The 115343-nt window shown below is 39.3% G+C and carries 91 protein-coding genes and 2 pseudogenes (2 of these 93 running past the window's edge); 67 read left to right on the forward strand and 26 right to left on the reverse strand.

The window, feature by feature from the left end:
* From ACUN24_RS13120 to ACUN24_RS13155, 8 genes are all read left to right on the forward strand, one after another.
* Nucleotides 1-743, forward strand: partial view of an AraC family transcriptional regulator gene (locus ACUN24_RS13120; RefSeq protein ID WP_445562878.1) — the 3' portion only. Its footprint begins 124 nt before the window's first position; the window shows 743 of its 867 coding nt (coding positions 125-867); its start codon lies beyond the left edge, outside the window; it ends in the stop codon at nt 741-743.
* A gap of 98 nt (nt 744-841) precedes the next feature.
* Nucleotides 842-1717 (forward strand): cation diffusion facilitator family transporter, encoded by an 876-nt coding sequence (locus ACUN24_RS13125; RefSeq protein WP_445562879.1) that lies wholly within the window; start codon nt 842-844, stop codon nt 1715-1717.
* An 11-nt stretch (nt 1718-1728) separates the two neighbouring features.
* A complete protein-coding gene (locus ACUN24_RS13130; protein ID WP_445562880.1) occupies nt 1729-2226 on the forward strand; it encodes a Fur family transcriptional regulator in 498 nt (165 codons plus the stop codon).
* A 279-nt stretch (nt 2227-2505) separates the two neighbouring features.
* Nucleotides 2506-4992, forward strand: a complete 2487-nt coding sequence (locus ACUN24_RS13135) for a TonB-dependent receptor (RefSeq protein WP_445562881.1) — start codon at nt 2506-2508, stop codon at nt 4990-4992.
* A 45-nt stretch (nt 4993-5037) separates the two neighbouring features.
* Complete coding sequence (locus tag ACUN24_RS13140; protein WP_445562882.1) at nt 5038-6252, forward strand: DUF4374 domain-containing protein; 1215 nt, start codon at nt 5038-5040, stop codon at nt 6250-6252.
* A 460-nt stretch (nt 6253-6712) separates the two neighbouring features.
* Nucleotides 6713-8272: a PepSY-associated TM helix domain-containing protein gene (locus ACUN24_RS13145; protein ID WP_445562883.1), complete on the forward strand. Its 1560-nt coding sequence runs from the start codon at nt 6713-6715 to the stop codon at nt 8270-8272.
* 607 nt (nt 8273-8879) lie between these two features.
* Nucleotides 8880-9632, forward strand: a complete 753-nt coding sequence (locus tag ACUN24_RS13150; RefSeq protein WP_445562884.1) for a DUF1349 domain-containing protein — start codon at nt 8880-8882, stop codon at nt 9630-9632.
* Nucleotides 9633-10662: 1030 nt separating this feature from the next.
* Entirely contained in the window at nt 10663-11142 is a 480-nt protein-coding gene (locus ACUN24_RS13155) for a hypothetical protein (RefSeq protein ID WP_445562885.1), read from the forward strand.
* A 200-nt stretch (nt 11143-11342) separates the two neighbouring features.
* On the opposite strand, the gene ACUN24_RS13160 is transcribed toward ACUN24_RS13155, so the two are convergent.
* From ACUN24_RS13160 to ACUN24_RS13180, 5 genes are all read right to left on the reverse strand, one after another.
* The gene (locus tag ACUN24_RS13160) at nt 11343-12776 is read right to left on the reverse strand and encodes a DNA/RNA non-specific endonuclease (RefSeq protein WP_445562886.1); all 1434 of its coding nucleotides are present in this window, start codon (nt 12774-12776) and stop codon (nt 11343-11345) included.
* Between the two features lie 591 nt (nt 12777-13367).
* Nucleotides 13368-14279 carry a hypothetical protein gene (locus ACUN24_RS13165; protein WP_445562887.1) on the reverse strand — a complete coding sequence of 304 codons (912 nt, stop codon included), beginning with the start codon at nt 14277-14279 and terminating at the stop codon, nt 13368-13370.
* Nucleotides 14257-16938, reverse strand: a complete 2682-nt coding sequence (locus tag ACUN24_RS13170) for an N-6 DNA methylase (RefSeq protein ID WP_445562888.1) — start codon at nt 16936-16938, stop codon at nt 14257-14259. Before ACUN24_RS13170 ends, ACUN24_RS13165 begins: the two co-directional genes overlap by 23 nt.
* A 183-nt stretch (nt 16939-17121) precedes the next feature.
* On the reverse strand, nt 17122-17853 hold the full coding sequence (locus ACUN24_RS13175; RefSeq protein ID WP_445562889.1) for a methyltransferase domain-containing protein: 732 nt from the start codon (nt 17851-17853) through the stop codon (nt 17122-17124).
* A 245-nt stretch (nt 17854-18098) separates the two neighbouring features.
* Complete coding sequence (locus ACUN24_RS13180; RefSeq protein ID WP_445562890.1) at nt 18099-18737, reverse strand: hypothetical protein; 639 nt, start codon at nt 18735-18737, stop codon at nt 18099-18101.
* Between the two features lie 518 nt (nt 18738-19255).
* Between ACUN24_RS13180 and ACUN24_RS13185 the strand changes: the two genes are divergently transcribed.
* Together ACUN24_RS13185 and ACUN24_RS13190 are read left to right on the forward strand one after the other, a co-directional pair.
* Complete coding sequence (locus ACUN24_RS13185; RefSeq protein ID WP_445562891.1) at nt 19256-19519, forward strand: hypothetical protein; 264 nt, start codon at nt 19256-19258, stop codon at nt 19517-19519.
* Nucleotides 19506-20147, forward strand: a complete 642-nt coding sequence (locus ACUN24_RS13190) for a zeta toxin family protein (protein WP_445562892.1) — start codon at nt 19506-19508, stop codon at nt 20145-20147. The genes ACUN24_RS13185 and ACUN24_RS13190 overlap by 14 nt, the downstream gene beginning before the upstream one ends.
* Before the next feature lie 332 nt (nt 20148-20479).
* Here the strand turns inward: ACUN24_RS13190 and ACUN24_RS13195 are convergent, their stop codons facing one another.
* The gene (locus tag ACUN24_RS13195) at nt 20480-21358 is read right to left on the reverse strand and encodes an SDR family oxidoreductase (RefSeq protein ID WP_445562893.1); all 879 of its coding nucleotides are present in this window, start codon (nt 21356-21358) and stop codon (nt 20480-20482) included.
* Nucleotides 21359-21380: 22 nt separating this feature from the next.
* A complete protein-coding gene (locus tag ACUN24_RS13200) occupies nt 21381-21749 on the reverse strand; it encodes a DoxX family protein (RefSeq protein ID WP_445562894.1) in 369 nt (122 codons plus the stop codon).
* 108 nt (nt 21750-21857) lie between these two features.
* On the opposite strand from ACUN24_RS13200, the gene ACUN24_RS13205 reads away from it, so the two are divergent.
* A complete protein-coding gene (locus tag ACUN24_RS13205) occupies nt 21858-22220 on the forward strand; it encodes a winged helix-turn-helix transcriptional regulator (protein ID WP_138822958.1) in 363 nt (120 codons plus the stop codon).
* Nucleotides 22221-22834: 614 nt separating this feature from the next.
* On the opposite strand, the gene ACUN24_RS13210 is transcribed toward ACUN24_RS13205, so the two are convergent.
* Genes ACUN24_RS13210 through ACUN24_RS13225 form a run of 4 tightly spaced genes read right to left on the reverse strand, consistent with a single transcriptional unit; the run spans nt 22835 to nt 27046 of the window.
* Entirely contained in the window at nt 22835-23461 is a 627-nt protein-coding gene (locus tag ACUN24_RS13210; RefSeq protein ID WP_445562895.1) for a hypothetical protein, read from the reverse strand.
* Between the two features lie 32 nt (nt 23462-23493).
* A complete protein-coding gene (locus ACUN24_RS13215) occupies nt 23494-24498 on the reverse strand; it encodes an SPFH domain-containing protein (RefSeq protein WP_445562896.1) in 1005 nt (334 codons plus the stop codon).
* 2 nt (nt 24499-24500) lie between these two features.
* Entirely contained in the window at nt 24501-25715 is a 1215-nt protein-coding gene (locus tag ACUN24_RS13220; protein ID WP_445562897.1) for a hypothetical protein, read from the reverse strand.
* Nucleotides 25715-27046, reverse strand: a complete 1332-nt coding sequence (locus ACUN24_RS13225) for a hypothetical protein (RefSeq protein WP_445562898.1) — start codon at nt 27044-27046, stop codon at nt 25715-25717. Before ACUN24_RS13225 ends, ACUN24_RS13220 begins: the two co-directional genes overlap by 1 nt.
* Nucleotides 27047-27450: 404 nt before the next feature.
* Here ACUN24_RS13225 and ACUN24_RS13230 point away from each other — a divergent pair, with 404 nt between their 5' ends.
* The 4 genes from ACUN24_RS13230 to ACUN24_RS13245 all read left to right on the forward strand — a co-directional run bounded on the left by ACUN24_RS13230 (nt 27451) and on the right by ACUN24_RS13245 (nt 29954).
* Complete coding sequence (locus tag ACUN24_RS13230; RefSeq protein ID WP_445562899.1) at nt 27451-28257, forward strand: SDR family oxidoreductase; 807 nt, start codon at nt 27451-27453, stop codon at nt 28255-28257.
* Between the two features lie 71 nt (nt 28258-28328).
* On the forward strand, nt 28329-29252 hold the full coding sequence (locus ACUN24_RS13235) for a helix-turn-helix domain-containing protein (protein WP_445562900.1): 924 nt from the start codon (nt 28329-28331) through the stop codon (nt 29250-29252).
* Between the two features lie 31 nt (nt 29253-29283).
* Nucleotides 29284-29622 carry a nuclear transport factor 2 family protein gene (locus ACUN24_RS13240; RefSeq protein WP_445562901.1) on the forward strand — a complete coding sequence of 113 codons (339 nt, stop codon included), beginning with the start codon at nt 29284-29286 and terminating at the stop codon, nt 29620-29622.
* 11 nt (nt 29623-29633) lie between these two features.
* On the forward strand, nt 29634-29954 hold the full coding sequence (locus ACUN24_RS13245) for a MazG-like protein (RefSeq protein WP_445562902.1): 321 nt from the start codon (nt 29634-29636) through the stop codon (nt 29952-29954).
* A gap of 694 nt (nt 29955-30648) precedes the next feature.
* On the opposite strand, the gene ACUN24_RS13250 is transcribed toward ACUN24_RS13245, so the two are convergent.
* The 3 genes from ACUN24_RS13250 to ACUN24_RS13260 are packed head-to-tail and all read right to left on the reverse strand — an operon-like array spanning nt 30649 to nt 32523.
* Nucleotides 30649-31095 carry a hypothetical protein gene (locus ACUN24_RS13250; protein ID WP_445562903.1) on the reverse strand — a complete coding sequence of 149 codons (447 nt, stop codon included), beginning with the start codon at nt 31093-31095 and terminating at the stop codon, nt 30649-30651.
* Complete coding sequence (locus ACUN24_RS13255) at nt 31085-31771, reverse strand: hypothetical protein (protein WP_445562904.1); 687 nt, start codon at nt 31769-31771, stop codon at nt 31085-31087. Before ACUN24_RS13255 ends, ACUN24_RS13250 begins: the two co-directional genes overlap by 11 nt.
* Nucleotides 31768-32523, reverse strand: coding sequence for a hypothetical protein (locus tag ACUN24_RS13260; RefSeq protein ID WP_445562905.1), 756 nt, complete (start codon nt 32521-32523; stop codon nt 31768-31770). The genes ACUN24_RS13255 and ACUN24_RS13260 overlap by 4 nt, the downstream gene beginning before the upstream one ends.
* A 144-nt stretch (nt 32524-32667) precedes the next feature.
* On the opposite strand from ACUN24_RS13260, the gene ACUN24_RS13265 reads away from it, so the two are divergent.
* Together ACUN24_RS13265 and ACUN24_RS13270 are read left to right on the forward strand one after the other, a co-directional pair.
* The gene (locus ACUN24_RS13265) at nt 32668-34911 is read left to right on the forward strand and encodes a peptidase domain-containing ABC transporter (RefSeq protein ID WP_445562906.1); all 2244 of its coding nucleotides are present in this window, start codon (nt 32668-32670) and stop codon (nt 34909-34911) included.
* Nucleotides 34912-34922: 11 nt separating this feature from the next.
* Nucleotides 34923-36245: an HlyD family secretion protein gene (locus ACUN24_RS13270; protein WP_445562907.1), complete on the forward strand. Its 1323-nt coding sequence runs from the start codon at nt 34923-34925 to the stop codon at nt 36243-36245.
* Nucleotides 36246-36272: 27 nt separating this feature from the next.
* Here ACUN24_RS13270 and ACUN24_RS13275 read toward each other — a convergent pair whose 3' ends face one another.
* Entirely contained in the window at nt 36273-36476 is a 204-nt protein-coding gene (locus ACUN24_RS13275; RefSeq protein WP_445562908.1) for a helix-turn-helix domain-containing protein, read from the reverse strand.
* Between the two features lie 48 nt (nt 36477-36524).
* A pseudogene (locus ACUN24_RS13280) lies at nt 36525-36988 on the reverse strand (IS982 family transposase).
* Nucleotides 36989-37059: 71 nt separating this feature from the next.
* Here ACUN24_RS13280 and ACUN24_RS13285 point away from each other — a divergent pair.
* Nucleotides 37060-37230 (forward strand): winged helix-turn-helix transcriptional regulator, encoded by a 171-nt coding sequence (locus ACUN24_RS13285; RefSeq protein ID WP_445562909.1) that lies wholly within the window; start codon nt 37060-37062, stop codon nt 37228-37230.
* 207 nt (nt 37231-37437) lie between these two features.
* On the opposite strand, the gene ACUN24_RS13290 is transcribed toward ACUN24_RS13285, so the two are convergent.
* Both ACUN24_RS13290 and ACUN24_RS13295 read right to left on the reverse strand, forming a co-directional pair.
* Nucleotides 37438-37761 (reverse strand): nuclear transport factor 2 family protein, encoded by a 324-nt coding sequence (locus ACUN24_RS13290; RefSeq protein WP_445562910.1) that lies wholly within the window; start codon nt 37759-37761, stop codon nt 37438-37440.
* Between the two features lie 18 nt (nt 37762-37779).
* Nucleotides 37780-38574 carry an SDR family oxidoreductase gene (locus tag ACUN24_RS13295; protein ID WP_445562911.1) on the reverse strand — a complete coding sequence of 265 codons (795 nt, stop codon included), beginning with the start codon at nt 38572-38574 and terminating at the stop codon, nt 37780-37782.
* Nucleotides 38575-38788: 214 nt separating this feature from the next.
* On the opposite strand from ACUN24_RS13295, the gene ACUN24_RS13300 reads away from it, so the two are divergent.
* Nucleotides 38789-39691: a helix-turn-helix domain-containing protein gene (locus ACUN24_RS13300; protein WP_445562912.1), complete on the forward strand. Its 903-nt coding sequence runs from the start codon at nt 38789-38791 to the stop codon at nt 39689-39691.
* Nucleotides 39692-39990: 299 nt separating this feature from the next.
* Here ACUN24_RS13300 and ACUN24_RS13305 read toward each other — a convergent pair whose 3' ends face one another.
* Nucleotides 39991-41043, reverse strand: a complete 1053-nt coding sequence (locus ACUN24_RS13305) for a response regulator (protein ID WP_445562913.1) — start codon at nt 41041-41043, stop codon at nt 39991-39993.
* Nucleotides 41044-41503: 460 nt separating this feature from the next.
* On the opposite strand from ACUN24_RS13305, the gene fumC reads away from it, so the two are divergent.
* The 13 genes from fumC to ACUN24_RS13370 all read left to right on the forward strand — a co-directional run bounded on the left by fumC (nt 41504) and on the right by ACUN24_RS13370 (nt 57329).
* Entirely contained in the window at nt 41504-42937 is a 1434-nt protein-coding gene (gene fumC, locus ACUN24_RS13310) for a class II fumarate hydratase (RefSeq protein WP_445562914.1), read from the forward strand.
* Between the two features lie 31 nt (nt 42938-42968).
* A complete protein-coding gene (locus tag ACUN24_RS13315) occupies nt 42969-44114 on the forward strand; it encodes a porin (protein WP_445562915.1) in 1146 nt (381 codons plus the stop codon).
* A gap of 9 nt (nt 44115-44123) precedes the next feature.
* Nucleotides 44124-45554 carry an anion permease gene (locus tag ACUN24_RS13320; protein ID WP_138823015.1) on the forward strand — a complete coding sequence of 477 codons (1431 nt, stop codon included), beginning with the start codon at nt 44124-44126 and terminating at the stop codon, nt 45552-45554.
* A 34-nt stretch (nt 45555-45588) separates the two neighbouring features.
* A complete protein-coding gene (locus ACUN24_RS13325) occupies nt 45589-46254 on the forward strand; it encodes a succinate dehydrogenase cytochrome b subunit (protein WP_445562916.1) in 666 nt (221 codons plus the stop codon).
* On the forward strand, nt 46254-48164 hold the full coding sequence (locus ACUN24_RS13330; protein WP_445562917.1) for a fumarate reductase/succinate dehydrogenase flavoprotein subunit: 1911 nt from the start codon (nt 46254-46256) through the stop codon (nt 48162-48164). The genes ACUN24_RS13325 and ACUN24_RS13330 overlap by 1 nt, the downstream gene beginning before the upstream one ends.
* A gap of 21 nt (nt 48165-48185) precedes the next feature.
* Nucleotides 48186-48932 carry a succinate dehydrogenase/fumarate reductase iron-sulfur subunit gene (locus ACUN24_RS13335; RefSeq protein WP_445562918.1) on the forward strand — a complete coding sequence of 249 codons (747 nt, stop codon included), beginning with the start codon at nt 48186-48188 and terminating at the stop codon, nt 48930-48932.
* 19 nt (nt 48933-48951) lie between these two features.
* Nucleotides 48952-49179 (forward strand): hypothetical protein, encoded by a 228-nt coding sequence (locus ACUN24_RS13340; protein ID WP_445562919.1) that lies wholly within the window; start codon nt 48952-48954, stop codon nt 49177-49179.
* A 733-nt stretch (nt 49180-49912) separates the two neighbouring features.
* Nucleotides 49913-50494 carry a Crp/Fnr family transcriptional regulator gene (locus ACUN24_RS13345; RefSeq protein WP_445562920.1) on the forward strand — a complete coding sequence of 194 codons (582 nt, stop codon included), beginning with the start codon at nt 49913-49915 and terminating at the stop codon, nt 50492-50494.
* 260 nt (nt 50495-50754) lie between these two features.
* On the forward strand, nt 50755-51645 hold the full coding sequence (locus ACUN24_RS13350) for an MBL fold metallo-hydrolase (RefSeq protein ID WP_445562921.1): 891 nt from the start codon (nt 50755-50757) through the stop codon (nt 51643-51645).
* Between the two features lie 68 nt (nt 51646-51713).
* Nucleotides 51714-52103: a nuclear transport factor 2 family protein gene (locus ACUN24_RS13355; RefSeq protein WP_193425524.1), complete on the forward strand. Its 390-nt coding sequence runs from the start codon at nt 51714-51716 to the stop codon at nt 52101-52103.
* 835 nt (nt 52104-52938) lie between these two features.
* Nucleotides 52939-54039: a serine hydrolase domain-containing protein gene (locus ACUN24_RS13360; RefSeq protein ID WP_445562922.1), complete on the forward strand. Its 1101-nt coding sequence runs from the start codon at nt 52939-52941 to the stop codon at nt 54037-54039.
* 928 nt (nt 54040-54967) lie between these two features.
* Entirely contained in the window at nt 54968-56356 is a 1389-nt protein-coding gene (locus ACUN24_RS13365) for a DUF6055 domain-containing protein (protein ID WP_445562923.1), read from the forward strand.
* Nucleotides 56357-56609: 253 nt separating this feature from the next.
* Nucleotides 56610-57329 carry a hypothetical protein gene (locus ACUN24_RS13370; protein WP_445562924.1) on the forward strand — a complete coding sequence of 240 codons (720 nt, stop codon included), beginning with the start codon at nt 56610-56612 and terminating at the stop codon, nt 57327-57329.
* Between the two features lie 335 nt (nt 57330-57664).
* Here ACUN24_RS13370 and ACUN24_RS13375 read toward each other — a convergent pair whose 3' ends face one another.
* The 6 genes from ACUN24_RS13375 to ACUN24_RS13400 form a co-directional block, all read right to left on the reverse strand.
* Nucleotides 57665-60187 (reverse strand): zinc-dependent metalloprotease, encoded by a 2523-nt coding sequence (locus ACUN24_RS13375; protein WP_445562925.1) that lies wholly within the window; start codon nt 60185-60187, stop codon nt 57665-57667.
* 28 nt (nt 60188-60215) lie between these two features.
* Nucleotides 60216-60953: a hypothetical protein gene (locus ACUN24_RS13380; RefSeq protein ID WP_445562926.1), complete on the reverse strand. Its 738-nt coding sequence runs from the start codon at nt 60951-60953 to the stop codon at nt 60216-60218.
* Nucleotides 60954-60980: 27 nt separating this feature from the next.
* Nucleotides 60981-62396, reverse strand: a complete 1416-nt coding sequence (locus ACUN24_RS13385) for a RagB/SusD family nutrient uptake outer membrane protein (protein WP_445562927.1) — start codon at nt 62394-62396, stop codon at nt 60981-60983.
* 164 nt (nt 62397-62560) lie between these two features.
* A complete protein-coding gene (locus ACUN24_RS13390) occupies nt 62561-66010 on the reverse strand; it encodes a SusC/RagA family TonB-linked outer membrane protein (RefSeq protein ID WP_445562928.1) in 3450 nt (1149 codons plus the stop codon).
* 281 nt (nt 66011-66291) lie between these two features.
* Nucleotides 66292-67464 carry a FecR family protein gene (locus ACUN24_RS13395; RefSeq protein ID WP_445562929.1) on the reverse strand — a complete coding sequence of 391 codons (1173 nt, stop codon included), beginning with the start codon at nt 67462-67464 and terminating at the stop codon, nt 66292-66294.
* 278 nt (nt 67465-67742) lie between these two features.
* On the reverse strand, nt 67743-68348 hold the full coding sequence (locus ACUN24_RS13400; RefSeq protein ID WP_445562930.1) for an RNA polymerase sigma factor: 606 nt from the start codon (nt 68346-68348) through the stop codon (nt 67743-67745).
* Between the two features lie 814 nt (nt 68349-69162).
* Between ACUN24_RS13400 and ACUN24_RS13405 the strand changes: the two genes are divergently transcribed.
* The 10 genes and pseudogenes from ACUN24_RS13405 (at nt 69163) to ACUN24_RS13450 (ending at nt 83824) form a co-directional block, all read left to right on the forward strand.
* Nucleotides 69163-70665, forward strand: a complete 1503-nt coding sequence (locus tag ACUN24_RS13405) for a TlpA family protein disulfide reductase (RefSeq protein ID WP_445562931.1) — start codon at nt 69163-69165, stop codon at nt 70663-70665.
* Nucleotides 70666-71108: 443 nt separating this feature from the next.
* Nucleotides 71109-71252 (forward strand): hypothetical protein, encoded by a 144-nt coding sequence (locus ACUN24_RS13410; protein WP_445562932.1) that lies wholly within the window; start codon nt 71109-71111, stop codon nt 71250-71252.
* Between the two features lie 861 nt (nt 71253-72113).
* Nucleotides 72114-73151 carry a hypothetical protein gene (locus ACUN24_RS13415; protein WP_445562933.1) on the forward strand — a complete coding sequence of 346 codons (1038 nt, stop codon included), beginning with the start codon at nt 72114-72116 and terminating at the stop codon, nt 73149-73151.
* Nucleotides 73152-73310: 159 nt separating this feature from the next.
* Nucleotides 73311-76337, forward strand: a complete 3027-nt coding sequence (locus ACUN24_RS13420) for a hypothetical protein (RefSeq protein ID WP_445562934.1) — start codon at nt 73311-73313, stop codon at nt 76335-76337.
* Nucleotides 76338-76343: 6 nt separating this feature from the next.
* Nucleotides 76344-79811 carry a DUF6443 domain-containing protein gene (locus ACUN24_RS13425; RefSeq protein WP_445562935.1) on the forward strand — a complete coding sequence of 1156 codons (3468 nt, stop codon included), beginning with the start codon at nt 76344-76346 and terminating at the stop codon, nt 79809-79811.
* Entirely contained in the window at nt 79811-80503 is a 693-nt protein-coding gene (locus tag ACUN24_RS13430) for a HEAT repeat domain-containing protein (protein ID WP_445562936.1), read from the forward strand. Before ACUN24_RS13425 ends, ACUN24_RS13430 begins: the two co-directional genes overlap by 1 nt.
* Before the next feature lie 326 nt (nt 80504-80829).
* The gene (locus ACUN24_RS13435; RefSeq protein ID WP_445562937.1) at nt 80830-82170 is read left to right on the forward strand and encodes an RHS repeat-associated core domain-containing protein; all 1341 of its coding nucleotides are present in this window, start codon (nt 80830-80832) and stop codon (nt 82168-82170) included.
* Between the two features lies 1 nt (nt 82171).
* Entirely contained in the window at nt 82172-82687 is a 516-nt protein-coding gene (locus tag ACUN24_RS13440; protein WP_445562938.1) for a hypothetical protein, read from the forward strand.
* Nucleotides 82688-82702: 15 nt separating this feature from the next.
* Nucleotides 82703-83476 (forward strand): annotated as a pseudogene (locus ACUN24_RS13445) (RHS repeat domain-containing protein); the annotation flags it as partial.
* A 6-nt stretch (nt 83477-83482) separates the two neighbouring features.
* Complete coding sequence (locus tag ACUN24_RS13450) at nt 83483-83824, forward strand: hypothetical protein (RefSeq protein WP_445562939.1); 342 nt, start codon at nt 83483-83485, stop codon at nt 83822-83824.
* Nucleotides 83825-83904: 80 nt separating this feature from the next.
* Here the strand turns inward: ACUN24_RS13450 and ACUN24_RS13455 are convergent, their stop codons facing one another.
* Nucleotides 83905-84222 (reverse strand): hypothetical protein, encoded by a 318-nt coding sequence (locus ACUN24_RS13455; protein ID WP_445562940.1) that lies wholly within the window; start codon nt 84220-84222, stop codon nt 83905-83907.
* A 483-nt stretch (nt 84223-84705) separates the two neighbouring features.
* Between ACUN24_RS13455 and ACUN24_RS13460 the strand changes: the two genes are divergently transcribed.
* The 25 genes from ACUN24_RS13460 to ACUN24_RS13580 form a co-directional block, all read left to right on the forward strand.
* Entirely contained in the window at nt 84706-85545 is an 840-nt protein-coding gene (locus tag ACUN24_RS13460) for a LytR/AlgR family response regulator transcription factor (protein WP_445562941.1), read from the forward strand.
* A gap of 2 nt (nt 85546-85547) precedes the next feature.
* Nucleotides 85548-86492 carry a hypothetical protein gene (locus ACUN24_RS13465; protein ID WP_445562942.1) on the forward strand — a complete coding sequence of 315 codons (945 nt, stop codon included), beginning with the start codon at nt 85548-85550 and terminating at the stop codon, nt 86490-86492.
* 1 nt (nt 86493) lies between these two features.
* A complete protein-coding gene (locus ACUN24_RS13470) occupies nt 86494-86985 on the forward strand; it encodes a hypothetical protein (protein WP_445562943.1) in 492 nt (163 codons plus the stop codon).
* Complete coding sequence (locus ACUN24_RS13475) at nt 86982-87602, forward strand: toxin-antitoxin system YwqK family antitoxin (protein WP_445562944.1); 621 nt, start codon at nt 86982-86984, stop codon at nt 87600-87602. The genes ACUN24_RS13470 and ACUN24_RS13475 overlap by 4 nt, the downstream gene beginning before the upstream one ends.
* Before the next feature lie 3 nt (nt 87603-87605).
* Nucleotides 87606-88391, forward strand: coding sequence for a hypothetical protein (locus tag ACUN24_RS13480; RefSeq protein ID WP_445562945.1), 786 nt, complete (start codon nt 87606-87608; stop codon nt 88389-88391).
* Nucleotides 88391-89335: a hypothetical protein gene (locus tag ACUN24_RS13485; protein ID WP_445562946.1), complete on the forward strand. Its 945-nt coding sequence runs from the start codon at nt 88391-88393 to the stop codon at nt 89333-89335. The genes ACUN24_RS13480 and ACUN24_RS13485 overlap by 1 nt, the downstream gene beginning before the upstream one ends.
* Nucleotides 89336-89713: 378 nt before the next feature.
* Complete coding sequence (locus ACUN24_RS13490; protein WP_445562947.1) at nt 89714-90703, forward strand: hypothetical protein; 990 nt, start codon at nt 89714-89716, stop codon at nt 90701-90703.
* Nucleotides 90700-91641 (forward strand): hypothetical protein, encoded by a 942-nt coding sequence (locus tag ACUN24_RS13495; RefSeq protein WP_445562948.1) that lies wholly within the window; start codon nt 90700-90702, stop codon nt 91639-91641. The genes ACUN24_RS13490 and ACUN24_RS13495 overlap by 4 nt, the downstream gene beginning before the upstream one ends.
* Nucleotides 91641-92672, forward strand: coding sequence for a hypothetical protein (locus tag ACUN24_RS13500; RefSeq protein ID WP_445562949.1), 1032 nt, complete (start codon nt 91641-91643; stop codon nt 92670-92672). Before ACUN24_RS13495 ends, ACUN24_RS13500 begins: the two co-directional genes overlap by 1 nt.
* A 3-nt stretch (nt 92673-92675) precedes the next feature.
* Nucleotides 92676-93626 carry a hypothetical protein gene (locus tag ACUN24_RS13505; RefSeq protein ID WP_445562950.1) on the forward strand — a complete coding sequence of 317 codons (951 nt, stop codon included), beginning with the start codon at nt 92676-92678 and terminating at the stop codon, nt 93624-93626.
* Nucleotides 93627-93718: 92 nt separating this feature from the next.
* Nucleotides 93719-94657: a hypothetical protein gene (locus ACUN24_RS13510; RefSeq protein ID WP_445562951.1), complete on the forward strand. Its 939-nt coding sequence runs from the start codon at nt 93719-93721 to the stop codon at nt 94655-94657.
* A gap of 3 nt (nt 94658-94660) precedes the next feature.
* A complete protein-coding gene (locus tag ACUN24_RS13515) occupies nt 94661-95497 on the forward strand; it encodes a hypothetical protein (protein WP_445562952.1) in 837 nt (278 codons plus the stop codon).
* Between the two features lie 5 nt (nt 95498-95502).
* Complete coding sequence (locus ACUN24_RS13520; RefSeq protein ID WP_445562953.1) at nt 95503-96282, forward strand: hypothetical protein; 780 nt, start codon at nt 95503-95505, stop codon at nt 96280-96282.
* A 78-nt stretch (nt 96283-96360) separates the two neighbouring features.
* On the forward strand, nt 96361-97140 hold the full coding sequence (locus ACUN24_RS13525) for a hypothetical protein (protein WP_445562954.1): 780 nt from the start codon (nt 96361-96363) through the stop codon (nt 97138-97140).
* A gap of 70 nt (nt 97141-97210) precedes the next feature.
* Nucleotides 97211-98140, forward strand: coding sequence for a hypothetical protein (locus ACUN24_RS13530; protein WP_445562955.1), 930 nt, complete (start codon nt 97211-97213; stop codon nt 98138-98140).
* Nucleotides 98137-99141 carry a hypothetical protein gene (locus ACUN24_RS13535; protein ID WP_445562956.1) on the forward strand — a complete coding sequence of 335 codons (1005 nt, stop codon included), beginning with the start codon at nt 98137-98139 and terminating at the stop codon, nt 99139-99141. Before ACUN24_RS13530 ends, ACUN24_RS13535 begins: the two co-directional genes overlap by 4 nt.
* Nucleotides 99142-99144: 3 nt before the next feature.
* The gene (locus ACUN24_RS13540; RefSeq protein ID WP_445562957.1) at nt 99145-100020 is read left to right on the forward strand and encodes a hypothetical protein; all 876 of its coding nucleotides are present in this window, start codon (nt 99145-99147) and stop codon (nt 100018-100020) included.
* A gap of 93 nt (nt 100021-100113) precedes the next feature.
* Nucleotides 100114-101352 carry a hypothetical protein gene (locus tag ACUN24_RS13545; protein WP_445562958.1) on the forward strand — a complete coding sequence of 413 codons (1239 nt, stop codon included), beginning with the start codon at nt 100114-100116 and terminating at the stop codon, nt 101350-101352.
* Complete coding sequence (locus ACUN24_RS13550; protein WP_445562959.1) at nt 101340-101705, forward strand: type II secretion system protein; 366 nt, start codon at nt 101340-101342, stop codon at nt 101703-101705. The genes ACUN24_RS13545 and ACUN24_RS13550 overlap by 13 nt, the downstream gene beginning before the upstream one ends.
* On the forward strand, nt 101686-102162 hold the full coding sequence (locus ACUN24_RS13555) for a hypothetical protein (protein ID WP_445562960.1): 477 nt from the start codon (nt 101686-101688) through the stop codon (nt 102160-102162). Before ACUN24_RS13550 ends, ACUN24_RS13555 begins: the two co-directional genes overlap by 20 nt.
* Before the next feature lies 1 nt (nt 102163).
* Nucleotides 102164-103303: a type II secretion system F family protein gene (locus tag ACUN24_RS13560; RefSeq protein WP_445562961.1), complete on the forward strand. Its 1140-nt coding sequence runs from the start codon at nt 102164-102166 to the stop codon at nt 103301-103303.
* 242 nt (nt 103304-103545) lie between these two features.
* Nucleotides 103546-107061, forward strand: coding sequence for an RHS repeat domain-containing protein (locus ACUN24_RS13565; protein WP_445562962.1), 3516 nt, complete (start codon nt 103546-103548; stop codon nt 107059-107061).
* A 7-nt stretch (nt 107062-107068) separates the two neighbouring features.
* A complete protein-coding gene (locus ACUN24_RS13570; protein ID WP_445562963.1) occupies nt 107069-110545 on the forward strand; it encodes a DUF6443 domain-containing protein in 3477 nt (1158 codons plus the stop codon).
* Nucleotides 110546-110552: 7 nt separating this feature from the next.
* The gene (locus ACUN24_RS13575; RefSeq protein ID WP_445562964.1) at nt 110553-111041 is read left to right on the forward strand and encodes a hypothetical protein; all 489 of its coding nucleotides are present in this window, start codon (nt 110553-110555) and stop codon (nt 111039-111041) included.
* Nucleotides 111042-112354: 1313 nt separating this feature from the next.
* Nucleotides 112355-115343: the 5' portion of a hypothetical protein gene (locus tag ACUN24_RS13580; protein WP_445562965.1), read on the forward strand. Its footprint extends 308 nt past the window's final position; 2989 of the gene's 3297 nt are visible here — the first part of the coding sequence; the start codon lies at nt 112355-112357; the stop codon falls past the right edge of the window.

Genomic DNA, 115343 nt, shown 5'->3' on the forward strand with positions numbered 1-115343 from the left:
ACATTTGCATACTGGTAGAAAAGGGTTCCATAGAGAACTCAGTTGATTTCAGAAAAACCATTATCCGTAAAAACTCGCTCTTCGTTTCCTATCCCGGACAGGTACACCAGTTGGTAAAATCAACGGGTGTTACGGGCTGGGTGCTTGCTATAGATAACAAGCTCGTGGATGATACCGTAAGTTCAATATTGCAACAATCGCTTTCAGAAGTCATCAACCTGGAGCTAGGACCCAGAGAATCGAAATGGTTTAAAAACATCCTGGAATTAATAGCAGGTACTGCTTCAAAAGACCTGGGTATGGTCATTAATTCCCAGGCACAGGTCACGCTGGCAACTGCTTTTATACAGCAGGTGGCTTTCGTTTACCAGGGAAGGGAACAGCGCTTTACGTTACATCATTCCGCAAACAGCATCTATATTGCCAAAAAGTTTAAACAGGTGCTGAAACAACAATTCAAGGCATTAAAGCGTCCCGGCGACTATGCCGAAATTTTGAACCTTTCGGTAAGCCACCTGAATGACACGGTAAAAGCTGTAACAGGTTTTTCGTTGACCTACCTTATACAGCAGGAAGTGCTACGGGAGGCACAACGGTTATTGTACCATTCCCATTTCAGCGTGAAAGAAATCGCAGTTTCACTGGGATATGAGGACTATAAGTATTTCAACCGCCTGTTCAGTAAGGTTGCCGGGATTTCGCCCGGAGCCTTTCGGAAACAGGAAATAAACAGGACAAAATAGTAAATATAAAAATCATGAAAGAAACAGGACACAACCACGAGCGTAGCCACAATCACGAACATGGACACGAAGACGGCCATCACCATCATGCAGGAGGCATGCATGTACACCCCATTGTTAAGAACATGCGCATTGCTTTACTGCTCAATGTGTCATTTACCATCATTGAGTTTGTCGGGGGAATAATGACGAATTCGATGGCTATATTATCTGATGCTATCCACGACCTGGGCGACAGTATTGCCATCGTATGCTCATTGGTGCTGGAAAAGAAATCGACAGGCGGGAGAACCCAACTGTTCACCTACGGAAAAAGGCGGCTTTCTGTACTGGCTGCATTTTTTACCTCTCTGATACTGATTGCCGGTTCGGTAGTTATTATCACGCAGGCCATTCCCCGTTTCTTCCGTCCGGAAAGTGTAAATACGGGAGGCGTACTGTGGCTGGCGGTAATCGGTGTGATATTTAACGGGCTGGCATTCTTCAGACTGTTCAAAGGCAAGAGCAAATCCGTTAACCAAAGAGCCGTAATGATGCATTTGATGGAAGATGCGCTGGGATGGATTGTTGTACTGGTCGGCGGGTTTATCATGTATTTTACCTCCTGGATATGGATAGATCCTTTACTGTCTATAGGCGTGGCTGTCTTTATCCTCTACAATGCAATACGAAACATCATGCAGGCGCTAAAAATATTGTTGCAGGTAAAACCGGATAATTTTAACGACATGGAAATAAAGGCCGCATTGCTTAAAATACCAGGTATAACCAATATACATGACCTGCACGCCTGGACAATGGACGGCGAGTACAATGTGCTGACTACTCATTTGGTACTGAATAGCGACGCGAATATGGAAGACCTGCGTAAGGTAAGAAATGAGGCATATCATGTACTTTCCCATTTAGAGATACATCATCCCACCCTACAATTTGAATTTGAGGGAGAATCGTGTGCCTTGATACACTGCTAAAAATATATCGTATGAATACAGGCGAAAAAACATTGGCAGAAATGAGGGAAATCCTTGAAACATATTTAATGAAGAACAACTATCGGAAAACCCCCGAACGTTTTTCAATACTGGAAGCGATTTATTATTTCAACAAACGTTTTGATGCAGAAATACTCTATATCGACATGATAAACAAAAAATACAGGGTAAGTAGGGCGACCATATACAATACACTCGAAATCCTGGTTGCCTGTAACCTGATCGTGGAGTTACATTTCAACAAAAATATGGCTGAATATGAACATGCGACAAAAAAAGGGGAGCATTGCCATATCGTTTGTCTTGATTGCCATGAGGTAATGGATATTGATGAGGAGTTTCCCGGCTTAAGCGCTAAAGAAAAACAGGTACCCCGGTTTGGGTTTGAGATACAACAACAGGTTCTTAATATTTTTGGCAAATGTATGAGCCATGCAAACGGCTTCTGCGATAAAAAAAGAAGAGAACTGAAAATGCCTTTGATGTAGTCTGAAATTGCGATTTTTTAACTTTATCAGACATCTTTCAGGGCTTTAAGAACCTCGTATTAGTTCGCTTTACGGTGTTCTATCCCTCCTCGTGCTTTGTTTTCTATAGGAAACAACTGCCATTTGTCCTACTTATCCCGTGATTGGTGAGATTAAAAAAGAAAAGTAGAGCCATACATTTGCGTCGTATTTATATTGAGTCTAAATAAGTATAAAAGCATTTGTAAAACTTTACCATTTCTAATCATCATGTGGAATATAGAAAAAAAGCAAGGTAGTATGATCATAAAATGTACAATAGAAAATAGTGCATTTTATGATCATACTGTCCAGAGGAAAAATTGGGCTAAGAAAATAAACAGCATAATACTTTTTTTTACACTGTTCATGTTGTTTACGGCACAATATGCTGTTGCACAGAACAAAACTTCCATTACGGGAAAAATAACCGGCATTTGGGGAGAAGCAGTTTCAGGTGTCGACATAAGTGTTAAGGGCAATGAGGTAAGAACCTTGTCGAAAGAAGATGGGACTTTTGAGCTGAACAATCTGAAACCCGGCAATTATGAATTCCTGTTCAATGGATTGGGTTATAAGCCACATAGTCAAAAAATAAGCCTTTCGGCTGGACAATCCATAAAAGTAGAGGTAAAACTAACCGAAATATCTACTGTTCTGGAATCGGTAACCGTAGCTGGCAAAACGCAGGCTGCAGAAGTGAGGCAACAGGCCTATAACGTAGCCGCTATTGATGCACGCAAACTTCATAATACCACTTATGACTTGAACCAGGCGCTGAACAAAGTTTCCGGCGTAAGGATAAGGGAAAGCGGCGGGCTTGGCTCAGCTTTTAATTTTTCCCTGAACGGTTTTACCGGAAACCAGGTCAAATTCTTTCTGGACGGCATCCCTATGGACAACTTCGGAACATCCCTCCAGATGAACAATATCCCTATCAATATGGCAGACCGCATCGAGGTGTATAAAGGGGTCGTTCCGGTATGGCTGGGTGCCGATGCACTTGGTGGTGCTATTAACATTGTAACTAACCCCAACAAAAGGGATTACCTCGACGTATCCTATTCCTATGGTTCGTTTAACACGCATAAATCTGCTGTTAATGCGGGATATACTGCCAAATCGGGCTTCACCATGCAGGTGAATGCCTTTCAGAATTATTCAGACAATAATTACAAGGTGGATGTGGACGTAGCCAATCTGACCACCGGGGTTTACACACCCATGCGGGTAAGCCGCTTCCACGATACCTACAGGAATGAGACCGTAATTGCCAACATAGGTGTTGTGGGAAAACAATATGCCGACAAGCTCCTTTTTGGTGTTACCCTTGGCCAAAACAAAGCCGATATACAGACGGGAAACCGGATGTTCGACGTGTATGGCGCGCGGAAACGGAACGGCGATATCATCATGCCCTCCTTAAAATACCTTAAAAACAACCTTTTCATAAAAGACCTTAACCTGAGCCTCAACGCAAGTTACAATCTTGGCCATGAACAATTGGTGGATACCGTTTTTAAGCAATATAATTGGCTGGGGGAATCCAGAGATAAGTCTACAGATCCCGATGCGGTTGGAGGCGAACTCAAGCGAACTTTGTACAAGTATAAAAACAACAATGCCAATGTTACCGCCAATCTTGGCTATAAATTTTTAGATAAACATTCCTTAGCGCTGAATAACACCTTTTTAGGCTTCGACCGAAAAGGAAAGGACGAGCTGGACCCGGGCAATAACCTGAACATGCAGCCTAGAGAAAACTTTAAAAACATTTTGGGCCTGGGCTACCGTTACGATATGAATGAACGTTTCAATGCTTCCGTATTCCTGAAAAATTACAACCAATCCACAACCGCATTCCAAAGCTATACACCACCTAATGCGCCCTGGGGTACGCTCCCCACTTACACCGAACAAAAAAAATCAGTAAATAAAACCGGCTATGGCGCAGCGGCTTCCTATTTTTTGAATACCGGCTTGCAGGCTAAAGCTTCTTACGAAAAGACTTACCGTTTGCCCGAAAACGATGAGTTATTCGGCAACCCGACCATAGACCGGATTGAAAACTTTTCGCTTCGACCGGAAAGTTCTGAAAATGCGAACCTGGGGCTGGCCTATCAGTTTATAGCTGTTAAAGCGCATAAGCTCCATATAGAGACCAATTTCATTTATCGCAACTCGAAGGATTTTATCCGCCCAAACCTGACCTCTGTAGGTGGTGTTGCCATGATACAGATGCTCAACCAACAGGATGTAAGGACAACGGGAATTGATGGAGAAATCCGGTACACGTTTAAGGATGCACTGGTTGTAGGGGTGAACATGACCTGGCAGAACATCCTTAACCAGACAAAATATGAAGCTAATGAGACACAGGTTAGCCAGATATACAAGGACAGGATACCCAATATGCCCTACCTCTATGGAAATGCGAATGCGCAATATTCCATCAAAGGGCTGGGGAGTGCCACCAATGTGCTGAATATTGGTTACAACCTGACCTATGTGCATGAGTATTACCTGAACTGGCCCAGCCAGGGGTCAACCGGTAGCAAGCTGAATATCCCTGAACAATTCCAGCACGATGTTAATGCTGTATACAGCATAAAAGACGGACGGTATAATATTGGCCTGGAATGCAGAAACTTACTTGATGCAAAAATATACGACAATTTTAGCCTGCAAAAGCCGGGCAGGTCATTCAATATCAAGTTGCGGTATTTTATTGCCAGAAATCAAAAATAACGAAAGCATTTTATTAATTTTTTTAATCCATAAACATCAAATAATATGAATAGATTTAATTTTCTCCTGCTTGCAGGATTATTCCTTGGCCTTGCTATGACCGGGTGCAGTAAAAATGATGACAACACTTCACCAGGTCCCGAACCTGTTGGCAATGCTAAGTATGTACTGGCCGTAACAACAACTGCCGGAGGCGCCACCACTTATCTGCTCACTGCTGATCATCTTTCAAAGGGTACCACCTCAACGACCGGCAATGGTACAGAGACAGACGACTACGGTTATATTGTCCAAAACAACACGCTGTTCGGCCAGGTTTACGGGTTTAGCAATCAGGGGCCGTTAACAGCTTTTAATCTTAATAATCAGGGACATATTGTACAGGGAACCACCCTCAATATGATGACAACCCATGCCATGGCAACTGTTAATAACGACGATATATTGTTTGCAAATATACCCAGAGATATTAACAGCCCAACGGCTACCTTTACGGTAGTCAATGCAGTAAATCCCCAGATAAAAAGTACAGGCAGCGTAAACCTAACAACAGTAGCAAACAATGGTGAACTGGCTTACTTTACTCATTTAGTACAAATTGGCAATAAAATATATGCTCCTTTTATGAGCATTAAAGGGACTACCGACAATACTTTTGGTTCCAATTACCTTGACAATAGCTGGGTTGCCGTGTTCAGCTATCCTTCCATGCTGCTTGAAAAGGTCTTCAAGGATAACCGCACAAGTTACATTGGTTCTTACTCTGGACAGAATGGGCTTAACAAGATTGACAATGGCGAGGTCTATGCCTTTTCCACCGCAGTAACAGGTTCTACCAAACATTCAGCCGGACTGAAAATAAATACCAATTCGCAAGAGTTTGACCAGAGTTATTTCTTCGATATAGAAACAGCTTCTGGTGGCCATAAATACGCCAGGAGTACTTACGTGGGCGGTACTCGTTTTCTTGCTGAAATGTATGCTGAAGCAGGCGCATCAACAGGTACGGTAAAACTCGCCATATTGGATGTAGCTTCAAAAACGTTAACCTGGGTTGCAAATTCGCCAATTTATACGCCATCCCTTTTCTCTACACCCACTTACGTAGAAAGTGACAAGAATACCGTTAATATCCCGATAAAAGATGCAAGCGGACAGCTCGCTATCTACCAAGTTAACGGTTCCAACGCTACAATAACAAAAGGACTTGTAGTAAACGGCGCAGCAGATATTTATGCCATTAATAAACTTACCTATTAGGGTGTAAATTATATGCAGCAGATGAAAAAAATATCCAGGACAGTAAGTTTGGCCTGGTTAGCTTTTTTTGAGGGTTGTATATTTTCCATTGCACAAACGAAAACGGAAAAAAGAATTTCACAGCCGGCAGTTACAAGGGAAGTCCCATAAAAGCTAGCCCATCGTGGTACCGGATTTTGGCGCATTGGAAACGGTCAAAAACAAAAGGGAATGCAGGCAAGGAGATTTTCTCTTTTTCTATAATGAATGAGTAATTAAAATGAGCAATTATTTTATTACAAAAAGGGGAATTAGAATGGGCAGCAACGAAAACGGCTTAATAGAACTGGTATATACCCTGCATGCGTATGGTGTTTTCTATATCGGCAAAGAAAGAAGCGGAAATGAAAGGTGTCGCACTTTTTAGCGCCATTTCTAAAATAACCTATTAAAAGTTATTCATTGAAGTAAACAGATCACATTGAAAAAAAAGACAGATGCTATACGGTGGGCAAAACACCAAAAAAGGTGGTTTGGTAAATGGCATACCTACCTGGGGATTATCGCGGGTATTGTCGTGTCATTTATCGCTGCAACCGGGTCTTTACTGGTATTTCAGGATGAGATAGACCGTGCCTTAAATCCTGGCCTCTTCCACACTCTGGAAGGAAAGCCAAAGCTGGCTTTCCATGAGGTTTTTGATATAATGAAACGTAGCTACCCTGCGAGGCAAATTTCCAGTATCAGTCTAAGTGAAAAAGATGACCTGTGTGATGCCTATATCGTTATGCTTTCTACTAAGGGGGAACCAGGTAAGGCGATTGAAGCTTTTATCGATCCATATAACGGGAAGCTATGCGGTAAAAGAATTTATCGGAGTTCCTTTGTGAAGATACTAAATGAGCTGCATGCGAACCTGATGCTTTCCTTACCTGGAAAAATCATTGTCGGACTCTCTACATTAGTGCTGCTTATACTGACTATTTCAGGTCTGCGGCTCTGGATTCCCCAAAAATGGAAACAGCTTAAATCGGTGCTAACCGTCAGGTTTAACGGCAGTTGGAAAAGGCAAAATTACGACTGGCACAATGCCATAGGATTTTATACCGCACCATTTGTAATTGTCCTGTGTTTGACCGGGTTTTGCATGAACCTGGGTATTTTAGGGGCACCCGTACTGATGAAAGTGGGCGGCGAGGACCTGGGCGTTATAAAAAAGCTCATCCAAACCAAATCTCACTACATCAAAGGAATCGCACCGTTGCCGCTTAAGGATATACTTTACCGTGCAACTAAAGAAATGCCAGATGCACGGGTAATCTCAGTATTGCTTCCCACTGACTCAGCAGGTTCATTTGCCCTCCAGATGCATGCCAGAAGTAAGATTGGATGGGCTAAAAGAGATGCTGTACTGATCGATCAGTATTCGGGGAAAATACTTTTCAATAGCCGAAAGGATTTCCAGCAAATAGGCAAAGCCTATCTGGGATGGGTACAACCACTTCATTATGGTAATTTCGGTGGTATGCCAACTAAGATATTCGCTTTTGTGGGTGGACTCTCTCCGTTACTTTTAATGATCTCCGGCCTGATAATTTGGTGGCCGAGGTATAATAAACAAAAGCCTAAGAATTTTTCAGGAACAACTACCGGCCCGCTTAAGGAGCCAGAGCCTAGAAAAGTTCCTACAATAAAATCCTACAGACAAACATGGTTTAAGGCATGCAAACAGGGTAGTGGGTACGGTTTATGGATTGCGCTAATCAGCCTGGTTACCGGAGCGATATACGGGCTGCCCTCAAAAGTGATTATCGAACCTGCCTTATTAACATTTTACCTGGTAACCAGCATTGTAATGCTGAATTTTGCAGTGGCTTTAATTACGTTGGTACTGGTATTGTCGGCGAAAGGAATAGTGTCGTTTCGCTCCAGGCTTGACATATTTGGATCAGTAAGGTACTTTGCATTGTCGCTCTCCATTTCAGTGGTATGCTTATCGCTGTTCTTTGTTTTGTATAAATGTGGCATTACTGAATTTTAAGATTATTCTCCAATGTGCTGACACTTCACCTCAGACTTTCGGAAACCAAATTAGATAATGCAACGAACTTTAAATGGCTTTAAAAATTTTTAGCCTCGGTTGGCATGACAACTGCTTGCGCTGGCTAAGGGCTATCGGAAATTTGGGGACAGATCCCTCAGGTGAATTTTCGGCGTTTACCGACGTTGTCAGGGATATTCTGGATTTAAAACTTACGGGTGGATTCTCGCGAGTTCAGAAAGCTAAGACTCTACCGATAGATTTTCAAACAACATCCAAGAGATTACAAGAGATAATGATGAGAATATTTTTATATGATGGAACCCTTCAACTTGCTTATACACAAGTAAGGATATCTTCATAAAATATTGGGATGATTTATGCTATCCAAGTTCTGATGATAGCACTATAATCTCTGAGTTGACAAACTGGGTTTATTTTTTATAATCATATTGAAGTAGGTCAATTTTGGATCAGAAAATAGTACGAGATAGTTATATGCTAACCAGGGTTTAATATTAATTTAGGAAGCGGCCTTTTGTAACCATTGTCCACTTCAATGCAAAAATACTATATTTGAATCTAATAATTATATTAAACACATCTTATGAAGAAACAGATTTTAATTACTGGGATTATCTTGAGTTTAACTGCAATAATAAGTTGTTCTGAGAAGAAAGGACCTGAAAAATCAGCTAACGATAATTCGCAAATACAGGAAAATAACAAGGTAGCAGGAAGCGATTGCAATATTCGTATAGGAAACATAGCATTTACCAAAAGTATAAATGGGGCAGATACGCTTGTTAGTATTGATGGTGATAAAATTATTTTGAAAGTAGGCGGAGAAAAAGACTATTTTTCGGATCCAGATGCAAAATTAACTAACAACACTTCACCTGTCTTACTTTCAAAAATAGACAATACTAAACCATTTACTATTTCTGCCAAAGTTACACCTGAATTCACTAAGCAAGGTACTTATAATGCAGGAGATTTATTTTTGTATTCAAATGAGGGCTTTTGGGAAAAGTTTTGCTTTGAGCAAAGCGAGGGAGGGGAACACCGCATGGTTACTGTACGCAATAAGCAGTTCTCTGATGATAATAACCACGATATCGTTGAGCAATCATTTGTTTATATGAAGATATCATCTGATACTAAAACTATTGCCTGTTATTACTCTCTTGATAACAAGAAATGGCAAATGGTACGTCTGCATAAAAATGATTATCCCGAGATTTTGTATGTGGGTCTAAGTGCTCAATGTCCTGTGGATAAGGTCGGGTCTTCATCTATCTTTGAAGAACTAAGTCTAAGCAACAAAAGCGTAACCGACTTCAGGCTAGGCAAAGAATAAAAAAGAGGTAAATTCTCTAACCGGGGATCATAGGTAAGAATTTCATCCATGGATTAATCTCAAATCATACAAGTGCTGATATAACATCAAACGACTAATACCTGGGACAAGTTTGGTGACCGAGAAAACTAGGGGCATCAGCTGTTAATGAAACACCAATTCGAATAATTCACTAATGAAAAGTTATCAAATATTCATCTCAATTTTTTCCAAAAAACCGTCCTTTTTTGGAAAAGTAATTAATTAATGGCTTCGAATAAAAATATTATACAATTGCTTAATTCGCTTATTTACAGGGTTTAATCATGCTCAAAAATACTCTGTTTAAACTTTTAACGAAAAGTCTGGTAGTTTAATTTTTCAATAGCTAAAAAGTAATGATGAATAAACTGCTTTCCCCTTGCAAAAGGAGGTTTTTTGTTAATTTTAAAATAGAAATCAAGGGTGATAAGTCTGATAAAAGTCTGCCAAATACCCCATAAAAATATCGAAATGAGAAAATTGAAACCTCTCTCAGCGTATCAAAAGGAATCTGCGGAGAAATATTAGGCGAATTTTTCACTCCGATAATCTCCACTAACCACAATAAATAATTTAATACAAAACAGTTAAAGTTAACCACCAATATTGCATCCGATTCCAGCCTCAATAATTAACTTTCACATTTGTCAAATTTTTTGTCCTATTATAATCTGGTCAAGGTGATCTAATCTAAAATTACCTTGATTTTTTGGCACCTGATTAAATGAATTTTTTTCTTTCCAAATCCTCGATTATTGGCTCATAAGCAATAAAAATTGATTTAAGTGTTTAATTATTCCTGCTTATTGGTACAGCCGGAGTTCAGGTTTTTTAATCCTGGCTCCGGTTTTTTTTATTTCCTATTTTTGCGCTTTATTAAAAATAATTAATTTATTAAGTTTTGAAAGCACAAGTCAGCCACAACAGCTTCCCAACCATTAAGACTTGAGTCAGGAAAGGGGTAAGACATACTATTATCCTAAGCCAAAACATTACTAACAAGAATTATATGGCAAACAAAAATTTAGACTTCTTAATAAGAAAAAATAAAGGAAAGTTTTTACAGCAGAAGTATGAAACAATATTCATTTCTGCTGGCTTATTCATGGATAAAATAGAATATATTGATCTGGAAAAATCAGACTATTTAATAAATAGAATTAGGGCGATATTTCCTGAAGTTCGAGAGGAGACTGAAATTCTTTCGGATAATATTACTGTCTTAGATTCAAAACTATTGACGAAAGCATTTTCTATGGTTGATTCTGATTATTGTTATATATATTCTGATGATGTATACTATTGTGGAATGTATCTGATTAGTTCAAAATTAGCACAGGAATGTTGTTTAAATGTTGCGAAATTGGGTTATAGTAACACATGTTTTGTTCTTGATAAGGAATTGAAGTTTGCAATTAGAATTAATTTCTATGATGAGGACGACAATGAGTACAAAAATAATTTTGATATTCAACTTAAGGAAGCTTAGCAAGCCAATACTATAACTTAAAAGGCTGATTTTTTCTGGCCTTGATACATGTCATTTTCAAGCAATCTGGTGATTTGATTAATAGTGCTTTCTGGATTAAACAGAAAAGCCGTATCAATTTTTTTTGATACGGCTTGTTTATGGGATGCAAATTTCGCCTCTGTAGGGTAATAGCTATATCCTTAAGTTAATAATTGGTTTTAGTTGCCAGGATCTTTCACTTTCTCCACCACATCCTGTATGTTCTGCGGTAAATTTGAAAGTAAATTATAGCCCGTTGCACTTTCTATATCGCGTACAGACACAATATAGTTCTTCCAGCTTGGATTTGTGCTGTTGATGTTGGGTGTGTTGATGGCAATAACCCTTGTCGAACTACTTACGCGGCTAATATCATTGTCTCCCGTTTTTAGCAGTACTGCCACTTTCCAAACGTTTGCCGGAACGGTTACTTTGCCATTGTTGATGGTGTTCACTACCGATGCGCTTGCCGAACCGATGCCGCCTGTGCCATAACTTCCCATGATCACATAAACCTCGTATCCGTTCAATGCCTGGGCGCGGAGATAGCTTTCAAAAGATTCCCATGTTTTCTGGTTGTTGTTCGGCGCCTGAGGAATCATGTTGGTCATCAGGAAAGTTGCTGAATTGGCAGTATTTGAGCTTGTACGGTCGCCGCTTGGACAGTTATGCCCCCTGTCAAAACCGGAACCTGAATAGCTGTTGCTCTGTACCTGGTACCAATTTGCCGGCAGGCCTGTAAATGAAGCGAAATCGTCTTTTCTGCTTGCTGCACCAGTAAAGTTGTTCGGATCCAGGTGCCAGCTTACCCAGTTCGGTGTTCCGCGGGTCATGCTGTAACTCTCGATATAATATTTTTGATCGATCAGGTAATTTTCTGCTGAAACCAGGTTGGCCGTAGCGCCTGATGGGTTACCAAAAAGTAGGTTAGAATTATCACCTCCGGCCGGCGGTGCATCCGCACCTGCATCCGGTGTGCCTCTTCCGGGGGTTGCTGTGGAGCCGCCGTTATCTACAGGATCCGTATCCGCTCCACCTACGGTAATGCCCGGATCACCTGTACCTTTAAAGATGATGTCGTCGATGTTGATCCTGGTTGTACCGGCTTTTTTGATCTGAAAGCGTATTTTGCCTGTTGTATTCACCTTAAAGGAATCGGTAACCAGTGTGGTGCTGGTTTCTGTAATATCCGTACCTAACTGCGTGAAGGTTTTACCACCATCGGTAGAAGCCAGAAGCTGCCAGGTTGAACTGGCGTCTGTTCCATATTTGGCATGGGAAACGTAAATCATTTGAGTGCCTGCGATATCAAAGTTCATGGACAGGTAACCTGTTCTTAAGCGGACAGACTTCGCGCCATCCTTGGCATCAGCTGCAAGATTGCCCAGCAGCGCATCGCTCAATGTCCATTTGCCGGTTAGTAGCTGAACACTGTCTAATGCATAAGAGCCTTTGCTGCCAGATTCGAAAGTCTCCGTTATGGCATAAGCCGTTGGCGCTTTTGGTGGTGGTGTGGTTGGTGTTTCATCTCCGATGCTTGTTTTTTTTGAACAGGAGGATAGGATCAGGATGCCGATAAATCCTGAATAGGTAAGGATGTTTTTTAATTTCATGCTTTGATTTTAATGTCTGGTTGTTCGCGTTAACGTAGATCATTTTTCAATGCGCCGCGAAGATATGGAGAAAAGATGTCTGTTGTGTTAAGTTAATATTAACAAAGTGCAGGGTAATTGCAATTGGGTAGAATGCTGGTGTTTAATGCTTGTTTCGCCACGGTAACTACCTGTTTCACCACGTTCGATGATGGGTTTTGATTTCTTTACCTGATTTATTTGGCTGAATTGATAGGGGAAGTCTTTGTTAATCGGTACTTCACCTTGGGTTCAAGTCTATTAATCTTGACTCCGGTTTTTTATTCTCTATTGATTTGTGCTTTGATAAAAGATTATTAATTTATTAAGTTTTGGAAAGCACAAGTCAGCCCCGACAGTTCCCCAACCGCTAAGACCTGCGCTAGGAAAGGGGTAAGTCAACCACAAAAGTTCCCCAACGACTGAGACTTGCACAAGGAAAGAGATTAATCTAATCTTGATTTTTCAAAAAAAATATTGTTTCGTTATACTTGTAAAGTGGTCAGTGGAAATCCCGTAAAAAAGGTCTTAAGGTCGTTATCAAGTTTTTATTACAACTGTCAGTTCTAACATTTACTTATTATATTTTGATTTTAAATAGTCTCTATACCAAAATAGAATTTCTAGCAGGCCGAACACCGTTGATTGATAAGCATAGTGATAATGAGGTTTGCTATAATTATGTGATAAGATCTGAGAACACTGCATTACTGCACAAAAAATCCAGCCAGTGTGATCGTTAAGGATCTTTGCAGGAGCTGTTTTTACAACGCTCCCAATTTTAGCCTCTCTGCCTATTAGATAATAATATCCAGCTTTTAAATTCGGTCTACCATCTTGATCAAGTCTGAGAAGTTCATCCGGCATAAATGCTTTGTCTATTTGGTTAGCCGTTTTCATCAATGATTCTAGTATGTCTCTGATTTTATTGTAGTATGATTTATCTACGGCTGTTGCTGACAATGCTGATAAAATCTCAACCATTGTTTGTTCCATGTTTTTTGGAAGTCTAACATCATCAAAGAGACAGAATATTTCCTGATGTCGATGTTTTATTCTGTTAGCTGGAAGGTTGGCCGATTCATGGATGAGTTTTTCGAAAATGTCTGCTACCGGTAGATTTTTACTATACATGCCTAAGAGGACAGGATCTTCCCTTTCGAGAAAATCATCAATATTCCCGTTATCCTTATCTATAAAAGCAGTATAAACTATAGTTGGGATAAAGAGTCCCTTCGCCTGCTGTTGCTTGAGCCAACCAATAGCTGTCACAACATGTCTTGAATCCTCAGTTTTCGAATCTGCATTCAATTGGCCTTTACCATCTAATATAAGCCCTGAATAAGAATCCCATTCTGCTTCCAATAGCGTTTGGGCATCCTCCCAATTGGTAACGCAGGTAAGATCTATCTCCATTTTATAAGCCTGATCCTTATAGCCTTCGAAAAGTCGTGAATTATCATCACTGAATAGTATCTTCATCATTGCTTAATGGTAATTTGATTAAAAAATGTATGCCCTTTATCACCTCTTTACCGTTTATATTGGTGCCAAGTTTGGAATTTTTCAGTTCGATTTCTTCAAAGGTTCCTCGGTGGTCTAGAATAACCTTATTGGTAAGAAATCCGCCAATGCCCGTTCCACTAATAGAGCCAGTTTTTTTTCCAAAGGTAGTATAATCTTGGAAAGAGAAGCCCTCCGGAAACGGATTTCCATCGTTTATATAATTTATTTCCAACCACTGTCCATCCTCTGATTTACTGACATCAAAAAGAATGTTCTTTTCTACTGTATTGTTTCCGTAGCCATGTTTGTACGCATTGTTTACCAAGTTTCTCAAAGCCTTAGTCAACAGATCGAAATCTATAAGGATAGTATCTGTTGACTCAATACTTTCATTCAGCCTGATCTCTGTCTCAAATTCGTTCGCCCCTAATCGCACTTTGATGTTTTGAAAAAAATCCAATATTGTTGTCCTACGCAGCCGTTTGCCAGTTCCGAGTGCCCCGGTCATGTCTTCAATGATGGAACCCATTTCCCCAATTAATGTCCTTAGTCCATCAAACACATCCCTGATCGGGCTTGAGCCTGGTCGAGGAGAGATCTGATTGTCTAGAAGATCAGCATCAGATAGAAAATCTTGTAAGTTTGTGATCTCTGTAAGCAAAGGGTTTTTTAGGTTTCCAAACTCATGTTTAAGGGAATCTAGCACTTGCTGATCAAGGACATTTGCATGGTTAATCTGCTTTTCTTGCGAACTTTTAATAAAGCTGGACAAGACTTGTTTTACATATATCTCCTGCTTTTTAAGTTCTGGAACCCATATCGAGATTTCGTCAAAGTCTTGGATCCGTATAGACCTCATTCCACTAATTGAACCCATAATATTCATCTGATCAATCGCATACTTTTCCCTCAACTGCAGTACCAGAAACAGGGGGTCAATAAGACTCTTTTTAACGCTAAAAGATATGATATTGGGATTCACCAGTATTGGCTGGTCACCGGAGTAGACTGTAGCATTTAGATCCTTTCCCAATCGGGCAAGTAGTACGGTATCATTTGTCAGTAGGTATTTCTGAAAGGAAGAATGAACTTCGCGTGTATCTTCGACAAAGGTATCTATTTTTGCACGGTTTAAGAAAGGCGTCTCACCTGATCTGGCAAGGTTTTGCGGTTGGACATAAGGAATGCCTTCAGATGTATTAAGGTATTCTACTACCGAGGGAGTTCGTTTTCCATAGCTCTTGATCAGATCTGATAGACTTCTATAGGTTTTGCCACGCTCTAATTCGGGCCGGTTGTATATTGCAACTGATAGTGCATAATTATGTGATCGGATCTCATCGTTATCGACTCTCTTCCGATTAAGGTATCTGATGGGAATGAGGGATGGGCCTTCGGGAATTTCTGCATACTGTTCTACAGTGAGCTCGACAAGCTCTATATTCTTTCGCAAGCTGTTTGAACGTTTCTCTAATACTAGTATTGATGCTTTTACACCCGAAAAAGGTTTGAAAGCACTTGTTGGAAGAGAAATAATTCGGCTAATCAGTCCTTCTTCAACAAGCGTGCTTCTAATCTCTCGGAAGGCAGCATTGCTAAAAAATCCATCAGGGAGTAAAATGATAGCCTTCCCATCTTGATCCAAACTTTGAACTGCCTGAGTAACGTATACAATTTCGGCTGGTACCCGCTGGGTATTGGAAAAAAGATGCCTTGGGATATTCGAAGGAAGATCAGAATGGTTGATCTTTAGCCCAAATGGAGGGGTAAAGATTACAAGGTCAAATTTTTGATTGGGAGGGTAATGTATGCTGTCAACGTTGTTAAATGAAAAGTGACGGATCTCACTGGCCATGAGATTCAGTTTTCCCAAGACAATCTGTTTTTCATTAAAATCCTGAAGGGTGTAGTGAATTTGTTTGGATAGTTTAAGGTTAATGGAAGTAATGGTTGTACATTGGCCTGCATAAGGATCGAATACATTACTATATCTATCTTCTTCGATTTGATCAGCGACTATATTGTTTATCCTGCCAGGAGTATTAAATACACCGGACTCCATTTGGCTTTGGCCAAAGATATTCTGCCAATGGGCAAAGAACATTATGAACTGTTCTGTCGAAAAGGATAGAAAATCTACTTTTTCCACAACACCAACTATTCTATCAAAGAGATTTGGTCTAAATTGTTCAAAGATGTATTCCATCATCCTGATCTCTGAGGACGTAAATTGCTGCTGCTCAAGGAAATTTAAAATTTTTGGGATATGGTGTTCATTTCCATGTACTGTTGTCAAAAGATGACTGCGGCTAAATCGATAATAGATAAATATGGCTCCAACACTTATGTCGGCATCAGCCAATCTATGTCCACTATCTCTAATCATATTGAGAATAATTGTGGGGACCTCCCTGAATCCGCTCATTCCACTGCTCCCGCTGACGATTCTGCCATTTTCATCCCTTGAAAAAAGGTTTGGATAATTGTTTACCCTAGCTGTTATCTGAGAGGGACTTAAGGGAGATAGGTCTCCCCTAATATAGATTCCGTAGCTGTTTATATAGTCTGCAATCTGTGCGCTGCTAGCAGCATGGTCCAGATTGGCCAAAGCCTCGATTATAGCGTCCTGTAATGTCATATTGCTTATATTTATTACAAAGATGAAATTAATATGTGCAATGATCCCTGCACATGAATTAATAATTTTCTAACATCTTTGAAATTTTCTATTTAAGCTATCTTTTAAGCAGAGATTCCAGTAAAAGTTTTCACCGGATTTCACTCCAAACTGTTCAATCTAACTAGCTTACATTCTTTTGTACTATAATACTCTATAAACAGCTATTATGTCAGCTTCAGGATTATTTATCAATTCTTCATCCTTAATCGATTCTCTTTCACTTTTATCGAAGATATTCATGTGGTCGAGAATTTTTTCTAGCCATTTTTCCTGTGTCTGCATTTCCTTTCTTGAAAATAGGCGTTCCGTTTCCGAAAATAATAGTCTTTCAAAGCCGGATGGAATGAACAAGTGATCTAGATCTGCTAAAGTAAAATAATGCTTGAAATACTCGTTGTTTTCCGGGTCATTCGGATCATTACTATAGTATTTGTCTGAATGAACCCATACGTATATAAATGAACCTGAAACTAAATTTAACTTCAATTGGCTTATTATATCCTGGCATTGTGCCAAATTAAAAAAGTGGAGGATATTAGCCAGAAAAACTACAGAATAGGTTTCTGATGGCAAAGGATCACTAAGCAAAGTGAGATTGAACAACTCGATATTTTCGTCTGTAATGGGTAGGGCATCTAACCTGTTTTTTAGTTGGTCAAGTTGAAATTGTTCGTTGTCAATTCCTATTAATTTTCTGTTTGTGCTGATATAATCAAAGAGAAAACTTGTTTGACCACAACCTATATCAACTATGGCACCATTAACAAATTCATTTTCATAATCCCTTAAAGGATTATGCATTACCCTGATTAAATCATCAGTTGTAAAAGTTTCGGAATAAGCCTCCCAATATAGGCGCATTTGAGTATCCATAAGCATTAATTTCAGAAATCAAATTACAAATTCTTAATGTTCAAACCAATTTTCTGAAATAAATTAATAAGATGATTTGCAGTAAGTAAAAATATTAAAGTATTTGCTTCCATATCTGCCAAATTCTTTGTTCTATTATAATCTGTGGTCAAGGTGATCCAAATAAGAATCACCTGGTTCAAAATAGCAGCCTTTTTTATCATATAAAAGCCCTCACAATTCGTAAGGGCTTAAATCTTTATTCCTCACTCAAAACTTCCTTTCCCATCAGCAACATAGCTGTAAATCACCATATATTCTATTCCGTTCTTTTGAAAATGCCCGATAGGAATATCGCCTTTTTCAAAGTAGGCTGATTTGCTTTCGAATGGAATGCCACAAAGAATGGTATTTGGTTCTATTTGATGATAAACAACATCGTTTCTATGGTTTGCTATAGCCATCAATGCTGATAAATTTTTGCTCGATCCTTTTTGGTTAAACTTTGGATGATGCGGGTGCTGATTAGCCGATACCCATGCACCCGGTTCCATTGGTTTATAAAATTTACTTAAAGGGATATCGAAGCGGCGTGGCAAAAAACAAGAAGTTACTGTTCCGTTGGTTGTGATGGTTCCGGTTTCTATAAAGAAATGGGTAATTCGAATCCAATGCCGGGTGAGCTGATACACATATTCCCGAATGGAATTTTGCCCATCCTCTAAAAATTCTGCCCAGCCCGTGTAGCGTGGCAAAGTCATCATGATTTCAGAAATGTTTCCATCAATATGATGTAGGGTGGCCTTTACCGCGCAAATGGCAGGTAATACATTCATGTTGGCTGATTCAGCTGCAACCTGAGCAGGGAGCTGTGTGTTTTTGTTTTTACTTTTGGCAGTTTGCATAACCTAAAAATTAAAAGTATCCTGGTCGCTGCAAACTGCCAAATAACTCTTTTCAGAGATATAGGAAATGTGGGGCTACCACTCGACCAGGAATATTGTTAAAAATTAATTGTTGTTTTGGATCTCTGAGATTAAGTGAAAAAATATATTATTTAACAGTTTGCATCACTAATTTAGAAACAAAATCTCAAATCTCAAAGAAAAATCTCTAATAATTTGGTTTATCATCAGCGTTAAAAGTAGCTTCAGTCATGCTCTTTTCTTGCTGTAATTGGATTTGCTACACACTGTGTAGCAAATTGACTTGGAACCATAATAGTTTAATGATGAGGGGAATAGGAGATTAGCGTTGAACTCTTTTATCATCTTAAATTCAGCCATTATATAAAGTGCCGTACATTCTGTCAAATTAGGGAATGGTATCATCTGGATTTATTGTTATTACCGGCGTGATTGTGGTATCTATTTGATTTGTCGTCGATATTTTGTATTTTTACTTATCAAATTAGATATTCGTTATGGTCGATTTTGAACTTGAGGAAAAACATAAAAAGTACCTGATTACGGTCAAAAATTTACGCCACAGGAACTTCAGTAACAACTTACCTTTTTTGATTCTTTCCGAGGACCTTCCAGATGGACAGGTATACAAAGAATTTCCAGATGGGCGTATTGAAGTTCAAGAGATAAAATCTGCAGGAAAAAATTTTAGTACTCGTGTAGTCAAGATCCTTAAGGCATGGCAGGCACAAAAGGTTCGCGAGGCCTATGGATTACATTAAGCCTACCTTGATTGTCATATCGGGTCCCAACGGAGCTGGTAAGTCTACGCATATTCAAACTATGTTGCCTACAGCTTTTGACGGCATTGTTTCTTTTGACAGGGACAATATAAGAGTTCGGTTCGAAGCTGAGCTTCAGGCACAGGGAGTTCCCAACAGTGAACTGGTGGCACGTGCGACCAGGATGATGGAGGATAAACTAAAAGAACAAATGGTTGAAGCGATTAATTCGAATTCACATTTTGTATTGGAGACACCTCTTTCACATCCAGATTACTGGCGATATATTGACCTGTTCGATAATGCTGGTTATCAGTTTCAGCTCAATTATCTATGCCTTGATAAGGTCAACGATTGTATTGGCCGTGTTGAGCAACGGGTTTTAGAGGGAGGCCATTATGTTAGGCCTGATACGATCAAAGGTGTTTACAATAATAATCTTATACACATAAATACAGAATATAAAACATTTGATCGGGTAGAATTATATGATGGAATGATTGTTCCTACACTTCTATGCAGTATGGAAAAAGCAAATGTTGAGTACCTTTCTCCAAAAGCCTTAAAGAAAAGCTGGATCAAAAAGGGTATGCCTTTACTGGCAGCAGAATTATCCAAATTCAAATAGTATTTATACTTAGAGCCTGTTTAAATTTTTACTACAAAAAAAATGGCCGTTTAGTGTCACAAGAGCGCAGTCGATTGCTCTATTTATGTGTTGTAATGGTCTTCGACTACGCTCAGACTGACATACGAAATAAATTTTATTTAATTTTAAATAGGCTTTTACATTCCAGCGAAATATTTAAATCAAATTTTTTGGTAAAATATTGCTGTTCCCGCTTAGGGCTAATAACGAAGATTTCGTTAATTTTTAGAGTGTACTCCTAATTGAGCAATCCTCTTTCGTTAGTTTTTATCGGGGTCATATACTTCTATAACTTTTTAGTCAAATCGCCACTACTTTCTAAAATAATTTTCCAGATATTGGCGTACAGAAGTTGGTTCCCGCTTCAAAAAACGGGCTAAAGTACCATCTACCTTATCCATTGCCTCCTGTTTCAGTGCAGTACCCCACATGCTTAGCATATTAATGTACATTTCCGGAACATTTGCGTTTTGCAGCATAGCATTAAATTCGTTGATGCCAGGAGATTTGTATTCAATTTCTTCACCTAGTATGTCAGATATATGCTGTGCAATGAATTCGAAACCTACAGCTTCGGAATTAGTCAACGTATAGATTTTATTTTTATGGCCTTCGGTGATTAAAACATGAGCAGCAGCTTCTGCCAATTCCTCACGAAGCACCCAGCTCGCTTTTCCTTCGCCTGCCGGAAACAAAATGCTTTTAGTTTCGGCAACCTTATCACCTGAAAAAGCCATGATCATTTCTGCATAGATCCCATTTTGAAGTATCGTATAATCCATTCCGCTTGCGGCCAGGTGTTTTTCAGTCTCGAGGTGGGAGTTTTGAAAATCAGCAATCGCTGATTCCTCAAATCCTGGTTTTCTCACAAAAGAAGTATACACAATATGCTTTACACCTGCTTCTTTTGCCGCATTTATTGCGTTTTTATGGTGCTGTGTCCGGTTTTCAATCGCTTCCCTGTTGTTGCTTGATACCAGCAATAATTTATCTACACCAGTAAAAGCTTTTACCATCGAATTGTGGTCGGTATAATCACCTTTCCTAATGGCTATTCCTTTTGTCAGATACTTTGCTTTGTTGCTGTCTCTTACCAAAACAGCAATCGCTGAAGGCTCAACTCCATTCTTTAACAAATGTTCAACTGCTTTAGAACCAAATTGGCCTGTTGCTCCTGTAACTAAAATCATAAATTTATTTTTTAAATTTTTATTAATCTCTGTTTGTTTTTTGAAGTTTTGCACCACACACATACGATAAAATCAAGATTGCCAGGAAAACCAATCCTGTTATCACTTTGCCAAGGGGATCGCCTACCGCCGCATGTGATAGGGAAGCTGAGGCAAACATAATAGCGAAACCGATGTATGCAGTTTCCATCAGCAAGCGGACAGGCAACCAGATTAAAACTGCACCTATAATTTTTGCAATTCCCAATTCAATCCTGAAATAATCGGGGAAACCTAAATGTGCCATTGATATTTTAACTTCGGGTTTGGTAAGCGTTTCAAAGGCAATAAATAGCATCATTGCAGAAATAATTGCAGTGGTAGCGTAATAGGTAATTTTTAATTTGTTCATTTCTCTATTATTTTATGCTACAAAGCTATGTATCTTTGCTAACTAAAGTATAGTAGTATACCAAAGGTAAGTAGTAACCTTTGGGTTAGTTTTGATTATATAGAAACTATGGCAACAAGTAAATTAGAATACACACCAGTGCAATGTACAAATCGTATATCAGCAACTGAGGATGCCCTTTATGTTCTTGGCGGTAGGTGGACCATTAGGGTGATGATCGGGGTTTTAGGTGGCAATACAAGATTTAATGAACTGCAACGAACGGTAAAAGGAATTTCTGCAAAAATGCTGTCAGTAGAATTAAAGAAACTAGAAATAAATCAACTGGTGGAGAGAAAAGTGCTGGCCGACCAGTTTCCGGTTATAGTGGAATACCTGCCCACTGAATATAGTGAATCTTTAAAGGATATCATCACTGCCCTGGCGCAATGGGGTACAAACCATAAAAAGAGAATTACAACTGATAATTAGGAGAAATGGATCCGTTTATCAAAAAAGGTGGATTAATGTCTTTTGCCATACACCACGATCTTGCCTCGGCTCGCCGCCGCCGAAGGGCTCTTTCTTTTTGGTGTCAAAAAGACCAGCGAAGCTAGCTTGAACACAGTTGAAAAGATAAAGGCATGTGAAAAAACAAAAAACACCGGCTGAAAATTTATTCATTTGTTGTTTATAACTTTCAGTTGCATTCATGAGGGCTTCGCCGTTTTCTTTCGAAGCCAGTGGGATGGCTTTGTCAGTGGAGCCCGAAAAATTTGTTAGGCCGGATTTAAGTAGAACGGGGATACCGTGCTATGGCCTAGCTGGATGGAAATGCGAAAGTAGTTAAAATGCTGATTAATAATTATTTGTAAAATAACGTCAATGGTAGTAGTCGAAGACCATTTCAACGCATTAAAAAAGCAATCGACTCCGCTACCATTGATAGACTCCCAAAAAAGGTTGTCATCTCGACCGGAGCAACGCGAAGTGGAGAGATCTTTGTACTATTTATTGAAATCAAATTTAAAAGATTTCTCCACTGCGGTCGAAATGACGATAATGGTTCGCGGACGTATTTGACTTCAAATATCATTGTTATCACGTCAGTCCGTTAGGCTAAGATTAGAAATAGGGATATACCCGGCTGTTTCTTTGCCATCCTTACCCACAAAATATACAAATAGCCAATTTTGTGTGCTGGCGCCAATTCTATCGATATCTAACCTAACTTTATCGCCTTTTAGTACGTAGGTTTTAAGTTTGCTTCCTGCATCTGGTTTTCGATAAAAATAGGCCTTAGGTACTTTAACAATATATTCGCCAGCTACAGCATTGGTAATTTTATTGTAGAGGCCATCAAAGTCTGTAGTAAGGTGATCGGTATTGCAGTTATTAAACGAAGCCTTAATTTTGCCTTGAACAAGATTTAGTGTAACGACACAGCCTGGATCGTTTTCATCACTTTGTAGAACAACCCTGTTCTTCTGTAATGTTCCTTTACCACTATAGCTGCCCATTTGAGCCGATTTGGTATTCCACCAGCTAAAAATTTCTGCTGTTACCTTATCGCCATTTTTTTGAAAAGAAATAATGCCATAAGCCCCGTTTGCGGCTTTTTTTTCATAAGTGCCATTTTGAGCTTGTGTTGTTAAAGATGAGCAAAGGATGAGTAAGCCCAATGCGATCTTCACTTTAGATTGTTGTAATTTATTTATGATTGATAATTTCATGATTGTAGCTTTAAGATCAGATTTCAGGGTTTCTAGATGCGATCCAAAATTTCTTTCTTCTTTTGGTCGAATTCCTGTTGAGTAAGGATATTTTCATCAAGAAGTAGCTTCAGTTTTTTGAGGTATTCGATTGGGTCTGTACCGGTGCGAAAGGAGGTAAGTTCTTCTTTTTTATTATCAAGCACCTTTCCCATCTCCATGCCAAATCCCAGTTGCAATCCGGCACCTGCGAGTCCGCCTTCATTGCGTGCAGCGTCTCTGAGCGCACGAAGTTTTTCCAGTTCAACATAGCTCAGTCCGCCTTCGGCAGCGGCACTGCTTTCGGCTGTAATGTCAGCAATCCTACCGATTCGGTCCCTCGTCTGCTGGTCGAACGTTGTACCCTGGATTTTAAAATCTTTTAGTTCCAGTCCTAACGACTGGAATTCTACATTCAACTTTTCCCTTAAACCCGCAGAGATGGTATCCAGTTGGGAATCGATGTCTATGTAGCTGAGTTTAAGTTGTGCCAGGAGCGATGTGAGTGCCTGTGGCATGCGTGACATTAGCAATGCCTTCAAATCATCTGCGGTATACGCATCCTGTGATCCTAAAATTTCATTGAAGAAGGAAAGGGGATCTGCAATGCGTAGGGAATAATTTCCATACATGCCCAGTTCGACTGGAAATTTATATTTTGCATCGACATATTTTATGGGCGACGCTGTACCCCATGCCTGGTTTACTACATCTGCCTTTCTGTAAAAGTAGATATGGGCTTTATGCTCGCTTTCAAAAAGCTGCATGTATTTGAATAGGCTGGTTAGAAAAGGGATGTTGTCTGTTTCAATATTGTAGATTCCTTCTTTGTCTAACAGTCCGGTTACCTTCCCTTCGTAAACCAGGATACAACCCTGACCGGGTGAAACGATAAGTTTACTATCATCTTTTATCTCTGAAGTCGGTACAGGGAATTTGTAAAATAGCAGTCCTGGCTGCTGGTTTTCCCATTCTATAACCGTATTTAATTGTTTTCTGAAAAAATCTCCTAATCCCATATTTATTGGTTTTTAAAATGATCAATGCTTGTTCCGTCGAGGTCGAATAAATCTATGCCATTATCTGTAAAGGCATAATATCCATTCTTGTATCGATATAGTTTTTTAATGTTTTCGCCATGGGCAAGTGCTGCGGTCCAGATTACTTCGCCCGTATTTATGTTCAACCTCTGCAGTTTATACGGAGCATCATCAGTTGCGTTTGCTTTAAACCTGATCAGGAGGACTTCTCCATCTTCATAAACCACCATTGGTTTATAATAGTTTCTGCCTGGGGTGAGGTCTTTAAAGCTGGTGATGCGTCTGTATTCTTTGAGATCCGGGATCACCATACAAATCACATAACCCTGGCCTGTTACATAACTTTTGGTCCAGAGAAAAAATTTCTGAAAAGTCTTCGGGCCGGCTCCGTTGTCGAGGTACTTAATTTTCAGCAACTGGAGCTTATAGCCCGAATATTCGTTTTTGTCTTGCGTAAAGTGGTGATAGGTAACGTTTTTGGCACCTGGTAATAGTGTATTAAAGCCATGAGAAGCCTTTTCATATTTTTCAGCGGTGTAGGTTTTATTGATAATCGGGAAGTAATAGATTGTTTCCTCTTCGCTGGTTACCAGTTCAAGCCCATCGCCATCTTCCGTAAATTTGAGCGACTCCAAACCGTTTTGGGCTTGTGTTATACCTGCAAACATTTCTTTGTTTACCATTTTAACTTCGAGTGCCTCTGTATCCAGTTCGTAAATTTCCTGAGCGGAGATGAGGTAGGTGCGATGATTTGAAAATGTACGAAGCATTGTAGTTTGGGTAAAACCCTTATTGGCTCCTAATTTGATTTCCTTAACTACCGTTTTTTCCAGGGGATCGTAAAAGACAAGATATTTCGTATCCGTTATGGGGCCTGCTTTTTCGTCCTCATATTTTCTCCATTCAACTTTTATCAGCATCGGCTTGTTGGTTAGCGGAGCGATCAGTTCTAAGGTTCCTATACTTCCGCTGATGTATGCATCTTTCTTGATTTCGGTGATTTCACTGTCGGTTTTAACATTGCCGGGCTGTTTATTGTTGTCCGGGCGACATGAAAGGGATAAGGCGATTATTGTTGTTACCAAAATTAGTAAAACGTGATGTAACCGTTTGCCTTGGGTGTGGTATTTTATGGCGAGTGTTTCCACTTCACAAGAGTTTCCAAATTGGACGCTGTTATTTTCACGGTATCCCATTATTTCGCAATATTGCCTTTAAAATCTACCACAAATACGCTATCGGTTCTGGATAATGCCACATAGCCGCTTCTAAAGCGCGAAACCTCTTTAATGATCTGTCCGTTAATTGATGATGTCCATATCGGTTGCCCTGTCTGGGTATCAATTTTCTGCAAGCGGTAACTACTTTTGGGATTGGCATCGGCCTTGAACTGGATAAGCAGATCGTCACCATTTCCATACAGTACCTCAGGGTTGAAGTAGTACCTGCCCGGTGTAATGTCCTTCCAATTAAGCACCCTGCTTTTTTTGATCTGGAAATTACTAACGAGTACTTTTTCATAGGGATCTCTCTCCGTAAACATTCCAGAACCTCTATAGTCTTGTCCCCACGACACATTATCCAGTAAGTCTTTGGGTGCAGCGCCATTATCTTTGTACCGCACTTTTAGCAGCTGCTGTTTTTCATCGGGGTAATCGTTGCTCTTGCCTGTAAAAAGGTAGAGGGTATTTTCTTTTGCATTTGGCAACAACGTATTAAAGCCAGCTTGTGCGTCGTAAAAATCATCCTCTTTATAGATTTTCTTTACCAAAGGATAGAGATAAAATTTTCTGCCATCATTTGTCATGACAATCAATCCATCTCCAAAATCATCATATACAAAAGATAGGGTGGCAATACCTGTTTGTAGTTCCCTGTAGCCACCAAAAAAGCTTTTGGTCACGTTTTCAAGCTCATATTTTGCCGGGTTCACTTTATACAGTTCCCCATCCATAATCAGATAGCTGTTATGATCTGAAAATACTTTGATATCTATTTGCGAACCATTGTATTCGGAAGCGACCAGGCTTTGTGCGGCAAGCTGCTTTTTGGTTGCTAAGTCATAGAATTCGAGGTAATAGCCATCTTTTGTTTTGTCTTTTTCCGCTACGTAGGTTCGGTTTACCAGGCTAATGGCAATCGGGTGTTCCACGTCGGGCTGTGCAGGTAAAAAAGTTTTCGTTTTGCTGGATAAATATTCTTTTTGCGGCTCTGTATTTCCGACAGGCAGGGAATTGTTGACTATCGGAGCGGATTTGGATAACAGACCAGCCAAAATGGAAATTGTTATGATAACAAACACAATTGCGGCTATGGCAATGATAAGCTTCGTTTTTTGAGCACCCAAAGCGGGATTGGCGTTTGCGTAGCTGTAGTTATGGTTGTGGTTATAATTTACAGTGATGTCATCATCGTCCAGGTAATATTCCGTTTGGCAGTTTACGCAACGGTAAACGTCGGGCTTGATTTCAGTTTTGGCAGTGCTACCGCATTGAGGACACTTGATCGCTTTAATTTCTTTCGCCATGAGCGCGTTTATTCATTTGGTCTGAGAACATATTGTTGCAGTTCGTAAAAATTAATGTGTTCTGGAACGATATGAAGGTACAACAATATTATTAAGCAAAGGTTTTAATGCCGGACTGTTGTTTGTAAGATCTATAGAAATTGGACGAAATGCACCTGATTTAGGGCCGCAAAACACAGAAGAAATTTGATTAAATTATCTGATTTCAAAGGGAAAAATGTATTTATAGGCTTTGTAATTTGGCTTAATTTTCAGTTTGGTAAAGTGGAAATAGCAGATTATTTTTAACACCCGTTACAGCTTTAAATCTAAAACGTCATTTTGACTTACCATAATTCGTTTTAGACTAATTTCAGTGTTTATGCAATGCCCACTTTTGTATAGTTCAATCTAAACAAAGAATTATGCAAAAGACAATTTTCATTACCGGAGCCTCATCCGGGCTGGGCAAATCAACAGCCAAATTATTTCATGCAAATGGCTGGCATGTAATCGCAACAATACGCGATCCCGAAAAGGAAAATGAATTGAAGGAACTTCCAAATGTAACCATAGTTCAATTGGATGTTACTGATTCGGAAAAAATCAAGAATACGATATCAGAGGTTTTGAAGTCCCATTCTGTTGACGTAGTATTAAACAACGCCGGTTATGGGTTAATTGGTCCGCTGGAAGCCTTCACAGATGAGCAAATCCAGATTCAGGTACAGACGAATTTATTTGGCGTGATCAATGTTACAAGAGCATTCATCCCATATTTTAGAGAAAGAAAGAGTGGAATGTTCATCAATATTACCAGTACATTTGGCCTAATGGGATACCCAACCTGCTCCATTTATAATGCTACCAAATTCGCTGTTGATGGTTTTTCAGAAGGTTTGGCTTATGAATTGGCACAATTTGGAATTTCGGTGAAAGTAGTGGCTCCGGGTGGAATGCAAACTAACTTTGCAGGAAGATCTCTACAGGCTGGAATGCACGAAGCTTATGCTCAATTGGTGGCTAAGGTTAGTGAAGGTTATAGCGAAGAGCAGATTGCCAATTACACAAAAGCAGAAGACGTAGCCAAAATCATTTATGATGCAGCTACAGACAATAGAGAACAGCTGAGATATATTGCCGGAAATGATGCCAACGGTTTATATCAAGAGCGCCTTGAATTAACTCCGGAAGGACAATTCGAAAAAATTCGTTTCCAGTTCATATTTTAATAGATATGGCCATTTCGTTTCTAATGGATTGACAGGGGAGTGGCTTCTGATGAATTAACTAAATTTGTACAATGAGAAAACATCCTGTCTTATTCGATTCGCTTTCCCAGTTGCATAAGGCGATGGGGCAGGCGGCTCCATCCCATCCGCTAATCAGCGTTATGAATTATGGAGATGCAAAGTTTGATCCAATGGATTTTGAGCATGGCATCATCCTGAATTTTTACAAAATCTCTTTCAAGACGAGTTTTTCAGGGAAACTGAAATATGGTCAGGGATACTACGATTTTGAAGAAGGCGGAATGTCGTTCATCGCCCCCGGACAGCTTTTGAAAATGCAGGATGAGGAAGCGGACTACAGCGGGATGACGCTCCATATCCATCCGGATTTCTTAAGATCCTATCCGCTAAACTCTGGGATTAAACAATATGGTTTTTTTAGTTATTCTGCCGCAGAGGCGCTATATCTTTCGGAAAAAGAAAAAGCAACCATCCTGAGCATTTACAGGTTTATACAGGATGAGCTGAATGAGCGTATTGATAAATTCAGCCAGGATGTGATCATTTCGCAAATCGAGTTGCTGCTCAATTATGCCAATCGCTTTTATGACCGGCAGTTTCTCACCAGGAAGACTTTAAGTAATGACCTTCTTACCGGATTGGAACAGCAATTGGATGACTATTTCAAAGGAGAACGTTCTTTAATCAAAGGGCTTCCTGATGTGAACACTTTGGCTGAAAATCTAAAGGTAACGCCAAGATATTTGAGCGATCTGTTGCGAAATCTTGTCGGATTAAATACCCAGCAATTCATCCACGAAAAGGTGGTAGAAAAAGCAAAGGAATATCTTGCGAAAAATGAACTTAGCATTGCCGAGATCGCATATCATTTAGGCTTTGAGCACCCGCAGTCATTCAATAAGTTATTTAAAAATAAGACCTCCTTTTCTCCGTCAGATTATAAAAAGAGTTTGCTGATTAGATTGAAAGAGTAAACAATCATAGTGATGTGGTAAAAAAGAAAAAATGGACATACAAACTTTTATCACGGAATGGATTGCAGCCAGCAATACATTCAACACAGAAAAATATTTAAGTTTTTATTTACCTGCTGCTATTTTAGATGATCCATCGGTAGGTAGAAAGTTTAAAGGGCATAAAGGAATTCAGCAATATTTTGATGACTACTTTATAGGGTACAATACCCATACAGATCAGGTAGCGCTCAATATAACAGATCAACAAAATGCACATTTGGAAGTTCAGTTTTCTGGTGATTTTACGGAAGGTAAAATTGGAGGAACATTTGAATTCAAATTTGAAAACGGTAAAATCTCTTTTGTTAGCGCCAATTTAATTCACTAAATGATATGTTAATGAGTAAAGAAAATTTTGACGAGATTATCCACAGATCGCTGGAAATCAGAAAAAAGTACCATGAACTAGAGCTGCTGCATCACGGAAGTGAGTGGACAGTGGAAGAAGATGCTTTGGCCTACCTTACTGATGCCGGACTGGTTGGACGCAACATTATGTCGCAACAGCAGCGCTGGCCCAAAGCCGGTTCTGAGACAGAACTGGAACATAAACTTGCTGAAAATATTTGGTGGTTAATTGTGTTGGCCGAGAGGTCTGGAATTGACATAAAAGAGGCGGTTGATAAAATTTTGACCAAAATGGATGTTGCGTTAAAGTAGAAACCTTGAGAAAGTGAGGATAGCATAATCTAAGGGCTTTTGCAATTAAGGGAGGATTAGCAGATTGTTTGAACGCTTTTGACCAGAACATATATTGCGAAGACTATAGTATTTCGCTTGATACATATTAATATACTCAATGGTAGTGTTAAACCTTTATTTAAATATCTAAGAGCCTGTTTAAAATTAAATAAAATTTAATTCGTATGTCAGTCTGAGCGTAGTCGATGACTATTTCAACGCATTAATAAAACACTTCGTCTACGCTACAATTGACAGAATCCATTAGCACGGCCGTCATTCCCGCGCAGGCGGGAATCTTAAAGCACTTGCATTACGATTATTCATGAGTTTACCTCGTTTTCAAAGGCATTCATGAGCACTCCGTGGTTCCCAATCAGGTTGGGAATGACGATTTCTCGCAGCCTATAATTCACTAAAAATCTGTCATTTATATTGATTTTATACAATAAATTATCCCTCAGTGTGACAGAAAAGGGCTATTATATTTGTTATAGAAATTTAAACATGCTCTAAATCAGCCAAAAATCAGCCTCTTTCATATTTTGTTAAAAATAATTTGGATAGTTAATAATCACAATATCACCCGATAATAGCATAGTGAAAGAAAACCGCCGCATCTAAGATAGACGGTCAGAAAAGCCTATTTCATGAATGCTGCCAAATTTTCCGCTTACTTATTCAAACTATATTTTATATCGTAATTCACTATTTTTAAAGTATTGTTTTCCATATAAAAAGTCAGCGTTTCTATGGTTTTATTCAGTGTTCTTTTAACATTGAAAGTCAACGTATATACATTCTTGCTTTCATCGTTACTTACGGTTTTTGTGTGCCATTCAATTAAGTCGGAACTAACTACAGTTCCTTGTTCGTTTGCAATTTTAGTATAGTTTTTTAGTAATGTTTCCCTGCTTAATACATGAAAAAATTTTGAGCTAAACAGACTAATGGTATTCGGATATTGCTGCTTTTTTAAGGCATTATAAAATTTCCCGGATATAGCTTCAGCTTTATTTTTGTCTTCAACATTGTCAGTTGTTGTTGTTTTAACAGTACAACTTATAAAAATTGAAATCAAAATAATCACGAAAAGATATGTTTTTATGTTAATTTTCATTTGAGTGTATAAATAAATTAAGAAGAGATTTAGGCTTTACTTCATAATCATTGGTATTTGGTATCATCACTACGACAAAAAGATTATTTTGTTTTTTAAAAAATAATATTTCTGACGGAACTGCTTTTTGTTTTTTACTTACAAATATTTCAGGATCCTTTTCTCCATTTAATTTTATCGACAAATGGTCTAAAGTTAAGTAATAGTCGAGGGCATCATCATTTATACGCGTCTTGGTTATAGAATCTCCAAATATGGCCAGGTCAATCTGGTTACACTTTTGCATTTTACTTTCAGTGTTTAATTCAAAATTAAATTGATTTAATAATAGAATTGAATTGTAGGTAATACCAAATGCAAGGCGTGACCTGCCTAAATTTATTTTAACCAGTTCATCAATTTTAGATTTATCAGAAATATTGAACTTGGATATGATTATTTTAAATTTTTCGTCGTAATTGAATGTTGCTACCGGTAACCTGTTTTTACTAAAATATGTCAAATCAGATTTAATTAAATCTGATTTTGACTTTAGGAAAATATCGGTATAAGTATCTGTTTTCTTTGGAAGAATCAAAGCATTTGTAATTCTGTGGGTCTTAATGAATGTGAATACACTGAAGATTAAAAATGTAAAAACAAATACGCCTAGAAAATATCTTTTTTTAATTTTCATAAAGGAATACCAACGTTTTCTCCGAGGTTGGTGAAGGATTCCAAGGCCGCTTCGAAAGCTGGTACCAATTCCTGGGTTCCGTATGCGGCTAGTGCCGATGAAATCGAATTGATTGAGTTTATATCAAATTCTGTTACAGATGTCGTAATGGCCCCTCCATTATTTGTTACGGTTGTAATAGCTGCGTTATTATTAAACCCGCCAGGTGTAATGGAGTAAATCGTATTACCAATTCCTATGCCTAACGATAAGCTGCCTTTTACACCAAACGAAACAGTTAATGGACCTTTAGTAATATCAAAACCATCATAATGGCCATCTATAACATTATGGTTTACCGTCATTGATTCACCTTCAGTACCAGATAAGACCCCCTGTTGTAAAGTATTGGTGAGGTTAAAAAGAAATAAGTCAGTATGTGTCTGAGCACCTGTGTAGGATGTTGTGGTTGTAGATCCAGTGCCTCCACCGCCGCCCCCACCGCCAGATGAAAAGTCTCCTCCGCTCAGATATCCACTTCCATAGTCAATTCCACCACCGAACCCTCCGTAGAATCCATAATTAGATGGAAAGCCGTCATAGGAGCTTCCACCTCCACTCGCTGTGATGGTTACCTCATTGAGCGTTCCCCCGTCATAGGTAACTTCATCCTCCATCTGTGCAAAGCCACCCTTAATAGCAAGAACATTTTCTTTGTTAAGCAGTTCGATTTCATCTGCCAACTGGTCAAAGTTTAATTTTTGTTTTTTCATTTTTTTTAGTTTGAGTTGAAAAAAAATAGGTGAGGATATCCGGAATTAAATGTCTATAAGAATTATGAAGAAATCATGAAGGAAAAATACAGGTATGTATTATAAACCGGAAACATTATAATTTGGCTAAATAATTAATCTAAGATGAATTTACGCTCATTTCCAACCGAAAGGCAATTAGATATGATGGACTGTGGTCCGGCCTGTTTAAAGATGATTGCAAAACACTACGGTAAATTTTATTCTTTACAATATTTAAGGGATAAATGTGGTGTAACAAAAGAGGGGGTGTCATTCGATGATATCAGCCATGCAGGTGAAGCCATTGGACTACGTACCTTGTCATTAAAGTGTACTTTAGAGGATTTGCTTGATAAAGTTCCGTTACCGGCCATCATTCATTGGAACAATAGCCATTTTGTTGTTGTTTATGCTGTTAGAAAGCACTCTGAAAGTAAAAGATTTGTTTTAGTATCTGATCCTGCCAAAGGCCATATCAAATATGATATGGCCAAATTTGCTTCCAAATGGATAAAGGCTGGTACAAAAAAAGGGGTATTAATGGCCATTGAGCCTCAGGCAGAATTCTACGAGAGAAACGGTGAAGAAAAATTGAACCGAAAAAAAACACTGGAAAATTTTATAGGCTATTTCCGGCCTTATAAAAAGAGTTTTATTAATCTTTTTGTAGTGATGTTACTGGTCACCATTTTGCAGGGACTCTTACCCTTCATCAGTAAATCGGTAATAGACGTCGGCATTCAGACGCAGGATATAGATTTTATAAATATTGTACTGGTGGCCAATATAGCCATTATTGTAAGTGTTTTACTCAGTAATATAGTGCGCGATTGGATTTTATTGCATATCACCTCAAGGGTAAACATTGCGTTGATATCTGATTACCTCATTAAATTGATGCGCTTGCCCATTACATTTTTCGAGAACAAGATGACAGGTGATATTCTGCAGCGTGCACAGGATAATGAAAGGATCCGGTCTTTCATCATGAACAACTCCTTAAGTATGCTTTTTTCTTCGCTTACATTTATCGTCTTTGGTGTGATTATGTTTATTTATAATCCTATAATCTTCTATATTTTTTTAGCAGGAAGTACGATATACGTAGGCTGGGTTATGGCTTTTTTAAACATTAGAAAAAAACTGGACTGGGAATATTTTGAACTTGTTTCGCAAAATCAAAGTTATTGGGTAGAAACTATTTCGGCCATACAGGATATCAAGATTAATAACTACGAAAAACAAAAGCGTTGGAAATGGGAAAATATACAGGCCCGTTTGTATAAGGTAAATCTAAGGGTGCTTAATATAACAAATACCCAAAACTCAGGCGCACAGTTTATTGACAGCTTAAAAAATCTTTTTATTACCTTTTACTGTGCAAGGGCAGTGATTAGCGGAGACATCACTTTTGGTGTCATGATTTCTATCCAGTTTATTATCGGAATGTTAAATGCACCGGTCGTACAGTTTATCCAGTTTATTATTTCCTTTCAGTTTGCAAAAATCAGCTTTTTAAGACTTAACGAAATCCACCAGCTGGAAGATGAACATGAAAATGTCGGTCAGAACAGTATCGAGCTGCCTGATAATAAAAGTCTAATAATCAATAATGTCGCTTTTCAATATACACCAAACGGAAAGTTAGTGCTGCAGGGGATCAGGCTTATTATTCCTCAGGGTAAGGTTACTGCTATTGTTGGTGATAGCGGAAGTGGTAAATCAACCTTATTGAAGCTGTTGCTACGTTTGTATAAACCCAGTTATGGTGAAATCCGGATTGGGGAGATGAACATCAATAATGTGAGTTTACGTCAATGGCGGGATAAGTGTGGGGCGGTAATGCAGGATGGAAAAATATTCAATGATACAATACTAAATAATATTGTTCTGGATGATGAAACGATAGATTATGAAAAACTAAAAAAGGCGTTAAATACTGCCAATATTGGCCAGGAAATAGAACAGCTGCCTTTAGGATATCAAACCGTAATGGGCGAGCAGGGGCGTGGTTTAAGTGGGGGACAAAAGCAAAGAATATTAATTGCGAGGGCTTTATACAAAAATCCGGATTATCTGTTTTTTGATGAGGCAACAAATTCTCTTGACACCATTAATGAACAAAAAATTACAGCCGGTTTAGATGATGTTTTTAAAGATAAAACTGTTATCGTTGTAGCCCATCGACTCAGTACTATCCGTAAAGCCCATCAAATTGTTGTAATGCAAAATGGTATGATAGTAGAAATCGGCAACCACCATACCTTAATGGAAAAAAAAGGCAGATACCATCAACTTGTACAGTCCCAGCTTGATCTCAGTACGGCGGCAGCTGCCGAAACCATAGTCACATTACCCAATAGTTAATTTCAGTTAGTATGGAAAATTCTAAATTAATTCAGGCAGTCCAAACTGAGAGGAGTGAAGAGGTGCAACATATTATAGAACGGATGCCAACTGGTTTCGGATTCCGCGTTTCGGCAATTGTTACACTTCTGTTTATATTGTTGTTTGTTTTTGGCTGGTTTATACGTTATCCGGATATTGTGAAGGGAGAAATTAGTATAAATACGAAAAACTCTCCTTTAAAACTCATTGCAGGCAGTAACGGGAAATTAAAAATTAACGGAATTAAGTCAATGGATAACGTCAAAGAAGGACAGATACTGGCATACATAGACAATCCAACTAATCCAAGGAGTGTTATTTATATTGATAGTTTACTTAAACTTTATAACCCCAACACAGATAAGATATTAAAAATTAAGGGGAAATTACCCCGCAACTTTTCATTGGGTGAACTTAATACCAAATACTATGCATTTGCAAATAGTTTGCAGGAGTTTGTCAATTATAAACAGGATAGGCTTTTGGATAAAGAAGCTAAAAATTATAAATTATTGCTTAATGAGCAGGTAAATGCGATAGCCACCACATCCAAGCGTGTTGAGATGGCTAAAAACACTTTATGGTATGCTCATAAATTTTACAGCCGGGATTCTACACTATTTACAAAAAAAGTGATTAGCGAATCAGAACTTGATAAAACCCAGATGAGTTATCTTTCCAGTAAAGATGGCCTGCAAAATGCCGTTAACAATTTAATTAATGCCCAACAGGCGGTCCAGCAAACAGAAAGTAAACTACAGGAGCTCGGTATACAGAAACCAGAAAAAGAAAAAGAACTGAGAATTTCTTTAATTTCTGCTTATAATGATCTGGATGATAATATAAAAAGCTGGGAGCAGAAGTACGTTTTTAGGGCTTCTTTTGATGGTAAGGTTCAATTTCTAAAATTCTATAATGAGAACCAGTTTATACAATCAGGAGAACAGGTATTCACTATAGTGCCGACAGCAGCGCGAGTATTCGGGCAAGTTATTCTGCCAGCTCAGGGAAGTGGTAAAATTAAGGAGGGTCAGGAAGTAATTGTTAAGCTGGATAATTATCCTTACATGGAGTATGGTTCAATTACTGGCCGGATTAATTCAATATCTTTAACAACCAGCACTATCAAAACCGAAAAATCAGATATAGACACTTATATGGTATTGGTTGATTTTCCCAAACAGCTAAAAACCAATTATGGAACAGAGCTTGATTTTAAGGCTGAGGCAAAAGGATCAGCAGAGATCATTACAAATGATCGCAGATTGATCCAACGTCTCTTTGATAATTTAAAGTACATCATGAAAAAATAATCTGCTGTCAAGATTAACATCCCAGATCTATCTAGAAAAGTAAAACATCGCCTTTACGATCTGTCCTATTGAACGCTTACCTGTTACCCAGTTAGAAATATCCTCACGGTCGATTCCTATCTCAAAGGCAATCTGTTTGATGCGGATACCCTTTTGTCGCATCTGCTTGTCTATCCATTTGGCATCTACAACGCTCGTTGGTGAAGGAAAAATGGGTTGGGCCTCTACCATGATCTTATGATTTGGCAATAGTTTTATTAACAACCTGAGTTCGATTAATCAAAACGCGAAAATCTGTGATGATTGTTTGGTTTGATAATTAATAGCGGGTTTTTTAGGAAAGAATGGGTATGCGATTAGGACAGCGATAATATTTGAGATAAAATTAGCAAATGACCTATGTCTTGAATGTTCTATCTGGCATATGTTTTTAAGCTCATCATTAACGGTTTCTATCACAGATCTTTTACGGAGCATAATTTTGTCGTTCATGGTCATCAGGCTATTTTTTATATTGTTCCTGATACTGGTAACCAGATGTATATCGCTGACGAACAGTGTTTTGACTAGTTGTTCAGATATATGCCCTTTGTCGGCGAAAAGCTTCCGAACACAGCTTTTAAAAAGCTTTCGTTCTTCAGTGGTTCCCTATCGTCCACATTGGCCTGGGTGATGGCAAAATTTAATATCTCTCCCTTGTCATTGATTACGATGTGTAGTTTAAACCCATAGAACCAGCCCATTGTGCAATACAAGATTTAATGAACTGCAGCGAACGGTAAAAGGAATTTCTGCAAAAATGCTATCGGTATAATTGAAGAAATTAGAAATAAATCAACTGGTGGAAAGGAAAGTGCTGGCCGACCGGTTTCCGGTTATAGTGGAGTACCTGTCCACTGAATATAGTGAATCTTTAAAGGATATCATCACGGCCCTGGTGCAATGGGGTACAAACCATAAAAAGAGAATTACAACTGATAATTAGGGGAAATATAACCGCTTTATCAAAGAGGGTGGACTGTTTTTGAGTTAATTGCACTTTACGAAGGTTTTTTTTCGACCAGTTCAATTAGTTCTAAAGTTAATAATCACAATATCACCAAATAATAGCATAGGGAAACAAAACCGCCGCATCTAAGATAGGCGGTTTTCTGATGTTGTGTGTCATCGTGCCATATATATGGCCAAAATATTATTCAGTCACATTTAGGGAATCGATAAGGTTAGCCTTAAAGCCAAAATTGAAATTCAGCTTTACCGGACTTCCCGGAAAGGTGCCCGAAACATTTGCTGTCAGTACACCGCTTGACCCGGTCTGTTCATATTTGAGCGGTTCCAGTTCAGATTTGTACGCATCCATTGCATGCTGGATCCATTGATGAATTTCTTGTTTGCCATTATGGGTTTTCCCCTCGTCATGAACGATGGCAGATTCGGTGAAACAATCCGCGAAAGCCTTGCTATCGCAATTATGCTGCGTTTCTATGAAACGCGATACTACTTGTGGTAATTCCATGATGATATGTTTAAGTGGTTAAATAGTTGGTACCGTTCCGCCATCGATGACGAAGTTTGTTCCTGTTAGGTAATTGGCTCTTGGCGAGACCAGAAAGCCGACCAATTCGGCCACTTCCTCTGGTTGGGCCGGCCTGCCGAAAGGTATTCCTCCCAATGCATCCATAACACTTTGCTGAGCCTGCTCTATAGTGCTATTTGAATTTCTGGCAATCTCACCCAGCCAGGCTTCCGATGCTGTAGTATTTATCCATCCCGGCGAAACGGTTAGCACACGTACACCTTTTGGCGTAACCTCATTTGATAAACTTTTACTGTAATTGATCAGGGCTGCTTTTGAAGCTGCATAGGGCAATGTGGAATCGTATAGTGGCAATTTGCCCTGGATGGAAGCGATGTGAATGATAACACCATCTTTACGATCGATCATCTGTGGTAAAAATCCCTTATCAAGTCTCACTGGCGCAAGTAGATTAGTTTGCAGGGTCGATATCCAATCTTCATTACTCAATGCTGAAAACCCACCGGCTGGTGTTGTTGAACTGCCAAGGTTGTTTACCAGGATATCCAGCCTGCCATAGGTTGACAGTACCTCGCTGATTACTTTTTCCGCATCTTCTGATCTGCTCAGGTCAGCAGAAACAAAATAAAGTTCAGGATCTGGTTGTTCGGCTTTGTTCCTCGCCGTAATGATCACTGTGGCACCAGCGGCCTTTAAACGTTCTGCAATTGCTTTGCCGGCACCTTTGGTGCCTCCTGTTACAAGGGCGATCTTTCCGGAAAGTTCATTGCTGTAATTGATTTGCTGTGTCATAATTTTAATTGTTATTTTTGACTAAATGGCTTTTGTTTACAATACAAATCTAGGGACTGTGAATGCTTAGAAACATGGCCAGATACGGCCGAAATATGTTCAGATTTCCTTCCCATATTGATGTAGTATTTCAGGTGGTATGATAAATATTGTTATCTTATGTTAACCTGCAGCAAATAGGAAAAACGCCTGGGTTATAGGCTTATTGGTAATCATGAAAAATAAGAAAAAACGTATTGAGGAACTGACAGTTGATTTTCTAAAGTCCCGGCTGGATATCAATACCAAATTTAAGAGCCTGTACGTTTTTGATACCGATTCGCAGGAAATGGATACATCCTTTATGTCGCCATATCGTGCCGATCATAATTCGATTCACCTGATCACTGATGGAGAGGTGAATGTAAAGATCAATCTGCTGGAATACACGCTGAGAAAAAATGATCTTGTATTGTTTACGACCAATACCATCCGTCACTTTGGTACGGTTACCCCAGATTGTAAAGCGACCAATCTACTATTCTCAAATGACTACTTATTAAACTCAGCCATCCCGTCGAAGACCGCAGAGGCTTATGATTACCTGACTGGTATCATTAGCCCGGTGTCCAGGCTCAGCGAAGATCAGGTCGACTTGTTCAAGGCTCAACTCTCCGTACTAGCGCTAAAGATGAAGGACACGCGAGCAAATAGGTTTTATGCGGAGGAGATCTTGCGGCACCTTTTTTCAGCGCTTATTTTCGAGGTTGGTGCATTGTATCAATCAGAGGCCCAGCCATACGTGGTACCTGGCAGCCGGAAGGAATATGTGGTTCATCAATTCCTTAAGCTTGTTATGAAGAAATTTAAAGAGGAAAGAAGTGTACAGGCTTATGCTGACATGCTAAATATCACCCCAAAATACCTGACTACTGCTACACGTGGGCTTACGGGTAAAACCGCGGGAGAACTAATCGATGAAATGCTCATTGTCGAGGCAAAGGTATTATTAAATGAGTCCGGGTTGCCGATCGCACATATCGCTGAATCATTGAACTTCAGTGACCAGTTCGTATTCAGTAAATTTTTTAAGAAACATTGTGGCCAAAGTCCAAGCAGCTATCGTCGTAATGCCTGAGCGCATTCAATCGGTCAGATGGGCGATGGGCACAAAAATTTATTGGCGGGGTTCAAGAATTATCTTTAACTACAGCCCTACCTGGGATAGTGTACGGTAAAATCATCAAATAACTTATTCTTACATCTGTACGTAGCTTTTTTGGGTACGATAATTTTTTTACAGGTAGCGTATCTGTGGATTGTAAAGTACGATGGTAAAATCTTATATATTGCAGACACGGGTTTGAGTTTACATCACACGCCTCAGCCTAATGTTACTGCCCAAATAATTATCCTTTCAACTTTTTCCATTAGGTTTTAATTTTTCATTTTCAATAACCCTTCAAGGTTTAGTACGGTTATGTTTGCTCCAATCCGGTCGATTAGTTTCTCCTCCTTAAAATCAGAGAGGGTTCTGCTAACTGTTTCTGTGGCCATGCAGGCCATAGCGGCAAGGTCTTCCCTTGAAACGATAAACGAGTTTTGCTCTGGTATATTTTGGTGATATAACCTTAAGATGGCACCGGCCATTTTTTTACGTACCGATTGATAAGCCAGCTGGAGTAGCTGCTCCTCTTTTTCCTGGTTATCACTCGATAGGAAGTTGATAAACTGCCTGGCCACTTTCGGATATTGAAGGAGTAAAATTTCCATCTGATCTAACGGGATGAAGCAGATCTCGCTATCTTCAACAGCGGTTGAGGTATCGGTATAAGCGGTACCACTCAAAATGGCATTTATCCCAATGTAAGAGCCTGAAACATGCATACCTGTCATCAGCTCCCGGCCGTCCTGCGCGAGTTTTATTGTCTTTACCTTTCCGCTATGTACCAGATAAAGACCTTTTCCAAAATCTCCCTCATAATAAATTACCTGTCCTTTTTTGAATCGTCTTTTTGTTTTGCCTTCGATTAATTTGTAAAATTCCGAGAGTCCATCGGTATGAGATACCAATATCCTGAACTCGTCAGAAACGGTATGGAGGACCTTATCCTGCGCTTCCTTTTTTCTTATTCTAATGTCAATTGCATTCAGGAGTTCCATGTCGTCAAAGGGTTTGATAAGATAATCATCTGCGCCCAGTTCCATTCCCTTTCGCAGATCCGTGTGTTCGGCCTTGGCGGTGAGAAAAATAAAAGGGATTCCTAAAGTTTCGGCATGTTTGTTCAGTATATAAAGTACCCCGTATCCATCCAGTTCGGGCATCATAATGTCACACAAAATAATATCCGGGAGTTCATTAAGGGCCATATCGACCCCTATCTTACCATTTTTGGCCTCAAAAACGGTGTAATTTGCCATCTTAAGTATCTCTGCTATACTTTCACGAATCGCCTCATGATCTTCAATAATCAGTATTTTTTTGCTCATTTTGATGATTATTGGGGAAAGATAAGTGATTACAGATAAATAATACCCTTAGGCAAACACGTGAATTGCAATTCGTTTCGTCCTGCAAGATGGGCGCACTTACGTCACGTAAAGGGCAAGGTACTCATAATTATCTAAGGTGGGTGATGAACATCATCTTTACTTTGGTGCCTTGTCATTTAGCCCAGCCCCCTTTAGGTAAGCTATTTTTATAGAATTTATTGTAAACAGGTAGCAGCAAAACAGTCAGCTCGTATGGCAATTATCCAATTGTAACCGGTTCAGTGATGTTTTATGTACGTGATGTCCTCTGGAATGGAGATGGTGAACCGGAAAGATTTAATGATAGCTATATTTCTTCTGTAATTTTCTTGATTCACATCACTCTTCCCCGTGACTGCCATCATGGTAGGCTCGTATTATCCTGGTCACTTTTACAGCATATCTTAAATCAAGCCATATGCCTACTCAACCAGTAATCAATCAAATTCCAGCATTAAGAAAAGCGCATGACAGTATGGGCGATGTTCAGGTCCCGCTGAACCGTTACTGGGGCGCCCAGACCGAACGTTCACGAAATAATTTTAAGATTGGTCCGGAAGCATCTATGCCCGGAGAGATTATTGAAGCTTTTGGTTATCTGAAAAAAGCTGCGGCATATGCCAATAAAGATTTAAATGTACTTTCAACTGAAAAACGAGATCTGATTGCAAAGGTGTGCGATGAGATTACTGATGGTAAGCTTTACGGAGAATTTCCGCTTGTGATCTGGCAAACCGGTTCCGGAACTCAGTCCAATATGAATGCCAATGAGGTAATCTCCAACCGAATCCATGTATTGCAGGGAAATGAAATGGGCAAAGGTGAGCTGTTTGTTCACCCAAATGACGATGTAAATAAATCCCAGTCTTCTAACGATACTTTCCCAACGGCAATGCACATTGCTGCCTATAAAATACTGGTCGATGTGACCATACCCGGCATTGAAAAGTTAAGGGATACACTTCATGTTAAATCTGAGGAGTTCAAAGATGTGGTGAAAATTGGCCGTACCCACCTGATGGATGCTACCCCCTTAACACTCGGCCAGGAAATCTCCGGTTATGTTTCCCAGCTTGATCATGGGCTTAGGGCGCTTAACCATACCTTAGACCATCTTTCTGAAATAGCACTTGGGGGCACCGCAGTAGGTACTGGCATGAATACGCCGGGTGGATATGATGTTGCCGTTGCCGCATATATATCGGAATTTACCGGTTTTCCCTTCCGCACGGCAGATAATAAATTTGAGGCTTTATCTGCTCATGATGCCCTGGTAGAAAGTCACGGCGCATTAAAGCAGATCGCAGTGTCGCTGATGCATATTGCCAATAACATTCGGATGCTGGCCTCTGGGCCAAGGTGTGGTATCGGCGAGTTGCACCTCCCTGAAAATGAACCCGGCTCCTCTATTATGCCCGGTAAGGTAAACCCTACACAGAATGAAGCGGTAACGATGGTTGCCGCCCAGGTAATGGGCAATGATGTGGCCATCACTGTTGCGGGATCCAGCGGGCAGTTTCAGCTCAATGTATTTAAGCCTGTAATGGCCGCAAATTTTCTGCAGTCCGCGCGGCTTATCGGCGATGCCTGCTGTTCATTTAATGAAAACTGTGCAATGGGCATCAGCCCGAATTATGACGGCATTAAAAAACACCTGGAAACCTCTCTCATGCTTGTAACAGCTTTGAATCCGCATATCGGATACGACAATGCTGCAAAAATTGCAAAGTCAGCATTAAAGGAAAACAAGTCTCTGAAGGAAGCCGCAATCAGTCTTGGGTTGGTCACCAGCCAACAATTTGATGAATGGGTAAGGCCGGAAGATATGATTGGCGCAATTAGCCAAGCGTAAGCGCATTGATAAAAATCTCAAAACAGTAATTATGAAACAATTTTATTTAATCCTGTTCCTCGCCTTCAGTATGCTTTTCGCTTCCGCACAGCAAAAAGACCAAACCCGGTTAAGTGACACCCTGAAAAATTATTCTGCATATAAACGTAAACTCAGCTTTGCGGGTGTGTTGCAAACGCGTTATGTGCTTTCTATGGATAAAGATGTAGACATTAACGGCAAAAACTATGATCCCGCAATGGCTAAGGCAATATCTAATACCTTTATGATCAAGCGGGCCAGGGTAATGGTTAAGGGTGATATTAATGATCATTTTTCGGCCAATATACTGGCCAATCTGGCTGAGTTTAATAGCGATCCGACCAACAAGGTGTTGGAAAATGCTTACATCAAATATTCTCTTAATGAATATTTCCACATTCAGGCGGGGCAGTTCCGCCCTTTTTTCGGAATTGAAGATGCCGTGGCAGTAGATATTATCCGAACACTCGACTTTTCCAACCAATATTATGCTTTCGGAAAAAACGGCTGGCAGAGTTTTCAAACCGGACTTTCTGTATTGGGTAACGTGATTCCGGGAGGAAAACTCAGGTATTTTGCCGGGGCATACAATGGAAACAATAAAAACCAGCCCGCCGATGACAATAACACCAAGAACTTATATGGCAGGCTGGAAGCCGATTTGATGAAAGACTTTACCATTGGCATTAACGCAGGCTCGGGAAGTTTAGCTTCCAGTGGTATTGGCAAAGCTTATGGAGCCGATGCTACCGCCAAGATCGCACTAAACAAAAAATTCGACCTGCTTTTAATGGCTGAATATAAGGAAGGAGCAAACTTTATGGCCTACAATGCCGACAAACAGATTGCCCGCCCTGATCTGGAAGAATATCAGATGCAGGGGTTTTATTTTTTTCCAACGCTCCGTTACAACCATGAAAGCAAAAGATTGCGGGCGGTGGAATTTTCCTGCAGGTACGAATATTTTGATGAAAATTACAAACTGGCCAGCAATCCACGCCAGACCCTTATCCCCAATGTGTCACTGATTTTTGCCGATGATTTTTATGCTGCCCTTCAGCTTGGGGTAGCTATAGACAAGTTCAAAAAAGAAGTGCCCTTAAGTACAAATTACAACCATAGCCTTGGCTATGTTCAGTTACAGATACGCTTTTAAAAAAATATTATGAAAGAGATCAATTTTAAATCGCTTATTATCACCCTTGTGGTTGGCGTGGCCATCTGGTTTATTCCTGTACCCGATGGGGTTAAGCCGAATGCCTGGCATTTGCTGGCTATTTTTGTTGCCACCATTGTGGGGATCATTTCTAAAGCTGCATCCATGGGTACAATGGCCATAATCGGCATTACCCTATGTGCAGGAACCCAGGTATTGGCGCCGGGCGATCCGGTTAAATCCATTCAGAATGCATTAAGCGGTTTTGGTAATTCCACCATCTGGTTAATTGGTCTTGCTTTTTTTATTGCAAGAGGTTTTATCAAGACGGGCCTTGGTACCAGGATCGCCTATAGTTTTATCAGGATTTTTGGTAAAAGTCCATTAGGGCTGGCTTATGGTCTGAACACGGCTGATCTGATATTGGCTCCGGCCATTCCAAGCAATACCGCGAGAGCAGGGGGTGTGATCTTTCCGATCATGAAATCCATTGCAGTGAACATGGGTTCGGTTCCCGAAAAACCAGAAACACATCGCAAGATCGGTGCATTTTTAACTTTAAGCAGTTACAATGCAAATATGATTACCTCGGTTATGTTTCTGACTGCAACTGCCAGTAACCCGATGGCGCAAAAGTTTGCAAAAGATCTCGGTGTCACCATTACCTGGGGAAGCTGGGCCATTGCAGCACTGGTTCCCGGATTGGTCTGTTTCCTTTTGGTTCCGCTTTTTCTTTATAAAGTGTTTCCACCAGAACTTAAGGAAACCAAAGAAGCGCCGGCCATAGCAGCCAAACAGCTAAAGGAAATGGGACCGATTACGATAAAGGAATGGCTGATGGTCGCAACCTTTATTATTCTTCTGGTGCTCTGGATATTTGGAAACCTGTTTGCCATAGATGCCACAACCGGCGCGCTGATCGGTCTTTGTATTCTGCTGTTGTGCGGGGTATTGACCTGGGAAGATGTCAAATCTGAAAAAGGCGCATGGGATACCATTGTCTGGTTTTCTTCCCTGGTAATGATGGGCTCATTTCTGAATTCACTTGGCTTCATCGGCTGGTTCGGCCACCTGGTGGGCGGGCAAATGGCACATTTGAGCTGGCAACTGGCTTTTCCGGTCATCATACTGGTATATTCTTACTGTCACTATATGTTTGCCAGCGCTACTGCACAGGTAGCGGCTATGTATTCGGTATTTCTTGCCGTCGGAATTGCCGTTGGTGTACCCGGAACTATGCTGGCCATATTTTTAGGTGCCTGTGCATCGTTGATGGGTTCGCTGACACATTATGGTCATGGCCCTGCACCGATATTTTTTGGAAGCACCTATGTCGATCTTAAGGACTGGTGGAAACAGGGCTTTTTTATGAGCGTGCTGTTTTTGTTGGTCTGGTTTCTGGTTGGCGGGGTATGGTGGAAGGTGATAGGTCTTTGGTAGCGATGGTTCGGAGCAAAATTATTTTATACACGATATGAAACAAACGACTTTAATATACAAACTGGTTATGGCCACAACAGGACTTTTCCTGTGCTTCTTTCTGGTGATCCATCTGCTGGGAAACCTACAGCTGTTATTGCCCGAATCGCAGGCCAGAGAACAGTTCAACTGGTATTCACACCTGTTATCCGGGAACATTCTGATTAAGATCATATCCTATATACTTTACCTTTCGTTGATTGGACATGCCCTTTATGCATTGCTGATCACCAGGAAAAACCTCAAAGCTAGCGGAATAAGGTATGCTTATGATAGGAGAAGCAAGGTAAGTTCATGGAACAGCCGTAATATGGGGTTACTTGGAACAATCATTCTCCTATTTTTGATCATCCATTTTAAGGATTACTGGTATGTGTACAAGTTTGGCAACCTTCCATTGGATGCAAAAGGGAATAAGGATTTGTATGCCATTGTAGTCAGTTCGTTTCAGCAGGGATGGTATGTACTGATCTATGAAATCTCCTTTCTGGCTCTGGGATTTCATTTGTTGCACGGTTTCTTCAGTGCCACTCGTACCCTGGGGCTTTATCATCCTAAATATGCAAAAGCAGTCCGCGTTTTCGGTTGGATATATACGCTCGCAATCACTTTTGGCTTCATGCTGATTCCAATTTACATTTATTTTAATCTCAATTTCTGATGATGGATCCAAGAATTCCAACAGGCGATTTAGCTGATAAGTGGAAAAATTATAAAGACAGTTCTAAACTGATCAACCCTGCAAACCGCAAAAAACTCGACATTATTGTTGTGGGGACAGGTCTTGCTGGCTCCTCCTGTGCGGCTACGCTCGCTGAGCAGGGCTACAATGTAAAATCTTTTTGCTTCCAGGATTCGGCTCGAAGAGCACATTCGGTTGCTGCACAGGGCGGGGTAAATGCGGCGAAGAATTATAAAAACGATGGCGATAGCGTTTACCGCATGTTCTATGATACGATTAAAGGTGGTGATTTCCGCTCGCGGGAAGCCAATGTTTACCGCCTCGCTGAATGTTCACTTGCCCTGATCGATCAGGCTGTAGCGCAGGGTGTGCCTTTCGCCAGGGAGTATGGCGGTTACCTGGGCAACAGGTCTTTTGGAGGCGTACAGGTTTCACGAACTTTTTATGCGCGCGGGCAGACCGGGCAACAACTCATGATTGGAGCCTATCAAGCGCTGATGAGGCAGGTAGCTGAGGGGAAAGTGAAAACGTATACCCGCCATGAAATGCTTGACCTTGTTCTCATCGATGGAAAAGCCAGAGGCATTATTGCCCGCAACCTCGAAACCGGGGAGATTGAACGCCATGCTGCCCACGCTGTAGTTTTGGCTACAGGTGGCTACGGAAAGGTATATTATCTTTCTACACTGGCGATGGGTTGCAACAGTTCTGCCATCTGGAGGGCCCATAAAAAGGGTGCTTATATGTCGGGAGTGAGCTGGATCCAGTTTCATCCAACCTGTTTGCCCCAGATTGGAGAAACCCAGTCTAAGTTGACGCTGATGTCAGAATCGCTGCGGAACGATGGGAGAATCTGGGTACCCAAAAAGGCTGGTGATGATCGGGTGCTGAACGATATTCCGGAAGACGAACGCGATTATTATCTCGAACGCCGTTATCCAGCTTTTGGTAACCTTTCACCAAGGGATATTTCCTCCAGGGCGGCTAAAGAGCGCATTGATGCCGGTTGTGGCGTTGGGCCAATGAAAAATGCCGTTTGTCTTGATTTTTCAAAAGCAATAAAGGAACAGGGCAAAGATAAGATTGAGGAAAAATATGGCAATCTTTTCAGGATGTACGATAAGATTAACGGGGTAGATGCCTATAAAGAACCTATGCTGATTTCGCCCGCTGCACACTTCACTATGGGCGGGCTCTGGGTAGATTATGATCTCATGACCACTATTCCCGGACTATTTGCCCTGGGGGAGGCCAATTTTTCCGATCACGGTGCTAACAGGTTGGGCGCCAATTCTTTGCTCCAGTCCTGCGTTGATGGCTATTTTATTGCCCCATACACCATTCCAAATTACCTTTCGGGAGAACTTAAGTCTGAAATAATTACAACCGATCATCATGCATTTGCAGCAGCTGAGCAGTTGGTTAGGGAACAGCTTTCCAGGTTTTTAAACCTCAACGGACATCTTTCCGCCGATCACTTTCATAAAACCCTTGGTAAGCTGCTTTATGATAAATGCGGGCTATCCCGGACCAGGCAGAGTTTGGAAGAGGCTATTGTAGACCTTCGGAAACTCAAAAAATCCTTCGATCACGAATTGAAAATCACTGGAGATGATCAGGTGAATTCAGAGTTGGAAAAAGCAGGTCGTGTTGCCGATTTTCTGGAACTGGGCGAACTGATGTGTTATGACGCCCTTCAAAGGGAAGAATCATGTGGAGCCCATTTCAGGGAGGAATATCAAACTGCTGATGGAGAAGCTGTGCGCAACGATGAGGATTTTTGTTACGTTTCTGCCTGGGAATGGAAAGGGGAGGGCGTGAAACAGGAATTGCATAAAGAACCCCTCATTTTTGAAACCGTAAAGCTTACCGTTAGAAGTTATAAATAGTTAATTGTTAAAATGTTGGTTATGAAATTACATTTGAAAATCTGGCGTCAGGAGCACAGGTCGGCTAAGGGAGATATGGTTGCTTATGAAGTTGATAATATCTCACGGGACATGTCCTTTCTGGAAATGCTGGATCTGTTAAACGAAAGTTTAATCCAGAAAGGAGAACGGGTTATTGAATTTGACCATGACTGCAGGGAAGGCATCTGTGGCGCCTGTGGCATGATGATCAATGGCCGTGCACATGGGCCGCTGAAAGGAACAACTACCTGTCAGTTGCACATGAGAAGTTTTAAAGATGGACAGACCGTTTATATAGAGCCTTTCAGGGCAGCATCTTTTCCTGTATTAAGGGACCTGAAAATTGACCGTTCGGCCTTTGATCACATTATCCAGGCGGGTGGCTATATTTCTGCCTCCACTGGTCAGGCCCCGGAATCAAACAGCATTCCGGTTGCACATGGAATTGCGGAGGCAGCATTCGATGCAGCTGCCTGCATAGGATGCGGTGCATGTGTGGCAACCTGTAAGAATTCGAGTGCAGCGCTGTTTACCTCAGCCAAGATTTCCCATTTGGTACTTTTGCCCCAGGGCAAACCGGAATCAGCAGGCCGGGTAGTTGATATGGTTAACCAGATGGATTCGGAAGGCTTCGGTCACTGTTCCAACACCGAAGCATGCGAGGTAGAATGCCCACAGGAGATTTCTGTATTGCACATCGCACGTATGAATTATGAGTATGGTAAATCATTGCTTTTAAGAAAATAGACAGTTAATAATCAGCATCATGTATAAGTTAGCGTTAGCTCACAGAATAGAGTTGGAAACCCGAAAACGGCTTCACGCTGTGAATGCGGAAGCATTTACAATTTTCAACTCCTGCATTACTTTCTTGCCTCAAAACCTGGAAGTAACCCTTTATCCCGACCCGGAATTATATGATATAGATGCTACTGAATTGTTTCGGAAGCAATTGCGTGATATTCATCAGCATGTTAAAGAAGATTTAATGTAGTATTCGAGGTAAACATAAGCCAGAAACGGCCTGACTGACTTAATTGTTTAACATGTGAATATCGGTTCATATAAAAACAAGAAACGGCCTAATGGCTTGTAAGTACCAATTTTTCCTTACCCTGCTGATTGATACTTAACCCGAGTTCAAGTTTTTTAATCCTGGCTCCGGTTTTTTTATTTCCTATTGATTTTCGCTTTGATAAAATGATTATTAAGAATCATTAATTTATTAAGTTTTGGAAAGCACAAGTCAGCCACAACAGCTCCCCAACCGCTAAGACTTGCGCCAGGAAAGGGTAAACTAATGAATAATCGTAATGCAAGCGCTTTAAGATTTCCGCCTGCGCGGGAATGACGACCGTGCTGATGGATTCTGTCTATGGTAGCGGAGTCGATTGCTTTTTTAATGCGTTGAAATGGTCTTCGACTACGCTCAGACTGACATACGAAATAAATTTTATTTAATTTTTAAACAGGCTTTATGCTGTCGTCTGAATTTTCTACCATCAAGTTTTGAATTTTGCAGATACTCACTGGAAATCAAGCTTTTAATCCTGGCTCCGGTTTTTTTATTTCCTATTGATTTTCGCTTTGATAAAATGATTACCTATTCAAGAGAAGCTAAATGTTTATGAAGAAAACAAAGCATACTTTTTATTAATTTAGCGTTACTAAAATCAAATCTCCGCAGATATCACAACAACTGATTTTTATCTGATGGCACAGACTTTATGAAAGAACTTCTCAAACAAAATATCTCCAATCACATATCCATTTCAGAAGCTGAAAGAGACCTGTTCTGCGACCTCTTTGAGCATAAACTGATCAAAAAAAAGAGTTTTCTACTGGCAGCGGGTGAAATCTGTAAATTTGAAGGATTTGTGGTGAAAGGACTGTTTCGTGTATATCACTTAGATAAAAATGGTTTTGAAAATGTATTGTATTTCGCCATGGAGAATTGGTGGATCACCGATATTGATAGTTTTACCAATGAGAAACCTTCCCAGCTTTATATAGAAGCACTTGAAGACAGCGAAGTACAGCTCATTTCCAGAAAGGACAAGGAATTTGCCTATACCAACCTTCCTAAAATAGAAAAACTATTCAGGATCATGACCCAGAAAACCCATGTTGCCCTGCAGAGGAGGATGATCGAAAATCTAAGCAAGACTGCCGACCAGCGCTACCTGGATTTTATTGAGAAATATCCGCAGTTATTGCAACGACTGACCAATCTTCAGATTGCTGGATATTTGGGCATCAGCCATGAATTTTTGAGCAAGATCAGAAAGAAAATAGTCAATGCCGGTTAGGTGCCGGTATTTATCCGAAGAGAATACCTTGAGGCTTGTCCCGGGGGTAAAAGGGGAGAGTTTGAAAACGAAAAGTTTTCATAAAACAAAAAATTAAACTCTTCTCTACCTATACCTCAGGGCTCAATGTCATCATTTAAGCCATTGGTACAGGTTAAAAACCTTAAATAATAACATTGCCCCGGGGTTATTTATTGAACTTGTTCAATCTTTTTGACCTGGGAAGGAGCGCATCTTTGTATTGTCAATTAAACAAAGGTATGAAATCAATTATCACAACATTATTCTTAACAATTTTAATCTTATCTAAAATGGAAGCAAATGCACAAAGTTTCAAAACTATTGAAACCACTAATTTAAAACTGGAAGTTTATAACGCATCAGAAAATGCTTTTGGTGTGGCATCGGTAATCGTTTCGGGCAAAACAGATGCCGTATTGATCGACGCACAGTTTACCCTGGCAGATGCCGAAAAGGTAGCTTCGGAAATCAAAAAATCTGGAAAGAAATTAACCGTTATTTATGTTTCCCACGCCGATCCGGATTACTATTTCGGACTGGAAGTATTTAAAAAATATTTCCCGGAAGTTACTGCTTATGCATCACCTGCAACAGTGGAGGCGATCAAAGCCACTTCACAAAAAAAACTGGACGTTTGGGGCGAGCGGTTGGGTAAAGCCATTACTTCTAATGTGATACTGCCTCAGGTATTAAAAGGAAATAGCATTGAGTTAGAGGGGCAGAAACTTGAAATATTTGGATTGGATGAATTTCCAGCCAAAACTTTCGTTTGGGTTCCTTCCATCAAGGCTGTAATAGGTGGCATTAACGTTTTTGGAACTACTTTTAACCTTTGGATGGCCGATGCGCAGACAGCAGATGCCCGCAAAAATTGGATTGCTGTTTTAGATAAAATCGAAGCGTTACAGCCTTCAATAGTTATTCCTGGACATGCCAATAATGCAAGCCCATTTGATGTTAGCGCAGTAAAACATACCAAGAGCTATATCCAGTTCTACGAAGAAGCATTAAAAACCAACAAAACTTCTGAAGAATTGATCAAAGCGATTAAGGCGAAATATCCGGCGCTTACTTTTGAAACTGCATTGCAAATTGGTGCTAAAGTAAATACAGGCGAAATGAAATGGTAAAACTTAAAATTATATTCAGCCTGATGGTGCTTTTTGCAGCGTCAGGCTGTTTATCAAATCAAAAGAAAATGACAAATCTTGAAATTGTAAAAAGTACTTATGAAGGTAAAACTTCGGAAGAAAATGGTAAAAATCTTGCTAAATATGTAGCGGATGATATCTCTTGGACCGAAGCTAAGGGTTTTCCCTATGCAGGCACCTACATCGGACTGGCAGAAGTAACCAAAAACGTTTTTAGCAGATTAGGAAGTGAATGGATCGATTATAAATTCACGCCCGAAGATTATGTAGGCAGCGAAGACAAAATAGTAGCTTATGGAACTTATACCGGAACTTACAAAATTACTGGTAAGCCATTTAAAGCAAGAGTAGCCCACGTTTGGAAACTGAAGAACGGAAAAATAATCAGTTTCGAGCAGTTTGTAGATAGCCAGTCTGTAAACGATGCAATGAAATAAGCTCAAAGTAATATTAATACACACAAGTTATTGCGATAAAGATCCTCAATCAAATTATAGCAGAAATAAAGAAAGAAGAAGGTACGCATCAATTGCAGGATTTGATATTAAAGTACATTTGTTATGCTTCAAAGATGCCTTTAAGGATTTTCAGGATAAAAAGCGATTTAAATTTAAATGTTCAATTATTCCTGCTGACCGGTATAATCTTATCAGGTAAATCAGCTCCCCACTTTATTGCAAGGAGGGGCTGGGGGTGGTTTTTTGAAATATGTTCTAATCGCCTCGCCTATCAATTCTTCTGATTCAAAAACTTCAGCATTCTCAAATCTGATTACATGTATAATCTTATCAGGTAAATCAGCTCCCCTCCTTATTGCAAGGAGGGGCTGGGGGTGGTTTTTTGAAATATGTGCTAATCGCCTCGTATATCAATTCTTCTGATTCAAAAACTTCGGCATTCTCAAATCTGATTACATGTATTATCTTACGTGGTAAATCAGCTCCCCTCCTTATTGCAAGGAGGGGCTGGGGGTGGTTTTTTGAAATATGTTCTAATCGCCTCGCCTATCAATTCTTTTGATTCAAAAACTTCAGCATTCTCAAATCTGATTACACTAATTCCTTTACTGTTTAAAAAAATCAGTTCGTTCTTTATCGTATACTCCCTTGCCCCTCCTAAACTAGGAGGGGAGTAGGAACTACAGGAGGTTGATATGCTAAATTGACCTTTTTTTTGTGCTGCTATCGAAATTTGTATATTTACTGAACTAAGGTATCAAATCCCGCCCTCTGGCGACAACTGGCCCATTACCGGCAATTTTAAGAACATGTTATGAGAAGAACATTTTTTCTGATTACAATTGGACTGTTGTTATTTAATCTCGCTTTTGGTCAATCTAATCATTATAAGCAACTTGATAGCTTATTTGGTGCGCTCTATAAACAGCAAATGTTTAATGGGAATGTGCTGATTGCAGACAAAGGTAAAATCATATTTGAAAAAAGTTATGGCCTTGCCAATGAGAAAACCGGGCAAAAAATTAATAACCAAACCATATTTGAGTTGGCATCTGTTTCCAAACAATTTACTGCTATGGGAATTGTTTTGTTGGAAAAACAAGGAAAACTGAACTATGACGACAAAATTTCAAAATATATTCCCGAACTAGCTTTTTACGGAAACATCAGCATCAGGAATTTACTTAATCACACTGGCGGGCTTCCTGACTATATAGAATTTTTTGAGCAAAAGTGGGATAAAACAAAAATTGCTACCAATCAGGATATTGTAAATGTCTTCGCGAAATACAAACCGGAAGTTATTTTTCAACCCGGCGAAAAATACGAGTACAGTGATACAGGTTACACTTTATTAGCATTGATCATAGAAAAGGTATCAGGTAAGACATTTGGACAATTTTTGAATGAAAACATCTTTCAACCATTAAAAATGAAAAATACGTTTATCTACAGAAGTAGATTTAAACCAAAAAAAATAGATAATTATGCTCTTGGTTATGTTACAGATAGCTTAGGACACAAAGTGCTTCCCAATAGTTTTGGGAAAGAATTTTACACTTATTATCTGGATGGAATCGTGGGCGACGGAACAGTAAACGCTACAACAGCGGATCTATTAAAATGGGACAGAGCACTTTATACCGATAAATTGATAGATTCAAAAGATAAAGAACTCATATTTAATGCTGTAAAAACCAACGATGGAAAAGAGACTAATTACGGATTTGGGTGGTTTGTAGGGAACTCGAAAAAATATGGCAAAATCGTCTATCATTCCGGAGGTTGGCCAGGGTATTCCACTTATATAGAAAGACATTTAGACAATGACAAGACGATAATAATCCTACAAAATCATTCGGAAGCAAAAATAAATTCATTTTTGCAAAAAGTAAGAATGATCTTGTATAACTGATCTTAAAACAAATGTATGCTTTTTAAAGGACGACCAGGATCGTTGATTGATCTAAATTTTAGTTTTTAGCTTTTTCAACGGCGCAGTTCCTTTTTTTTGTTCGATATTCATCACCCATAATCTTTTACCCTGGTTGTGTCCTTTAAGATACCTATCATTTTATCTTATCAATTCCGATTCATTTCTGCGCTATATAGTATTATAAACCTTTGTTTGATTAATAATGTGCTTTAATTTGGGTTATTTGGCGCCTTGCATGAACGGTCGTCACCCTGAACTTGTTTCAGGGTCTTTATAGCAAGGCGGTTTAACAGGAAAGATGCTGAAATAAATTCAGCATGACGATCGCGTGAGATAAAGCAGCTTTAAACACTCACTATGATCAAATATTAATCGAACTCAGGTTATAAGGGTGATTTTACCAGATCTTTCATAAACTAAAGGTTGGATCTGATCTCCTTTACATCATCGATTGCCTCTGTCATTGTCGTGCCTATATTGGTCATGACAATGATTGGTAGCTGTCTGCGCCAATTTTATCCTTTGTGACCTCAGTGCTCCTTCCCCGAGCCGTGTTTTTCTCTGGCAACGGTAACAGCGGGGAAGCTTAACTGACAACATATCAATATTTTGCCGCTTTTAGTTAATATACGATCAGAATGGCCGCCTTTTGTATTGTATATTTAAATATTACAAATTTTTTATACAACACTGTAATAAATCCCGGAATAAAGTGGCCCACGCCTTACCAATTTATTCTGAATGCGGACGTGTATTGTAAAATCTGTTATTTTAAGTATTAACCCATCATAAAAATATTTTTCACGAACAGTCTGTTGCGCTTTTGAGGGAATCAACCCCATAAAGATGAGTACGCTGTGTAATGAAATTTAATAAATCTATAAACCTAATCAACTAAAAACCAAAAATGAAAAAACAAATTTTATTATTCCTGATCATTGCATTGTTAGCAGGCTGTAAAGAGGAATTCAACTCCATTCAGCCCACTCAGTTAACTAAGCCGCAAAATCAGGCCAGAATAGCAGCAGTTGCAGCTGCTGCTGCTCCTGAAGTCTATATTCCGCAGGAACTAAGCTCGAATGATTTCAATAATTCGGCCAGCACATGGAGTTGGTCAAGATCCCGCTCTTCCGATCACTTTATTGTTTTCTGGGCTAAACCCTATGGCACTAACGATCCAAATTCGACAGCTGTACCAGCAGCATACCGGGTGAACATTACTGACCTGCTGAGCAAAGCGGAAGGCTTTTTTCAATTAAATGTAACTGAATTAGGTTTTGCTAATTTAGCTACATCCAAGCTGAATAGATATAAGATGATGATCTTTATCAATTATCAAACAGAATGGCTGGCTACTGGTTCTGGCTATGATAACGTAATTGGTGCGCTATGGGTTAGCCCAGCTACGATGCAGCCGGTTGGTCATGTAATCGGTCATGAGATTGGACATTGTTTCCAATATCAGGTTCTTGCTGACCAGGGTGTTGGCGGGTTCCGTTATGGGTTTGGCGGTAATGGCGGTAACGGCTTTTGGGAGCAAACGGCTAATTTCCAAGGATTCCAGAGCTATCCGTCGACGGTTTTTACCGCCTATGATTTCACCGTTTACAAAGATAATTACCACCGCCATGTTCACCATGAATGGTACCGTTATGCCAGTTACTTTATACTCTACTATTGGGAATTTAAAAGAGGGCGTGATTTTGTCGGAAGATTATGGCGCGAGTCTCGCCAACCGGAAGATCCTATCCAGGCATATATGAGGCTTAATGGTATTAATGTGGCTACTTTTAATGGAGAAATCTACGATCAGGCTGTAAGATTTGTGACCTGGGATATTCCTTCACTTCGGTCTTACGGTACCAATTACCATGGCGCTCAAACATGGAATTACACAAGGCTGACTGACGGAAGCTACCAGGTAGCCTATAATCGTACACCGGGTACTACTGGTTATAATGTTATCCCTTTAACCGTCCCTGCCGCAGGTACGGCTGTATCAACCGTGTTTACCGGTATGGTTAATGCGCCCGGGTATAACCAGGTGGCAAATCCGGCAAGAGCAGGTTGGCGCCATGGGTATGTTGCACTTTTAAATACAGGAGAACGAAGGTATAGCGGCATGTGGACCAATAACGCAACGAGTAGCTTTACTGTGCCGGCTGGTACTGTAAAATTATGGTATGTAGTAACCGGAGCGCCGACTACCTATGCACCACATCCATGGGATGAAAACGAAGCCAATGATGACCAATGGCCTTACAAGGTAAAATTCACGAACAGTTCCGTGTTGTAAGACATCGCTAAATAATATGTTTATGTAAATTAAGATCAGGCCGTCTCATATTTGTTGAGGCGGCTTTTTTACGTTAGCCTGGTAACTTCTTTAAGAACGCTTGCCTATAATCCTGGGCAGATGAATTACCACAGGAGATTACCCGACTTTTAATATTGAAAATCTCATTTTAATTCATCATACGGTCGATTCCTTTGTTTGCTTTTTCCGTTAGTAATACTTACTATTGATTACACACAAAAACAATATACAGATGAAACGTTTACAAGTAAAGAAGGGGTATTTTCTGATGCCCTTTGTAAGGGGTATGATGTGCTTACTACTCACCAGCTGGCTAGTGCCGGCATATGCACAATTTTCGGGAGATCGAAATGAAAAGGAGTATTATAACAGGATCTTTTCTATACTTAATGGAAGAATGGAGCCTATTGGTAACTCTGATGTAACCTATTACACAGGAGATTTTTACCCGGAAATTAAAGGTAAGATAAAATCTATTGGCAATACTGATATTACCTATTACACGGGAGATTTTTATCCGGAAATTAAAGGTAATGTAAAATCTTTTGGGAAAACTAATATTACTTATTACACCGGAGACTTTTACCCGGAAATTAAGGGTAGGATAAAATCAATAGGTACAATAGATTTGATTTACTATACCGGAGATTTTTATCCTGAGCTTAAGGGAAAGCTAAGATCAGTGGCTAAAACTGAGGTGACCTATTACACCGGAGACTTCTATCCGGAAATTAAAGGTAAACTTAAGGCTGTTGGAGATACGAATATTACTTATTATACAGGAGACTTCTATCCAGAGCTTAAAGGTAAACTAAAAGCCGTTGGCGATGCCGAGATCATTTATTACACTGGAGATTTTTATCCAGAGCTTAAAGGTAAAGTAAAATCAGTGAGTGGGAGTTTTCCTGAAAGCATTTTGTTCCTTTTCCCTGAACTGGGCATAACCAATTAGCATGCTGAGCAGATCGGACAATAAAGAATGATCCTGTAGTCGTTAAGTTTAGTAACCTAAGTTCGATTAATAATGTGCTTTAATTTGGGGTTATTTGGCGCCTTGCATGAACGGTCGTTACCCTGAACTTGTTTCAGGGTCTTTAAAGCAAGGCGGTTTAACAGGAAAGATGCTGAAATAAATTCAGCATGACGGAACGGCTAGCCATTTCATCCTAATAAAGTACATTAATTTTAAAACATTAATCGAACTCAGGTTAGTATTTAAATCCTGAACAAAAAAGGGGCAAAATTCTTTTAAAGAATTTTGTCCCTTTTTACTTTTCAAATTGCTGTTTATTTTTCTGGATCCAGCACCTGGTTTATCGTTCGTACAATATCCTGAAGGTGGTATTTCTCCAAACCCTCACGTTTCGGAAGCACGGCTTCAATATCGCCTTTGAGCTCTGTTAAATGCATTTTTACCAGTGTAGAAATGTCATTTGCCTGCACATCAACAATATTGTATTGCTGCATTTGTTGTGCGGTGTAGCCTCCTGCAGCTGTTGCCGTCAGCATTTTTTTCAGGTTATCCACATAAGCTTTCTGGAGGTTACGGCGGTAAAGGTCAATTTGCTGACCATCATAAAGCTCAGACCACACGCCTTTTTTCATATCAGAAAAAAGTTCGTCTATGGTATAGGTTGGGGTTTTGCTTAGCGTGGCATTGAGCAATTTATTTAATGAGCTTACTCCCATAACACTGCTCAGCATATCTTTTTGATAATTTAATATCAGCCGGGTCGGATCGGTAGCGATTTTGCCCGATAAGGAGCCCTCAATTAACCAGGTTGGTGTGCGGAACAACTGCTGGTTCAAAAAGGAAACGGCCTGCTTTTGAATCTGGGCCGGTACATTTTTATATACCAAACCTGGCTCATCAACAGTCTTTAAATCCGTATAAACCCCGGCAATGTTTTTTGCAACGTGCCCCAGGTAACGTCTGTACTGACTGGCGACTTCGGCATACATTTCTTTTGCATTTCCATAACCTTCATTTTCCTCTTTTGTCCATTCTATCAAATTGGGCAAAATGCGTTTCAGGTTTCTGATGCCATACTCACTGGCCAGCATGGCATTGTCGCCCAAATCTTCGTTCTGGCTACGCGGATCGGCGGGGTCTGCCTCTGTTCCAAACCATAATCTCGGATTTTCAGCCACACGTTTACTGATCATTTTACTCAACGGCCCGTGTTCATCTTCAGCTCTGGTATACTGGGGCATCCATTTGTAGCCCCATTCAATTGCCCACTTGTCGTAATCTCCAATCCTCGGATAAATCCCTGCTTTCCCAATGTGATCTTCGGGCTGCGCCACGTAGTTAAAACGTGCATAATCCATAATTGATGGCGTATGTCCGTTGGCTTCTACCCATTTTTTGTTGCGCAACAGCTCAACCGGGACAGTAGAGGAAGAACCGTAGTTGTGCATCAAGCCCAAAGTATGGCCAACTTCGTGCGAGGAAACAAAACGAATAAGATCCCCCATGAGCTGATCGTCAAACTTCTTTCTAGCCCTTGGATCTACTGCTGCGGCCTGGATAAAATACCATTTACTAAGAATGCTCATGACGTTATGGTACCAGTTCACATGGGTTTCCAGGATCTCGCCACTACGCGGATCGTGCACACTAGGTCCGCTGGCATTTGCAATTACTGAAGGTTTATAAACGATGGCACTATGGCGCGCATCATCAATGCTCCAGGTAGAATCTTTTGGCGCTTCTTTTGCAATAATGGCATTTTTGAAACCTGCCTTTTCAAAGGCAACCTGCCAATCGTTCACACCTGCAATTAAATAAGGGACCCACTTTTTAGGGGTGGCAGGATCAATGTAGAAAATAATCTGTTTTTTAGGTTCTACCAGTTCTCCTCTTTTGTATTTTTCTACATCTGCATCTTTAGGCTCCATGCGCCAGCGTGTAATCATCACCTCACGTTTGATCCCTATCGGATTGGCATCAAAATCGACATAGTCTGCCGTAAAATAACCAACCCTGGCGTCTGAAAATCTTGGCTTCATGGGTATTTTAGGCAACAGCATGATAGAACTGTTCAGTTCCAGTGTAGCCGCTGAAGCACCGATTACTGCATCGCCGATAAGCGGGGATTTAGTATAGGTTTTTACGGCACGTACCTCAACATTAAGCGGGAAAGCTTTTATGCTTTCCAGGTACGACCTATCGGCGATGAGTCCGCCCAGTGATAAACCTCTTTTGGTAACCGGGTTAAAGTAAAAGAGCTCATTGTCTCCGTTAAGGATGTCTGTCATCTCTATTACAGTGCCCTTCATTCCTGAAATTGAATCCTTTGCATAGGCTTTGATATCAAATGAACTCAGTATCGGTTGGATATTAGAATTCATGACAGACCGGTTCATGCCGGTACTGTCATTTGATCTTTCCTCAAAAGAGATGCTCCTGATAAATAGTTTATGGTTTGGACCCTTTTCAAATCTGATTACATTTTCATTAATTTGGTCGCCTGCATATCCCATCATTAAGCCTCGTACGCCAGCGCCTGATTTACTGATGCGGCTAACAATCAAAATATCTCTCCCTAATATGGAGTCAGCAATTTCAAAAAAATACTTTTGCTCAATTTTGTGGACCTTAATCATACCAGGGCTTGTAATCGCCTTATCCGTAATGATTTCTTTATAAGGTTTAGGTTCACTTACGGGCTTTGCCGCCTCTATAGTCTTCTTCGCCGGAATTTTGCTTTGCAGGGAATCTTTGGTTGTTTTCGGATTTTTTTCCTGCCCTTTTACCAGGCTTGTAAGCATCAGTAATGTTGAGCAGAATATTAAAAATTTGTACATTTAGGTATAAATATTGGTCTATTGGAATTTAAAAGTAATTGCTCTGAAATATACCGAAGGCATTTCTCCCCGTTCCGCCAGGTACTCCCTTAACCACCAGTGAAATGTTCTTGAAATAACCGGAAGTTGGCGTAAGCGTTAAGCTAAAGTTTGCAATCAGCAATTCACCGGTTGCTGCATTCCGCACTTCAAAATTGTATACCGTTCTGGTGGCAGCTTTGGTTGGGTATTTACTCCATGGGGAAATTTCCCGGTAACCCAATGCTACAGGTGCTGTAACCGATGGAACATTTGTCCGGATAGGGGAGTCTGGCACATTTAACGCATCTTTTAAAATGACTTTCAGCACTGTGCTTTCTGACGACAGGTTTACAAACCGGATGTGCGAAACACTGTCAGCAGCTACAGGTGTTCTATCCGTTTGGATATAAGGGATATCCATTTCCGCCCGCAATATGGTGTCAGGTTTCAAGGCCGTACCAAAAAGATACATGGAGTAATTCATCTGTTTGAGGGTATAAGTACCGGAGAAAAGTACATTCTTACCATCTTTAGAGGAAACCGTTATCATTGCAGGGGATTCTGCCTTAGGGTAAATTAAAACACTACTTGCAAAATTTAGCGGAGCATTCAACTTTACGGCATCTTGCCCGGTCCATGCATTTACCACCCTTACTGTTGCAAACCGTTCTTTGCTTTCCTCCTTTTTGCAGGCTCCGATTGCCAGTACAAAAAGAAACATTAAGCTTAAATATCTTATATTCATTTTCTATCTCTTAATTTGACTTCGTGATTAATTTTGTGAAATGCCGGATTTCGTAATTTCATCTAATGGAATCGGCATAGCGTAACGCTTATCATTTGGTGGAAGCGTATAAACCACACCATCTATTTCTCTTGACAGGGTAATATTAGCGCCCTCTACATTCAGGCGCCGCACATCAAACCACCTTGCGCCACGGTACAACAATTCCCTTCTGCGCTCGAGTAAAACGAGGTCAAGTGCTGCTTCCGGAGTTGAGGCGCTGAGTACGGGAGCCAATCCCACAGGAAAACGCTTTGCAGCCATCATATTCAAAATTTCAAGTGCCGGAGCTACTTCTTTCTTCCGTGCCAGACATTCTGCCAAAATCAGGTAAACCTCGTCAGTTGCCAAACCGTTAAACGGCACATAGCGTAAGGCTATATTTTGGTACAAAGCTTTGATATACTTAGCCGGATCATTAGCACTCCTGATGAAAAAACACAGTTTTAATCTCAGGTCATCTTGATCATAAAGGGCAATTTGCTTCGGGCTCACCTTCGACTTGAAAGTATAACCGTAATCGGAGTAGTTTAATGCATAAAAATCGTAGCCAACAGAAGCGTCGCCATGAAAAGTAGTGTAAATCACTTCCGGATTCCCGCCCTCAAATGGCGTGTTGGAATTTACGTCAAGGTCATTGTAGTCGAGCAGCGTTCCCTTGATCTTTAAAGCCTCCCGTGCGCTTTCCATTGCCTTATCGTAGTTCATCATGCACAAATGAACCCTTGCCAGCAAAGCCAGGGCCGCCACTTTAGAGCCTAATGTTGGTTTTGTCGTGGACTCAGAACTAAAACTCATTTTTGCGGTTTCCAGATCAGACAAGATCTGAGCATAGGTAACCGCTAAGGATGAACGCTGCAAAGGATTATTGGCATTTACCTCTAAAGGCAAAGGGATGCCCGCTGTAACTGCCGCATTCTTCGGGTCGTATGGCATTGCAAAAGCCTGTGCAATCTGAAAAAAAGTATGTGCGCGCAGAAAGTAGGCCTGCCCCTTAACATCCCCATATTTTGCCGCATTAGCAGGTGTTTTTGCCAATTCATTTAAGCCTGTAATGATGGTGTTGGCGTACAGGAGCGTTTTGTAGGAATTGTTCCAGTCTAAAGAGGTTTGATAAACAGTCGGATTCCAGTTGTAACTGTTGCGAATGGGCTCCTCTTTCGACTGCCAGATACTGGTAGATAAATATTCGTATTCATCGCCACAGAACATGGAAAAGCTCTGGGTATTGTTGATTACCGTGAAGTTGTTTAATAGTCCTTCAAAATCGGCCAGGCTTTCCGGGATCAGGTTTGCCATTACCGGCTTTTTATCCAGAAATTCCTTTTTACAGCTTCCTAACAAAACAGATGCAACCAGTATAATGACAAAAAGTGATTTATTATAAAAAAAAGGCTTTTTCATATGTGTAAATTTGTTTTTAATGGTTATGAAGCTATCATGATTTTTTCACAAGTTTCTATCGTGCTTTAGTGTTCAAGAACTCGCAAGCTCGGTTTACTAATTAGTGTTTGTGATTGGCAAAATCATGATGGTTTCATATCTAATTTTTTAATGGGAGTAATTGATTACAATGTGGTTCTTAAGCCAAACGAATATTGTCTTGGTGATCTTGCTGAAGTCGGGAAATCCGGATCAATGGGAAGCTTTGTCGACTTCCACAACAGACCAATATTATTGGCATAGGCGTACACCTGGAGACTTTTGAAAGGCAAGCTTTTAAACTTTGTCTTGCTGATACTGTACGAAAGCTGGATGTCCTGCAGTCTGAAACTGTCTCCTTTTTCCACCAGGGCATCCGACGAATCATAAGTGAGTTGTGCGTAGGTATTATAAGGGTAATTCGTCATTGCCGGAACATTAGTAACCAATTCATCACCTGGTTTTTGCCATCTGTTCGCAAAATCAGAGAAGAAATAATTGCCAAAGAAAAGGCTGTTGTAGTCTAACGCCTGACGTTTAAAATAATGACCGAGGCGGTAGGCAATTAAAAATGATAGGGATAGGTTTTTATAGTTAAAATCATTTCGGATACCGCCAGAAAATTTTGGGATATTATTGCCGATATATACAATATCCTGCTCATTAGCCGCACTAATTACCGAAGCCAGGTCAGTCGTGGCCACACCATTGGAATAAATCATAGGCTGACCAAGTCCATTTAAACCTGCGTAACGGTAAGTGAACAATGCGGAATAGGCATAACCCAGCCTTGGAATAGTAGAATTGTTCAATACTGAATTTCTCGGGTTTTGTTTGAGGTCGAGTTTCGTGATTTTGTCTATTGCAGAGCTGAGATTCAAACTTGTTGACCATGAAAAATCTTTACCGGATATTTGTCTTGAATTGAGGGAGAGGTCGAAACCTTGAGTCTTTACGTCAGCAAAATTTCCGGTAAAATTTATTACACCAACCTGAGGGGCAACGCTCTGTCCGGATATCAAATCGCGGGCATTCTTCCTGAAAAACTCAATACTACCGCTAATCAGGTTATTCTTGAATCCGAAATCCAATCCCAGGTTCGTTTGTTGTACTTTTTCCCATCTCAATTCTGCATTGGGCGGATTGTTGATCTGATAAAACGACCCCAAACCGGAATTATTTCCTGCTGATAAGCTGGCAATTGTTTTTGCTGAAGCGCTGGGACTGGTATTTCCGCTGTAGCCATTAGTGAGGCGTAGCTTTAACATCGGAAGCCAGTCTATATGGTAAAACGATTCGCGGTTAATTATCCAGGCCACACCAGAAGACCAAAGCGGTACCCCTTTTTGATTCGACGCTACACCAAAAAGATTGGATTCGTCCTTACGGGCACTCGCCGAAATAATATATTTATTTTGATAGGAATAAGAAGCATTGGCAAATAGAGAAACAAACCTATTGGTGGTATTGGTATTTGCAAATTGTATGGGTATAGTGCTGTTTACACCACTAAATATAGTTTGATAAATCATATTCTGGTTCACACGCTGATAGGTATCAAACTCTTTGATATAACCAACCTCTTGCCTTGTAGAACCCACATTATTAGTGTTTCTAACTTCCGCACCGGCAAGTGCTGAAATCTGATGATCAGACCCCAATGTCTCGTTGTAAACCAGATTTGCCCTTAGATTATTGTTATTGTATTTGCTGTTTTTAATCAAATTGGTTCCACCATAGGGAAAATTCTGGGTGATTACTCCGGTTGCGGAATTATAAGTCGTAAACATGTTGATCATTTCGCGTGTTTGAAACGATTCCACATCAAAAATGCTGTTATAGTTGGAAATTCCACTTCCATATTGATAAATGGCACTGAACTGTAATGTTGGCTTGATACTATAGCTAACGTCTGCTTTAATGCTATAATCCTGAATATGATTAACATTCCTGCCATAATTATATTCATCAAGCGGGATAAAAGTCATATCAATCAGCTTTCCACCTGCTAACCCTGAAATTCGTGTTTTTGAATACTTATAAGGAATTTCCAGAGGATTCCCCTGATCATCTGCCAACCTGGTATAGGGAAAAATTGCACCGGTAGGTAGGCTAAAGTTGGATCCACTCCGCTGTGTGTCAGAAAAAGAAATATCTGCACCAATTTGAAGCTTATTCTTGAAAAAACTGAATCGTTCGCTCAACACAAAGTTCTTCCGGCTGGAGTTGGATTTATCTGCAGAATGTCCATTATCCAAACTTCCCGATACGTAGTATTGATTTTGTGGACCACCGCCCCTGATGCTTAAATTGTATTGCTGATTGAAAGTATTGTCCTGTGTATAACGGGTCAGGTCATCACGGATATCAGTGTTTCTCAGTTGAGCGATCTGCCGTTCTGCTTCAATGGAGCTGATTTTATTACTGCGTTGCTGATCTAAGATGCTGACCAATGGGGAAACCACACTCCCTGGATCTGAAAGGGAATAATCATAATAGCCTTTGCCGAACAAAAAGCTTTCTACATCAATAAATTCTGAAGAACTCAGCTGTGGAACAGAATACAGGTCGGACTTGCCAGCCATGGTAAAACTGGTATTTAAGGATACTTGTGCTGGTTGATTCAGTTTACCCTTTTTTAAAGTGATCACCAATACCCCATTTCCTCCTCTCGCGCCCCATATGGAAGTGGCTGCAGCATCTTTCAGAATAGTGACGCTTTCTACATCATTTGGATTGATGGAATTGATGTCTCCTTCAAAGGGATAGTTATCTACTACAACCAGGGGTTCTACTGCAGACCGGATTGTGCTTCGGCCACGAATAGAAAAACTTGCTTCATTGATAGAGTTGGAGGGATTACGCAGCGTCAAAATTCCAGGCGCCATGTTTTCAATCCTATCGATAATATTAGGACTAACCCCCCTGTTAATTACGGTGGAATCTAAAAATTCATAGGCTCCTGTAGCCCGCTCTCTGGAGATTTTCTGATAACCATTGGATACTACTGCAACTTCCTGTAAACGCTCTGTATTTACAACCAAAACAATAGGTTGGTCGGTAATCGCTTTAGCTGCGATCGTTTTAGCGGTATAGCCCGTGTAAGAAATGATGATCAAGGCATCTTCATCGACATTTTTAATTTCGAAAACGCCCAGTTGATTGGTGATCACACTTCTATTCAAATCTTTCAATTTTACACTTGCACCAGCCAGGGGATTTCCTTTCTCGTCCACAACCTTGCCTCTGATGTCCATATTTTTAAAGACATTTATCAATGCGTCGAGCACAGTTTTTTTCTTTTCGGCCACTACGATGGTTTTGTCTTCAATAACATAGTTCATCACAGTGCCTTTTAAGCAAACTTCCATCACTTCTTCAAGCGATGCCCCGCTAAATTTAGCCTGAATGGTTATTCCAGCGTTCAATTTATCGGGTTCCCAAAGCACATGGAAGCCAGTTTGTTTCCCAATTTCTTTAAACACCTGGGCAAGGGTGATTTTGTTTTGGTTTAAAGTAACCTTTTGAGCAAGTGCAGAGGCACTTACCTGCATGATGAAAGCCAATAATAATACAGCAACGAGATTAATTCGCATGAGCCATTTTCTAAAAATGTGGCACGGAGGACCACATAAAACTTTAGTGGAAATTTTATACATTTGAGTAGGTTTGGTTTAGAAGTGCTTATACTTTAGCGAGCAGCGCACTTCATCTGTAGTTGATTAATTTATTAATCTTATAAAGCCAGATTATTAGGATTCCGATGGCCATCGGAATCCTTTTTTGTTGAGGCGTCGTGATTAATAGCTTTACATTTCCGTAGGTAGTTCTTTTTTCATGTTTGTTGGTTTGTTTGGTTTGGTTATGTTGATTTTGGTTATTTCATTACAATTATAGTGTTGCCTTGTATCTCAAATCGAACGGAGCGGGTTAAGCTCAGCTTACTCAATACATGCGAAACTTTAACATATTTGGAGATGCTTCCACTAAACATCTTTTTCTTTAATTCTTCATCTTTAAACTTTACGTCCAGATCGTACCAACGGCCAATATCGTTCATGATCTGTTCAAGCGGCTCATTGTCAAAATTAAAAAAGCCATTCTTCCAGGAAACAGCGTTGTCTGTATCCACATTTTTTACATCAATCCTGCCCGCTGTTAAAGTTGATTCTTCACCGGGTTTCAAAATGACTTGATTTACTTTAACACTTCCTTCCAGTAAAGTAGTCCTGGTACCCAAACCATTTTCATATACATTCAGGTTAAAATGTGTTCCAAGTACCTCCACTTCCTGATGTATACTTTTAACGATAAAAGGATGTGCTTTATCTTTCGCTACTTCAAAATAAGCTTCTCCCTCAAGTTCTACATTTCGTGTTGATCCTTGAAACGATACCGGAAATTTAACGGACGATGCTGCATTAAGCCATATTTTTGTACCATCAACCAGTTGCAGCTGATATTGGCCCCCACGAGGGGTCGTGATCTGGTTTTGCTCCATTCCTGCATGTTTACCCTGATCTCCAATAAAAGTATAAACCAGTTGTCCCGCCGCTGTAGTCGTAATCTTCACACCATTCTGTTCCGCCAATGAATGATTTACAGCGTCTGCCAAAGCGATCTGTTTCCCGTTCGCAAGGGTAAGCACGGCTTTGTTTGTACCCGGATCCACATCTTTTTCCATGCTCAGCGATGGAAGGTCCTGGCTGGATCTGAGGTGAAAGAGAAGTGAAACTGTTAAGGTCGTAAGGGTCAGACAGGCTGCGGCAAGCCGGAGAAACCATGTGCGTTTGTAGAGCGGAACAATTTTAGGCAGGGCCTGTTGATTGATGCGTTTTACGGCCTTGAAAATCTGGAGCAATTTAATTTCCTCTTCAGGAGTAGGGGAGCCCTCTTCAAAAGGAAACAAAAGCTCAGCATAAATCAAATCTTTCAATAAAAATTCATCTGCAACATCAAAATATGTCAGTAACTCCGATATTTCGGTTTCGGAGCATTGATTTTTGAGGAAATTTGAGTAAATACGCTTTAGCTTGTTTTGATCTTCCAAAATAATTGGTCCTTTTAAAGCTATTACGTTTCAAAAACGATGAACATCTAGTCTAAACAAAAAAATATTTACTATTTACCTGAGCTCGATTAATGTTTAAAAATTAATGTACTTTATTAGGACTAATTGGCTAGCCGTTTCGTCATGCTGAATTTATTTCAGCATCTTTCCTGTTAAACCGCCTTGTTATAAAGACCCTGAAACAAGTTCAGGGTGACGACCGTTCGTGCAAGGCGCCAAATAACCCAAATGAAAGCACATTATTAATCGAACTCAGGTTATTTATCCAGAAATGTGCTGCTGATGGCAACAAAAAATAAAAGTGTGCCTGACTTTTTAAGGTATTCTGCTACAGTTTTTGTTGCTTTAACAATGTGGTTATTCACTGTGGAACTGGAAATGTTGAGCTCACGGGCAATATCATCATAACTTCTACCTTCAATTTTACAAGCCTGAAAGATACGTTTTTGCTGAGGTGGCAAAAGTTCTATCGCTTTTTGTATCATTTCTCCGGTTTCCCGGTAATAGATGTCTTCCTCGGTATGGCTATAAGCGTTAGTGCTAATCGATTGAACTGTTTTGGCAAGCAATTCATCCCGCGAAATTTTACGATAGGTATCATAAACCAGGTGCTGGGCGATACTGAACAAATAAGACCTGAAGGATTGATTAGAGTCGAGGAGGTGCCTTTTGGTCCAAACCTTCACAAAAACGTCCTGAGTAAGTTCATGCGCGATCACATCAACCTTTACCATTTTTAATAACTTTCTGTAAATCCTTAAACTATAGATTTGATAAAGTTTGTCGAAAGCATACTCGTCCCCATCTCTCAGTTTAATGAGTAATTCCTTTTCAACTGTATTTTCAACAAGTGTTTCCTCCACTAATCCTAAAAAATTTACCAGAGATGGTTATCAGGTTTATAAACGATAAGTGGGGCAAATTAACAAAAGATACTTATAATACCATATTTGTTTTTGTAGTATAAACTCGTCAAAATAAGTCTGATACAGCAGTTAAAACTACTTCCGGTACCTGCTGCAAAAGAGCCTCCGCCACAATCGCCGGAAGAGTGGGGACGGCATAAAGCGCTTGGAAAAACCGCCTGTTCAATCAGTTCGTTTACAAAAAGGTTCAAATTACGCACCACCACTGACCCCAAGTAGGACAAAGATTTTTCCGAAGGTCTTTGTCTCATTTTTTTTTGCTCCTAATTATTTGTCTTTAAGCATATATGCTTCGCGACTTCGTTGACTAAAAGTGTTCGATATCAATCCCCATTAATCTGCTGAAATAGGATTATTTTTAACCTAATTGTAACAGTATGAAAAAGTTAAATTAGAAGAAGTAACTTTAGAGAGCGGAGAAGTACTTTCAGGAAATGAACTAAAAGACATCCTTTCAGCCAGTAAAGGTGGAAGCAGCGGCAGTAGGCCACCTCATTCAAAATGTACCTATGATGATAATACGGGTGTAGTTCAAAGAGGATGCTGTATTTCATATCAGTCCTCTGAATTTTTTTTGCGCTAGCTCAGGTACTAGTTGCTGGCCTGCGTAATAACAGATTAAAAGTCAAGATTGCGAACTTATCCGCAGACTTAGTATTAATAAATAATAACTTCCAGCATATTTGCGAAAATCTGCTGAAACCAATTCAAAATCACGATGTACAAAGTATTTAAATCAAATCTATTTTACATGTTCAGCTTATTGTTTTTGCTGTTATGCAAACAATCTGTAAGTAAGATAGTTGATGTGCCAAAATTAGCCTTTGGCAAAGCGAAATTAATTGGAAGGTTAAGGGTGCCTGACGGAGTAAATATAGACAGTGCATTCGTGAAAATCACCGTTTCGCATCCAATTTCGGGTGAGTTTGTCAAATATAAAGCGCTTGTCGACCGGTCAGGCAATTTTTCTATTGATGCTGATGTTGAAACAGCAGTTTCTTACATACATTTTTCCACAAGTCTAAATCCCGGGAAACCCCTATTTATCAAATTGAAATGCGCAGCTAATACCCACCTTGATATTGCTTATAATTCAGATTTAGATATTGAGAATATTACTGTTGAGCCCAGTATGGATCAAAATGATATGACCCGATATTATGGTCTCATTCGCAAAATGATTGAATATTCACCTACCAGAAAAAGGGAACCACTTTATGATAAAGGTACCGGGGATTTCTTGGAATATGCCAGATCTCTCTTGTCAGAAATATTAACAGTTGTAAAAAATGATACCTTGATATCAAAAGAATTAAAAAGTATGTTGAATAATGACTTTCGCCTATTTTTTTATAAAGGGGCAGTATTTGATTATGACAAAGCGATGATGGCTAACTATAGTATAACTAATGGTGGTAAAGAAAAAAAGCTTGTTATCAAAGAGGTTGATCGATCATATTACCGTTTTTTGAAGGAATTAAAGCTGAATGACCCCCAATACCTTTATACTTCTACATTCCTTGAATTTCAAAAACAAATTCTCTTGAATAAAACTCTGGCTGTTCCCCAAATAGGAGAAACAGATATCTCCAACTGGTTGTCAAAAACAAAAATTATTTTATCCGATTTAGTTGGTTTTAGAGATGGCTTATACTATGATATTTTAGCAGCGAATGCTTACGGTAGACAGCTGACCGAAGAATTAAGGCCTTTAAGTGAAATACAGAAAAAAAATATTTTGAAATATTGGGGGAACAAAGAAATCGCGAAAATCCTATTTCGAAAAAACAAAGAGGTTGTGGAACTGGATAAATTCAAATCCCCAGCAGTTATAAACGATGCATCTCAAATTGCAGAAGATAGGATTATAGAAAGTATTGTCTCCAAACACAAAGGTAAAGTTATTTTGATCGACCTTTGGGCTACTTGGTGTGGACCTTGTTTGGAAGCAATGCAACGGTTCAGAACCACAAAAAATGAATTTCACGATAAAAATGTTGTGTTTGTATACTTAACAAACAGTTCGTCTCCCCGAAATCTGTGGGAAGAGAAAGTTAAAGGCATAGGTAACCAACATTACTATTTGAATGATGCTCAATGGACCTACGTTATGACATTCTTCGGTTTTCAGGCAATTCCATCATATTTACTATTCAACAAAGAAGGGGTACTCGTCAAAAAAATTACAGCTTTCCCAGAAAATGAATATGTAAAAAAGATGATTGATGAGCAACTAGATAGACCTAATAATTGACGTAACGTTCTCTCTACCCTAACTGGTCTTAGCATCTCGCTAAGACCGTATGTAACTTATATAACAAATCTTCTACTTTTCTTATCGTATCGATAGTATTCCGACAGTGGTCGATGCCCCTAAAACAAAAAAAATAATTTTTAGCATAAAGAGATATTTATTGTAATGTTTTGCGTTCCTTCTAATTTTAACATCTTGTAAAAACTATTCGTCAAATTTTGATTTTAAATCATTTAACAATACTCCTGCTAAAAAACTTTCGGTAAATGGTAAAATTAGGGCTCATGAAGTCAAAGTAGAAACTGCGAACTGGCCGGATTATGTCTTTGACGAGAATTATAAGATTTTAGGATTACAAGAGCTGGATGCCTACATCAAAGCGAATAAACATTTGCCGGAGATGCCTTCGGCGAAAGAGGTGGAAGAAAATGGCATTGCATTAGGTGAAACGAATAAATTATTGCTTAAAAAAGGTAGAAAAACTTACACTTTACCTGATTGAACAGAATAAAAAAATAACAGCTCAAAACCAGAAAATTGAAGCATTGGATCGTAAAATCAGGAAACAAACCAAAACCAAAGAGTAGTAGTTAAATTTAAATTGACACTTATCATCTTATTTGCTTACAGCAATGGCATTTGCACAAAACAATAACTTTCCAGCTTACGGCAATGTGGGAACAGGTTTTTTGGTATGCTCTCCAATAATAAAGACAAGTGCCTTCAAATTTCAACGCGGTGGCACAGTCCAATCATCCCTGGCGATCTGGATAACTTTGGTAAAGGTTGAATAATATACACCGTTAAACTGTCGCTTACTTTTTCCAGCCCCTATTCATCGTTGATCATGTACATGGCTAACTAATTACAATTATTAAAAGACAACGAATTATTGATATATTAAGTTTGGTCACAAAAACTGGTATGTTCATGTAATTTTTTTGTTTATTTTTTCAAAAATGGTATTTTTATGCTTCTAAATAATTTTTTAGTAAAATCTAATTAACAACTAAACATGTACAGATATGTCTCTCAAAAATTTCACAACTTTTTCCGTCTATTCCAGTTTTATTCCCTATCAGTAACTTGTAAACAGGAATAATATTTTGCGGATCTTTTAGTTACCCAGTCCAAACCGATCAATAAAAGTACAGAAGCTTTAAGTTGTCCAAATAGAACTGGATTTAACAAGTTTTTGTATCATTTACCGATTGATCGGCTTACTGCCGGTTCGTCCAGATTTAAACTAAAATGATTTGTTCAATTCTGCACATATCAGGGTACCTATGTTGTCGATTATTGCCGGTATTCGCGGAGCCGCTAATCTCTTAACTGAATAACTTAAGGGGGGGAAAGCCGAAACTCAAGATGCATGTGTCAGATGCTAAAAGGCAAACATAACCTGATCTATTATCTAAAAGATTACCGTTAATTTCAGATTAAATGAAATGAAAAAAAATATTATAATCCTATTTTTCTTGCCACCATTTTTATTAAAGGCTCAATATGGTAAAGAAGTTGAGGCTATCGGCTCGCAACAACTTTTCGTGTTTTTAGGAAGTTTACCTCCCAGTAATGGCACTAATCTTCAAAAAATGAAGGTAGAAATCCTGGGTTGTGCATGGGAATCATATCAGACTGGCGAAACAGTTTTTTACATTTTAAACCGGAGTGAGTTAATGATAACCAGATTTACCAGCGAAGGCTTATTCCATCAATATTCGCTTCATTCTTATAATAATCAAAATGGCAATATCGATTTTTACCTGATTACAGATAGTTGGACGGCTATGGCAGCAAAGTCTTGTATGTTGATCGGTGGTGCAACCCAATTGATTACGAACACGGTGATCGAGGTACTCCCATCTGGTCTGGTTGAAATTGCACCTTTAAATATCCGTCCGGTCCAAACAAGTGACCATGACGGGAATATGGCAACTCCAGACGGCAATTATAAATTATCAGTAAATGGAAAAATCCGTATTATAGAGGTAAGAGTGGATGCCATCAATTGGCCGGATTATGTTTTTCAGGAAGGCTATGATGTTGGAATGTTGAAAGGATTGGAAAGCTACATTAAAACAAATAAGCGCCTGCCCGAAATGCCTTCTGCAAAAGAAATTGAAGCAAATGGATTAGGTGTTGGTGAAATGCTGAAGCTACAACAAAAAAAAATAGAAGAGCTGACCCTGCATCTTATCGAAAAAGATAAACAGCTGCAAAATGAAGCCTCAATGACAAGATCCAGCAAGTACAAGATAAAGGAATTGAAAAATGGATACCTTGAGTTGGAGCTTCTTGTAAAACAAGAAAAAGTAGAATCGATCAATTGGCCAGATTATGTTTCTAAGGAAGGTTACAATGTTGGAGCGTTGAAGGATTGGAAAGTTATATTAACGCTAATCAACATCTGCCGGGAATACCGTCCGCTAAAGCAGTCGAAGGCATGGAATAGAACTGGGAGAGATGAACAACCGTTATGGTAGATGAAAAGTGATTTTTTTATTGCATAATTAGCATTGCATCTGGGAGATAACGTTCATCATTTTCTGGGAGCCTTCCATAGAGTAAGATTTAGGTATTCAAAACACTTATAATTTCACAGCTTTAATTTTAAATAATATATGAAAAAAAGTTTTCTTTTTTTGTTTTGGCTTTGTGCCTCGCAAGTCTGTTTCGCCCAGCAGCCCAATTATGTTAGTCCCTCTCCGCAGGCAGCGACATTTCTTAAATACCGGGACTATCCGGTAGACTTGAGTACAGGCTTAGTCGACATTACCGTACCACTATTAAGTCTGGACCTTAAATCTTATCAGATTCCTATCAAAGCAAGATTTCATGCTTCTGGACGAAAGGTTGATATGAGTTACTCCGAACTGGGGATGAACTGGAAGCTCGAGGCTTTTGGAATGATTACCCGTGAGGTAAGAGGAGTCTCAGATTGGGTGCTTGGAAACTGGAGTAATAGTGATATGGATTACAGTGGCGATTATTACAAGACATTATCCAGTGATGTAAATGAAAATGATCGGTACCAAAAGTTAACGAGAAGGTTAGGGCTGGAAGGGGCAAACGGACAGCCGGTAACAGATGCCGAATATGATATTTTTACAGCCTCATTCAATGGGATTTCTTCTTCATTTATTATGAGAAATAATGAAGCGGTGTTTTTAGATTATTTTCCTTATAAAGTGAGGTTTTCTGGTGGTGTGTTTATCCTGACTGATGACAGCGGAATACAATATTCCTTTGGCAGTATTGTTGAAAATAGTGTTACTTATGGTTCAGAAATAAGCTTCAATAATAGTCAGATTGCCGGGAGCATGAGCTGGTACATTGCTAAAGTGCTAACACCTTCCCAAGATTATGTAAGATTTAGATACAGTCAGGTTGCCAGCGATGGACTTTTTTTGGGCGGTAATATTTCATATGGCACGAGGGCAACCTTAGGAGATTCGCCTGCATTATTTACCAGTAGCCAAGGGGAGGATTATATGAATATTTACGGTCAGGCATTTAATTTTTCTCTTATGAATACCAGCCAAAATGAAAGTCAAAGTATTGCATATGTTACCGAAATTGAATCTCCGATAGGAAGTATAGCTTTTTCATACAATACCCCTAACTACTCACTCAATGAGATACAGATGCGGTCCTCAGAGAATACTGTGCTTAAGAAAATCAAGTTTTATTACCAGAATGTAATGAACCTGTCGTTTCCCTTGCCTAACAATCAGAATACAACGCTCAAAGAGGTTAGGTTCATGGATGCCAATTCCCAGAATCCATATGCTTATACCATGGATTACTATGAAGGCACCATTCCAGCTCAAAGTATAAGCGAGTACTGTTATGGACGAGATTATTGGGGCTATGCGAATTATAACACAAATTGGAACATTATTCCTATAGATCAGGTTGTAGAACGCTTGGGGCTCTATTACAATACGAATTATAACCGCCAGATAGGACAGTCGTCCCGTCGAAACCCTGATTTTTCAGCTAAGCAAATTGGTATGCTTAAAAAGCTGACTTATCCAACTGGCGGTTATTCTGAGTTTGTATATGAATCTAACCGTTATCGGGCTCCCGGAACATACACGTCAGAGGAAGGTCCCGGATTGAGGATTTCTCAGGTAAAGCACGTAAGTGCCACTAATACGATAAATAAACTCTATAAATATGGTGATAATGAAGATGGCAAAGGAACTTTACTGAGAAAACCCTCTCTATTAGATTTCCAATCCTCACAACTAGTAAGTGATATTCCAGCTTTGAATGGTGCTGGCTTTGGACAAGGTTCGACATCGTATACTTTCCAGCACGGCTTTCGTTACCGTTTCCGTGAGTTCTATTCTGATCCAGTGGGGTCAATTCGGCAAGCATATAATATACCTGTATATTATAACAACGTAACAGAATACCAACAGGATGAGCTAGGTAATAATCTGGGTAAAACTACTTATTATTTTGTTGTTCCATCATTTAATGTGGAACGTACGGAGTTTTACGATAGCAATTCGGGCGATCAGTATGACCTTAGTCGTTTTGTTCCGACCTATTTTTCTAAACCTTATCTGATGATTTCGAATATATATAGTTTGACTAATAATACTTATAAGCTGTTAAAAAATACGGTTAATATGTATAGTTTGAAAAAGATAAGTGAATTTCCACAAGTAGCATATTATCGCCGACACAGGATAATCAGTCATGTATCTAACGGTTCTGAAAATTATGACGAGGTGTTTGCGGAAACAAAATTGCCTTATGATTATGCACATTATGGTTCAGACTTTGGATTTCCCTGGAATACAATTGCGATTAGGGATTATAAGCTAATTTCTGCAACTATGGTGCAGGATAGTATTATTGAGACGGATTACAGCTCTAATGGTATGATTTCAAAGAGTACTTCTTACCTTTATGAAAGTTCATACACAAATAAGCCATCTACGATAAGTGAAAGAGATAGTAAAAATAACTATAACGTTACTAAGATCTTCTATCCGGATGATATTTCAAATACCCAATCCCTTTCAGGAGGTGCCATTAGTGCCGGAGAACTTCAGGCACTTGAACAAATGAAAAAGACAACAGGCAATTTTGCTAGTGTGCCTATTCAAACAGAAAGCTATTCATCATCTTCAATTCTCAAAGATTTGAACCGGTCTCATTTTAAGCTGGTCTCGGGAATACCATCATTATATCAAAAGAGTGATAAAAAGAGAATCAATGAAGCATTGAGCACAGGGTATGAGATTATGTTGTTTGATAACAAAGGTAATCCTTTGCAGGTGAGAGGTAAACAACAAGATCTCAAGAGCTATATCTGGGGTTATAATGGACAATTTCCCATTGCTGTTATACAGAATGCTACTTATGATGAAGTTCTAAATATTCTTGGTCAGAATACAATTAATAGCTTAAATGATGTTAACGTGAGTGACCAAACTATTCATAGCGCAATAAATAATTTACGCAATCACTCTGGGATGAGCCAAGCCATGGTCATAGGTTATACTTATAGACCCTTAGTTGGAATAACAAGTATGACAGATCCTAAAGGTATGCTTACTGTCTACGAGTATGATGCCTTCCAACGTTTAAAGGCTGTAAAAGACCAGAACGGCAATATCCTTAAACAAACCGACTATCACTATAAAAACTAACGCTCTATGAAACAACATCTAAAATATTTTTGTGCGGCAGCATTGCTGTTGTTCTGCAGCCGCTCTTCTGCCCAAAAGGTAGTCTCGGTTTATAACGGCGAAAGCGAGATCAGTGCGCCATTGAGCGTAACACTGACCGATGGTTTCCATACCACTGGTCCTGTGCGCATTTTTACCACGGGCTTAAGCTACGTAAACTGCGTACCTTTTGTATCGGCGGCGAGCAGTAGCCAGAACTACATCAGTACAAGGGTATTCAAACAGCCAGGCATGGACCCGAACAATCTTTCGGGCCGCAGCACTTGTGAGGTAAACGAAACGATCCAGTACTTTGATGGCCTCGGGAGGCCTTTGCAGACCGTTCAGGTCCAGGGCAGTCCTGGTTTTAAGGATCTTGTACAGCCGGTTGCTTATGATGCCTTTGGACGCGAACAATTCAAATATCAACCTTATGCGGCACAGACCGGGACCACGGGTAATTACCGTTCAGGTGCCCTTGCCGACCAGCTGGCGTTTTACAACAGCCCTACATCAGGGGTAAAAGCCACGGCCTATCCCTTTGCAGAAACCATGTTTGAGGCATCGCCATTGAACCGCGTACAACAGCAGGGCGCACCGGGCGAATCCTGGCAAATCAGCGGAGGGCATACCCTAAAAACCGATTATGGTACCAATATACAGAACGAAGTAAAGCTTTGGACGATCAACAATAGCGACAACGGAGCATCGTCAGGGGTTTACCTGCCGGGCAAACTGTACAAGACGATCAGTAAGGATGAGAACTGGAAACTTACAGACATTAAAGCGGGTACGACAGAAGAATTCAAAGACTTTGAGGGACGTGTAGTATTGAAGCGTATCTGGGAAACCGACGGTAAAAGTTTATCCACTTACTATGTGTACGACGATCTGGGTAACTTGCGTTATGTATTGCCCCCGGCAGTAAACGAAAACGGGCAGGCCGCATTAAGCAGTTTCGACGAAACGCTAGCTGTTTTCGACCAGTTTATCTATGGCTACCATTATGATGGCCGCAGGAGGTTGATCGAGAAGAAGCTCCCGGGTAAGGGCTGGGAGGAAGTGATCTACAACCCAATAGATCAGGTTGTTTTTACCCAGGATGCGGTACAGCGGGGTGGGGCGACCAGGAGCTTCATCAAGTATGATGCACTGGGCCGGATAGTGATGACGGGTATAGAGATCGGCCATCATGGAACTCGTGCCGAAGTGCAGGGCACGGTTAACACCCTTGTCCCATATTGGGAGACCCGGGACAATACAGCGGCAAATTACCATGGGTATAATAATCTGAGCTGTCCATCATTCGTTCCCAACCTTCAGCCCCATGTGGTAAATTATTACGACGACTACAACATTCCGGGCATTCCTGACAACCAAAGCAGCAGTTACAGCAATAAGACCAAAGGGCTGCTTACGGCGAGCAAAACGCTTGTACTTGGAACGGCGGATACCTTTTTATGGACGGTGAACTATTATGATGAAGAAGGGCGGATAGTGAGGAGCTGGCAGCAGCATTATAAGGGCGGTGTGGTATCGGCCAGCGGTTATGACCAGAATACCTTTACCTACAACTTTAGCGGTGAACTTACTGCGAATGTCCGTACGCATACGGCAGGTAGTTCAACTACAACGATAGCCAACCGATATGAATATGACCATATGGGGCGTAAAATTGCCAGTTTTGAGAACATCAACAACCAGGGCGAGGTGGCATTGAACCACCTGGAATACAACGAGATCGGGCAACTGGCCAAAAAGAACCTGCATAACGATACCCAGGCTACTACTTTTGCCTATAACGAGCGTGGCTGGATGAAAAACAGTATATCCGATCAGTTCAGTATGAAGCTTGATTACGAAGACGGTGCTGCACAGGGTTATAATGGCAACATCACCAAACAGTACTGGGACTGGGGCAATACAGCTAATCCAACGGCAAACATCTTCAACTATGGTTATGATAAACTGAACCGATTGGGATCGGCTGCTACCACAGCAGGTGTTTCGATGAGCGAAGCATTAACCTATGATATAATGGGCAATATTGCGAGCCTCAGCCGTGATGGTGCGGTAGCCAAAGTATATAACTATTACAATTCGGGGAACAGCAACAGGTTGCAGAGCGTAAGCGGGCTGACTACACAAAACTATGAATACGATGCCAATGGCAATGCTATAAAAGATGGATTGAGCGGGATCAGTTTGACCTATAACTACCTTAACCTCCCGGCAACGGCAGTACGTACCACAGGTACAGCTATTAACCTGTCATACACTTATGATGCTACAGGTAACAAACTGGCTAAAAATAGTAGTGGTACGGTAAGGAATTATATTAACGGGATAGAATATAAGCCAGATGGTACCACTATTGATATTATCCATACCGAAGAAGGCATTGCGAGGAATAGTGGGGGTACATACAGTTATGAATACAATTTAAGCGACCATTTGGGCAATGTGAGAGCTACTTTTAAGCTAAGTCCTTTGCCACCATATGGACTGGAAGTAATTCAGCGTGATGATTACTATGCCTTTGGGTTAAGGAAAACAGGATCTCCAAATTCGAATACAAATAAGTATCTTTACAATGGCAAGGAGTTGCAGGAGGAGCTGGGAGCTTATGATTACGGCGCTAGGTTCTATGACCCGGTAATAGGGCGGTGGAATGTGGTGGATCCGTTGGCGGAGAATATGAGGCGGTATTCCCCTTACACTTTTGTGTTCAACAATCCGATAAGGTTTGTTGATCCCGACGGAATGGAAGGTACAGATTGGGTGATGGGTAAGAATAAGAAGCCTTACTGGGACGAGAAAGCCACTTCTCAAGAAACAACAAAAGCAGGCGAAACATATCTAGGTAAATCAGTTCAATATGAAACTAAAGAAGGATATGGTGTAAGCTTAAACCCAGATAAAACTTGGAATTACCAACTCGCAGATCTAAGTGACAAAACTCCTGAAGGCTCAAAATGGAGCACATTTCAAAGTAGCCTAACAGCGATGCTACCAGCACTTAAAACCGCTGAAGTGGGTGCGGAAATTGGTGCAGCATTTGCTTCTGGTGGTATTGCGGGTGGCGAGATTGGCGGTAGTTATCTTTTAGGGCAGGCAGCTAGAAGAGTTGATTTTTTAGGCAAACTAGCATTAACAGAAGCAAGAGCCTTAGGTGTGGCTGGAGAAACTGCTGTAGGCATTACTGGTGGAAAAACTGCGATTGAAGTTGCTGGAAGAACACGAATTCCAGATAGGCTTGGAAATGGACTTTTGGAAGAAGTGAAAAATGTTAGATACCAGAGCTTTACTAGACAACTAAGAGATTTTTATCAATATTCACAAGATCAAAGTTTAAGAATGATTTTGCATACACGTTCAAGCACTACGTTGTCTAAACCATTACAGGCCTTAGTTGATCAAGGAAAAATAATACAGCAATTTATACCAGGATTATAATGGACTATTTACAACAATTACAAGCCCGTTGGGATGATTTAAGAGGTAGGCCAAATACTAAAGAAGAGATTGAGGAAGTCTTGAAACTTGGCAAACTAATCGAAATTGAACGAGCAAAAGAGTTTGGAGAGTTATTTTTAGAACTTGGAGAGTTAGGTTTGCATGCTGACTCGATTTGGGATTTAGTAAATATGAAGGGTCGATATCCTGATGGAGTTGTTGATCTTTTGTTAAGATATTTGCCATTTGATTATTATGATCGAAATAAAGAAGGAATTATTAGAGCTTTGACGGTGAAAGAGGCTCGGGGTAAAGCTTGTCTCTCATTGATCTCAGAATATGAAAAAACGCCTAAAGAAAAAAGTAATTTAAGATGGGTTATAGGAAATGCCATTGCGACGACCATGACGTTAAAAGAAGTGGACTGGGTTTATTCTACAGTTGTTGATAAAACCAACGGAAGTAGCAGGGGCATGTTAGTTTTGGCTTTGGGTACTGTTAAAACTGAAAAATCTGAAAATATTTTGATTGACTTGTTAGATGATGATGAAGTTGCACCTCAGGCTTTAGCAGCGCTAGGTAAGTTAAAGTCTAGAAAGGCAAAGAACAAAATAATTCAGATGAGAGAAAGTAAAAACTCTTTGATTAGACTGGAAGCGACTAAGGCATTAAGGAGGATAGATAAGTTTTAACAGCCCACTTTTTGGTCCTAATGCCAAAATGTAACTTACATAGCAAAGCCCGGCAGTTTAAAAACTGTTGGGCTTTGTTATTTCTTTAGGAGTTCGAGTTTGATTAGCCTTGCTTTAATGGCTCCGTAAGTTCTGGAGTGCAGTTTGGCAAGCTGGGTAATCTTCATGCCCCCATCTAGTCTTAGCGTCTCGCTAAGACGGACGGACTTACGTAACAAAGCCCGGCAGTTTAAAAATTACTAGGCTTTGTTATTTCTGTAGGAGTTCGATTAGCCTAGCTTAATGGCCCCACCATCTTCAACTATGGTTATGATAAACTGAACCGCTTGGGAACAGCAGCCACGGTGGCTGGGGTATCTATGGGTGAAGCATTAACATACGATGTGATGGGCAATATTGCCAGCCTCAGCCGTGATGGTGCGGTAGCCAAAGTATATAACTATTACAATTCGGGGAACAGCAACAGGTTGCAGAGCGTAAGTGGGCTGACTACACAAAACTATGAATACGATGCCAATGGCAATGCTACAAAAGATGGATTGAGCGGAACCAGTTTGACCTATAACTACCTTAACCTGCCGGCAACCGCGGTGCGTACCACAGGTACAGCTGTTAACCTGTCATACACTTATGATGCTACAGGTAACAAACTGGCCAGGAACAGCAGTGGTACGGTCAGGAACTATGTTGATGGGATAGAATATAAGCCAGATGGTACTATTATTGATATTATCCATACCGAAGAAGGCATTGCAAGGAATAGTGGCGGTACATACAGTTATGAATATAACCTTAGCGACCATTTGGGCAATGTAAGGGCTACTTTTAAGCTAAGTCCTTTGCCACCATATGGACTGGAAGTAATTCAACGTGATGATTACTATGCCTTTGGTTTAAGGGAAACAGGATCTCCAAATTCGAATACAAATAAGTATCTTTACAATGGCAAGGAGTTGCAGGAAGAGCTGGGGCAGTACGATTACGGCGCAAGGTTCTATGATCCGGTTATTGGAAGGTGGAATGTTATTGACCCGTTGGCGGAGAAAATGAGAAGGCACTCACCATACAACTATGGGTTTAATAATCCAATAAGGTTCATTGATCCTGATGGGATGGCTCCGTATGATGATTATAGTGTTGGAATAAGAGGTGAAATTGAATTAATAAGAAAAACTGATGATAATTTCGACGTCCTATATGCCAAAAATGAAAAAGGAGTTATTGATAAAAATAAATCTATAGAAGTAGAAAAAGGAATATTAGATAATTTAGAAACTGGTACTTATGGTAAATCAAAAAAAGAATATCAGTACATGACAGTCAAAGGCGATGAAAAAGCAACGGATATATTTGAATTTCTTGCCAAAAATACGATTGCTGAATGGAGTCAAACTAAATTTGGCGACGAATCAAATTACATTGCAACTTCGCACAGTACAATTGAAGAGGGTGGTGGAACAAATCTTTCTTCTAAAATTCTAAATTCTGGGAGGAAATTAAAAGAGCATATACATAGTCATCCATTTACAGAAAAATTTGAGCCCTCCGATGCTGATAAATCAGTGTCTAAGTGGCTGAAATCTTACTCTTCCGAAATTAAAACAAGGATTTTTGATAGAACGAGAAAAAAATATATCGAATACAATCAAAATGGAAAAATAGAATAGTATGAAAGGTGTTTTAATTAGTTTTTTAATCCTGTTATTTAATTTTGGTGTTAGAGCTCAGACTAATAACTCCTTTTTGATGTCAAGATTGAACTCCAATAATGTTAGGATTGAATGCATATTAAATAAGCTAAATCAATTGGTTGATGAAGGAGATGGGAAATCTGAAAAAACCTTTGTCATTAGGTCGAAAAAAATTAATGATTATTATGAATTAAGATTTTCAGTCCTGCATAAGAATGATTTCGATTGGTTTCTTCTTGATAAAAAAGATAAATTGCAAGGATATTTCTTATTTAAAAAGTTAAATGTCTTAGTTTTTGGAGATATTAATAATCTATTCAAAGTATCTGACAATTATAAAACTTTTAGTTTTATAAGGCTCAAGATAAACCAGGATGAAGCGGTTGATGATAGAGAGCCCCCAATAAATTTTGAACCATTAGTTTGGATATATATTGTAAAAAACAAAAAAATAAAATTTCTTGATAAAGGAAGGTACTATCTGTTAAAATAGCAGCTAGATTACGGCGCTAGGTTCTATGACCCGGTAATAGGGCGGTGGAATGTGGTGGATCCGTTGGCGGAAGGAAGAGCTGAGATGACGCCTTACCACTTCGTTAGCAATAATCCTATCAATAGGATAGATCCAGACGGGAGATGGGATTGGTATCAATCTGCAGATAATACAACTGTAAAATGGTTTGATGGAGATGGGTATCAAGAAGGTTATAGCCATATTGGATCAAAAGGAGCTGTAATTAGTGGGAATGGGGCTGTTAATTTAAACGATGATGGGTCGGCAACTAATGCTCAAACTGGAGAGTTTGCTACTTCCTCCACAAGTGGGCAAACAAAAATTGAAGCCAATCAAGAAGCTTCATCCATACGCTCTATGAATTCAATGGGACAAGATTTAGCTATGTCAAGCATGAAATCTGTTGGGATGAGAGTCCTTGGAGAAATTGTTAATGCTTTATATCCAGCTGACAATCGCTACGATGCACCTAAAATTAAATTTCCAGAAAAGAATAATGAAATTGAAAAGCCACAAGGATGGATAACAGAGCCAACTAAAAAAGGTAATGGTACTATAACAAGAGATCCAAATAGTGAACATAATTCAATAAGAGAAATGCCTGGAAATCCAAATAGTATTAATCCTGCACAGCACAAACCTTATGTAATTTACAGGAAGGAAGGTGTAAGTTATGATGCATTGGGTAGACCGGTAGATACTAGGGATCCAGCTGCACATATTCCAAGAAATATATTTGATATTACTAAAATGCCTAAATTCGAATAATAAAAAATGAAAAAGGTCTTAGAAGATATATTTAATGATATTTTAGAAATATCGGATATAAATATGCAGAAAAAAATGTGGCTGAATGAAAATAATGACACTGGCTTAATATCATCTTACGTTGAATTAATGAATAGATTATTTGATGATAATAATTTTAATTATTTGATAGAAAATGAGGCGATTGCTTTAGGTTTAGAACCTAAACTCATTTTTGCTCTTAAAATGCTTAAAGATGCTTTAGATAGTTATGTTGAAAAAGAGACTGATCAGGAAATTATAACAGATCCTAAATGGATTGAAATTTCGAAGCAAGCAAAATCAATCATTAAAATGTGGCATAGCTAGCCCCATCTAGTCTTAGCTTCTCGCTAAGACAAACGTAACTTACATAGCAAAGCCTGGCAGTTTAAAACTGTTGGGCTTTGTTATTTCTGTAGGAGCTGGAGTTTAATTAGCCTTGCTTTAATTGCTCCATAGGTACGGGAGTGTAGTTTGGCGAGCTGGGTAATCTTGATACTTTTGCTGAAACGTTCTGCCAGCAATTCATCTTCTTCTTCACCCCATGCTAAACCCTGTTTACCTTTTTCGGCGAGGGCTTCGAGTTCGTTAAGTGCAAAGAAAAGCGCCCAGATGATTTCGGGCTGGTTGTACGGGCTGTCAGCAGGGAATACTTCTCCGGTTATGGGGTCGGTGCCGGCGGCCAGAGCCTGCAGAATTTCCAGATGTCTGTTGTTATCCTGCATAGGCTTTACCCGTTTTGGCACACAGATGATTGCGTTAGCAAGGAAAAAGAGTTTTCAATATCAAACCTAACATAAATAAAATAATGAGGAAAGACGAATGGAGATATTTTAAGCGGAGTGTCCTAGCTTATTAGATTGCTTTTGTAGTATAATACTTGCTTTTTTAAGTGTTTTTGATGTTTTTATTTTTCGAGCCAACCCGAATTTTAATTGTATTTGCCTAAATAAGACTAAGTAACGCATGATTGTTTTTTTTGTTTGCTGTTTTTTTTGCAATTAATATTTTTTTGAGGATATTAGACATGGTTAAATAGCAAAAAAATGTACTCGTCTATTGTTAATGCTTCTCTCAAATATTCTGCTTTGCAGGTATTATCCCATCCCAGGATTCATAAACAAACCAGTCGGTTTCTGCTGTAATCAGTAATAAATTCTATGCCTGGTAAGCGGCATGGCAATATAATATTTAGACTTAATGCATTTATGATCAGCTGCTACGTAATCGGTGAACTGCATACTGTAGAATCTTTATGTCTACACATAAACGACGATCCACTTACTCAATTAAAGGGGGATGCGGTGCAGCAGCCGGAAAGCTTCGATGCAGTATATTCCATCAGGCCAGATATTGTTTTTGTTGATGTTGCATTTTTACATGGTAGCAATAACTGGTTGGAGCGGATTAAACAGTTTTCTTCAATTGTGTTGATATCAGAAAATACGGAAATGGCTTTCGAAGCCTTTGAGCATGGGGCATTTGATTACCTGATCAGGCCGGTTACCTTTAACCGTTTTGTTAAAAACATCCATAAATTCTATCACCTCACACAACTGGCCTATTCGTTAGATGGCCCCCAAAAGCAACAAGTTATAAATTCTTTTTTTATCAAAGCAGATTCAAAAGGTCTGAAAGAATTCCTGATCAAGTGCGATGAGCTTGTCTATATCCAGGCCATGCAGAATTATGTTGTCCTACACATGGAAAACGACCAGCGTTTTTCATGCCATAACTCCATGAAAGAAATGGAAGATAGTTTACCATCGAATGGTTTTAGCCGGATACATCGATCTTACATCATTAACGACGAAAAAATCACCTCAATAGAAGGAAATATGGTAATACTTCGTGGCGATGAGCGCAATAAACTGCTGATCGGAAATACTTACCGTAAAACTTTTTTTGAAAAGAAAGCTCAGAAAATGATCAGAAAAAAATCCGAAATCCAGATCTTTTCTTATTCCAGGTTAGCCTCGGTGTTGATTACCTTTGCTGGATTATTATTAAAAATACAAACCATTGCTGAACTCAATATACAGCTTTAGATATGAAAAAATATATTAACCTATTACCAGTTGCAGTTTTGCTTTTATTTGCAGGTTGTAGCGAATTTATAGAACCATCTATAGAAAACAGAACAATTGATGTGCTGGCACCTGCTAATCGTTTAGAAACCACGAATTACCAGCAAACCTTTTGGTGGAACCCAATGTCGGATGCGCTTTTTTATAGGTTGCAGGTAGTATCTCCTAAATTTGACAGTGTAAGCAAACTGATTTTGGACACCTTAATCACGAAAGAAAAATTTATGTATACACTTGATCCTGGAAAATACGAATGGCGTGTAAGAGGAGAAAATGGCAGTAGTGCCAGCAATTATACCACTCGCTCGCTGGAAATTTTCCCCTCCAGCCTTAAAGAGCAAAGTGTTCAGCTTACTGTCCCATCGGGTGCAGGATATTTTTCAAAACCAGATATCAGGTTTGAATGGCTTAAACTTTTTGGTGCTGCTGTTTATAGGTTACAGGTAGATAACAATAATTTTCTCGATGAAAATAACATGACGCTTAACGTTACAACAGATAACCTGGGCTTTTTACAAACACTTACCCGGGAAGGAACTTATCAATTCCGTGTAAGGGCAGAAAATAGCACCGAGAATTCGAAATGGAGTACAATAGGAAACTTTACCTATGATGCTACGGGTCCTGAACGGGTGGTGTTAAGTACCCCGCTGAATAAGCAAACCGTATCGCGGCCCGTAAGGCTAACCTGGAACAAGATTGCTGATGCAGAACGGTATGAGATATCGGTATATCAAAGTGATGAACAAACTCCATATAGTAAGAGTTATCCACAGATTTTAACTTCGACCGAACACGTATTTGATGCAGGTAATGTTGGTGAAACAATTGCCTGGAGAGTAAGGGCTTTTGATAAAGCAGGAAACGCGGGTGCCTATAGTGAGATCAGGTCTTTTACCTTACAATAAGATGAAAAGTAAAAAAATGACTTATCTGTTGATTTGTTGTGTTGCCGGCGTATGGGGCATCATTTTTTACAGGGTTTTTGCCGGCATGACCGCAGAAGATACGGTGCAGCCTAATTCGCGGACAACCCGTGAGCCTTTTTTTAATATGGTAGATCATGCAAAAGACAATGTGATATTAGAAATGGGATATAACGATCCTTTTGCTTTAGGAGGCTCTGAACCAGAACAGGTTAAGGTATCAACAAATGTTCAGGCACTGCCACCAATGCCGGTTCCTATTAAACCTCAGGTAAACTGGTCGGGTATTATTTATAGCGGGCAGATTTATAACCGCATAGAAAAAAGACATGTAGCCATTATCAGTGTAAACGGTAAAGAAGTGATGCTCAGTGAAGGCGAACGGGCAAATGGTTTAAAATTTATAAAACGTATTGGCGATTCTATAAAAGTAGAATACCAAAACGCCACAAAATATTTATCAATAGTTAAATGAAATTTATTTATATCACAATGCTTCAGTTATGTGTACTGTTTTTGCAGGCGGACGCACAAAGTATGAAATCTTACTTTAGTGTGGATAATTACAGCCATACGGTTAACTACGATCATTATAAAGCAGTTTTTTATGTACAACGCCCCGAAATTGGTTTAGGGAATATCAAATCGGACCGGAAATATGCCTGGTATAGTGGCAACCAGATCTGTTACACCCAGGGTGGTTATAGTGGTAAATTGCTTAATGGTGATTACAATGAATTTTATGACACCAAAGGCCTTAAAACCCAGGGTATTTTTGAAATGGGCCTGAAATCAGGTAGGTGGAAAAGCTGGGGTGAAGATGGGATACTGGATTCGATAGTGAATTATTCGTCTGGAAAGCCAAATGGTAGATTTGAAAAATATGATCAGGAAGGTGTTTTGCTGGAAAGAGGAAAGTATCATGATGGTCAGTTGAATGGAAAACTTGAAAAACGTATCAATGCCGATAGCATTCAGGTAATCCGTTACAAAAAAGGGAAAGTGATGGCTTATCAACCCAGTAAAGCAGTTAAGATTACCCGGTGGTTAAAATCCATTTTCAAAAAAGATAAGAAACCCAAAGTAAAATAAGTTATGAAATTAAAAAACATCTTTATTATCCTCTTTTTATTTACGGGCAAAATGTTGTTTGCCCAAAATACTTTTCCGGGTTCAGGAAATGTAGGTATTGGTACCACAAATCCAAAAGCTAAATTAGACTTAGTGGGAAATATGTTGCTGCAGTCGGTATTAACTAATACATCACCAAGACCTTCCTTATCTACTCAACCTTTAAGCGGCGAAATCAGAGCCTATAGCGCTGGTGGATATGCTTATGATGACGGCTTATTAAGATTGAGTGCAGGAGCTGGAACAACACCGGCAATAATGTCATACATCGATATCAGTTCCTATTCTACTGTCCCTGATATAAATCAAAATATTGTTTTTGGTACAGCTGGGGAAGAGAAAATGCGCATTGATAGAAATGGTAATATCGGTATTGGTACAGCAAATCCAACAGATATGTTAACGGTAGCCGGAAAAATCGGCGCAAGGGAAATTAAGGTTTCTACCAATGCTGGCGCTGATTTTGTGTTTGAGCCAGGCTATAAATTACCTGATTTAGCCGAAGTAGAAAGTTTTGTAAAAGCCAATAAACACCTTCCCGAAATCCCATCGGCTAAAGAAATGGTAGAAAAGGGTGTAAACTTAGGGGAACTGAATATTAAACTGTTGCAAAAGGTAGAAGAGCTAACGCTGCACCTAATTGAGAAAGAAAAACAGCTTAATACACAAAGTGGCCAGGTAACAAAGCTTGAGACAAAACTTGCTCAACAAGATAAAATCCTTCAGGAAATTCTAAAGAAACTAAAATAATGAAAAAAAACATCAAATTATCGGCCCTCCTTATATTTTGCATCCCTCCTTTAATCTCAACAGCACAAACTCAAACCAGAATTGATGCCGGCCTACAGGGAAATGCAGGCGCTGTATCGGGTTTTTTTGAAACATACCAACCTGTTAATTATCCTGCTGGGGCATATGATTGGTGGCATTTATTAGATGTACGTCACAGCAATACTAATAATAATTTTGCGATGCAGTTTGCCGGTAGTTTTTTTAATCAGGAACTATACTTTAGAAAAACCAATAATAACCCTGCACAAACATGGTCTAAAGTATTGCTAGAAACAAATGGCAATGTGGGGATAGGAACCAGTGTAAGTATCGGGGCAATTAATCCAATTCAGAAACTATCTGTTGCCGGAAATATTCTCTCCAGTGTTGGTTCAAATGAGGGCGCCTCCTTAATATTAGAGAACCCTTCTAAAAATATAAATAATGCAGGTTATCGGTGGACATTCTATAATATGACTGGACCTTATGGTAATTCATTACAGTTTTGGAATTACAATCAAGACAATTCTGTAATGGGACCTAAGTTTACCATAACCGACAACGGCAATGTATTAATTGGGAAAAACACACAGGGAAATTCAGGATATATTTTGGATGTTAACGGAAAAGCCCGTGCAAACGAAATTGTGGTAAATACTACCGGAGCAGATTTTGTTTTCGAACCTGATTACAAACTTACTGATCTTGCTGAATTGGAAGCATTTGTAAAAACCAATAAACACCTGCCAGAGATTCCTACGGCAAAAGATATGACAGAAAACGGTGTAAATTTAGGCGAACTGAATATTAAACTGTTGCAAAAGATAGAGGAGCTCACCCTGCATCTGATCAGCCTGGATAAAAAGTTCAGCGCATTGGAACTTGAAAATCGCAAACTCAAAATAGTACACAAGAAACGTTAGGCTTTGGTTTAAAATAATTACCTGATCACAAAAAAATCAATACTCTTCTGAAATAAGAAATTATTTAATATTCAACCAATAGGGAAAGAGAAGTAAAAGTAGAATTGACCAAGTGGAATGACAATGTTTTTGCCAACGGTTATCATGTTGGAAGGTTGAAAGGATTGGAAAGCTATAAACAAACATCTGCCTGTTATACCTTTTGACAAAAAAGTTGAAACAAATGATATTGAACTGGGTGAAATGAATAAAAAATATTGAAAAAAATTGAAGAGCTGACTTTACCTCTCATAGAGGGATAAGAAAATTGATGCACTTATCCAAAGGCTATAAGTTCTTAAAAATAACAAATCTAAAACCGATAAAAAAAACCAAGTTATGAATTTTAAGTTTTTAGTTGTTTTCTCGATACTATCTGGAAGCACGCTCGCCTATGCGCAAAATACTCTTCCTACTAACGGAGCGGTGGGTATCGGTACACTCACTCCAGGTGCGCCGCTTCATGTATTCGTTGGTCCGGACAGCAAACCAGCAGGTGTGGTTTCAGCTGCTCAGACAACGTTAAAGTTATCGCGGTTTGGTACAGGGAACTATAGTTATCATGAATCTGCTGAGTTTAGGGTTGCCCATGGTGGACCCTCCGCCTGGGGTTCAAGGTTAGATTTATATGTGAACGGAGCACACAATGAGAGCAATGTTCCGGATCAGCATGCCATGACCTGGCAATACAATGGAAATGTGGGGATAGGTACAACAGATCCTGGTGCAAAATTAGATGTTATAGGTACGGCAAAATTTGGGGGGCAGAGCGCGAATCTTGATATAGCTGGAAATCCTGCCGAATATCAAAACTTAAGTAGTACAGGTAAAATGCTTATCGGGTGGAATAGGACTGCCGGACATGGAGAAACTGATTTTATAGCAAATGAAGGGGGTGGGTCTCAAGGTGGATTCGCCTTTTATAGTTATAACAATGCCAGTCAAGAGAAACAACTGTTAAGGTTAATGGGCAATGGAAATGTAGGCATCGGCATAGCCACGCCATACGAAAAACTGTCTGTTAATGGTAATATCCGCGCAAAAGAAATTAAAGTAGAAGCCAGAGACTGGCCTGATTATGTTTTTGAAGAAGGTTATCAGGTTGGAACCTTGGAAGGGTTGGAAAGTTATATCAAAGCCAATAAACATTTGCCAGAAATTCCTTCTGCTAAAGAAGTACAGGAAAATGGGATAGCATTAGGTGAAATGAATAAACTGTTGCTTAAAAAAGTAGAGGAAATTACGCTTTATCTCATTCAAAAAGATAGAGAAATGATAATGATCAAAAAAGAACTAGAAACGCTAAAATCTAAAACTCAAAAATTATGAAAAACTTCAAATCATGGATCATCTTAATTGCTTTATTAATGAGTTATCACTTGGGTAAAGCACAAACCATATTGGGCGATCCAAATACAAATAGCATTACCAAACTTTATGTTTACGAATATTATCACCATACGGTTGAGCAAGAATGGATAAAACTATTTTCGATAAAAAACTACAATCCTTCACAAGGTTTTTGGGGCAAAGGAGGTGTGGCTGGTCGTGCTTATTTTGTAGATTATCAAGGATTGGGAGGTAGTTATATCGATTTTTCTTTTCCGCAAAAGTTATCGGGTACACAAAAACCCATAATACAGTTATCTGGAAATTCTGCTAACCAATTACAATGGTATGCAAAAATCTCAAATGAAAATGGGAATGAAGAGCTTTATGATGTTTATATCAAAACACCCATTGCAAATCTTGGCTTAACTTTTCTAATTAGAGGTAATGATTTCACCCCTTATTTTCAAAAAGAAACCAATATACCAACGCAATTTACCTGGTCATCAATTGCTAATCCAGAAAGTTTCTCTTTTTTTAACAATGCTGGCAATATTGGTTTTGGTACATTAAACCCCACAGAAAAACTTTCGGTTAACGGTAAAATCCGTGCAAAAGAAATCAAAGTAGATGCCGCCAACTGGCCTGACTACGTTTTTGAAGACGGCTATAATGTTGAAACGTTGAAAGAGTTGGAAAGTTATATCAGGGCCAATAAACACTTGCCAGGTATGCCTTCAGCTAAAGATATTGAGGGCAACGGATTGGAACTGGGCGAAATGGTAAAACTGCAACAAAAAAAGATAGAAGAACTCACTTTACATCTTATCGAAAAAGAAAAACAGCTTCAAAATCAAGAAAATAAGGTCAATCAGTTAACATCAAAACTCACCCAACAGGATAAAACCATCCAGAAAATCTTAAAGAAATTAAAATAGTGAAAAAAAAGATCAAATTAACAGCACTCACCTTATTCTGCTTTACCTCTTTAATGGTGAATGCACAAACCGCTATAAGAGATAATGCCGGTTTACAAGGCAATGCTGGAGCAGTATCCGGCTTTTTTGAAACAATCGCTCCAGTAAATTACCCCGCGGGCGCCAGTAGCTGGTGGCATTTGTTAGATGTGCGGCACAGTAACAATATTAATAATTATGCGATGCAGTTTGCCGGTAGTTTTTTTAATCAGGATTTATATTTTCGGAAAACGAATAATAACCCTGGGCAGCCTTGGCAAAAGGTAGTAATGGAAAGTGATGGAAAGGTTGGTATTGGAAAAACCCCAGAATATAATTTTGATGTAGCGGGTACCGCTAGAGCAGAGGGGCAGGCATGGTTTAGCTATGGCAATATAGGGATGGGTAGCTATTCTTGGACCAACGCAGCTCTGACTACCAATAGTATAGAAATTGTAAATAATAATGGAACGGTAATTAACTCATCACCAACATTAGCATTTCATAGATATGGCAGTGGAGGCCCTCAGTTTAGACTCGCGGCTGACGGCTCAAACATACTTTATTTAGAAAGTGCAGGTGCAAATTCTTCCCGTAGTCCGGTTCCGTATGGTGGAGGACCAAATTCTTATTTTTCTAAATTATACATTGATGCAGATCTTACTGCGATGGGCAATGTTGGTATTGGAACGGCTAGCCCCAAAGAAAAACTTTCTGTAAACGGTAAAATCCGTGCCATAGAAGTCAAAGTTGAAGCCACCAACTGGCCTGATTATGTTTTTGAAAAAGGTTATAAGGTTGGAAAATTGGAAAGCTTGGAAGATTACATCAAAGTAAACAAACACCTTCCGGAAACTCCTTCAGCTAAAGAAGTGGCCGCCAATGGAATTGAACTAGGTGAAATGAATAAACTTTTACTGAAAAAGATTGAAGAATTAACACTTTATGTAATCGAATTAAAAAAAGAAAGTTTAGACCAGCAAAAACAGCTCAATCAGTTAAAAAAACTATAAAAAATGATGAAAAAAATCTATTTATCGCTCGCTTTAGCCTGCTCCTTCGTTCTGGTTCAGGCACAAACTCAAACCAGAATTGATGCCGGCCTACAGGGAAATGCAGGCGCTGTATCAGGTTTTTTTGAAACATACCAACCTGTTAATTATCCTGCTGGGGCATCTGATTGGTGGCATTTATTAGATGTTCGTCACAGCAATACTAATAATAATTTTGCGATGCAGTTTGCCGGTAGTTTTTTTAATCAGGAACTATATTTTAGAAAAACCAATAATAACCCTGCACAAACATGGTCTAAAGTATTGCTAGAAACAAATGGCAATGTGGGGATAGGAACCAGTACACCAAATTCTTCACTTACCATCCGATCTGGAAGTACAGGTGTAAGTATCGAGCCAGGTGCAAGCCCATATTTTGGTATTTTAGCATTTAATAGAGAAGCGCGCACTGGAGCCATATTCGATCCTTCAGGAAAAGCATTTCAAATCAATAATGGTGGAGGTGACCAAAATCTGCATATCCAGGTTTACAATGGTGATGGTACATTGGTAACCCTCAATTCGTTAGTTATTTCGGGAACCAATGGAAATGTAGGCATTGGCACAGCAAACCCAACCGAAATGCTTACCGTAGCCGGAAAGATTGGCGCCCGTGAAATTAAAGTCTCTACCAATGCAGGTGCCGATTTTGTGTTTGAGCCTGATTATAAACTCACAGACTTAGCAGAACTTGAAAAATTTGTAAAAACCCATAAACACCTGCCTGATATTCCGGCAGCAAAGCAAATGGTAGAAAACGGGGTAAACCTGGGAGAATTAAATATTAAACTCTTGCAAAAGGTGGAAGAACTTACCCTGCATCTGATTGAGAAAGATAAGCAGATGAATACTTTGCAGGCTGTGGTAGATGAGCAGACTAAAATATTGAAAGAAATCCGGAAGAAAATTAAGTAAATCACTTCATAAATTTTTGCCCCTTAGGTAGCAATTTACTGCCCCTAATAAACTTAAAGAAGATCGGAATAATTAACCAAAATAAAACTTGCATGAAATATCTCTATTTAATTTTAATCATGTGCTGCGCAAATATGGCCTTTGCGCAGAATTATAATAATATCGTAAACTATAGCTTAAATGGTACACCTGTGCATGGTGTTAAAATTAAAACCAATTTGCCATTTACGCCTGCAAGTCAAATGCCGACCATTAATATTACCGGTTATAGTTATGGCCCAAGCGAACCTATTAATTTATCAATATGTTATTATATTTATTCGGGTGGGAGTAATTGGGATGATCCTGTGAATTATTATTTTCACTTTCCAAGCATTTCCTCTTCAGGAGCTTACACACCAAAAGTGCTGCTTTCTTCCGAAAATGGTAAGGTAGTTATTTTTATAGACGATAAAATTTATTTCCAACGGTTTACCGTGAGTGCTTATGCACAGGGAATGAATGAAGCTTCGAGTTGGTTTGCAGGATGGACTACCGCGGATGAACCTTTGAATAGTTCAAAAACCGTGGAGGTTCCTTATAAAAACAGATTTAAAGGAGATGTCTCCTTTTCAGGAAATGGGATTTGGAATACGAATGGCAGTGTAGGCATTGGTACAACCAACCCGCAAGAAAAACTTACCGTAGCCGGAAAAATTGGTGCCCGTGAAATTAAAGTCTCTACCAATGCAGGAGCCGATTTTGTATTCGAGCCCGATTATAGACTCCCAGCCTTAGCAGCACTTGAAAAATTTGTAAAAACCAACAAGCACCTTCCTGAAATTCCAACAGCCAAACAAATGGTTGATAACGGTTTAAATCTTGGTGAACTGAATATTAAGCTGTTACAAAAGGTAGAAGAGCTTACCCTTCATTTGATCGAAAAGGAAAAACAGCTTAATAGTGAAAAGGCAACAAATAAAAAACAACAGCAACAGATTGATTTAGTAATAGAGGAATTGGCAAGTATCAAGAAAAATATTAAACAGTAAAATATGAAGAAAATTCTCGCTCTTGTAATCCTTAGCGCAGGCTTTGGAACGGTTTCAGCGCAAAGTGTATTTCCTACCAACGGTGAAAATGTTGGTATAGGAACCACCAATCCAACATCAAAATTGGATGTACTCGGTAATATAAAAAGCTTTAATGCCGCATTTGGTCAAACAAATATGAGTACAAGTACAAAGAGCTATGCTAATTTTAGTTCAAATAATCATGGATCTGTACTAATGTCTTCTAATCTGTTTTTTTCTGACAATGATGATCAGAAAATTGCTAATACACATAGTACAATGTCTGGTGCTTCAATCGTAATTCCGGGAAATTCTCAGAATCATCAGGGTGGTATTATATTTTATACCAATACGCCTGGTCCGGTAACTGAAGGCCAGACTTTCACAGGGTCGCTTTCGATGCTGATTAAAGCTAATGGCGATATTGGAATAGGCACTGCTACACCTCGCGAAAAACTATCAGTAAATGGCAACATCCGAGCCCGTGAAATTAAAGTAGAAGCCAGCAACTGGCCTGATTATGTTTTTGAGGAAGGTTACGATGTTGGGACATTGAAAGGATTAGAAAGTTATATTAAAACAAACAAACATCTGCCTTATATGCCAACCGCTAAAGAAGTTGAGACAAATGGATTATCGGTTAGCGAAATGTTTAAGTTACAGCAAAAGAAAATAGAAGAATTAACCTTGCATCTTATCGAAAAAGACAAAAACATTTCCGACCAGGGAAAACTATTAAAATCGCAGGCGGCGCTGCTGGTTGCTTTTCAAGAAAGATTAAAAAAATTAGAAGCTTCTACAGTTCACATTAAAAACTAAATTTTATGAGATCGATATTAACAGCTTTTTTTTCCATTTTATTTATAAATGGTTTTGCGCAAGATTTACAAACTGTTACTAATCAGGGTACATCAACAAATCGGGAAATCCAGTTCAGATCATTGGCAAACCCAAACAAATATGCTTTTGCTGGTGGTAACCCTGGCTATGCAAGGATTGGTGCATATGATATAACAACTGGTTTTGATAACCTGATTATCGAAGCTGCTAATATTGGTATGGGCACAAATAATCCAATAGGTAAACTTGATGTTCGTGGAGCCGCATTTATCGGCACAAGTGATCTCTTATTGGGATCAAATGGATCTTTTATTCAGATTGATCAGGGTAATGTTTCTGGAAATACTTATAGTCAATTAAGGGCTTTTAGCAATGGAGGAGCCTTAACCAACAATTTAATATTACAAAATAGCGGCGGTAGGGTTGGTATCGGTACCACAAACCCAAGTGATATGTTAACCGTAGCCGGGAAAATTGGTGCACGAGAAATTAAGGTTTCTACCAATGCAGGAGCCGATTTTGTTTTTGAACCTGGTTATGAAATTCCTGACTTGAAAGCACTCGAGAAATTTGTAAAAACCCATAAACACCTGCCCGAAATTCCAACAGCTAAAGAAATGGTCGAAAACGGGGTAAACCTTGGCGAATTGAATATTAAACTATTACAAAAGGTTGAAGAGTTAACCCTGTATTTAATAGAAAAGGACAAAAAAATAGATACACTTATTAAAAGAGTTGAAGCTCTTGAAGACAAAAGAAGATAAATAATAAGCTTTTAGGTAAACCTATTAGTTTTACATCTAAAAAACATATAAAGATTAGATTATAACCAAAACAAAATTATGAAACTAAAACTAACGCTCTTTTTAAATTTTGCATTTTCAAGCCTGTTGTTTGCACAACAGGAACAGTTAACATTTACCCACCAGAATATCAATTTCTCAGCTGCACCAAGAACCACCATTAACCCAATGTCAATAAAAATGTGGGATAATTATCAAAATGGAGGCCCAACGGAGTATGGAACCGTTATGGAATTTTATGGTTTGGGTGCACATCAAACCGGTCAGTTTTATTTCGCAGGCTGGGATAATTCGAAAATAAGGTATAGGGAAGCTTTTTATGCCCAGAATACCTGGTCTGATTGGATGACTTTACTGGATTCAAAAAATAATGTAGAATCTACCGGAAGATTAATGATAACCGGACAGGGTAACCATTACATCAATGGTGGCAACGTTGGTATCGGTACCACAAACCCAAGTGATATGTTAACCGTAGCCGGGAAAATTGGTGCACGAGAAATTAAGGTTTCTACCAATGCAGGAGCCGATTTTGTATTCGAGCCCGATTATAGACTCCCAGCCTTAGCAGCACTTGAAAAATTTGTAAAAACCAACAAGCACCTTCCCGAAATTCCAACAGCTAAAGAAATGGTCGAAAACGGGGTAAACCTTGGCGAATTGAATATTAAACTGCTGCAAAAAGTAGAAGAACTCACTTTACACCTGATTGAAAAGGATAAACAGCTCAACAATCAAAATACAAAGGTTAATGATCTCGAAAGCAGGCTGGCCCGGCAGGAAAAAATGCTGAGTGAAATGCTAAAGAAAATGAAATAAAGGCTCCAAAAAGCGAACGTATCCTTCAGCAACAAAATCAAAACAGTTAAAAATCTAACAAAATTAAAAAATGAAGAAATTAATGCTTTCCATAGTACTCATGTCATGCTTTATGGCAGGAGTGGCCCAACCATTTATAGTTGGTGGTGATTTGGATAAATTTTATCCGGTAGTGTTTGCCGATCTCAACTGGGACAACAATAGTCAAACAGAACTTGAAATCGGCCGTTCTGATGTTCATAAAGATGCAAATTGGAGAGGATCACTAATGTCTACATTCAGGTTTCATACGATCAGATGGGGTAATGGTGCGCGTTTTACCGATGTAGACATTAGACAAATCAATAATGGACTTAATGTTAATGTTCCTTTTATTGCGGGATATCGCGATGCAACAATAAGTAATGCATCTTATGATTTTGTAATATGGCTTAAAGGTGGGGGTACCACTTATTATGTTAAATCTGCTGCTGTTCAGAATCCGCGTGTTTTTGATGGGGTGCAAAACGCGCTACCTTACCAGGAGATTAACGGACCTGCCCATACCTTTAAAACCTCGATAGATGCGTACGTCAATTCTTCAGGAAAAAGTGATGAGGGAACAATTTATAGCCATAGCGGTGGATTAAATTATTTGAATGGCAATTTGGGTTTGGGTACAACTGACACAAAGGGATTTAAGCTTGCCGTAAACGGCAATATCCGTGCAAAAGAAATTAAAGTAGACGCCAGCAACTGGCCTGATTATGTTTTTGAGGATGGTTATAAGGTTGGAAAGTTGGAAGAATTGGAAAGTTACATTAAGGCTTATAAACATCTTCCTGAGATGCCAGGTGCAAAAGAAGTGGAAAGTAATGGGGTAGAACTGGGTACCTTAGTGAAAAAACTCCTTAAAAACCAAGAAGAACTTACGCTTCATTTAATCGCACAAGAAAAAATAATTAAAGCAATGGAGAAAAAATTGATCATCCAGCACAACTTAAAATCTAAAAGAAAATGAAAAATTATCGCTTAATCTTAATGCTTGCGCTGTTTTTTTTCAATAGCGTCCAGGCTATCGAAAAAATAAATAAAAATTCGGTTTCCAGTTTGGTAGTTGATGGTTATGAAACCAATGTTACCTTTCCTGCAGGCTTCTCCGTTGGCGATTATATCGAATTTGTGGGTGTTCAGCCCATTTCAGCTGGCGCTTCAGGTTTTTATGAGATTTCAATTGCCTACACCAGGGGCAACATTGCTGCGGCTGCTACGCATATTGCAGCAATTTCTCATGCCAATCCGAATATCTGGCGGGAAACCGGATGTTCGAACAGGAACAAATATGGAGATGTGCAACAAAATTTTACGATAGATTGCAATACCCAATACGGCAGCCCAAGGTTTAGGATACGCGCTATAAATACTTTTGGAGTACCAGAGGTTCCGCTTTTGGTTTATATCAAAATAAGATCGATAAACTTTAATGGCTCATTTACGCCATTAAGCGCAACAGGCAACGATTTAACGGTAAACAAGTTTTTACCCATGACAAACGAATGGGAACTTTATGTAGGAACTTTAACGGGGTCCGGAGCAGGAGCATCAATTGCGATAAAAGCATTGGCAAATGGAAATGTTGGCATCGGCACAGCCAACCCACAGGATAAACTAACCGTAGCTGGAAACATTGGCGCCCGCGAAATTAAGGTTTCCACTAACGCAGGAGCCGATTTTGTGTTTGAGCCCGATTATAAACTTCCTGATTTAAATGAGCTTGAAAAATTTGTTAAAACCAACAGACACCTGCCTGAAATTCCAACAGCCAAACAAATGGTTGATAACGGCTTAAATCTTGGTGAACTGAATATTAAGCTGTTGCAAAAGGTAGAGGAGCTTACCCTTCATTTGATCGAAAAGGAAAAACAGCTTAATAGTGAAAAGGCGACAAATAAAAAACAACAGCAACAGATTGATAAGGTAATAGAGGAATTGGCAAGCATCAGGAAAAATATTAAACAGTAAAATATGAAAAAAATTCTCGCTTTTGTAATCCTTAGCGCAGGCTTCGCAACGGTTTCAGCGCAAAGTGTATTTCCTACCAACGGTGAAAATGTTGGTATAGGAACCACCAATCCAACAGATAAACTTCAGATAGAGGGTAATCAATTTTCTATAAGAAATTCAACAACCAACAATGGGATAATTTTTAACGTAAATGCTTTCGGACATCCCGCTATTTTACCGACTAATGGAATAGGAACAATGGATAAAAGCTTGTTACTTGCCCCTTATGGTGGTAATGTTGGTATTGGAACTACCAGTCCAACTGCAAAGTTAGAGGTGGGGTCTGGTGGTGATTTTGATCAACTTAGTTTAATAAAGAACACTATAGAGGGTAGTAAAGGGGCGGGAATTGTTTTTAAAAACATTGTTAATGATGGAAGCATAACAGAAATTGGTGGGATACAAGCAAAATTGTTGCATGGTGGTACCGGATTGGTAGCCAGTTCTTTAAGTTTTTACACCAAATACAATGCGGCGAAAGTTGAGGCACTCACAATAAACCCTCAAGGGGATATAGGCATTGGTACTACCTCTCCACGCGAAAAACTATCAGTAAATGGCAACATCCGTGCACGCGAAATTAAAGTAGAAGCCAGAGACTGGCCTGATTATGTTTTTGCTACAGATTACCGCCCACTCACTCCGGATGAACTTGAACGATACATTTCGGTTAATAAACACCTGCCGGGTCTTCCTTCAGCAAAAGAAGCGGAAGAGAATGGTGTCGAACTTGGGAAAATGAATAAAAAACTGCTTGAAAAAATCGAAGAACTTACGCTGTACATGATTAGCCAGCAAAAAGAAATTAATGAACTGAAGAAGAAACGGGATCGGTAAACAATTGCCAGTTTGCAGTTAACAATTAATAATAATATGCGGTGAACTAATGACCCAGTGAACCAATGACTAATGAACCAATGAACTAAAAATATGCTCAAAGCAGGTGCCTTATATTTCTCGATAATTGTTGCTTTCCTGATCGCGGTGATTTGTGCATCGCTGATCATGCTGGCTGCGCATTATCGCGGAAGTTATCTGAAAGAAATGCGGATGGCGCGGTTAAGCAGAAACATGGACTCAGGCATAGCCTATGTACTTGCCGAAAATGAAAATACGAGCGATAGTTTAAAGGGCCTGGATCTTTTCGGTGATCAAACAGATAGTGTGCTCATCGAGAAAAAAAAATGGGGAATCTTCACGCTCGCTACGGTAAAAAGTTTTGTGCAGGCTGATACAATCAGGCGCAGTTTTATGATGGGCCTTGAAACCACCAATGATGCCATGGTGCTGTACCTGAGCGACGAAGACCGGCCTTTGTCGGTTAGTGGCGATACCCGGATCACCGGTAATGCAGAAGTACCCAAAGCGGGGATGCGGAAATCTTATGTAGAAAGCAGGCCATATTCAGGCGATCAATTGGTGTATGGAAAGATTAGCGACAGCAAAAGAACACTCGGCGGACTGGAAAAGAAATGGATTACCGAAATAGAAGAGAAACTGGATTTTGACCCCTCAGCACTTCCTATATTAACTGCGGGTGATGAGCAGGTCTCTTTTTTTACGCCTGCAAAAGAATTTGATGTGTCGGGATTTGCAAAAATGAACCGTAGCCTCTCCGGTCATATTACCCTGTATTCAGATACCGTAGTGAAGATCTCTGCCGACGCAAAACTTGATAATACAGTTATTTATGCCAAAGCAATTGTTGTTGCCGATGGCTTTAAAGGAAACTGTCAGCTTTTTGCGCGCGATTCTATCACTGTTGGGAATAATGTGGTTTTAAGTTATCCTTCAGTGCTCGGCCTGGTAAGCAAAGAAAAAATGGTTGATCAGGCAAAGGTTGTTTTGGGCAATGATGTTCTTTTTAATGGAATCATATTTAGCTATGAGCCTAAAAGATCGGCTTTGCAAACGTTGGTTGCTCTTGGCGAAAATACAATTGTAAAAGGGGAGGTTTACGTAACCGGACTCCTCAAACTGGCTAAAAAAGTAAAAGTAGAGGGGAAGGTTTCCTGTAACCGTTTTATCATGCAGACGCCTACCACTTTATACGAAAATTTTTTAGTAGATGTAACCTTAAATAGAAAGGCCAGAAACCGTGTTTACCTTACTTCAGCCATATTTACAGGGGTTTCGGGAAGCAAAAAGATACTCAGATGGGAAAAGTGAAAGGAAAGAAACTGGAAGGATCAACACTGATTGAAGTGTTAATTGCGATGGTGATCATCATGGTGGTTTTTTCTATTGCGATGGGGCTTTTTTCCAATGTGCTGAGCGGTGGGGTTTCGATGCGTAAAGTCCAGATCAATCAACAGCTTGAATCGCTTAGGCTGGAGGTGATCAAAAGTGGAAAAATAGAACAGGAACACCTGGTTATCGATAGTGTAGATTATGAACTGATTAAAACTGAACAGGCTTCCTCCGAAACTGACCTCTTAGAGATTAAAGCAAATGATCATGGAACTCCTGCGGGAAATATTAGGTTCCTTTTAAAAAAGAACAATGAAATCAAAGAAGATTGAAGCTTATACCATGATGGAGGTGGCCATAGCCATGCTCCTGGCTGCAGTATGTATGAGCATCTGTTATACTGCATACAGCATGATCGGCGATTATTTTCAGACTTTCCAGAAAAGGAATGCTTCAGCAGAAGAAGTGTTAACCATGCGTAGAACAATGGAAAAAGATATTTCAAAAGGACGGTATTTAATCAGGACTGCTGAAGGGATCAATATTCCTGGAGATAGCCTGAACATCACTTACAAATTTGCCGATTCTGCCATATTGCGAAAGGCAGAAGGGTTGCGTACCGATAGCTTTCATGTAAGCCCGGTAGAGGCCAGTTTTCTTTTTGAAGGAAGGGAAGCCCTTGAGCTGGATACCGTTGACCAGATCAGTTTTAAACTCAAAATGGAAAAACAGCGGATGATTCCGGTTACCGTAGGGAAAATGTATAGTGCCCACGATTTATTTAACTAAGATGCCATCAATAGATCTATCAAAAATTCAGAAAAAAAACACGCCACTCAAAGAAAAGGAAGGGGCAGGTATTTTTGACTTTTTAAGCAAGGATATTTCCTTTGGAAAAGGCAAACTTTCTGACAAGAAAAAAGAAGGTTTTTATAATGAACTGGGTACGCTGATCCGTTCGGGAATCGATATTCGTTCGGCACTCGAACTTACCGCGGGTTCTTATACGCAAAAAAAAGACATGGAACTTTTTTCTTCCGTACAAAAACAGGTAATAGAAGGTAAATCGCTGTCCGAAACCATGCAGGCTGAATCGAAATTTAGTCCTTACGAATATTACAGCGTAAAAATAGGAGAGGAAACAGGTAAGCTGGGCGAGGTATTGGGCGAGTTGGCGAAATACTATAAATCGAAAATCAGCCAGCAGCGCAAAATTATCGGTGCAATTACCTATCCTTTACTCGTACTTTTTACTTCTTTTGGTGCGGTATTTTTTATGATCAAATTTGTGGTGCCCATGTTTGCTGATGTTTTTAAACGTTTTGGCGGCAAACTCCCATATATCACTTCGGTTATTGTGAGTTTTTCTGATTGGTTTGACCGTTACATTTACCTCATGTTATTTGCCATAGTGGCAGTGGTCATCCTTTATTTTATTAACAGGAATAAATTCTGGTTTAAAAAAGGAGCCGCTTTGCTGTTGCTCCGCATCCCGGTAGTGGGCGAAATTACCCGGAAAATCTACCTCGCCCGTTTTGCCAATACCATGCGTTTACTCACCGAAACCAATACCCCCCTGCTTCAGGCACTGGAACTCGTTAGGCAGATGATTACCTTTTATCCCGTAGAAAATTCACTCAAATTGGCAGAAAAGGATATTCTTTTAGGAAGCAGTCTTTCGGCAGCACTTTCCAAATACGATTTTTATCCCGCAAAATTTATCCAGATGATCAAAATCGCCGAAGAAGTAAACCGGCTTGAATATTTCTTCGAGCAGCTTTCAGAACAGTATACCGAAGAAGTAGAATACAAAACCAACGCCATCAGCGGTTTACTGGAACCCTTAATCATCATTTTTTTGGGGATAGTGGTAGGCGTAATCCTGATTGCAATGTACCTGCCGATGTTCCAGATGAGTAGTAGTTTTTAAACCTTTAACAATCTAATTAATGCTTTACAGTAATTTACATCAAAGGAATATTTGGAATTTTAGCCATAAAATACAGGTATTTAACTGCCCGATTTATCATGGTTTATTTATTTCATTACTCCAGAATGTACCTTCATGTTTTTTAAAAGCATTGATCGTCAAATAGATTTAATTTATAGATAGGTGTCATTTAACTTTAGTTAAGATTACTATCATCATTTCTAACTTATCGCAATAACCAAATGCTTAGATACATAATTGCCTCATTTATTTTTTTTCTTTCAGCCAATTTCCTTTATGCTCAAAAAGAGCTCCAGGTTTTGACTCCAAATGCAGCTTCACTGTCTAAATACGCCGAATATCCAGTTTCCAATTACACGGGTATACCTCAAATTTCAATTCCCTTATATACGCTCAAGACTAATGTCATCGATATACCGATAGCCCTTAGCTACCATGCATCGGGCGTTCGCGTCACTGAATCGCCAAGCTGGGCGGGTTTAGGATGGACATTGAATGCTGGCGGCGTAATAACACGTGTTGTTAAAGGTTATCCAGATGACTATTCGTCTGACAATTTTGGATTTGCCAATGCGGGTATAAAGTCAAAGATCAGGGCTTCAAGCTTGAGCGATTATAATACTGTATTTGATGAAACTGAACGACTAATGATGGAAGCTTCGGCTCCTTCAGTAACTACCATAGATGATCCGATTTCTGAACCTATTGATACCGAATTCGACCTTTTTTATTACAATTTTTTAGGCCATACAGGGAAATTTACTTTTAACAATGAAGGAAAGATACATCTTCTACAAGAATCAAATTTGAAGATAGAGTATATAAATAAAAAATTTAAAATAACTGATGGACTGGGGGTTGTGTATACATTTAATGATGTGGAGGAGGACAACATAGTGTTTTCCTCATTCCCGGATATGGTGGCACATTTTTCTTCGAGCTGGAATTTAACTACAATCTTTAATCCTACAACTTCCTCTGAGGTACATTTTAATTATCAAAATTATGTTAACGGAGGTGCGTTTAATAATATAGATAATGAACCTGCCTTCTACTATGATCACATGAAGCTATTTGACGATTCATTTTTTTATGGTGACGATGCTGTTAGTGAATTAAATTTAGCTGGAGAACCAGCGAATTGGCAAATATACTTTAAAACGATGCTACACCAACACCAAAGGAATTTAAATGGTGCCAACAATAAAACTATGAAAGTTCTGTCGAGTATTATCAGTCAATCAGATACTGTTCATGTATATCATAAGTATACTAAGCCTGAATTATTAGTTAAATCATACATTTCATGTATACTCGATAGTCTGACAGTTAATTCATCTAACAATAAAGTATTTAAGGCAAGATTTATTTTTGATTTTTTTGAGGGGGCAAACCAATCAGTAGGAAAATATAAACTGAAGTCTTTGTTGATTGATGATAAAGCATATAATTTCCAATATTATGAAACCTACAATGGAAAGTCGCCTTTTCATGATCTTCCCCTGGGCGTTCAAAGGGGAAGGGATTTATATGGTTATTATAATGGAGAGGATGCTGCTCCTGTAGAACCATACTTCAAACCTTATCAGTTCTATAATTATTCAGAAACAAGATTATATAATCCCACTCTTTTTTTCGCAACAAACAATAGTTCCTTTCGAAATCCGGATTGGAAATATGCCCAGGTTGGAATGCTAAAAGAAATTCAGGAACCTACCGGAGGAAAGACTTTATTTGAATACGAAGGTAACGAATTTTCAAATATAGGTTATCTTGGAGCAAATAAGATAGATAACGATGAGAACATCCAGTTAAGATTTGATTCACTTAATACAAAACGTGCATCAGCTATTTCATCAATGAACCCTTATGAACAGCCAGCGACTAACGTGGTCGAATTTCTCTTACATAGCGATCAAAATGTATCTATTACCACCAATATAGGAATGACTCCATCATTAATTGGTCCAAATATATCTTTAAGTGAATACCTGAATTATATCGGATTAAATCCAAATAGTTTTGCCAAATGTTTGATAAAAAAATTTAATAATACCACAGCTCAATTTGATGTTATTTATGAACGCAATTATAACGCTGTTGATTACATAGGTACACCTTATGATGACGATAACTTTAATTACAAAAAAAATCAATCCAGGTTTACGGAAAATACTTCATTGTTGCTGAGTGAAGGAAGGTACGTTATAGAAAATTCGTGTCTGGGGCCACTTTATCAAAGCAATTTACAGGTTCAAACTAAATTTAATTATAAAACTGGAAACATTTATAATGGATATGGTTTACGTATCAAAAAAATAAGCTATCTGGCCGCCGAGGCACCTGCAATAGTTAAAAATTATTCATATGGTGCTGGTGGTAATTCATCGGGTGTATTGGAAACGCCCATAATAAACGTGATTCCTAAGATTCAATATTTTAACAGATCTAAGCCAATGGTGTTGTATGGTTTTAGCGGGGCTTTTGTAGAGCGATCCCTGTTTTTGGATATGTACAAAAATACACCTGTTAATGTACTTAATCATTCTGGAATTGTTATAGGCTATGCTGATGTTGCCGAGAGTATGGATGATGGAAGAAAGACTGTTTATCATTACGCAACTGGTGCAAGAAATCCGTTAAACGGCTATGAGGTAGGAGGAGATGAATATGAGGTTAGGGATTATCTGAATAATAAAATGTATACCAATATAACGAGGGATAATTCACCATTTCGCGGAATATTAAGGGAAACCGATTACTATGACGCTGCTAATCAAATTAAGAAGAAGGTGTTTTCTGATTATTATGGCGGGGAAATGCCAGGATTCGAAAGTATGTCTATGGTGTTAATCCCGAAAAGTGTTCCTAATAGGCAACCTCTTAATTCTTTAATTAATCCTGGTGCTTATAGTTTGATTAATCTTGAACCCAGCTATGTCCATACGTATGGTGTAAATAATTCTAAGCTGAGAGATTCAATAGTCAATTATTTTCAAACCGGTATTGTAACGGAGGTAACGAGGTATGAGTATAATTTTGAACAGCAATTTTTGCCGGTAAAAATAACTGCACGCAACTCCCAGGGAACGCAGAATTCAACTTTATTTCGGTATCCGAAATATTTCGCTGATACCGCTATCTATAATAAGATGGCAAATGAATTGAATATTGTAGAACAGGTTATAGAAAAAAAAGAATATGTAAATGATAATCTTGTGAGCGCTATCAAGACCCATTTTGGAAATCCTAATGGCAATGTCGTTGTTCCATCTTTCGTTCAAAAAAGTATTGGTACTGAACCTTATAAAGATGAAGTAAAGTTTTTGAATTATGATAGCAACGGGAACCTGTTAAGCTTTAAGTCTGTAAGTGGAATTGATGTATGTTATGTTTACAGTTACTCAAATAAACTTCTTATTGCAGAAATAAAAAATGTTAATTACAACACGATTCAAACTGTCCTTGGCGGGACGGGAACAATCTCGAACTTTGCCAATTCCAGCCCTTCAGATACCGAAGTTATCAACTTTGTAAATACTTTGCGGTCATCTCCTCTTCTTAAAGATGCACTAATTACAACTTATACCTACAAACCATTAGTCGGCGTGACTTCTCAGACAGATGCAAAAGGAATGACGACTTATTATGAGTATGATGTTTTCGGTCGGTTGAAATATGTAAGAGACCAGAACGGTAATATCCTAAAACAAACCGATTACCACTACAAAAACTAACGCCTCTATGAAAAAACATCTAAAATATTTTTGCGCGGTAGCATTGCTGTTGCTGTGCAGCCGCTCGTATGCCCAGAAAGTTGTCTCTGTTTATAACGGGGAAAGCGAAATCAGTGCTCCCTTGAGTGTAACGCTGACCGATGGTTTCCATACCACTGGTCCTGTGCGGATTTTTACCACGGGCTTAAGTTATAGAAACTGCGTACCTTTTGTATCGGCGGCGAGCAGTAGCCAGAACTACATCAGTACGAGGGTATTCAAACAGCCGGGTATAGACCCGAACAATCTTTCGGGCCGCAGCATTTGTGAGGTAAACGAAACGATTCAGTATTTCGATGGCCTCGGGAGGCCTTTGCAGACCGTTCAGGTGCAGGGCAGCCCCGGTTTTAAGGATATTGTACAGCCTGTAGCCTACGATGCCTTTGGACGTGAAGCCAAAAAATACCAGCCTTATGCCGCACAGACCGGGACTACGGGTAATTACCGTTCAGGTGCCCTTGCCGATCAGCTTGCATTTTACAACAACCCTACAGCAGGGGTAAAAGCTACAGCCTATCCCTTTGCCGAAACGGTTTTCGAAGCTTCGCCTTTGAACCGGGTGTTACAACAGGGGGCACCGGGCGAATCCTGGCAGATCAGTGGAGGGCATACCCTAAAAACCGATTATGGTACCAATATACAGAATGAAGTTAAGCTTTGGATCGTTAACAATGCTGGTAATGGTGCAACTGCGGCGACAACGGTTTACGGAGCTGGCAAACTGTATAAAACCACCCTTAGGGACGAAAACTGGAAATCAACTGATCTGAAAGCAGGCACCACAGATGAGTTTAAGGATTTTGAAGGGCGTGTGGTGCTGAAACGGATCTGGGAAACAGATGGCAAAAGCCTCAGTACCTATTATGTTTATGATGACCTTGGTAACCTGCGTTATGTATTGCCCCCGGCGGTGAACGAAAACGGGCAGGCCGCACTAAGCAGTTTCGACGAGACGCAGGCTGTTTTCGACCAGTTTATTTATGGCTACCGTTATGATGGCCGCAAAAGACTGGTGGAGAAAAAGATCCCTGGCAAAGGCTGGGAGTTTATGGTTTACAATAGGCTAGATGAGCTGGTAATGAGCCAGGATGCCAACCAGCGGAACAAAAGCCCACAGGAATGGAATTTTACTAAATATGATGCCTTCGGCAGGGTGGTAATAAGTGGACGTTACATCGATGATTTGCATAATGGACAGTCAGTCACCAATTATAGATCCGCTTTTCAGGGGATCGCAGATGTAGCTGCTGCCTACGAAAAGCGCGATGCTTCAAATACACAGACCGGTTATAGCAACGATGCCATTCCGCAGGGCAGTATCGGTGATTATTATGTGCTGAACTATTACGATAATTACGATTTTACAGGCAATAGCTTTGGCCCGCCTACAGGTAGCCAGGCCCCTGCAACACGTACCAAAAGCCTGCTTACGGGTACAAAAGTGAAGAACCTGGGTAGCGGAACGATGCTGCTTACGGTAAACTATTACGACCTTGAAGGACGTGTAGTGCAGAGCAAGAGCAATCACCACCTGAATGGTACCGATGTAGTGGACAATACCTATAACTTTAGCGGCGAGCTTACTGCGAGTACGCGTACGCATACGGCAGGGAGTTCAACTACAACGATAGCCAGCCGTTTCGAATACGACCATATGGGGCGTAAAATCGCCAGTTTCGAGAACATCAATAACCAGGGTGAGGTGGCATTAAGCCATTTGGAATACAACGAGATCGGGCAACTGACCAAAAAGAACCTGCATAACGATACCCAGACTACCACTTTTGCCTATAACGAGCGTGGCTGGATGAAAAACAGTATATCCGATCAGTTCAGTATGAAACTTGATTACGAAGACGGTGCTGCACAGGGTTATAATGGAAACATTACGAAACAGTACTGGGCATGGAGCAATACGGCCAGCCCAACAGCAAACATTTTCAACTATGGTTATGATAAACTGAACCGATTAGGAACAGCGGCCACTGTGGCTGGGGTATCCATGAGCGAAGCATTGACCTATGATGTGATGGGCAATATCGCGAGCCTTAACCGTGATGGTGCTGGTGCCAAGGTATATAATTATTACAATTCGGGAAACAGCAACAGGTTGCAGAGCGTAAGCGGGCTGACTACACAAAACTATGAATACGATGCCAACGGTAATGCAATCAGGGATGGATTGAGCGGAATCAGTTTGACCTATAATTACCTGAACCTCCCGGCAACGGCAATGCGTACCACAGGTACAGCTGTTAGCCTGTCATACAATTACGATGCTTCGGGTAAAAAACTGGCCAAAAACAGCAATGGTACGGTTAGGAACTATATTGATAGGATAGAATACAAGCCAGATGGTACTACAATCGATATTATTCATACTGAAGAAGGTGTGGCACAAAACAATGGTAGCGGAGCATACACCTATCATTATAACCTAAGCGATCATCTGGGTAACGTACGTTATACCTTTGACGTGTTGAACGGCATTATATCGCCTTTGCAGAAAGATGACTACTATGCTTTTGGAAAGAGAAAAACTTCCATGCTGGGATCAGTAGATAATAAGTATCTTTATAACGGTAAGGAGTTGCAGGAGGAGTTAGGAGCTTACGATTACGGGGCGAGGTTCTATGATCCGGTGATTGGCAGATGGAATGTGGTGGATCCGCTGGCGGAAGCCTTTGGTTATGCCTCGCCGTACAATTATGGATTAAATAATCCTGTTCTCATGATTGATCCAAATGGAATGGAAACTAAATCTACTCATACCGATGCTCTTGGTAACGTCTTAGCTATTTATGCTGATGGTGACAACGGAGTATATAAACACAAAAATGCAACCACAAATGCAGAGGTTGACAACCTTTATCAAAATAGTATATCAACTTCAGGAGGGGGTGAAAAGATGGGGGAAACTTGGACTCCTTTCGGTTTCGCAGATTTTGGTGATTACGAAAAGAATGGCGTAAACAATAAAAATCAAGTCAAAGTTGCTGAGGGTGCCAAAATTGATTTTGATTCGAACTTTGCCACTCAATCAGTTCGAGAGATTGTCAAAGCTAATCCATCAGCTTACGAATATGCAAAAAAAGCAGGTACAAAAGGGGATTGGGACATTAAAACCCATACTCCAAATGGGAATACCTCCTATGGGTCATTGCTATGGGATAAGTATGCTTCAGCCAGAGATGCTGGAAATATTGCAGCTGGAATAGTCGCGAAATCATCGAATATCCCAACAATTATTATCGACTATGGCTTTGGCCTTTATAATGAATCGGGAAATAATAAGTTATTATCGGGTATTAGAGGGATTCGGGACTTAATAAATTTAAGTATTGTTCCGCAAGCCACGATCCCAAAGATTCTAACCACAGTGTTTACAGGTGAAGATAAACTGACAAGAGCTGGTATCAATGTTGGGAAGAATATATATAAATAATTTTACTATGAGAAAATTTACAATTCTTCTTCTATTATTCTCCAATTGCTGTTGTATGTTTGGGAAAAAATTTATAACACATTATCGTTTGAACGGTATAGTTGTAAGCCGTTATGATGAAGGAAAAAAAAGTTATTTTTATTATGGGTATTGTAATAGTGTGGTAAATATAACCCAAAAAGCGTCCGTAATGGTAGATTGGCAATTTGACGATTTTTTGCAAGCATCCCTAATTTTTCATAAAGACGGAAGCGTTGAAATGCTAAATGATGGCGGGGGATCTTATAAAAATTTAAAGACAAATAAGATTTATTACAAACATTATGAAAGCCGAGAATATAATAGAATAAAGAAGCCTTACTTACCCCCAAATAGCCTCAATAATCTTTGCCGCTTAAGTGACGATTTAGGTTATGAAATTCGGGAAAATAAGAGATTAAAAAGCGATGTGTCGATAAATAGTGAGTTAGAGGCCGACAATATGATTTGTAAATAATAACCAACTGTTCTTAGCGTCTCGCTAGGACCAAAATGTAACATACATAACAAGCCTAGCAGTTTAAATTGCCGGGCTTGTTATTTCTATAGCAATCCAAGTTTGATTAGCCTTGCTTTAATTGCCTCCAACTGGCGCAAGTCTTAGTGTGTTGGGCAATGTAGTAGATGACTTGTGCCTGGGGATATAATAAATTAGAAGCCCAACATTTCTGCTGGGTTTCTAATTTTTGCACCAGTTCAAGTTTAATGCGCCTGGCTTTAATGGCTTCATAAGTCCTTGATTAGCGTCTTGCAAGTTCTGTAATCTTGGCGCCATTACCAAAGCGTTCTGCAAGCAATGCATCCTCTTCTTCACCCCAAGCCAGATCCTGGTTTCCTTTTTCAGCGATGGCTTCGAGTTCGTTAATGGCGAAGAATAGCGTCCTTATGATTTCGGGCTGGTTGTATAGGCACTATAAAGACGAATTGAGGCTCAGCTCATAAAATTCCTTAATGATACTGAATGGTTTTTGGCGAAGCTGGCTATAATTTTAGCCTTTACATTATTTCGCTTATTTTAATTTCAAGGAGGTTTGGAACGTAATAACGATTATTTCAAATAAGATTCTTTTTTTCAATGCTTAAAACCAATCCTCATAACAATAATTGTGATTTTGCTGCTTTTATGAATAAAATAATTATTTTAGAATATATATTATTTAACGCTCATTTATGAATGCAAATCCAACAGAATTAAAGCTTTTTTTGCTTATTTTAAAAGTTATAAAAGGTATAAAGCAGCCTTTCGGCATCACTTTACAAATAAGATTTTTACCCCGCAAAATTTATCCAGATGATCAAAATTGCTGAAGAGGTAAACCACCTGGAATATTTCTTCGTGTAGCTTTCAGAACAGTATACCGCAGAAGTAGAATACAAAACCAATACCATTAGTGGTTTACCGGAATCCTTAATCATCATTTTTTTGGGAATTGTGGTAGGCGTAATCCTGATTGCAATGTACTTGCCGATGTTCCAGATGAGTAGTAGTTTTTAAAATTTAACAATCTAATATTAATGCGCCATAACAATTTATACCAAATAAATATTTGGAATTTCATACATAAAATACAAGTATTTAATTGTCCGATTTATCATGACCTGATTAATTTCGTCACCTCAAAATGTACATTCATGTTAAGAAAGCATGGTTCGTCGAAAAGATTTTGTATTCTTTCTTCCTATGACATTTATATATAAACTCATTTATACTTTTTAATAATCAATTGTTGCCAAAAGGTAGCGGCACATTGGTGTAATTTTTAATAGCATATGAAAAAAAATAAATTTTCACATTTTAGGGGCGCATTTGGCATTGTAATATTGCTTATGCCTAGTTATATTTTTGGGCAGAATAGACCTGGGGTAGTAAGCGACCCCGTTTCTATATTAAGCAGTTCACCCGAAGCTAGTGCACTTGGTAAATTTTCCGAAATTCCAGTCGGTGAGTACACTGGCATTCCTAATATAGATCTTCCTATCTGGCAGATTAATCAAGGCGATATAAATATGCCAGTTAATTTATCCTATCATGCGGGAGGAATAAAAGTTGATGATATTGCTTCCTGGGTAGGTACAGGTTGGACTTTAATTTCTGGTGGAGAAGTAATAAGAGTAACAAGAGGGGTACCCGATGGATTCAATTCTCAAGATGCTGTGAAACGTTATGTGAATAATCAGATGACTAATCAAGAAAAGCAAACATTTATAAATAGTGTTTACCGGGGAAATAATGATTCTGAGCCTGATCTCTATATCGTTCGTGCGGGAGATTTAAATTTTAGCTTTTTTGAAGATCAGCAGGGCAACTTTCAACTCATGTCAAACAACCCAAACGTTAGGATTCAACGCGATATAAATAATATTGACTGGATAATCACCAATGGAAGAGGGGTGAAATATAAGTTTGGCGCACGGGAATATTCAGAAGCCGATTCGCGTTTTAGAAAATCTGGGGCTTCTGAAATAGATGGAGGATATTTTTTTGATGCAAATACTTGGTTTTTGACTGAAGTGGAAGATACAAAAAACAATCAAATTTTCTTTGAATATGCAACTAATACGATCTCTTATCTAACACGTGGCACAGAAAAAGTTAAAGTACCTGCCAACCCCAATGTTGATTGTCAGATGTATAGTGAATTCAGTTATACGTATAATACCATTTCTAGCAAAAAAATTAAATCTATAATATTTAAAAATGGCAGAATTAATTTTTATGAAGGGAGCGCCCGGTTGGATTGCAATGGAGATAAATCGATTGATAGGATTGAGGTGCTGGATGGTTTAGGAAGCCTGATTAAAAAAGTGAAGTTTTTTACCAGTTATTTTGAAAATAATTCAATTGGTACTTCAGGCCTTAACTATTTTAACGTTATGGACCATAAGCGGCTTAGGTTAGACTCTTTAAGGGAAGAAAGTAACAATACTGTTAATGCCCCTTATAAATTCAGTTATAACTATTCAATAGGATTGCCTTATCGAAATTCAAATGCACAGGATCACTGGGGATACTTTAACGGACAGGATAATGCAACATCGGTATCCTATTATGATGGCTCTTCACCTGTTAAGCAGGGCGCAAATAAAGATATAGACCCTAGCAGTACTTTAGAATTATCGTTAGCCGCAATTACTTATCCAACTGGTGGAAGTACATTGTTTGAATTTGAAAATAATAGGTTTATGTTGAAGAATGATAGTCCAGCCGCGAATGAGTATCTTTATATTGAGGACGAAGTGCGTTTGACCGGAAATAATAATAGTAGTGACACTGAATTTCATTTTGAAAAACAATTTACCATCACCGAAGAAGATCTTCAGGGCAGTGGTTCAGCACCTGCTCATTTTAGACTTTATCGCGAGGGATTTGATCCAAATACATCGGCAACAATTGCTTGTTATTTAACCAAACCTAATGGTTCGACTGTAGGACTTCAGGTTGGTATTTTAAATATTTATCAATTAACTGTTGGGACTTATATAATTAAAGTTGATCTGACTACTGAGTATGCAGGCAATCCTTATGTATACTTCGATTGTGGATTAATTTTTAAAAAATATGTTAAAAATAATGGCCCAGATCCCTCGGGTCCAGTGGAACTTGTTGGACCCGGTTTAAGAATAAAACGCATTACGAAAAAGCCTCTTAGTGGGCCAGATTTGATCGAAGAGTTTAGTTATAACGATCCGGTTTCTGGAAAAACAAGCGGTCTTTTAGGTAATATTCCTGACTATGTATTTTCTCAGGTTGTAAAACGCGTAAAAGAATTTGGAGGTAGCAATCAACTCGGGGAATTTTATGAATGTAATTATAACGTTTACTCATCCACCTCAAATCGGTCTCTTATAAATAGTAAAGGATCTTATGTTGGATATAGCGTGGTTACCAGGCAAAGTCTAGGCGATCAGGGAAACGGTAAGGTCGTTTCCAGATTTACTAATTTTTCAGAGTTTAACGACCTTAATGCCAATACTGGGTTCCCCTTTCCGCCTAACTCATCACAGGACTGGAAGCGCGGGCTTATTTTAAACAAGCTTATCTATGATGTTAATGGAATAGTTAAGAGAAGTGAATCATATAAGTATAATAAAATTGAGAACTCCACTATTAACAATTATGGTTTAAAGGTTGTAGCAAATACATTAATGGATTTTAGCGGTGCAGATGAAAATCAAATTTATAATGGATTAAGTGCAGTTAGATATGATATAGCTACTGATAAATACGATCTCGTTGCAGATACTATTATTGATATGGATAGTGGAATGCCGTTAATTAAGCACAATCAATATTATTATTCAAACAATGGATTCAATCTCAATCAGATCGAAACATCATCAAGTCAAGGTTCAAAAATTGTTAAATATTATTACCCAAAAGACTATCTGAACTATGCAAGTAGCTCACCTGTTTTATCCTCTTTATTGGAATATAATATATTAGAACTCCCAATTGAAGAGGTTTTTCTGAACAAACGTGATGGTATTGAAAAAGGGATCGGTGGTATTGCGAATGAGTATGGGTATGATATAATCGACCAAACTAAAGTTTTTTCGCTAAGAAAGATTTATAAAGCAAATGTTAATCAGATTGGATTGACCGATAGATATGATTTTATTCATTTACCTGCGTGGTATGAAGAAAGGGTAGCATACAGCTTTAATAACAGCTTTGGCAAGCCAAGAAACGTATTAATTAATAAAAATTCAAATAGTGTGTATCTCTATAGCTATAATGGCCTATACCCAGTTGCTGAAA

Source organism: Pedobacter sp. WC2501 (assembly GCF_052682415.1).

Bases quoted from the DNA above. Each gene is read 5' to 3' on its own strand.
- ACUN24_RS13340 (WP_445562919.1), top strand. From the start codon at position 48,952: ATGTATAAGTTAGCGTTAGCTCACAGAATAGAGTTGGAAACCCGAAAA.
- ACUN24_RS13575 (WP_445562964.1), top strand. From the start codon at position 110,553: ATGAGAAAATTTACAATTCTTCTTCTATTATTCTCCAATTGCTGTTGT.
- ACUN24_RS13490 (WP_445562947.1), top strand. From the start codon at position 89,714: ATGAATTTTAAGTTTTTAGTTGTTTTCTCGATACTATCTGGAAGCACG.
- ACUN24_RS13225 (WP_445562898.1), bottom strand. From the start codon at position 27,046: ATGGCGAAAGAAATTAAAGCGATCAAGTGTCCTCAATGCGGTAGCACT.
- ACUN24_RS13545 (WP_445562958.1), top strand. From the start codon at position 100,114: ATGCTCAAAGCAGGTGCCTTATATTTCTCGATAATTGTTGCTTTCCTG.
- ACUN24_RS13335 (WP_445562918.1), top strand. From the start codon at position 48,186: ATGAAATTACATTTGAAAATCTGGCGTCAGGAGCACAGGTCGGCTAAG.
- ACUN24_RS13195 (WP_445562893.1), bottom strand. From the start codon at position 21,358: ATGATTTTAGTTACAGGAGCAACAGGCCAATTTGGTTCTAAAGCAGTT.
- ACUN24_RS13305 (WP_445562913.1), bottom strand. From the start codon at position 41,043: ATGAGCAAAAAAATACTGATTATTGAAGATCATGAGGCGATTCGTGAA.
- ACUN24_RS13265 (WP_445562906.1), top strand. From the start codon at position 32,668: ATGAATTTACGCTCATTTCCAACCGAAAGGCAATTAGATATGATGGAC.
- ACUN24_RS13460 (WP_445562941.1), top strand. From the start codon at position 84,706: ATGATCAGCTGCTACGTAATCGGTGAACTGCATACTGTAGAATCTTTA.
- ACUN24_RS13320 (WP_138823015.1), top strand. From the start codon at position 44,124: ATGAAAGAGATCAATTTTAAATCGCTTATTATCACCCTTGTGGTTGGC.
- ACUN24_RS13505 (WP_445562950.1), top strand. From the start codon at position 92,676: ATGATGAAAAAAATCTATTTATCGCTCGCTTTAGCCTGCTCCTTCGTT.
- ACUN24_RS13235 (WP_445562900.1), top strand. From the start codon at position 28,329: ATGAGAAAACATCCTGTCTTATTCGATTCGCTTTCCCAGTTGCATAAG.
- ACUN24_RS13180 (WP_445562890.1), bottom strand. From the start codon at position 18,737: ATGCAAACTGCCAAAAGTAAAAACAAAAACACACAGCTCCCTGCTCAG.
- ACUN24_RS13130 (WP_445562880.1), top strand. From the start codon at position 1,729: ATGAATACAGGCGAAAAAACATTGGCAGAAATGAGGGAAATCCTTGAA.
- ACUN24_RS13485 (WP_445562946.1), top strand. From the start codon at position 88,391: ATGAAAAAAAACATCAAATTATCGGCCCTCCTTATATTTTGCATCCCT.
- ACUN24_RS13210 (WP_445562895.1), bottom strand. From the start codon at position 23,461: ATGAAATTATCAATCATAAATAAATTACAACAATCTAAAGTGAAGATC.
- ACUN24_RS13355 (WP_193425524.1), top strand. From the start codon at position 51,714: ATGACAAATCTTGAAATTGTAAAAAGTACTTATGAAGGTAAAACTTCG.
- ACUN24_RS13325 (WP_445562916.1), top strand. From the start codon at position 45,589: ATGAAACAAACGACTTTAATATACAAACTGGTTATGGCCACAACAGGA.
- ACUN24_RS13405 (WP_445562931.1), top strand. From the start codon at position 69,163: ATGTTCAGCTTATTGTTTTTGCTGTTATGCAAACAATCTGTAAGTAAG.
- ACUN24_RS13535 (WP_445562956.1), top strand. From the start codon at position 98,137: ATGAAAAATTATCGCTTAATCTTAATGCTTGCGCTGTTTTTTTTCAAT.
- ACUN24_RS13270 (WP_445562907.1), top strand. From the start codon at position 34,923: ATGGAAAATTCTAAATTAATTCAGGCAGTCCAAACTGAGAGGAGTGAA.
- ACUN24_RS13520 (WP_445562953.1), top strand. From the start codon at position 95,503: ATGAGATCGATATTAACAGCTTTTTTTTCCATTTTATTTATAAATGGT.
- ACUN24_RS13275 (WP_445562908.1), bottom strand. From the start codon at position 36,476: ATGGTAGAGGCCCAACCCATTTTTCCTTCACCAACGAGCGTTGTAGAT.
- ACUN24_RS13260 (WP_445562905.1), bottom strand. From the start codon at position 32,523: ATGAAAAAACAAAAATTAAACTTTGACCAGTTGGCAGATGAAATCGAA.
- ACUN24_RS13375 (WP_445562925.1), bottom strand. From the start codon at position 60,187: ATGTACAAATTTTTAATATTCTGCTCAACATTACTGATGCTTACAAGC.
- ACUN24_RS13345 (WP_445562920.1), top strand. From the start codon at position 49,913: ATGAAAGAACTTCTCAAACAAAATATCTCCAATCACATATCCATTTCA.
- ACUN24_RS13200 (WP_445562894.1), bottom strand. From the start codon at position 21,749: ATGAACAAATTAAAAATTACCTATTACGCTACCACTGCAATTATTTCT.
- ACUN24_RS13185 (WP_445562891.1), top strand. From the start codon at position 19,256: ATGGTCGATTTTGAACTTGAGGAAAAACATAAAAAGTACCTGATTACG.
- ACUN24_RS13125 (WP_445562879.1), top strand. From the start codon at position 842: ATGCATGTACACCCCATTGTTAAGAACATGCGCATTGCTTTACTGCTC.
- ACUN24_RS13565 (WP_445562962.1), top strand. From the start codon at position 103,546: ATGCTTAGATACATAATTGCCTCATTTATTTTTTTTCTTTCAGCCAAT.
- ACUN24_RS13255 (WP_445562904.1), bottom strand. From the start codon at position 31,771: ATGAAAATTAAAAAAAGATATTTTCTAGGCGTATTTGTTTTTACATTT.
- ACUN24_RS13455 (WP_445562940.1), bottom strand. From the start codon at position 84,222: ATGCAGGATAACAACAGACATCTGGAAATTCTGCAGGCTCTGGCCGCC.
- ACUN24_RS13380 (WP_445562926.1), bottom strand. From the start codon at position 60,953: ATGAATATAAGATATTTAAGCTTAATGTTTCTTTTTGTACTGGCAATC.
- ACUN24_RS13560 (WP_445562961.1), top strand. From the start codon at position 102,164: ATGCCATCAATAGATCTATCAAAAATTCAGAAAAAAAACACGCCACTC.
- ACUN24_RS13495 (WP_445562948.1), top strand. From the start codon at position 90,700: ATGAAAAACTTCAAATCATGGATCATCTTAATTGCTTTATTAATGAGT.
- ACUN24_RS13360 (WP_445562922.1), top strand. From the start codon at position 52,939: ATGAGAAGAACATTTTTTCTGATTACAATTGGACTGTTGTTATTTAAT.
- ACUN24_RS13140 (WP_445562882.1), top strand. From the start codon at position 5,038: ATGAATAGATTTAATTTTCTCCTGCTTGCAGGATTATTCCTTGGCCTT.
- ACUN24_RS13250 (WP_445562903.1), bottom strand. From the start codon at position 31,095: ATGAAAATTAACATAAAAACATATCTTTTCGTGATTATTTTGATTTCA.
- ACUN24_RS13205 (WP_138822958.1), top strand. From the start codon at position 21,858: ATGGCAACAAGTAAATTAGAATACACACCAGTGCAATGTACAAATCGT.
- ACUN24_RS13440 (WP_445562938.1), top strand. From the start codon at position 82,172: ATGAAAGGTGTTTTAATTAGTTTTTTAATCCTGTTATTTAATTTTGGT.
- ACUN24_RS13385 (WP_445562927.1), bottom strand. From the start codon at position 62,396: ATGAAAAAGCCTTTTTTTTATAATAAATCACTTTTTGTCATTATACTG.
- ACUN24_RS13190 (WP_445562892.1), top strand. From the start codon at position 19,506: ATGGATTACATTAAGCCTACCTTGATTGTCATATCGGGTCCCAACGGA.
- ACUN24_RS13230 (WP_445562899.1), top strand. From the start codon at position 27,451: ATGCAAAAGACAATTTTCATTACCGGAGCCTCATCCGGGCTGGGCAAA.
- ACUN24_RS13450 (WP_445562939.1), top strand. From the start codon at position 83,483: ATGAAAAAGGTCTTAGAAGATATATTTAATGATATTTTAGAAATATCG.
- ACUN24_RS13350 (WP_445562921.1), top strand. From the start codon at position 50,755: ATGAAATCAATTATCACAACATTATTCTTAACAATTTTAATCTTATCT.
- ACUN24_RS13295 (WP_445562911.1), bottom strand. From the start codon at position 38,574: ATGACACAGCAAATCAATTACAGCAATGAACTTTCCGGAAAGATCGCC.
- ACUN24_RS13530 (WP_445562955.1), top strand. From the start codon at position 97,211: ATGAAGAAATTAATGCTTTCCATAGTACTCATGTCATGCTTTATGGCA.
- ACUN24_RS13175 (WP_445562889.1), bottom strand. From the start codon at position 17,853: ATGGATACTCAAATGCGCCTATATTGGGAGGCTTATTCCGAAACTTTT.
- ACUN24_RS13470 (WP_445562943.1), top strand. From the start codon at position 86,494: ATGAAAAGTAAAAAAATGACTTATCTGTTGATTTGTTGTGTTGCCGGC.
- ACUN24_RS13370 (WP_445562924.1), top strand. From the start codon at position 56,610: ATGAAACGTTTACAAGTAAAGAAGGGGTATTTTCTGATGCCCTTTGTA.
- ACUN24_RS13390 (WP_445562928.1), bottom strand. From the start codon at position 66,010: ATGCGAATTAATCTCGTTGCTGTATTATTATTGGCTTTCATCATGCAG.
- ACUN24_RS13480 (WP_445562945.1), top strand. From the start codon at position 87,606: ATGAAATTAAAAAACATCTTTATTATCCTCTTTTTATTTACGGGCAAA.
- ACUN24_RS13240 (WP_445562901.1), top strand. From the start codon at position 29,284: ATGGACATACAAACTTTTATCACGGAATGGATTGCAGCCAGCAATACA.
- ACUN24_RS13475 (WP_445562944.1), top strand. From the start codon at position 86,982: ATGAAATTTATTTATATCACAATGCTTCAGTTATGTGTACTGTTTTTG.
- fumC (WP_445562914.1), top strand. From the start codon at position 41,504: ATGCCTACTCAACCAGTAATCAATCAAATTCCAGCATTAAGAAAAGCG.
- ACUN24_RS13510 (WP_445562951.1), top strand. From the start codon at position 93,719: ATGAAATATCTCTATTTAATTTTAATCATGTGCTGCGCAAATATGGCC.
- ACUN24_RS13155 (WP_445562885.1), top strand. From the start codon at position 10,663: ATGGCAAACAAAAATTTAGACTTCTTAATAAGAAAAAATAAAGGAAAG.
- ACUN24_RS13430 (WP_445562936.1), top strand. From the start codon at position 79,811: ATGGACTATTTACAACAATTACAAGCCCGTTGGGATGATTTAAGAGGT.
- ACUN24_RS13330 (WP_445562917.1), top strand. From the start codon at position 46,254: ATGATGGATCCAAGAATTCCAACAGGCGATTTAGCTGATAAGTGGAAA.
- ACUN24_RS13165 (WP_445562887.1), bottom strand. From the start codon at position 14,279: ATGATGAAGATACTATTCAGTGATGATAATTCACGACTTTTCGAAGGC.
- ACUN24_RS13245 (WP_445562902.1), top strand. From the start codon at position 29,634: ATGAGTAAAGAAAATTTTGACGAGATTATCCACAGATCGCTGGAAATC.
- ACUN24_RS13515 (WP_445562952.1), top strand. From the start codon at position 94,661: ATGAAGAAAATTCTCGCTCTTGTAATCCTTAGCGCAGGCTTTGGAACG.
- ACUN24_RS13525 (WP_445562954.1), top strand. From the start codon at position 96,361: ATGAAACTAAAACTAACGCTCTTTTTAAATTTTGCATTTTCAAGCCTG.
- ACUN24_RS13150 (WP_445562884.1), top strand. From the start codon at position 8,880: ATGAAGAAACAGATTTTAATTACTGGGATTATCTTGAGTTTAACTGCA.
- ACUN24_RS13425 (WP_445562935.1), top strand. From the start codon at position 76,344: ATGAAACAACATCTAAAATATTTTTGTGCGGCAGCATTGCTGTTGTTC.
- ACUN24_RS13300 (WP_445562912.1), top strand. From the start codon at position 38,789: ATGAAAAATAAGAAAAAACGTATTGAGGAACTGACAGTTGATTTTCTA.
- ACUN24_RS13465 (WP_445562942.1), top strand. From the start codon at position 85,548: ATGAAAAAATATATTAACCTATTACCAGTTGCAGTTTTGCTTTTATTT.
- ACUN24_RS13570 (WP_445562963.1), top strand. From the start codon at position 107,069: ATGAAAAAACATCTAAAATATTTTTGCGCGGTAGCATTGCTGTTGCTG.
- ACUN24_RS13220 (WP_445562897.1), bottom strand. From the start codon at position 25,715: ATGGGATACCGTGAAAATAACAGCGTCCAATTTGGAAACTCTTGTGAA.
- ACUN24_RS13540 (WP_445562957.1), top strand. From the start codon at position 99,145: ATGAAAAAAATTCTCGCTTTTGTAATCCTTAGCGCAGGCTTCGCAACG.
- ACUN24_RS13555 (WP_445562960.1), top strand. From the start codon at position 101,686: ATGAAATCAAAGAAGATTGAAGCTTATACCATGATGGAGGTGGCCATA.
- ACUN24_RS13315 (WP_445562915.1), top strand. From the start codon at position 42,969: ATGAAACAATTTTATTTAATCCTGTTCCTCGCCTTCAGTATGCTTTTC.
- ACUN24_RS13215 (WP_445562896.1), bottom strand. From the start codon at position 24,498: ATGGGATTAGGAGATTTTTTCAGAAAACAATTAAATACGGTTATAGAA.
- ACUN24_RS13290 (WP_445562910.1), bottom strand. From the start codon at position 37,761: ATGGAATTACCACAAGTAGTATCGCGTTTCATAGAAACGCAGCATAAT.
- ACUN24_RS13160 (WP_445562886.1), bottom strand. From the start codon at position 12,776: ATGAAATTAAAAAACATCCTTACCTATTCAGGATTTATCGGCATCCTG.
- ACUN24_RS13170 (WP_445562888.1), bottom strand. From the start codon at position 16,938: ATGACATTACAGGACGCTATAATCGAGGCTTTGGCCAATCTGGACCAT.
- ACUN24_RS13365 (WP_445562923.1), top strand. From the start codon at position 54,968: ATGAAAAAACAAATTTTATTATTCCTGATCATTGCATTGTTAGCAGGC.
- ACUN24_RS13135 (WP_445562881.1), top strand. From the start codon at position 2,506: ATGATCATAAAATGTACAATAGAAAATAGTGCATTTTATGATCATACT.
- ACUN24_RS13550 (WP_445562959.1), top strand. From the start codon at position 101,340: ATGGGAAAAGTGAAAGGAAAGAAACTGGAAGGATCAACACTGATTGAA.
- ACUN24_RS13415 (WP_445562933.1), top strand. From the start codon at position 72,114: ATGAAAAAAAATATTATAATCCTATTTTTCTTGCCACCATTTTTATTA.